The 115343-nt window shown below is 31.0% G+C and carries 82 protein-coding genes (2 of these 82 cut by a window edge); 48 read left to right on the forward strand and 34 right to left on the reverse strand.

Annotated elements, in window-relative coordinates; all coding sequences use genetic code 11:
* The 3 genes from pheT to DL91_RS07300 all read right to left on the reverse strand — a co-directional run.
* Positions 1-1434: the 5' portion of a phenylalanine--tRNA ligase subunit beta gene (gene pheT, locus DL91_RS07290; RefSeq protein ID WP_048190890.1), read on the reverse strand. It extends 252 nt beyond the left edge of the window; 1434 of the gene's 1686 nt are visible here — the first part of the coding sequence; its start codon is at positions 1432-1434; its stop codon lies off the left edge, out of view.
* A gap of 123 nt (positions 1435-1557) precedes the next feature.
* A complete protein-coding gene (locus DL91_RS07295; RefSeq protein WP_048190891.1) occupies positions 1558-1947 on the reverse strand; it encodes a hypothetical protein in 390 nt (129 codons plus the stop codon).
* A gap of 529 nt (positions 1948-2476) precedes the next feature.
* A complete protein-coding gene (locus DL91_RS07300; RefSeq protein ID WP_048190892.1) occupies positions 2477-2731 on the reverse strand; it encodes a hypothetical protein in 255 nt (84 codons plus the stop codon).
* Between the two features lie 541 nt (positions 2732-3272).
* On the opposite strand from DL91_RS07300, the gene DL91_RS07305 reads away from it, so the two are divergent.
* Complete coding sequence (locus DL91_RS07305) at positions 3273-3536, forward strand: DUF5654 family protein (RefSeq protein WP_048190893.1); 264 nt, start codon at positions 3273-3275, stop codon at positions 3534-3536.
* Positions 3537-3628: 92 nt separating this feature from the next.
* Here the strand turns inward: DL91_RS07305 and DL91_RS07310 are convergent, their stop codons facing one another.
* From DL91_RS07310 to DL91_RS07325, 5 genes are all read right to left on the reverse strand, one after another.
* Complete coding sequence (locus tag DL91_RS07310; protein ID WP_048190894.1) at positions 3629-5464, reverse strand: phosphatidylserine/phosphatidylglycerophosphate/cardiolipin synthase family protein; 1836 nt, start codon at positions 5462-5464, stop codon at positions 3629-3631.
* A 106-nt stretch (positions 5465-5570) separates the two neighbouring features.
* A complete protein-coding gene (locus DL91_RS07315; RefSeq protein WP_231551496.1) occupies positions 5571-5984 on the reverse strand; it encodes a DUF5518 domain-containing protein in 414 nt (137 codons plus the stop codon).
* A gap of 31 nt (positions 5985-6015) precedes the next feature.
* On the reverse strand, positions 6016-6495 hold the full coding sequence (locus tag DL91_RS07320) for an Hsp20/alpha crystallin family protein (RefSeq protein WP_052374280.1): 480 nt from the start codon (positions 6493-6495) through the stop codon (positions 6016-6018).
* A 22-nt stretch (positions 6496-6517) separates the two neighbouring features.
* Positions 6518-6634, reverse strand: a complete 117-nt coding sequence (locus DL91_RS13615; protein WP_156096045.1) for an LEA domain-containing protein — start codon at positions 6632-6634, stop codon at positions 6518-6520.
* Between the two features lie 120 nt (positions 6635-6754).
* Complete coding sequence (locus DL91_RS07325) at positions 6755-8203, reverse strand: B12-binding domain-containing radical SAM protein (RefSeq protein WP_231551428.1); 1449 nt, start codon at positions 8201-8203, stop codon at positions 6755-6757.
* A 546-nt stretch (positions 8204-8749) separates the two neighbouring features.
* Between DL91_RS07325 and DL91_RS07330 the strand changes: the two genes are divergently transcribed.
* The 6 genes from DL91_RS07330 to DL91_RS12905 all read left to right on the forward strand — a co-directional run bounded on the left by DL91_RS07330 (position 8750) and on the right by DL91_RS12905 (position 18060).
* Positions 8750-9931 carry a glycosyltransferase gene (locus DL91_RS07330; RefSeq protein ID WP_048190896.1) on the forward strand — a complete coding sequence of 394 codons (1182 nt, stop codon included), beginning with the start codon at positions 8750-8752 and terminating at the stop codon, positions 9929-9931.
* A gap of 772 nt (positions 9932-10703) precedes the next feature.
* The gene (locus tag DL91_RS07335) at positions 10704-13367 is read left to right on the forward strand and encodes a valine--tRNA ligase (protein ID WP_048190897.1); all 2664 of its coding nucleotides are present in this window, start codon (positions 10704-10706) and stop codon (positions 13365-13367) included.
* Positions 13367-14638, forward strand: a complete 1272-nt coding sequence (aroA, locus tag DL91_RS07340; RefSeq protein WP_048190898.1) for a 3-phosphoshikimate 1-carboxyvinyltransferase — start codon at positions 13367-13369, stop codon at positions 14636-14638. Before DL91_RS07335 ends, aroA begins: the two co-directional genes overlap by 1 nt.
* Positions 14635-15105: an ATP/GTP-binding protein gene (locus DL91_RS07345; RefSeq protein ID WP_048190899.1), complete on the forward strand. Its 471-nt coding sequence runs from the start codon at positions 14635-14637 to the stop codon at positions 15103-15105. The genes aroA and DL91_RS07345 overlap by 4 nt, the downstream gene beginning before the upstream one ends.
* A gap of 55 nt (positions 15106-15160) precedes the next feature.
* The gene (gene nth / locus DL91_RS07350) at positions 15161-15814 is read left to right on the forward strand and encodes an endonuclease III (protein WP_048190900.1); all 654 of its coding nucleotides are present in this window, start codon (positions 15161-15163) and stop codon (positions 15812-15814) included.
* A 32-nt stretch (positions 15815-15846) separates the two neighbouring features.
* Positions 15847-18060: a histidine kinase dimerization/phosphoacceptor domain -containing protein gene (locus tag DL91_RS12905; protein ID WP_052374283.1), complete on the forward strand. Its 2214-nt coding sequence runs from the start codon at positions 15847-15849 to the stop codon at positions 18058-18060.
* A gap of 166 nt (positions 18061-18226) precedes the next feature.
* Here the strand turns inward: DL91_RS12905 and DL91_RS07360 are convergent, their stop codons facing one another.
* Together DL91_RS07360 and DL91_RS07365 are read right to left on the reverse strand one after the other, a co-directional pair.
* Positions 18227-20401, reverse strand: coding sequence for a DHH family phosphoesterase (locus DL91_RS07360; protein WP_048190901.1), 2175 nt, complete (start codon positions 20399-20401; stop codon positions 18227-18229).
* A gap of 31 nt (positions 20402-20432) precedes the next feature.
* Positions 20433-20924: a hypothetical protein gene (locus tag DL91_RS07365; RefSeq protein ID WP_048190902.1), complete on the reverse strand. Its 492-nt coding sequence runs from the start codon at positions 20922-20924 to the stop codon at positions 20433-20435.
* A 340-nt stretch (positions 20925-21264) separates the two neighbouring features.
* On the opposite strand from DL91_RS07365, the gene DL91_RS07370 reads away from it, so the two are divergent.
* Both DL91_RS07370 and DL91_RS07375 read left to right on the forward strand, forming a co-directional pair.
* Complete coding sequence (locus DL91_RS07370; protein WP_048190903.1) at positions 21265-22566, forward strand: UDP-glucose/GDP-mannose dehydrogenase family protein; 1302 nt, start codon at positions 21265-21267, stop codon at positions 22564-22566.
* Positions 22567-22592: 26 nt separating this feature from the next.
* Positions 22593-23531, forward strand: coding sequence for a UDP-glucuronic acid decarboxylase family protein (locus tag DL91_RS07375; RefSeq protein ID WP_048190904.1), 939 nt, complete (start codon positions 22593-22595; stop codon positions 23529-23531).
* Positions 23532-23758: 227 nt separating this feature from the next.
* Here DL91_RS07375 and DL91_RS07380 read toward each other — a convergent pair whose 3' ends face one another.
* Both DL91_RS07380 and rbr read right to left on the reverse strand, forming a co-directional pair.
* Positions 23759-24136 carry a desulfoferrodoxin gene (locus tag DL91_RS07380; protein WP_048190905.1) on the reverse strand — a complete coding sequence of 126 codons (378 nt, stop codon included), beginning with the start codon at positions 24134-24136 and terminating at the stop codon, positions 23759-23761.
* Positions 24137-24140: 4 nt separating this feature from the next.
* Positions 24141-24722, reverse strand: coding sequence for a rubrerythrin (gene rbr / locus DL91_RS07385; protein ID WP_048190906.1), 582 nt, complete (start codon positions 24720-24722; stop codon positions 24141-24143).
* Positions 24723-25019: 297 nt separating this feature from the next.
* Between rbr and DL91_RS07390 the strand changes: the two genes are divergently transcribed.
* The 6 genes from DL91_RS07390 (at position 25020) to DL91_RS07415 (ending at position 32020) form a co-directional block, all read left to right on the forward strand.
* A complete protein-coding gene (locus tag DL91_RS07390) occupies positions 25020-25238 on the forward strand; it encodes a hypothetical protein (RefSeq protein ID WP_048190907.1) in 219 nt (72 codons plus the stop codon).
* 313 nt (positions 25239-25551) lie between these two features.
* Positions 25552-27330: an Ig-like domain-containing protein gene (locus tag DL91_RS07395; protein WP_048190908.1), complete on the forward strand. Its 1779-nt coding sequence runs from the start codon at positions 25552-25554 to the stop codon at positions 27328-27330.
* 201 nt (positions 27331-27531) lie between these two features.
* Complete coding sequence (locus tag DL91_RS07400; protein ID WP_052374284.1) at positions 27532-29454, forward strand: lectin like domain-containing protein; 1923 nt, start codon at positions 27532-27534, stop codon at positions 29452-29454.
* Positions 29455-29657: 203 nt separating this feature from the next.
* Positions 29658-29987 carry a hypothetical protein gene (locus DL91_RS07405; RefSeq protein ID WP_052374286.1) on the forward strand — a complete coding sequence of 110 codons (330 nt, stop codon included), beginning with the start codon at positions 29658-29660 and terminating at the stop codon, positions 29985-29987.
* 38 nt (positions 29988-30025) lie between these two features.
* Positions 30026-31225: a pseudomurein-binding repeat-containing protein gene (locus DL91_RS07410; protein ID WP_048190909.1), complete on the forward strand. Its 1200-nt coding sequence runs from the start codon at positions 30026-30028 to the stop codon at positions 31223-31225.
* 327 nt (positions 31226-31552) lie between these two features.
* Positions 31553-32020, forward strand: a complete 468-nt coding sequence (locus tag DL91_RS07415; RefSeq protein WP_048190910.1) for a hypothetical protein — start codon at positions 31553-31555, stop codon at positions 32018-32020.
* A 37-nt stretch (positions 32021-32057) separates the two neighbouring features.
* Here DL91_RS07415 and DL91_RS12910 read toward each other — a convergent pair whose 3' ends face one another.
* Positions 32058-33332: a transglutaminase domain-containing protein gene (locus DL91_RS12910; protein ID WP_052374289.1), complete on the reverse strand. Its 1275-nt coding sequence runs from the start codon at positions 33330-33332 to the stop codon at positions 32058-32060.
* 1056 nt (positions 33333-34388) lie between these two features.
* On the reverse strand, positions 34389-35261 hold the full coding sequence (locus DL91_RS07425; protein WP_048190911.1) for an Ig-like domain-containing protein: 873 nt from the start codon (positions 35259-35261) through the stop codon (positions 34389-34391).
* 835 nt (positions 35262-36096) lie between these two features.
* Here DL91_RS07425 and DL91_RS07430 point away from each other — a divergent pair.
* The 6 genes from DL91_RS07430 (at position 36097) to rfbC (ending at position 41327) form a co-directional block, all read left to right on the forward strand.
* Positions 36097-36909 carry a DUF1616 domain-containing protein gene (locus tag DL91_RS07430; RefSeq protein ID WP_048190912.1) on the forward strand — a complete coding sequence of 271 codons (813 nt, stop codon included), beginning with the start codon at positions 36097-36099 and terminating at the stop codon, positions 36907-36909.
* Positions 36910-37136: 227 nt separating this feature from the next.
* Entirely contained in the window at positions 37137-37481 is a 345-nt protein-coding gene (locus DL91_RS07435) for a hypothetical protein (RefSeq protein ID WP_048190913.1), read from the forward strand.
* A 425-nt stretch (positions 37482-37906) separates the two neighbouring features.
* Complete coding sequence (locus tag DL91_RS07440) at positions 37907-38611, forward strand: DUF4012 domain-containing protein (protein WP_048190914.1); 705 nt, start codon at positions 37907-37909, stop codon at positions 38609-38611.
* A gap of 355 nt (positions 38612-38966) precedes the next feature.
* Positions 38967-39809, forward strand: coding sequence for a dTDP-4-dehydrorhamnose reductase (rfbD, locus tag DL91_RS07445; protein ID WP_048190915.1), 843 nt, complete (start codon positions 38967-38969; stop codon positions 39807-39809).
* 45 nt (positions 39810-39854) lie between these two features.
* Positions 39855-40730, forward strand: coding sequence for a glucose-1-phosphate thymidylyltransferase RfbA (gene rfbA / locus DL91_RS07450; RefSeq protein WP_048190916.1), 876 nt, complete (start codon positions 39855-39857; stop codon positions 40728-40730).
* A 36-nt stretch (positions 40731-40766) separates the two neighbouring features.
* Positions 40767-41327 carry a dTDP-4-dehydrorhamnose 3,5-epimerase gene (gene rfbC, locus DL91_RS07455; protein ID WP_048190917.1) on the forward strand — a complete coding sequence of 187 codons (561 nt, stop codon included), beginning with the start codon at positions 40767-40769 and terminating at the stop codon, positions 41325-41327.
* A 125-nt stretch (positions 41328-41452) separates the two neighbouring features.
* Here the strand turns inward: rfbC and DL91_RS07460 are convergent, their stop codons facing one another.
* The 5 genes from DL91_RS07460 to DL91_RS12920 form a co-directional block, all read right to left on the reverse strand.
* Entirely contained in the window at positions 41453-43270 is a 1818-nt protein-coding gene (locus DL91_RS07460; RefSeq protein WP_156096047.1) for a hypothetical protein, read from the reverse strand.
* 480 nt (positions 43271-43750) lie between these two features.
* Complete coding sequence (locus DL91_RS12915; protein WP_052374291.1) at positions 43751-45175, reverse strand: Ig-like domain-containing protein; 1425 nt, start codon at positions 45173-45175, stop codon at positions 43751-43753.
* A 1349-nt stretch (positions 45176-46524) separates the two neighbouring features.
* Positions 46525-50118, reverse strand: a complete 3594-nt coding sequence (locus DL91_RS07475) for a glycosyltransferase (RefSeq protein ID WP_048190920.1) — start codon at positions 50116-50118, stop codon at positions 46525-46527.
* Positions 50119-50635: 517 nt separating this feature from the next.
* Positions 50636-51871 carry a glycosyltransferase family 2 protein gene (locus DL91_RS07480; RefSeq protein ID WP_048190921.1) on the reverse strand — a complete coding sequence of 412 codons (1236 nt, stop codon included), beginning with the start codon at positions 51869-51871 and terminating at the stop codon, positions 50636-50638.
* Between the two features lie 30 nt (positions 51872-51901).
* Entirely contained in the window at positions 51902-54820 is a 2919-nt protein-coding gene (locus DL91_RS12920; protein WP_052374293.1) for a glycosyltransferase, read from the reverse strand.
* 380 nt (positions 54821-55200) lie between these two features.
* Between DL91_RS12920 and DL91_RS07490 the strand changes: the two genes are divergently transcribed.
* From DL91_RS07490 to DL91_RS07500, 3 genes are all read left to right on the forward strand, one after another.
* Entirely contained in the window at positions 55201-56001 is an 801-nt protein-coding gene (locus tag DL91_RS07490) for an ABC transporter permease (RefSeq protein ID WP_048190922.1), read from the forward strand.
* Between the two features lie 16 nt (positions 56002-56017).
* Positions 56018-56770, forward strand: coding sequence for an ABC transporter ATP-binding protein (locus DL91_RS07495; protein WP_369792051.1), 753 nt, complete (start codon positions 56018-56020; stop codon positions 56768-56770).
* A 428-nt stretch (positions 56771-57198) separates the two neighbouring features.
* Entirely contained in the window at positions 57199-58137 is a 939-nt protein-coding gene (locus tag DL91_RS07500) for a glycosyl transferase family 2 (RefSeq protein WP_156096049.1), read from the forward strand.
* Positions 58138-58557: 420 nt separating this feature from the next.
* Here the strand turns inward: DL91_RS07500 and DL91_RS07505 are convergent, their stop codons facing one another.
* The gene (locus DL91_RS07505) at positions 58558-60507 is read right to left on the reverse strand and encodes a right-handed parallel beta-helix repeat-containing protein (protein WP_197050622.1); all 1950 of its coding nucleotides are present in this window, start codon (positions 60505-60507) and stop codon (positions 58558-58560) included.
* A gap of 384 nt (positions 60508-60891) precedes the next feature.
* On the opposite strand from DL91_RS07505, the gene DL91_RS07510 reads away from it, so the two are divergent.
* The 6 genes from DL91_RS07510 (at position 60892) to DL91_RS07535 (ending at position 69086) form a co-directional block, all read left to right on the forward strand.
* The gene (locus DL91_RS07510; RefSeq protein ID WP_048190924.1) at positions 60892-61854 is read left to right on the forward strand and encodes a glycosyltransferase family 2 protein; all 963 of its coding nucleotides are present in this window, start codon (positions 60892-60894) and stop codon (positions 61852-61854) included.
* A 188-nt stretch (positions 61855-62042) separates the two neighbouring features.
* The gene (locus DL91_RS07515) at positions 62043-62912 is read left to right on the forward strand and encodes a glycosyltransferase family 2 protein (RefSeq protein WP_048190925.1); all 870 of its coding nucleotides are present in this window, start codon (positions 62043-62045) and stop codon (positions 62910-62912) included.
* Between the two features lie 51 nt (positions 62913-62963).
* Positions 62964-64355 carry an undecaprenyl-phosphate glucose phosphotransferase gene (locus DL91_RS07520; protein WP_048190926.1) on the forward strand — a complete coding sequence of 464 codons (1392 nt, stop codon included), beginning with the start codon at positions 62964-62966 and terminating at the stop codon, positions 64353-64355.
* Between the two features lie 395 nt (positions 64356-64750).
* Entirely contained in the window at positions 64751-65872 is a 1122-nt protein-coding gene (locus tag DL91_RS12925) for a transglutaminase family protein (RefSeq protein WP_052374296.1), read from the forward strand.
* 441 nt (positions 65873-66313) lie between these two features.
* On the forward strand, positions 66314-67390 hold the full coding sequence (locus DL91_RS07530; RefSeq protein WP_048190927.1) for an Ig-like domain-containing protein: 1077 nt from the start codon (positions 66314-66316) through the stop codon (positions 67388-67390).
* A gap of 355 nt (positions 67391-67745) precedes the next feature.
* Positions 67746-69086, forward strand: a complete 1341-nt coding sequence (locus DL91_RS07535; protein WP_048190928.1) for a UDP-glucose/GDP-mannose dehydrogenase family protein — start codon at positions 67746-67748, stop codon at positions 69084-69086.
* 424 nt (positions 69087-69510) lie between these two features.
* Here the strand turns inward: DL91_RS07535 and DL91_RS07540 are convergent, their stop codons facing one another.
* Together DL91_RS07540 and DL91_RS07545 are read right to left on the reverse strand one after the other, a co-directional pair.
* Positions 69511-70653 carry a CARDB domain-containing protein gene (locus DL91_RS07540; protein ID WP_048190929.1) on the reverse strand — a complete coding sequence of 381 codons (1143 nt, stop codon included), beginning with the start codon at positions 70651-70653 and terminating at the stop codon, positions 69511-69513.
* 89 nt (positions 70654-70742) lie between these two features.
* Positions 70743-70949 (reverse strand): Ig-like domain-containing protein, encoded by a 207-nt coding sequence (locus DL91_RS07545; RefSeq protein WP_048190930.1) that lies wholly within the window; start codon positions 70947-70949, stop codon positions 70743-70745.
* 569 nt (positions 70950-71518) lie between these two features.
* Between DL91_RS07545 and DL91_RS07550 the strand changes: the two genes are divergently transcribed.
* The 3 genes from DL91_RS07550 to DL91_RS07560 all read left to right on the forward strand — a co-directional run bounded on the left by DL91_RS07550 (position 71519) and on the right by DL91_RS07560 (position 76199).
* Positions 71519-74938: an Ig-like domain-containing protein gene (locus DL91_RS07550; protein WP_048190931.1), complete on the forward strand. Its 3420-nt coding sequence runs from the start codon at positions 71519-71521 to the stop codon at positions 74936-74938.
* Between the two features lie 290 nt (positions 74939-75228).
* Positions 75229-75717 carry a hypothetical protein gene (locus tag DL91_RS07555; RefSeq protein ID WP_048190932.1) on the forward strand — a complete coding sequence of 163 codons (489 nt, stop codon included), beginning with the start codon at positions 75229-75231 and terminating at the stop codon, positions 75715-75717.
* Positions 75717-76199, forward strand: coding sequence for a metal-dependent hydrolase (locus tag DL91_RS07560; RefSeq protein WP_048190933.1), 483 nt, complete (start codon positions 75717-75719; stop codon positions 76197-76199). Before DL91_RS07555 ends, DL91_RS07560 begins: the two co-directional genes overlap by 1 nt.
* A gap of 116 nt (positions 76200-76315) precedes the next feature.
* On the opposite strand, the gene DL91_RS07565 is transcribed toward DL91_RS07560, so the two are convergent.
* Positions 76316-77800 carry a CARDB domain-containing protein gene (locus DL91_RS07565; RefSeq protein WP_048190934.1) on the reverse strand — a complete coding sequence of 495 codons (1485 nt, stop codon included), beginning with the start codon at positions 77798-77800 and terminating at the stop codon, positions 76316-76318.
* A 332-nt stretch (positions 77801-78132) separates the two neighbouring features.
* Here DL91_RS07565 and DL91_RS07570 point away from each other — a divergent pair, with 332 nt between their 5' ends.
* Positions 78133-79296, forward strand: a complete 1164-nt coding sequence (locus tag DL91_RS07570; RefSeq protein ID WP_048190935.1) for a nitrous oxide reductase family maturation protein NosD — start codon at positions 78133-78135, stop codon at positions 79294-79296.
* Positions 79297-79381: 85 nt separating this feature from the next.
* Here the strand turns inward: DL91_RS07570 and DL91_RS07575 are convergent, their stop codons facing one another.
* The gene (locus tag DL91_RS07575; protein ID WP_197050623.1) at positions 79382-80590 is read right to left on the reverse strand and encodes a DUF1972 domain-containing protein; all 1209 of its coding nucleotides are present in this window, start codon (positions 80588-80590) and stop codon (positions 79382-79384) included.
* A gap of 1035 nt (positions 80591-81625) precedes the next feature.
* Positions 81626-82576: a DDE-type integrase/transposase/recombinase gene (locus DL91_RS13165; RefSeq protein WP_156096050.1), complete on the reverse strand. Its 951-nt coding sequence runs from the start codon at positions 82574-82576 to the stop codon at positions 81626-81628.
* 284 nt (positions 82577-82860) lie between these two features.
* Here DL91_RS13165 and DL91_RS07585 point away from each other — a divergent pair, with 284 nt between their 5' ends.
* Positions 82861-83928, forward strand: coding sequence for a glycosyltransferase family 2 protein (locus DL91_RS07585; RefSeq protein WP_052374301.1), 1068 nt, complete (start codon positions 82861-82863; stop codon positions 83926-83928).
* 102 nt (positions 83929-84030) lie between these two features.
* Here DL91_RS07585 and DL91_RS07590 read toward each other — a convergent pair whose 3' ends face one another.
* From DL91_RS07590 to DL91_RS07605, 4 genes are read right to left on the reverse strand one after another with little or no spacing between them, the layout of a single operon-like run.
* A complete protein-coding gene (locus DL91_RS07590) occupies positions 84031-86211 on the reverse strand; it encodes a DUF2206 domain-containing protein (RefSeq protein ID WP_048190936.1) in 2181 nt (726 codons plus the stop codon).
* A gap of 20 nt (positions 86212-86231) precedes the next feature.
* Entirely contained in the window at positions 86232-87410 is a 1179-nt protein-coding gene (locus tag DL91_RS07595) for a glycosyltransferase family 4 protein (RefSeq protein ID WP_048190937.1), read from the reverse strand.
* 59 nt (positions 87411-87469) lie between these two features.
* Positions 87470-89044 carry a 6-pyruvoyltetrahydropterin synthase gene (locus DL91_RS07600; RefSeq protein WP_048190938.1) on the reverse strand — a complete coding sequence of 525 codons (1575 nt, stop codon included), beginning with the start codon at positions 89042-89044 and terminating at the stop codon, positions 87470-87472.
* Between the two features lie 58 nt (positions 89045-89102).
* Positions 89103-90215, reverse strand: coding sequence for a glycosyltransferase family 4 protein (locus DL91_RS07605; protein WP_231551497.1), 1113 nt, complete (start codon positions 90213-90215; stop codon positions 89103-89105).
* 421 nt (positions 90216-90636) lie between these two features.
* On the opposite strand from DL91_RS07605, the gene DL91_RS07610 reads away from it, so the two are divergent.
* The 6 genes from DL91_RS07610 to DL91_RS13620 all read left to right on the forward strand — a co-directional run bounded on the left by DL91_RS07610 (position 90637) and on the right by DL91_RS13620 (position 96167).
* The gene (locus DL91_RS07610; protein WP_048190940.1) at positions 90637-92070 is read left to right on the forward strand and encodes a flippase; all 1434 of its coding nucleotides are present in this window, start codon (positions 90637-90639) and stop codon (positions 92068-92070) included.
* A gap of 113 nt (positions 92071-92183) precedes the next feature.
* Positions 92184-93098 (forward strand): carotenoid biosynthesis protein, encoded by a 915-nt coding sequence (locus tag DL91_RS07615; RefSeq protein WP_048190941.1) that lies wholly within the window; start codon positions 92184-92186, stop codon positions 93096-93098.
* A gap of 165 nt (positions 93099-93263) precedes the next feature.
* Positions 93264-94187, forward strand: coding sequence for a carotenoid biosynthesis protein (locus DL91_RS07620; RefSeq protein ID WP_048190942.1), 924 nt, complete (start codon positions 93264-93266; stop codon positions 94185-94187).
* Positions 94180-95142, forward strand: a complete 963-nt coding sequence (locus DL91_RS07625) for a UbiA family prenyltransferase (protein ID WP_048190943.1) — start codon at positions 94180-94182, stop codon at positions 95140-95142. Before DL91_RS07620 ends, DL91_RS07625 begins: the two co-directional genes overlap by 8 nt.
* A gap of 53 nt (positions 95143-95195) precedes the next feature.
* Positions 95196-95924, forward strand: coding sequence for a glycosyltransferase (locus DL91_RS07630; RefSeq protein ID WP_048190944.1), 729 nt, complete (start codon positions 95196-95198; stop codon positions 95922-95924).
* Between the two features lie 72 nt (positions 95925-95996).
* The gene (locus DL91_RS13620) at positions 95997-96167 is read left to right on the forward strand and encodes a hypothetical protein (protein WP_156096051.1); all 171 of its coding nucleotides are present in this window, start codon (positions 95997-95999) and stop codon (positions 96165-96167) included.
* Between the two features lie 156 nt (positions 96168-96323).
* On the opposite strand, the gene DL91_RS14225 is transcribed toward DL91_RS13620, so the two are convergent.
* Both DL91_RS14225 and DL91_RS14230 read right to left on the reverse strand, forming a co-directional pair.
* On the reverse strand, positions 96324-96470 hold the full coding sequence (locus DL91_RS14225) for a hypothetical protein (protein WP_231551430.1): 147 nt from the start codon (positions 96468-96470) through the stop codon (positions 96324-96326).
* A gap of 21 nt (positions 96471-96491) precedes the next feature.
* Positions 96492-96734 carry a MarR family winged helix-turn-helix transcriptional regulator gene (locus tag DL91_RS14230; RefSeq protein WP_369792071.1) on the reverse strand — a complete coding sequence of 81 codons (243 nt, stop codon included), beginning with the start codon at positions 96732-96734 and terminating at the stop codon, positions 96492-96494.
* Between DL91_RS14230 and DL91_RS07640 the strand changes: the two genes are divergently transcribed.
* The 5 genes from DL91_RS07640 (at position 96705) to DL91_RS13625 (ending at position 103858) form a co-directional block, all read left to right on the forward strand.
* Positions 96705-97202 (forward strand): hypothetical protein, encoded by a 498-nt coding sequence (locus DL91_RS07640; protein ID WP_052374302.1) that lies wholly within the window; start codon positions 96705-96707, stop codon positions 97200-97202. The two genes, DL91_RS14230 and DL91_RS07640, sit on opposite strands and share 30 nt — an antisense overlap.
* A 100-nt stretch (positions 97203-97302) precedes the next feature.
* A complete protein-coding gene (locus DL91_RS07645) occupies positions 97303-98028 on the forward strand; it encodes a hypothetical protein (RefSeq protein ID WP_369792052.1) in 726 nt (241 codons plus the stop codon).
* A gap of 653 nt (positions 98029-98681) precedes the next feature.
* Positions 98682-99404, forward strand: coding sequence for a carotenoid biosynthesis protein (locus DL91_RS07650; RefSeq protein WP_231551432.1), 723 nt, complete (start codon positions 98682-98684; stop codon positions 99402-99404).
* 509 nt (positions 99405-99913) lie between these two features.
* The gene (locus DL91_RS07655; RefSeq protein WP_048190946.1) at positions 99914-103513 is read left to right on the forward strand and encodes a right-handed parallel beta-helix repeat-containing protein; all 3600 of its coding nucleotides are present in this window, start codon (positions 99914-99916) and stop codon (positions 103511-103513) included.
* Between the two features lie 135 nt (positions 103514-103648).
* Complete coding sequence (locus DL91_RS13625) at positions 103649-103858, forward strand: hypothetical protein (RefSeq protein ID WP_156096052.1); 210 nt, start codon at positions 103649-103651, stop codon at positions 103856-103858.
* 321 nt (positions 103859-104179) lie between these two features.
* On the opposite strand, the gene DL91_RS07660 is transcribed toward DL91_RS13625, so the two are convergent.
* From DL91_RS07660 to DL91_RS07670, 3 genes are all read right to left on the reverse strand, one after another.
* Positions 104180-107755, reverse strand: coding sequence for a DUF11 domain-containing protein (locus tag DL91_RS07660; protein WP_048190947.1), 3576 nt, complete (start codon positions 107753-107755; stop codon positions 104180-104182).
* Positions 107756-108586: 831 nt separating this feature from the next.
* Entirely contained in the window at positions 108587-111799 is a 3213-nt protein-coding gene (locus tag DL91_RS07665; RefSeq protein WP_048190948.1) for a chitobiase/beta-hexosaminidase C-terminal domain-containing protein, read from the reverse strand.
* Positions 111793-112269: a response regulator gene (locus DL91_RS07670; protein WP_052374304.1), complete on the reverse strand. Its 477-nt coding sequence runs from the start codon at positions 112267-112269 to the stop codon at positions 111793-111795. Before DL91_RS07670 ends, DL91_RS07665 begins: the two co-directional genes overlap by 7 nt.
* Before the next feature lie 832 nt (positions 112270-113101).
* Between DL91_RS07670 and DL91_RS07675 the strand changes: the two genes are divergently transcribed.
* Both DL91_RS07675 and DL91_RS07680 read left to right on the forward strand, forming a co-directional pair.
* Positions 113102-114469: an Ig-like domain-containing protein gene (locus DL91_RS07675; RefSeq protein WP_048190949.1), complete on the forward strand. Its 1368-nt coding sequence runs from the start codon at positions 113102-113104 to the stop codon at positions 114467-114469.
* Between the two features lie 693 nt (positions 114470-115162).
* Positions 115163-115343, forward strand: the 5' portion of a protein-coding gene (locus DL91_RS07680) for a TRAM domain-containing protein (protein WP_048192616.1). 50 nt of this gene lie beyond the right edge of the window; 181 of the gene's 231 nt are visible here — the first part of the coding sequence; it begins with the start codon at positions 115163-115165; its stop codon lies beyond the right edge, outside the window.

The raw sequence follows: 115343 nt of genomic DNA on the forward strand, positions 1-115343 counted from the left end.
TTCTGTGAAGTTGGCATTTGAATGTGTAACTAGACAGGCAAGTTTTTTAATGATCCTAGTACCTGTTTCTGAGTTTGTATCAAGGTAAGCCACATCCCCCACTTCAAATATTCTCTGTGGAAGTTCTTCATGTGTGTTGTCTTCTAAAAATTCCATCAAACCATTAATAAGATTTTTTCTTATCATTGTACGATCTTGAGATATTGGCTGTGCAACGATTACATGTTCATCCTCTGGTAACCTCATGTTTGTGTAGTGTTGATCTTCGCTTGTAAGCATCAGACTCATAACTTCATAAAAACCCATACCTATCATTATGTCCCTAACCCTGTTTTCGAAGATTTTACCAGTATCAGGATATGCAATAGTTGCAATTTCAGGAAGTTCGGGTTGGATCTTACGGATACAGTAACCTATTGCAATATTCTCAATTATATCAACTTCGTGTAAAATATCAATTCTATAGGCCGGTATAGTAACAGCTATTTTATCATCTGCTTCTGATTCTGCTCCTAATCTCACACGTTTAAGCATATCAACTACATCTGGTGCTGTAAGTTCAACTCCCAGGATTTTTTGAGCATTTCCAAGGTCTACATACATCTTTTTAGGGGTTAAGTTAGGAGTTTCTACTGTTCTGTCTTTGTAGACAATATCCATTGTTTTTATGTTACCTCCAGATTCAGCAAAGGAACAAGCAATTATATTAAGTGCAAAGTTCACAGCCCTTTCATCAGTACCAGTTACATCAATTAAAACATTTTTAGTATCTTCATTTAATTTTGTAAGTTCTCCATTAATTATTGGGGGCATTGAAAGTATATTATTATCTGAATCTACTATTAAGGGATATTTATCAAATTTATCAAGTAGATGTGCATATTTTTTACCTTTCTTATGATGCTCTACAATATCATTTAGATTCTTTTTTTCAGTTGTTTCGAGTGCTACAAAGGAATATTCCTCGGGTTTAGCTGCTTTATATGTAAATGGTGGTTTAACAACATCCAAATTGTGGATTCCAATTGCAACTTTTTTTCTGTCACGACCTAAAACCCAGTGAAGATCTTCCTGAAAATCCATGAGGCCCTTAAGACTGTTTTCATCAATTGAAATTCCTTCAACAATACAGCAAGATGTATATGGTCTAATATTAATGAGTTCAGGATCTACTATCATCTTGTAGCCTGATTTTGATATGGAATATTCTGGTAGTCCTTCTTCTATTCTAAGAAATCCCTTGACTGTTCGAACAATTCCTTCGACACTGTAATAATCTGGTCTGTTTGGGAAAAACTCTACCTTTATCATTTCATCATCATAATGCTCAATATCGCTCCCAATCATTGGTAACATATCAATTAATTCTTCCTTTGTAATTTCTTGACCTAAAACTTGGTTAAAATATTCGTAGCTGAAGTTTATAACGGGCATGTTATTCAAATCCTAATCTTCAAATCCATAAATTTTTTTTTATAAATCCCAAATAATGTATCTAACTTTTTTTTATTTTTGATAAATCTGTTTTCAATGGTTCGGTTCCTAGTCTAAATATTTTTAGGTTGGAACTCCCGCTGCGAAAACAAGGATAAAGAATATTGATTCTATTGTAAAGTGCAAACATCTGTGGCCCAATGGGTTCAATTCAATTCCAGAATACTCATGATACATATCAACTGTCATATGTATAAGTGCTGCAAGTATACCTATTTCTAACGCTACTAAACCCAGTCCTGCTGCTAGGAAAACCAGAGATAAGACCACAAAGTGGAATAATGCTTCCAATCCTTCATGTACAATCCATAGTCTGATATTTGAAGCAACACTTTCCTTGATAACACCTGCCAGGAGAATGTAGAAATCTGCAAATAGTCCCCACATTATCCTGCTATGTATTTCATCACTAACTGCAAGAAAAACTGCTATGTAGAACCAAAGTATTTCCAATTAAAAAACCATCCTTTTCAATCTTTATTATTTCTCAACTGATATGTAATGATAATATCAACATTTATAAAACTATACTTTATGGATATTGGATCTGATCGACATTTTCCAGGACTTAATAATATCACAAAACTTAAGAAAATCTAGCATTAATGATTATGCTAAAAGTTTAAATCAATATTGTGTGTTCACAAATAAAAACCCTACGGAATTAATTGAATAATCTGAAAATCAAGAAGACCAACAAATCCTGTGAAAATCGTAATGTTATAAGATATATTTTAGATTATATAAACATCTTAAAAATAGAAATCTAATATATAACACATAAAAAAACAATTAGCAGTCCTGAAAACTTTTTATCTATGAGTATTGATATTGAGACTCCAGGTTCAAATTAGTTGAAATGAAATTCATGAGTTAAATCATTATAATAAAAGATAAATTCTTTATTATTTAATTCTTGATCTATAGAAATCCATGAAATCTTTTTCTTGATTTTTTAATACATCTTCATTCATTTCATCTGCTAATTGCAAGTCACTATATACAAGGTTAATGTATATTTCTGTTCAAGATCCCTACGTTCACCTTTTACTGTAAATTCAAATTTATAATCACATTTATAATCACATAAATATTGTTTTTCTGACATTTCTTTTTCATAATCTGTTAATATACCTATCAAATTATCTTCATCTATTTCATCTTCAATAAAAGTCATAAAAAAGCTTCTTGTTAAGTTTTCTTTTGGCAGTTCTACTGTACTTATATGTTTTAACATTTTTTATCTCAATTATTATTTTCATTATTCAAGACTTAAATAACTTTTTCATTTTTATTAAACTGATTTGGAGGTGTTTTTAATTGATGTCGCTGAAACTATTTGGAGTATTGCATTCAAATATGTGGATAGAAAATTTATGATTAATGGGAAAAATATTTAATAAAACATAAAATTAATTGTTATTATCAATCCCAACAAAAGAATTGAAAAATTTTTCATTTAAATATGATTGTTAGAATTTTTATAGATTAAAAAATTATTAGTAATACTTTTTATGTTTTCACTAGAGCTGTACAGGCTGAATGAGGCCAAGTATACTTCAATGTTGGTTAATCAGTGTTAAATAATTTTATTTTAAAAATAATTGATTCTTCATATTATATAAAAAATTTCGAAAATTTAATTTAAAGAAATACCATTTTTAAAACAGTTTTTATTCATTAATTATAAATTTTAGGTTTATTTATTGGTTAATAGCCAAAATACTTATATATTTTCCTTTATAAACTATATATTAACTGTTTAGGAGGGTGAAATGATGAAAGAACAAACGAAAGAAGTTAAATCACAAGTTGCTGGGACCATTTCCACTTTGATGACTGTGGCATTTGGTTTAATTGCTGCATTGGCTTGGAACTCAGCTATTCAGGCAATTGTGAGCCAGTTATTTCCAAAAGGAAATGATATATTAGGGTTGTTAATTTATGCCATTATCATCACTATAATAGCTGTTGTTGCTACCGTAGTTATTGCTAGAGCACTTGGAAAACCACCTGTACAAGAAGTAAGAATAGTGGAATAGCACCAAAAAGAAGGAATTATACTCTTTTTTTATTATTTTTTAGAAAGAATCTTTTAATACCTTAATTCAAAAATCTATTGGAAAAAAATAAATTACCTCAAATCTAAAACATTCCAATTTTCAGTATTAATGTTTATATCATCAAGCTGATCTTTAACCGAATTTTTAGGGCTGTATGGTAATATCTGACCATTTATATAAGGTTTTTTTTGGTTCATTGATCTTATGTTATCTTGTGCTGTTTTTTGCCAGAGTTCAAGCCAACCATTTATTGGTTGATTTAGAGATGTTTTTCCATATCCAAGATGTTCATTCCATAATGAGTTTCTAAAACTTTCAATAGCATTTTTTGAACCTTTATCATCCAAGATCATAACATTTATTTCCATACTTCTTTGAAATTTTGAATCAAAAAATCCTTTAAGTTCATTTACATGGGTTAAAGATGTACCATCCAAGTTTGCTGTGCCCACAGTAGCCCATATATCATCAACTACAGCAGCTTTAGTATGCACATAGATTGGTTGTATTTCATACTGATTCTCTCCCCATCCTGAAGACCATAAACTGAAAAAACCTATCTGTGGATGTTTCAAATTATCTTCGGTATTTTTAATTCCAAGTTTTTTAATTGCCTTATTCTGCCATTTCTTATATCCGGGTAACTCAGGATCTTCATTTATCAAAAATATAACTTGAAGATCATCGTTGAATTTAATTACATTTTTTAATGCTTTCAATATACTGTTGTTGGTAAAATACTGATTTTCAAGATATATAAAATCCGATGCTTGTGCTATTGCCTTTCTATAACCTTCAAATATTCCCAACTCTCCCTTTTTAGTTAATGTGTCTTTTGTTACAGATCTGGCAATTTGAATTTGGTCTTCGCCAGAGCTAATTGGGTGGAAACTTATATTGAGTTTATTTTTTCCATTGTAATCTTTAGATGAGATATAATTCCACATTTCAACAAATAATTCTTCAACATAATATACTGATCCGCCATTCAGTTTCACAGATATGTCATGAACTGGTCTTACAAGTTCAGGTTCCCGCCTTGGATCGTTAATTAAATGCATTGAAGTATCCCAATAATCTGGAATAAATGCAGATCCTATAACAAATGCTTCATTACCATCAACAATCAAGGTTTTTGCATGCATCACATGGAGACCACTGGACTTAAATCCCATGACTTCAACCCCTGTTGATTTGAATTTGTCCTTAATTTTTTTTAATGAATCAGGTAGTGCAAGATTTTCATTTAAAATTATTTTTACATTGACCCCTCTTTCATCTGCATTTTTTAAAACATCAACAAGAACATCCTTTGGAGATAGATCATCATCTGAATTAAATGTAGCAACAAAATCCGGGTCAAATTCAATTTGCGATAGATACACATAGGAACTAGCATTATTGATCGAATTAACAATACATTTTAATTCTTTTTCATTATCAATTAATATTTCAAAATCATTATCAGATGTAAATCTTGACTTATCTGTACCACCTAATGTTATAAACCAGCCATTTGCCCAATTACGATTTATATGGATATCTTCAACTTTTTTTATTGGTTCAGATACAACAGAGAACTTATCTGTTTTATAAAGTTCTGCAACATCTAACATATCTCTAACAACCAGCCAAATATCAGGTTTTTCATCAATAATAGTTTTATAACTGTTTGTTGAATATGTTATCCTGTAAAACCCATCTTTATCTGTTCTGGATTTACCAAGTTCATGATCAGGTATCAGTGAAACAGGTGAAACTTTATCTGCTAATTTTACTAGTTTGTTATTCATTATCGAAGCTTCTGTCTTCCCTTCCGCTACCACAACCAAACCCATCATAGGTTTGCCATTTTCATCTAAAATTCTTCCTCGAACTCCCATGTTGGGTTCTTCATTTGTTGTCATATTATCTTTGGACATCTTAAAGAAATTTAAATGGTTTTTTATAGAAAAAAAATTTAATTTATTCAGATTTATTAAAAATATTTTGATAAATCCCTTGGAACAATTATTAAATCTGGATTATATGGAAATCTATATTCTTTTTTTTTTGGATGGTTCGTACAATCAGTAATATAATGGCACCAATTGCACCTCCAACTGCACCGATTACAATTGCAATGATTAGTTCTTGAGGAGTGTTAATTGGAACATATGTTGATAACTGTGAAGAAAATGATGCAATAGCACCTTTAAACAGGCTTAATATCCAAAGAATTATTGCACCTACAACACCCATTAATGCCCCATTAATCATTCCATCAATTATTCCACTATATGAAATGTAACCAACAACTATTCCTGCAAGGAGAAATCCTAAAAGAAACCCCTGTAATCCCAATACCGAACCAAAACCTAGTATGGAGATAATTACAGTGAATATAATGACCAATATAAATCCTTTAATGATAGCACTTATATTCACCAAATGGATCATCTCCTAAATTAGTAAAAGATCATTTAATCTCTACTTTATGTTTAGCTTCCATTATTTTTGGAAGATCAACTGTTAAAACAGAGTCTTTGAATTTTGCTTTGGCTTTTTTTACATCAATTTTGGCAGGCAATACCATGGACCGTCTTGTTTCACCATAACTTCTCTCTTTTCTGAGATAATTAGCTCCCTCTTCTTCAATTTCTTCATCAAACTTTGCAACAATTTCAATTGTATCTTCAGAAATGTCAACATCTACATTTTCCTTTTTAACACCTGGAAGGTCAGTAATTACCATAATGGAATCGTCAGTTTCCATAATATCAACCAATGGCTTTTGAAAGGACATAGTATACTCTGATAGACTTTTCCCCAATTCTTCTTGTTTTTCTTTTATGGTATTCACTATATCTGTCAACATACTTTCTGTTGGAGTTTCTTTTTCTTCAAACTCTTCCTCTTCACCAGTTCCCATTGCAATAGGTACGTCTTTATCTACCATTTTAATTCACCCTCCGGAATAATTATTTTTTACTAGAAATCTTTCCTTTAACCTTTCCTTCAACTTCTTTAGTCTTTCCCTTAACTTCACCTTCTAATTCTTTAGTTTTTCCATTAATTTCACCTGTTTTTTCACTCATATAATCCATCGATAAATAATCAACATCCTAATTCAACTTATAATATCTGATATACATCCAATATTATAAATTTTTTGTGAATGTTAAAAAAATTAATTAAATCAAAAATAATTATTTTTTTTACTTTGAAGAAGAATTACTATCCAAATTCTGATACCATCCATTAGCTGTACTTCCTGTGAGTTTTGGAATAATAAAGCTTCTGAAAACAGTTTGTAATATGACCTTGAACATATGGCGATGATTCAATAGGTATTTTGGTCTTGAATAGAATTTTAAATATGCTTTGGCCAGTTTATTTTCAACCATCTTACTGTTCAAACCCATTTCATTGTATTTAATAATTGATTTGAGCACTGTGTAATCCTGCCAATCTTCATTGTCAATTAGATCTTTTGATTTTAGCTCATCATAGATGGGTGTTCCTGGAAATGGTGTTAATATTGAGTATTGACAGTAATCTGGGTCAAGTTTTGTTGAGAATTTTATTGTATCCTCCATATCGGTTTCGGTTTCACCAGGATAGCCAAGTATAAATGATGTTAAAACTCCAAGCCCGGCATTTTTCGCATATTTAACAGCATCCTCAGCATTTTGAAGTGTTATACCCTTTTTCATCAAATCTAGGATGCGCTGTGAACCCGATTCAACACCATAATATATGGTTTTCATTCCAGATGTCTTGAGATTTTCAAGCAAACTCTGATCTACCCTGTCAACACGTGAAGATGCAACAAATTCTATATCAATATTTCTGGACTTTATTTCATCGGCAATATCGTTTGCCCTTCTTTTATTAAGCATGAATGTATCGTCCATAAACCCAATATCATTTATTCCATATTTATATACAAATTCCTCAATTTCATCGACAACATTATCTGGACTGCGTGATCTAAACTTTTTACCCATGATAAGAGATGAAGTACAGTAATTACACGAATAAACACAACCTCTGCTAGTTATTATTCCCCCTGTTTGATCTTTGGAAGCACCATAGGATTTAGATGGAACAAGATGTCTGGCAGGGAATGGTAATGAATCAAGATCCTTAATTAAAGGTCTTTCTTGTGTTTCCTTTAAATTACCAGTATCAGGATCCCTATAAACTATTCCCTTAACATCTTCAAAATCAATTTTATCATCATCTGATAATTTGTTGGTTATTCCAACCAATGTTTCCTCACCTTCGCCCTTAACAATTAAATCAAGTGATTCATTTTCTTTCAATGTTTTAGTGGGCAGGAAGGTTGCATGAGGTCCTCCAAGCACGATTAAAGAATTGGGTAAAGCATCTTTGATAAGCTCAGCATATTTAACTGCACTTTTAATGGTAGATGTGGTTGCTGTTAAACCTATTACCTTTGGATTAAAATTTTGTGCCTTCTCTGACACTTTTTCATATCCATTTTGCTGCAGATCATCGTCTATTATTTTAACTTTGTATGATTCTTTCTCAAGTGATGACGCAAGGTACATGAGATTCATGGGAGGGGTTATGAAACCAAGAGCATTTTTAATTGCATTTTCATCGTAAGGATTTATTAACAATACATCGATTTTGTTCATTTTTTTTACCTTTGAAAGTCCATATCAATTTAAAATAGAATTATTTAAGGTGTATTTAGTTGTATTAGTATAATATATATTTCAACTTAAATATAAATTTTGAATTCTTAATAGATATCCCTATCCAAATAATCCCAATATAAACCACCCCTTTGTTCTATAAAACTATGATAAAATTTTTTTAAAACTAAAGCTGTTGAATATGTTAAGTAATAACGTAACTTGTAAAATGTAATATTAAATCAAAATTGTGTTTAAGATCAAAATTTGTTGTAACATGATGTATTTTAAAATGGAACCACTGAAAATCAATTAAATTATCCTATTATTAATATTAACAAATATAAAAATTATTAAACCCATATACTTCAAATCCTTCTCGAATAAACTTTTAACATATTGACTTCAAATAAAACTTGCAGCCCCTTAATAAAAATATTTTACATTTAAAAGCTAATATTTATCTAAATATATACAGTTACAAATTTCAAATTATTTGTTTCAAATCAAATTTAATACATTATTTCCACACGGAGGATTTAAAAAATGAATGATGTGAAAGTATCCATAATAGTACCAGTTTACAATGTAGAAAAATATCTCAGACAATGTGTGGATAGTATCGTAAATCAATCATTAAAGGAAATTGAGATCATTTGTATCAATGATGGTTCAACAGATAACTCACTACAAATTCTCGAAGGATATGCACAAAGGGACAAACGAATTAAAATAATTAACAAAAGAAACGAAGGTTTGTCGGCAGCTAGAAATACTGGCATGGAATATGCAACTGGTGAATACATTGGATTTGTTGATTCTGACGACTTTATAAACGAAAAAATGTATGAAAATCTATATATAAATGCTAAATCCAATAAAAGTGACATAGTAATGTGCCCTGCATATGTATTTGACGATAACAATCCTGAATTAAATCATAAAAAACCTTATTTTAGTTTAGAATGTTTAGATAAAAAATTTGATAATAAAGTATTCGATCATACCAACACTAAGAATCTGATTTTTAAGGTTAATGTAACTTGTTGGAACAAAATTTACAAATCTCAATTTTTAAATGAAATAGGTGCAAAATTTCATAAAATGTATTTTGAAGACAATATTTTTTTTTATGAAACCTATTTAAAAGCCAAGAAAATCTCTCTAATTAGAGATTTTCTATATTATTACCGGATTAATCGGGCAGGTTCATTCATAAAGGAAGGGAATAAAAAATTTTTTGATATTTGTAATATGCATGATTTATTAAAAAAGATACTAATAGAAACGGGTAATCTCGATGAATATTTAGAAAGTTTTTTAAATTTTAAAATCAACGGCTCATTGGGACGTTACAATCAGGTAGATGAAAGATTTAAACCAGAATTTTTTGAGATTATCAAACAAAATTTCATAAAAAATAATTTAAAAAAGTCCGATATTGACAAATTATCACAAAACAACAAGATTAAATATCAAAATATATTGATTTCTGATACCTACAAAGAATATGGACTGAGAGAGCAGATTTACCAACTAAATAGTGCAAATCAGGAATATGAACAAAAATATCAACAACTAGAGTATAATTTGGAAAGGCTAAAAGATAAGAATCAAGGTTATGAAAAAGAGATAAACACTCAAAAACATTTCATTCAAAAGATCACATCTTCAAATAGTTGGAAATTAACAAAACCACTTAGAAAAATCAGAAATTTGATAAATTAGTTGAAAATTTGTAATACATGACATGTGTGTAAAATGGATAATCATTTTGTAATGTAGAGAAGAATTATCCTCAAAATATTGTATATTATTAACATAGTCCTATTTGGTCTCTAATAGAATTTATAAATTGAACTCAAATTCCTCTCTTATGAATACAATGACTTCTTCATGTTCCTGGAACATTTCAGGATTATATTATTCTCCAATTCTTATCTGAGTATTGTGGATATATATTCATTATCCCTCACTCACTCTCATTGTAATTAACTCCCCCAATATCTTGAAGTAAACATATGGAAATTAGAATATATCATCATTTAAATGAGCATTTTTTAAGTTATAAAATGTTTACTTCAAAATAGAGATGAATAATGATAATTTGAACTCAATAACCTCTAACACAAATTATCTAAGGATATTTCATATTTTTAGGAATACTAATTTAAAAAATAAGTCGAAATAGATTGTTAAAAAATATATTATTTATATAAATAGAAAGACTTTTACAGCAGACAAATAATTAAGTTTAAAGAAAGATTACGGTTTAATGTATTGAAACAACTTCAAAATGGACTAGACTAAAACATGATTTATCAAAAAAAGTTATACCTTGGAGTAAATAGATTAAGGTCTATAATATTTTATGAAGTATATTATGATTAAATAAAATCTATATCACACAATAAACTATTAAAATTATTAATAAGTAATATATATACAAAGTAAAGGAATTTTACACTATTTTAGACTTATATTTTAAGAGGAGAATTAGATGAGCAAAGATAACATACCAGCAGACTATGATCACTTGAAAGAAGCAGAATGGCAAATCCGATGGGAAGAAGACCATGTGCATAGATTCATTGGTGATGGTACACGTCCAAGGTACATAATTGACACACCACCACCATATCCAACAGGTTCTATTCACATTGGACATGTTTTAAACTGGACATTTATTGACATTATTGCACGTTTTATGCGTATGAAAGGTTACGATGTTATGTTTCCACAGGGATGGGACTGTCATGGATTACCAACTGAGGTTAAAGTTGAAGAAATAAATAATATCCGAAAAAATGATGTTCCTAGGGATGAATTCAGAAACATGTGCATAGACATTACCCATGACAACATTAAGCAGATGAAAAGCCAAATGCAATCATTAGGTTTTTCACAGGACTGGTCAAGGGAATTTGTAACCATGACCCCGGAATATCGTGCAAAAACCCAGTTATCATTCCTTAAATTATACAATCAGAACTTGATATATAGGGCAGTGCATCCTGTTAACTGGTGTCCTCGTTGTGAAACAGCAATTGCATTTGCTGAAGTAGACTATAATGAGAACACAACATTTTTGAACTACATGGAATTTCCAGAGACAAATGGTGAGGGCAAAGTAATAATTGCAACTACAAGACCTGAATTATTATCTGCATGTGTAGCTGTTGTTGTACATCCAGAAGATGAGCGTTACAAACATCTTGAAGGTAAAAATGTTGTTGTACCTCTCTACAACAGACCTGTTAAAATAATTACAGATACCGATGTTGACCCTGAATTTGGTACCGGTGCTGTTATGATATGTACCTTTGGTGATAAAACCGATGTTTCATGGGTAAATAGATATGGATTGGATATAATCGAAGCTATAGATGAAAGAGGTTTGATGAAAGAGGTTTCAGGGAAATATGTAGGACTTACAATACCCGAATGCAAATCATCTATTGTTGAAGATCTGAAAGATGAAGGATGTCTTGTTAAACAGGAACCAACATACCAAAATGTTGGTCTTTGCTGGAGATGTAAAACACCAATAGAGATACTGGTAAAAAAACAGTGGTTTGTAGCTGTTAAGGAACTTGAAAACCAGATACTTGAAACCGCAGAAGAAATAGACTGGATTCCAGAACACATGAAGATCAGACTTCTAAACTGGACAGGTTCAATGGACTGGGATTGGTGTATATCCAGGCAGAGATTGTTTGCTACACCCATACCAGTATGGTACTGTAATGAATGTGGAAAAGTCTATCTACCAGAACCTGAAGAACTTCCCGTTGATCCCTCTGTTGAAAACCCCCCTAACAAATGCGAATGCGGGTGCAATAACTTTACAGGAGAATTCGATGTATTAGATACATGGATGGACAGTTCAATCACACCTATGGTAATTGCTGGATGGCCGTCACCCGACTTTAAAAAATACTACCCTGCAGATCTAAGACCTCAGGGCCATGATATAATAAGAACATGGGCATTTTACACCATATTAAGATGCAAAGCACTTACAGATGAAAAACCATTCGAAAGGATCGTTGTTAATGGAATGGTCTTTGGAGAAGACGGACATAAAATGAGTAAATCTAGGGGTAATGTCATTGCGCCCGAGGCCGTGGTTAATGAATATGGTGCAGATGCAATGCGTTTATGGTCAGCAAACAGCGTCCCCGGATCAGATGTTCCATTCGACTGGAAAGATGTTAAAAATGGATATAAATTCCTTAGAAAATTCTGGAACGCCTTCAGATTCATAAATATGCATATCGCAGATTATAACATGGAAGAATCAAACAGGGACTATTTAAACCCCATGGATAGATGGATTTTATCCAGACTCAACTATCTTGTAGTAGATGTAACTGAAAACCTTGAGACCTACAACTTTGCAGATGCAAGGAACAAAATACAGGCATTTGTATGGCATGATTTCTGCGATGAATATATTGAAGCGGTTAAATACCGGCTTTACGCAGATTCAGAGGATCTTCAAGCTTCTAAAGAGGCAGCTAAATACGCACTGAAAACAGTCATATTAACATCACTTAAACTCTTATCACCAATAACTCCCCATTTCACAGACGAAGTAAACCAATACCTTGATGAAGATAATGAAAGTATACACAAGAAAAATTGGCCACTAGCTGATAAAAGTCTTATGGACAGTAAAGCCGAAAAACTCGGTGAGATTGGTGTTAATATAATTGGAGATATTAGAAGATTTAAATCAGCAACTAAAAGACCATTAAACACTCCCATAAAATCTGCAACAATCTACACAACAGAATCAGAATTGTACAACGATTTGAAAGACCTTGAATCTGATATAATTGGTACAATGAGGATCAAAGAACTTAAAATTCAAATGGGAAAACCAGATATTCAAGAGAGGGTTGTTGAACTAACACCTGTAATGTCAAAGATTGGTCCTGAATTTAAAAAGGATGCACCTTCAATTGTGAAGTACCTTGAATCTAATGATCCCCATGAAATAGCGGAAACCATTGAAAGAGATGGAAAAATAGTAATCAACGGTCTCACACTAACCAAAGAATATGTTACAAGTCGTAAGGAAATTGTTGGAAGTTCTGGGGAGAAGGTTGAAATATTACACTCTGAAGAGTTGGATGTTGTATTGGAGATAGTGATCTAATGGAACTTAAGGTTCAAGCAGCCAGCAGAATGGACGGTATTGTTAAGGCTCCACCATCAAAGAGTTACACGCATAGAGGATTTATAATGGCGTTCCTTGCAGAGGGCACATCAAAAATAAATGATCCACTGTACTCTGACGATACAATGGCCTCATTAAATTCCTGCAAAGCTCTTGGATCCAAGGTTGAAAAACATAGCTCTTACTGTGAAATCACAGGTATTAATGGAAAACCTTCTACACCCGATAATGTACTTGACCTTAAAAATTCAGGCACAACTCTACGTATTTTAACAAGTATTGCGACATTGACAGATGGTTACACTGTTTTAACAGGTGATAAATCACTTAGAACCCGTCCAATGCAGGACATACTCAGTGCACTTAAACCCCTTGGTGTTACAGCATTTTCAACCAAAAACAATGGAAAACCTCCTATAATAATAAAAGGCGGATTTAAAGGTGGTGAAACTTCAATAAATGGAAATGTAAGTTCACAGTTTATATCTTCAATCCTCATGGCATCCCCTTATGCAGAAACACCAGTTCATCTCAATGTTAAAGATAAGTTCATATCAAGACCCTACGTTGAAATGACAGTTGAATTAATGGAAAAATTCAATGTAAAAGTTGAATATGAAAGGGAAAAAAAATCATTCCACATAGACCCTCAAATATACAGATCAAATGACTACACTGTAGAGGGTGATTATTCATCAGCATCATACCTTATTGCTGCTGCTGCAAGTCTTAATTCAGAAGTCACCATCCAAAATTTAATGAAAAATAGTAAACAGGGAGATAAACTCATACTGGACATTGTGAAGGATATGGGTTCTGAGGTTAATGTTAAAAATAATGAAGTTAAAATATATGGACAGGGAAGACTCAACGGAGTTGAAGTAAATCTTAAAAATGCCCCTGACCTATTACCAACAGTTGCAGCTCTTGGTGCAATGGCCAAAGGAACTACATATATAACAGGAGTGGAACATGCACGTTTCAAGGAAACAGACAGAATACATACCTGTGCAATTGAACTTGCAAAACTGGGCGTATCAGTCACAGAAAAAGATGATGGACTCATAATAAGGGGAGGAGTTCATGGGGGAGTTGTTAAATCCCATATGGATCATCGACTTGCCATGGCATTTTATATTATTGGATTGAAGGTGGGCAACGTCGTTATAGAAGATGCATCTGTTTACAATGTTTCCTTCCCAGATTTCCCTGAGATCATTGAAAAATTAATTGCAGGAACTGGAAAATGAAGAGAAAAAAAGAGCTTAAAATTGTTATACTTGGATCATACAATTCTGGTAAAACAACCACCCTTGAAACTATATGTGAAAAAAAGGCGAAAATAGAATATAAAGGAACAACCATTGCCCTTGATTATGGAAACACCATAATAGACGGTGAAAAAGTACATATATTCGGATCTCCAGGACAGGAAAGGTTTGAATTTATGAGGGAAATATTATCACAGGGTCTTGACGGTGCAATTGTGGTAATAGATAGTTCAAAGGGCCTAACAAATGTTGATGAGGCAATAATCAACAAACTCAACCTACAGGATGTCCCATATGTTTTATTTGCGAATAAACAGGATATCAGTAAGAATATTATAGAACATCATACAATCAAACCAGACACTCCAATAATCCCCACAGTTGCTACAAGTGGACATGGGGTTAGTGAAGGACTTTTAACTCTTATAAAAATGATTAAAACATAATTTGATAATTTTAATTATTTAAAAAATATACTAAAATTATATTATTTCAAATTCAATGGAGTTGTTTAGTATACCTAGTAGGATCCAGATTATAATTGAAAGATTAGAGGAATTGTACACTCTCAGAATATTTGAAGACAGTGACCCCTTCCGTGTGCTTATAAGAACCATATTATCACAGCGTACAAGGGATGAAAATACAGATGCAGCATCTGCTCTATTATTTACGAAATTTTCAACTCCTGAAGCCATTGCATATGCTCCTGTTGATGAATTAGAAATTTTAATAAAAAAATCTGGATTTTATCGTGTTAAAGCCCGGCGAATTAAAGAAGTTTCACGCATAATACACGAAGAATACGACAATGTAGTACCAGATGATCTTAAAGAACTTTTAAGTCTTCCAGGTGTTGGTAGGAAAACAGCAAACTGTGTACTTGTCTACGGATTTCATGAAGATGCAATTCCTGTAGATGTCCATGTTCACAGAATATCCAACCGTATTGGACTTGTTAACACTAAAACACCGGATGAAACAGAAGCAGAATTAAGGAAAGTTATTCCAAAGAAATACTGGCTACCATTAAATGATCTCTTTGTTCAGTTTGGACAGAGCATCTGCAGACCAATAGGACCAAAACATGAAATTTGCCCAATAACCGAGCTTTGTGATTACTACAATAAAATGGATAATCCTAAAAAAAATTAGAAAAAGAGTAAAATTACTCTTGGAGAACAATTATGAATATATATGCATTTATATCCCTTTTTTCTTCCATAGTAGTCTTCTTTTTGGGCAATTACATTTACTACAAAAATCCTAACAATAGATTAAACCAATTGATAGCTATTCTATGTTTTTTAGTTGCTTATCTTTCATTTGTTGAGTATGGTTTACGAAATGCAGATAACATTACAAATGCTTACTTCTGGTCAAAAGCAACCTTCATCTGGCCAATGTTGACACCGTTACTCTTGACAATAGTTCTAATCGTTACCAAAAGGAATAAAATTCTTAAAAATAAATTATTCATTATTTTACTATTTCTTCCGTCAACGGTAATATCATTAATAGGGTTACTTACCAACCAGTTAAATAATGGATTAATAAATGTTTACTGGGGTTGGACAACAATCCTCAACTTAAATTCCCCTATTTTATTTTTAACAGTTCTATGGATAATCATACTCGGACTTACATCAATTATTCTGAGTTATATGTACTATAGAAAGAGTAGTGGTTCTGAAAAAATCCAGATAACCTATATTTTAACAGGCTTTACTGTAGTCTTGATTTTGAGTTTAATAACAGAATTAATTCTTCCACTCAACTCAATAGAATTCCCTGAATTAACCTACTTCTCATCAGCTTTTGGGTTATTATTCATATCTTATGGTGTAGCCAATTACAGGTTACCCTCCCTTACACTAGAAATAGCTGCAAATGAAATTGTAAGAAATATCACTAATTTTCTGGTTATTACAGATTGCAATAAAAAGATAAAATATGTAAATCCTTTGGGTTTGAAATTATTGGGATATATTAAAAGCGAAATATATGGGAAATCAGTTGACTTGATCTTCCCAGAACACAATAAAATTCGTTCCAAGGATTTGCAACAAAATGGTTACACAAAACATTTTGAAACAACATTAAATCTAAAAACTAATGATTCTATTCCCATCCTATTATCTGCATCTTCAATTTCTAAAAAAACCTCTCCTATTGGAATTTTGTATATGGGTACAGACATACGGAAAAGAAAGGCTATTGAACAGCAAAAAAGATCGATTACCAAACAAACAATAGCACGTCAGAGTGTACTACTTGAACTTTACAAGGAAGATATATCTGAACTTGAAAACACCTTAAAACACCTCACTGAAACAGTGTCCAAAACATTAAATGTTGACCGTGTAAGTGTATGGTTCTTTAATAAAGAAAAAACGGTATTAACATGTGCTGATATCTACATTCTAGATACAGATGTTCATGAAAGTGGACTTAAACTCATTGCACATGATTATCCAAAATATATTAATGCACTTAAACATTCCCATAATCTCACAGCCGAAGATGTGCTTACACACCCTGACACAGCTGAATTTAAGGATAGTTATTTAAAACATAATGGAATTATTTCTATGATGGATGTTCCAATATGGCTTCAAGGGGAAATGGTTGGTGTTCTATGCCATGAACAAACCAAAAATATGCGAAAATATACCTTTGAAGAACAAGACTTCGCAGCTTCAATTTCATATATAATTTCACTTTCATTAGAAGCATCAGAGAGGGATAAAGCCCAAAAACAGATTATCGATTCTCTTGAGGAGAAAAATGTGCTACTCAGAGAGATACATCACCGTGTGAAGAATAATATGCAGATTATTTCAAGCCTTCTAAGTCTGCAGTCAAGCACAATAGAAAATCCTGAAATGAGAGAAGTTTTCCATGAAAGTCAAAATAGGGTAAAATCAATGTCAATGATACATGAACAACTGTATCAGACAGATAACCTTTCAAAAATTGATTTTAAAATCTATATAAACGGATTGATAAAAAGCCTGTTCCAGATATATTCTTCAAGTTTGAAGCAAATTAAATGGGATGTGGATGTTAAGGGGGTAAAGTTAAACCTAGAAACATCAATACCATGCGGATTAATAATTAATGAACTTATAAGCAACTCCTTAAAACATGCATTCAACGAACGCGACAGTGGGAAAATAACAGTTAAAATGAACCGTTATAATGATTTAATCACATTAATAGTGGCAGATAATGGAATTGGAATTCCAAAGAATTTTCAGATAGAAAATACTTCAACTCTAGGTTTGAAACTTGTAACAACTCTAGTTAAACAGCTTGATGGTGAGATGATTGTAAATAAGGAAAATGAAACATCATTTACAATTACATTTAAAGAAATCACTTATATGAAACGTGAATAATATTAAAAATATCATATTAAATAGAAAAATTCCTTTTTTTTGAATATACTCCCATTATAAAAGTAATATCAATAAATAACAATTGAATTGGTGTTTAAATATAAAAAATAATATGTATTTTCTTTAATTGAAGGGTTTTAAGAAAGATTTAGGAAAAATAGAAACTCTATTCTCCCAAGTCTGCTACTTCCCTTGCAAATGATTCTAAAACTTTTTTGGAGAGTCCTTCTACAAATTTCAGTGACCCTGCACATTCATGGCCTCCACCATCAATTCCGGCTTCAGGTATTTCATTAGCGAGTTTCCACACTATTTCATTCAGATTAAATCCAAACCTTTCATTAACTGCATCTGTTGCCCTTATAACACTGAAGTCTGGCCCATATGCAAGTGTAATTATTGGTGTTTCCTCACCATATTTCTGAACAATATTATCATGTACAAATCCACAGGTTTTTCCGGGTGCAGGGAATGTGAATTTATGTGCATACTTCTCAACATCCAGTACATTGAAAATAACCCCATTAGGAAGTTTTTTTGTTTTTAAATTTGGAAGTGCTGCCCTGAGCTGTGTTTGTACACGTTTCATAGATTCATTATAAAGAGCTGTAATTAGTTTTCCATGCTTTTCCTTGTTTCCAAGTCCTAATATGGTGTCAATTATACCTCTTCCATTCATAAATCTGAGATAGAATGCTTCGAAATCAACGCATGATGCAACTTTATCTAGTTCATCCCTTGTATAACCCTTTTCAGCTGCAATTTCAATGTATTTATTAGCTTCATCAGAAGCTGCATGGTCTCCAACAGCAGCAATTCCGGGCAAATGCATGAGCCTTTCAGTTACCTCAGGATTTATCATGTTTGCAACCTCAACTGCAAGTGCTCCGGCTGTGATCTGTGAATCTCCACCAACAAGGTATGGATTTACATGCACATCAACGTATTCATCCACAGCAACTGTACCATCAACTACTTCACCAGGGAAATGATGGTCTACAACAACTACTTCGATATCATATATTTTAACCTTCATTAAAGCGAGCATATCCTCTTCAGTTGATCCATTATCCAGTAACACTATTAATGGGAGTTTCTGGCCGTGTCTTTCAACATCTTCAAGAGCAAATGAAAGATCTTTCACTACATCTTCAATCTCATAAAATGGGGCTTTACTTGGTGCTCTTTTAAAGTAATGCCATTCAGCATCACTATTATTATTTGCCTCTTTTAAAAGTGGAACAACAGCCTTTTCTATTGCTACTCCTGCACATATTCCGTCAGCATCTGCATGGTGCCTTACAAGTATGGATCTTCCATCTAGTATTGCTCTTCTTATTGCTTTGGCAGCGTTGTGCATCATTGGTCGTAGTTTGTTTAGGGTTTCACTTTCTATTAAGAATTCTGTTTCTTCGGGCTCTGCTCTTTTATCTATTGATTCATCAATAAGTTTCCTTATTTCGAGTGAATCTTTTCCTGTGAGCCTGTCAATTGATTCTGATTCTATCTGTATTTTACCTCCATGGAGGTTGACTTCACCCAGTACTTCGGCTATGTTTCCAGTGTTAACACCTGGATAAACCCTGACACCGGGTTCATCAAATGCAGCAGCCCAAGTTGTGCCGGTTTCATCTGCAATTGTGAATATAGTTGGCCCTGATGTCTGCTGGACTTGTACTACTTCACCAACAATCCTGACAGTTCTACCCATGGATTTGTTGTTGATATCACCTATTTTGGTACGTGAAATATTCTTTCTGAGTTTAATAATTTCATAGGAACCTTTTATTGTGGATGGTGAAAGATCAACCTCTCCTCTGGCTCTTTTAATTTCCATTACTTTTACAAAGAGTTCGTCTCCAACAGAATAATTGGGTGATCTTAATCTTAGAAGTCCAAAAACCTTTTTTGAAAGACTTACAAATACTCCATAGTTTTCTACTCTTGTTATTTTACCCTTGTATTCGCTTCCTATTTCCAGGTCGTCCATATCACAGGCAGGGTGGAGTATGTAGACAATGTCCTTAGGTTTACAGTCATTGCAGTAATCTCCATTGTCTAGGGGTTTTCCACATTTTCTGCAGACATTTAATTCTCCTTTTCCGCCACATGCAGGGCATTTTTCTGTTACTTCTATTTCGCCCTTACCATTACATGTTCCACATGGAACTTCCTGTTCCTCATCTAATTCAAATCTTTTGACTGCGTTAGCTGATACTCCTTTTATGTGATTTTTGAGATCCACTTCACTTTTTACACCTGTTCCATGGCATTTTTCACATACCTTGTAACTTGTGACATTGTGACCTATACCTTTACATTCTAAACATTTCTTTATCATTCTTTACCTCTAAAAATTAGTATTTATTAAATTATTTAAATTTACCCGGGTTTTGCTTAACAATTGCCTCTCTTTGGCTGTTAAAATCTGTTGCTTTATTCATAAACCCATTAGCATTACCCAGATGGTTATTAGCGTTTATAGTATCATTATTTATTAAGTATGGAATTGCGGTTTTAAGTTCGCTTGTTGCATTGATTTTGGCATCTATCTCATCTAAAACATACTGCATGTAGTTTATATATACTGTATCATTGGAATTTGTAGCATATGTAACTCCTTGAGAAGCAAATGTTCTTGCCTGGTTAAATTCAGAAGTTGCGTTATCACAGTTTGATAATGCCGCATCATAAAGGAACTTGTTTGTGTCGTAACTTGCATTATTAAAATATCCATCACCATTTTTTAGATGAAGGTTTATAGAAGTTGATAGTCCATCAATCTTAGAAGCATCTGACTGTATACATCCACTTAAAAAAATGATTAATGTAATCAACCCTACAATTATAATCTTATTATCCATACTATCCTCTTTTAATCAATTCAATAAATTTTTTTATATCCTTCCTTAAGTTATTAATGTTTGTTTTAATTTAAAGTTTTGTATACTAATTATGAATAAAATATTTAAAATATTAAATGTGAAGAATTATTTTTAGTATTAAAGAAAAATAATATGTTTTTAATCAATAAACTAAAAAAATAATACTTATATTATAATTTAGAGAAAAATTTTACGATAATTAATTTTATTAAATAACTGTTATTAATCTGAATTTGAATTTTATAGGTTACTTAAACTATTTATATTGTATTAATGTACTAATGATTATTAAGATAAAAAAATTTATTTGGGGAGTAATATGAAGATTACAGTTATAGGGGCAGGATATGTGGGACTAGTTACAGCAGCGTGTTTTGCTGAGTTGGGTAACCATGTTTTATGCGCAAAAAAAACAGAAAAAAATTTAGAAAACCTTAAAAAAGGAATTTCACCTATATTTGAACCCGGATTAGAAGAAATATTACAAAGAAATATAGATGAAAATCGTTTACATTTCACAACAAACATAAAAGAAGCATTAAATTTCTCTGAAGTGGTATTTGTCTGTGTTGGCACCCCTCAAAGTGAAACAGGAGAAGCAGATTTATCTCAAGTAGAAGAAGTGTCAAGGGAAGTAGCTCAAAATATGGATGGATATAAATTAATTATTGAGAAGTCTACTGTGCCTGTTAATACCCATAATTGGATTGAAAAAACTATAATGAGATATCGAAGAGATGCTATTGATTTTGATGTTGCTTCTAATCCTGAATTTTTAAGAGAAGGGTCTGCAGTTATGGATTTTATGAATCCAGATCGTATTGTTGTTGGTGTAAAAAGTGAAAAAGCTAGATCAATATTTGAGGAATTATATAAACCCCTAACTGAACAAGGAATCCAAATAATCTTCGTAAGCCCTGCATCTGCAGAACTTATCAAACATGCTTCAAATTCATTTTTGGCAATGAAGATATCCTATATTAATATGATTGGTGATTTATGTGAGAAGGTGGGTGTTGACATCAAATCTGTTGCCAAAGGTATTGGAAGCGATATGAGGATAGGAAACCAATTTTTTGATGCAGGTATAGGATATGGTGGGTCTTGTTTTCCTAAAGATGTTAAGGCATTCATTAAAATTGGAGAAAATCATGGCCTAAATTTCAAACTTCTGAAGGCCACCGAAGATATAAACTTTAAATGCAGAGAAAATTTTCTAGAGAAAATAGAAAATATATTATGGATTAACAAGAATAAAAATATCGCCATATGGGGTTTAGCTTTTAAAGCCAATACAGATGATATCCGAGAAGCACCATCAATGGATATAATTAAAAGACTCTTCAATAAAGGCGCAAATCTTAAATTATATGATCCACAAGCTTCAAAGAACTTCCAAAAATATTTCCCAGAAGATGAATCTATTACTTACTTCAAAGATAAATACGAAACAGTAAAACAAGCTGATGCTCTGATTATCCTCACAGATTGGGAAGAATTTAAAGAAGCAGATCTTAAAATAGTGAAAGAACTAATGAGAATACCTATAATAATAGATGGTAGAAATATTTATAATAAAGAAGACATAGAAGATTTTGAATACTATGGCGTAGGTAGGTAGATTTGATAGATTTGGTGATTTTTTAAATGAGAAAAGTTCTTATTACAGGTGCAGCTGGTTTTATTGGAAGCCATTTATGTGACAAATTTTTAGATAATGATTCTAAAGTTGTTGGAATTGATAACTTCATAACAGGAGACTGGGGTAATATTTCCCATCTTCAAGAGAATAAAAATTTTCAATTTATAGAACAGGATGTTAATAACTCCTTTGAATTATCAGGAAAATTTGATTTGGTTTTACACTTTGCATGCCCTGCTAGTCCCGTAGATTATCTTAAACATCCAATTGAAACACTCAAAGTAGATTCTTTGGGTACATTCAATCTTTTGGAGATTGCTAATGAATCTAATTCCAGGTTCATTTTGGCATCAACTTCGGAAATTTATGGAGATCCCTTAATTCATCCTCAAATAGAGGAATATTGGGGTAATGTAAATTCCGTGGGAATACGTTCGGTATATGATGAAGCTAAACGCTTTTCAGAAGCTGCTACAATGGTTTTTTACCGTGAATACGATCTTGATGTGCGTATACCTCGAATATTCAATACATATGGACCGCGAATGCAATTGGGTGATGGAAGGGTTGTTCCAAATTTTATTTCTCAAGCGCTAGTTAATGAAGATTTAACTATATATGGGGATGGAAGTCAAACACGCAGCTTCTGCTACATAGAAGATCTTTTAGAAGGTATTTTTGACTTATCGGTTATAAAGGGACTTGATGGTGAGGTAATGAATCTTGGAAGTCAAGAAGAGTATAGAATTCTAGACTTTGCAGACGTTATTATTGAAAAAGTAGAATCAAAATCGAAAAAAAAGTTTTTACCTCTGCCTGAAGATGATCCTAAGCAAAGATGTCCAGATATCAGTAAAGCCCAAAGTTTAATAGGATGGGAACCAAAAACATCCTTAGAGCTAGGTTTGAAAAAAACAATAGACTATTTCAAAAATATATCTTAAAAAAATTATTTGTACATTTATAATTATAAATGAATTAAAAATCAATTATCTTCATTTTTTACATCTAATAATGTTCGTAAATCTAAAATTTAAAACAACTTAAGTCTAACATATTGCTTTATTGTTCTAAATATTCATTAAAAAAAATGAATTTATTGATTAGATCCTTCTAATTTCAAAAAGTTAATATTAATTAAACTTTATTTGTTTAATTAAATTTTTTTTGTTCAGGATCTCCATAGGCCATGAATTGTGCAGTATTCTTTGGCATATAAGTCGTTTGTAAATTCAATATTAAATTCTGCTTCAGGAGCATCCCCTGGTTTTAGAAAAACCCTTTGTGTTCCATTGTCGGTTATGATCTCTATCCATGCTATGTAATGTTTTTCTTCCATAGGGTGTGGTATTTCTCCAACTTTAACCTTAACACCGGTATCTGTTTTTTCAATAATAGGAATGTGTTTTTCTGCTCCAACACTCTTTGGTTTGTCGCTTAAGATCTCAAGCTCGGTACCACAACAGGTTGGTGTTCCACCACCAACATAGATCAGTTCAAATATGTTCCCACAAGTATTGCATCGGTATATATCTCCTTTTTCTGCCATTCTATCAGTACTCCTCGCTTAATATTTCATAATATTTAGTTGGGTGGTCGCATGCAGGACACTTATCAGGGGGTGTAAGTCCGGTGTGTACATAACCACATTTTGAACATAACCATTTAACTTCGTGGTCTTTTTTGAAAACTGTGCCACTTTCAATGGTATTTAAAAGTCGTTTGTATCTTTCTTCATGGTGTTCCTCTGCTCTTCCTATTGCACGAAGTCTTACAGCCATATCATCAAGCCCCTCATCGTCTGCAACATCTGCAAATTCAGGATACATTTCACTATTTTCATAGTGTTCACCTGCTATGGCAGCAATAATATTCTCAGGCGTGCTTTGCATAATTAATGGAGCTTCAGCCTCAACAGTTATGGACTCAACATCACCAGATTCTTTTCTAAGTTCCTGAATCATTCTAAATAACCATTTTGCATGTTCCCTTTCATTATCTGCAGTTGTTAGGAAAATTTCCGAAATTTGAGGGTAACCCTCATTTTTAGCTATCTTAGAATATAATGTATATCTATTTCTTGCTTGACTTTCACCAATGAAAGCCTTGGTTAAATTCTCCAATGTTTTTTTCATAATAGACACCTTTGTTAGTATTTGTTGTTACTCTACTATAAATTTTTATTTGGTAAATACGAAACATAAATCTAAACGAAAATTTAGTTGGAATTAGATTCATCGGTAGTTTTGGGCGATTTTATTCTGAATTAAGTAAAATCTCAAATTTAAATTAATAAAATTATTAAACAATTAAGTCCATAAATTAAGTAGGTTGGGTTAAAAAAATGATTCATAGGATTCTTAAAAAATTGGCTATATTTTTACAAAAAAATTATTTGATCCAAAAAACAATAGATTAATGGTGATAAAATAATGGATGTTAACTGGGTAAATATTGAATTTGAATTAGGCAAAGTAGAAGAGTATGATAGAAAATCTGATCAATCTATTGACAGAATATCGATTGGGTCTACCACAATTAAGATATTCTATAATCTAATGTCTAAAAGGGAAGAAAATTATATCAGGGTTATACTTATAGATAACCTTCTGGGATATGAATATCCTGTAGTAAGGGGTGAATCAATATAAAGATATTTCTAATATTATTTATTTTAAATTATATTATATAACATAGGAATTCACGTCAAATATTCAATAAAAAATTTGAAATTACTAAAATCATTGATTAAAATCTTTTTTAATTGTTAATAATCAAATAATATAAATTTTTCTATAATATCTTTTTTCTTAATGACTACTCTAATTACTTATTTATGAGTATTTGTAATACTCTGAAATAGAGTGTTATAGGATGGATAAGTATAAATTAAAAGAAATTTATAGATATATTTAGTTTAGTGATTTAAAGTTGAATTAGTTTAAAATTATTAGGTGGAACAAAATGAAGACAATGATAAATAGAAAATTAATTGTTTATATTCCCCTATTGTTGATTGGTCTGGGCATAATATTTTCAGCAGGAATGCAGTCAGTTGCTGCTGACCAATCTCAAATCTATGTGAACTCATCGGGAAATGACAATTATAATGGAGAATCCCCTGTATTCATTAGTGGAACTATAGGGCCTAAAAAAACCATTAAAAATGCAACAAAAACTGTTATAAACGATGGAACAGTACACATAGCAGCTGGTACCTACAATGAAAATAATATAGCTGATTTCAGCAAGAATATTAACTTCATTGGAGAAGACAAATATAAAACCAAAGTAGATGGAAATAAACTTGGTGGTATTTTTTCTGTTGGTGCACAAGGGGCGACTTATAGTTACTCATTCACTAATCTGCAATTCCTTAACGGGAGTGCATTTAACGGTGGTGCAATCTCTAATACATGTGGAAATATCTTAATTGATAACTGTATTTTCAAAAATAACAAAGCAAATTATGCTGGAGCTGCAATTTTCAGTTTCGGAACAGGAAGTGCTCCTGCATCTATAAATATTAATAACTGCAACTTCACCAACAACTCTGCTCCTAATGGAGTTATATATAATGGTCTAAGTAGTGTAAGTGTAATAGGAAGTGATTTCACAAACAATACTGGATCAACAACAAGTATACTCTGGAGTAATTTTGGTCAAATATCAAATTTCCAGTTCAACAGAATTATAGGAACCGGTAATTTAATTAGTAGTGACTCAGGTGGAGATGTAAGTCTTAACTGGTGGGGTTCAAACGCTGATCCTTCAGCAAAATTAACAGGTGTTACAGCAACTAATTGGTTAGTATTAACAGCTTTTGCAAATCCTTCATTAATTGTTAATGGGGCAACTAGTATAGTAACAGCTGATTTACTGCATGATAACGGAATTTTAACAGATCCAACTAATCCGGATTTGTATTATCATGATCCATTATTTGGTCATGTACCCGATGGAATAATAGTAAACTTTTTAAATGATGCATTTGGTACAGTTAATCCGTTAACCAGCAGCCTAATAAATGGTTCAGCTTCTACCACATTTACCGGTACTAAAATCGGAACATCTGTTGTACAATCAACTATTGATTCGGTCACTACTACATCTAATGTTATTATAAGCTCAGCACTAGTTGTAACTAGTACAGATCCAGTTAAAAATGCTGGGAGTGTGGCTTTAAACAAAGTTGTTAAAATTACTTTCAACAAAAATATTAAATTGGGTACAAATCCTTGGATTGAATTTAAAACTGCAGCTGGAACAGCAATAACATTCACAACAAAAATTGTTAATAATGTTTTATCATTAACGCCTACAAGTCTTTTAAAAGGTGGAACCACCTACAATGTAGTTTTACATTCAAATAGTATCACAGATTTAAGCGGGTTAGGACTAGCAGCACCATACTCAACAGTATTCACAACCACTGTACCTCCAGTAGTTACAAGTACTGATCCAGTTAACAATATATCCAAAGTAGCAACAAATAAAATTGTAAAATTCAACTTCAGCAAAAACATTAAACTTGGAACAAACCCATGGATAGAATTCAAAAATTCAAGTGGAACAGCAAAACCCTTCACACTATCTGTTAGCGGAAGCACATTAAGTATAAAACCAACATCAGCTCTTTCAAAATCAACTAACTACACGGTTATTGTCCACTCAAATGCAGTAATAGACTCAAATGGAACCGGACTAGCAGCACCATACACAATAAAATTCAAAACAGCATAATTAATCCTTTAATTTTTTTTTATTTATTTTTCTATAATATAATAATAAATTAATTTTAAATTGTTTAAATACATTAATAATCATATTAAACAAGTATCAAAACAGGAATATTATCAATTTTTAATTTTAGATTGGTTAATCATTATATTAGATTTAATAACTTGAGGAATATAGTATAAGTATAAAATATGGATAAATAATATGGGAATCAGTAAAACTCAGTTTATAGGATTTATTTTAGTTTTAGGTTTATTTCTATCTTTAGTATTTCCTGATGTAATTTCAGCAGCAGAAGTTAGTAATAATACCCATTTAAACCCTGTTAAAGAATCAACAGCTGTTCATAACAATGCAACATCTGTAAAGAAGTCTAATTCTAGTTCAACAACTAAATCTAAATCAACAGATTTACCTTGTTATTATGATCTTAGAAAGCTTGGAAAACTTACCCCTGTTAAACAACAAGGTTTCTCAGGAACATGCTGGGCATTTGCTGCTTTAGGTTCATTAGAATCCTGTCTTCTACCTTATGAAACATGGAATTTCTCTGAGAATAATATGAAAAATCTTGATAGTTATAACTACGCATGGGGATTTGACAGAGGATACAATGATGCAGGAAGTTGGGAACAGGCATTAGCTTATTTAACACGATACAGTGGCCCTGTTATATCAGCTGAGGATCCTTTCAATGAATTCAGTGGTTCTTCACCTACTGGGTTAAAAGCTGTAAAACATGTGCAAAATGCAATACTCATTGGTGCTCGAAATAGCACAAGCCATATGGATAATGACAAAATTAAGGAAGCTATAATGAAATATGGTGCAGTGTACAGCCTGATGAGATACTCTGATTATTATTTTAATCCATGGACCAATGCATACTACTATAATGGTTCAAATGATGTTAATCATGCCATAGATATAGTGGGTTGGGATGATAATTATAACAAATCCAATTTTTTAAATGATGCACCCGGAAATGGTGCTTTTATAATAAGAAACAGTTGGGGTACTGATTGGGGAGATAATGGCTATTTTTATGTTTCCTATTATGATAAGTTACTTGGAAACAGCAATGACAATGTGGTGTTCATGGATGCAGAGCCAATAACCAACTATAATAATATATATCAATATGATCCCCTTGGTTATGTGGGTAGCTTTGGATTTGATAGCGATGTTGGCTGGTTCTCCAATGTTTTCACTTCTCGAAGTAACGAAAAATTGAGGGCTTCTAGTTTTTATGTTTTAACTCCAAATTCACTATACGATTTATATGTCTATTTAAATCCTAAGGGTAATAACCCAATAAGCGGTAAATTGGCATTATTTAAAGAAGGAATTATCAGTACTGCAGGATACACAACAATTGATTTCGGGAAGCATATTTCATTACTCAAAGGCCATAAATTTAGTATTGTTGTAAAATTGACAACTCCTAATTCTACTCTACCAATTACAATCGAATATCCTATGGAATATTACAGTAGCAAAGCTACTGCCAACCCTGGTGAAAGTTATGTGAGTATGAATGGTATTTTTTGGGAGGATATGACTAGTTTCATATCAAATGCCAATGTATGTTTAAAAGCTTTTACATCAAGTAGAGGTGCCGATCTTTCAGTTACAAAAGAAATGAGCAATAAAAATCCGATTCTATATAGTAAAATATTCTACACCATAACTGTTAAGAATAATGGCCCCGGCACAGCAGAGAATGTCTTTATCTCAGATAAGTTACCTTTAGGATTATCTTTCCTCTCGTATATTACACATTATGGGAAGTATAATCCAAAAACTGGTGTATGGAATATAGGAACTCTTCCCAATGGTGAAGTTGCAACTATTATTATCAATTGTATTGTTAAAGGTACAGCCAATATTTCAAATGAAGCCATTTTATTTTCTTCTACCTATGACCCAAACCTAAACAATAACTTTGCTATGATAAATGGAACGGTTTTACAACAGAGGAATGTAAAAAAGGTTGTTCAAAAATTAATTCCAATAGAAAAATGGCAGAATATAATTTCAATGCAAAAAACTGGACAAAATCTAATCCCATTTGTTTTTGGACTAATAATCATGGTGGGGGGAATAACATTATATAGTAAAAAATAAAATTGTTTCATTTGTTATTAGAGACGGAAATTTTTTGAAATATTAATATTTTGATAAAAAAAATTTCCAATATTATGATCATAAACTAATTTTAGATAGCATTTTCAATGTTTTTGTAATAAAATGCATTAGTTTAAATTATATTAATGCATTAATTTAAATAATAAATCTAATAATTAATTAAATAAAAGAGGTGGTTTACAATGAATCAAAAAGCCTTAATATCAATACTAGTTATTACTGTTATATTTGGAGGGGTAGTTATTTCCGGATGTATAGGTAATAACAACAACACAACCAACCTTACAAACAACAGTACAATAAATGGTAGTTCATCTGGAACTACTTCAAACAATTCAGCTACAAGCCAAAGTTCTTCACAATCAAGTCAAAGTTCCTCTAAAAGCGATAAAAACAGTACTGGATCCAAACCAAATGGAAGTAATGGAAATGATAATAGTGGAAATGATAATGGCGGATTAACTGGGGATAATTATGTTCCCGACCCAAATAACCCACATAACACCAAATGATCAATTTGGAGTTATGAAATTTTCTGGAGATGTAATAAATGATAAATAGTAAAGTTTTACCGATAATGCTAGGAGTTCTTATGCTTTTAAGTATGGGGACATCAGCAGCGGTAACAACTAATTCAACAAGTTATAGTACAAGCCAGGTAAGCCAGGCAGCTGTAACTGTTAAACATAATGTAGAAACTAAATATAGTCTGCCAAGTAAGGTTACAGTAGGCGGTAAAAGTTTAACAAATTATCAATTTTTATATTTACTTACATCTGCCACAAATAATGTGGCAAATGGCAAATCAAAGAATTTAATAAACCTTAAAAATGTATCAAAACCAACAAGTCCCACTGAAACTTTAACCAGTGGAACTATAAAAAAATCAGAATATGTTACCATAGCTAGTAAAATAAATGCATATATTGCCAAATATGATAAATTACCTAACTATGTGACAACATCTCGGGGAAATATGAAGTATCAGTCCGTGGTTTATATGTACAGTAAAATCATGACTTACTACAATGTGAACAAAGTGCTACCTTCAACTGTTTCAGTAAAATCCTGGTATGCACAGACACTCGGACCTGCAGCCAAAATTAATAGTACAACCATATTAAATGCTAAACAAACTGAATTAGGTCATGATTCATATGGAAAAGTTTTAAGATTAGGGCCTTTCGGTAATGGTGCCAATAAAGTAGCAATTATTGTCGGTGTGCATCCTCAAGAAATACAAACACATATAGCCATGCTTAATGCTATTGGAGTTTTATCTAAAAAACTAAACAACGTGCAGATATGGGTTTATGATGTGATAGTGTATAACGGAGCAAATTATTCTACTGGCCGAGCTCATGGGCAAGATCTGGCAAATAAATATGTAGTACCCAACATTGGAACTTCTTTCAAATTAGTAATGGACACCCATGGAAATACAGGAAAGGGTGCTGAAGTATATAGTGGATATCCTAACTTTGTTTTTGCTCCAGTTGAAAATTCAAAGTCCCTAAGTTACGCAAACAAATTAGTTAAATCTAGCCTAACTCAAGGAGATTTGTTGTATCGCTATGTATCTGGAAGCAGTCCTAAATATGTGACTATTCCGATAGCTAATAAAGGAATACCAACTATTGTCTACGAACAATATATCAATCAAGCAAACTATGCTCAAGTTTTGTACCAACATGCATTACAAGTGGTTAAAGCAATAAATGCTCATTCATATAATAACAGATTTGATTAATTGAATCCCTTTCTTTTTTTAGACTCAAATATTTTTTTATATAGATTTCCTATAAACTGTAACCCAAATCTCCCAGATATAATTTATTAAGGTTATATTTGAACTCATATTGAATATTTAAACTTAAAGACGCTCTTTCATAGAGTTTAATGCTTCAATATAAAAAATTAAGGATAATAACAAGTCAAATTCCTATGATGGAAAATAGATTTAAGATCGTAAAAATAAAAGGGATATATATTATTGTTTGATGTAAGATCATTATTCACTTTAATATTTTAGGGGGTAAAATTTTGAAGAGAATGAATCTCATTTTAATATTAAATTTTGTTAATAGGAATTGTAGGTCTTTCAGGCTGTATAAACTCAAATAACACCAATAAAACAGTAGTTAAAAACAACTCTACAATACAACTCGCACCGGTTGATAGCCCCATATTTAGTAATCAATATGTATCCTTTAAGAAACCCACAGATTTAACTATAATAGATGATTCCAACAGTTCTCAACTTAACATAAAAATAAAAAGTGAGGATAAGTTGATTGTTGAAATAAATAGTGTAACTAATGATACAAAATTTGTTAATTCTCTAATAGCACAGAGTAATAATACAACTGTAGCAAATAAAACAGCTTATGAGTTTTCAGACCCTACTGCCATTCAATTATATATTCCAGTTTCAAAAAGTAATGGTAAAACAACTGTAATACGGATCTATGTCTCTCCAGATTATTTACCAGATTATAATTTGATAAAAGATAGTTTTGTAATTATCAGAGCTCCTCCTCATTAAAAACTATTTTCTATATTTTTAAAATTATAAACAATTGTTAGAAAGGTAATGTATTATAAACCCCATTTAATATGAAATTAGAAATATTCCAGTTTTTTATTACTCCAAAATTGTTTATGTTATTACTTGCATCTGCTGCATACCATTTACCATTAACATAGATATTAGTCCAAACATGACTGATCCATTCCTGGCTTTTGTAGAAGTAACAAGTTCCATATTTGTATCGTGCTGAAAGTCCTGAAGCCCTTGCTAATGAAACAATTAAACGTGAAAGATCTACACAGTTACCCTTTAATAACTTCAATGTACCAGAAGCACCGTATCTTGTCCCATAGTAGAATGAATAATCAACATAATCTCTTACCCAATTAAAAATTTTCGCTGCTTCCTCATATTTAGATTTGGTTCCAATGGATAATGATGCTGCAAGTGTAGATATAGTTAAACTGGGAACAGTTAATGATATTCCTGCTTTATTATTTTTTAAAGATGAATCATATGTATTTGGTTGATAACTAACTATGTTGTTTATAACGGTTTTAAAGGCCATTACCTTTACATAAATATGTATTGTGTTTACAGAACCACTTTTCAATGTAGATATTGTCCAAATACCTGTTTTATAATTATAATGACCATTTCCATAACATGAAATGTATTTAAGTAGATTGGGGTTTAAACCAGAATTTATAACTAAATTCTGTGCATTATTAGGTCCTTTATTTCTCACTTGAATTATTATACAAATATGATGAAGGTACTTTGGATTGTAATTTGATGCTGTATGATATATACAGATATCTGCAGATGAAGGAACACTTAACTGGGTTACAGCAATGTTATTAAGTGTATTTGGATCTGTGGTTGATCCTGATTTGTAAAATGCAGTATTGGTAATGTTGATATTTGATTTAATAATCTGTGCAGTAACATGTAGAATGATATTTGTATTATTTGTTAGCGTTTGTACAGACCATATACCAGTTATATAATTATATGAACCTTTACCATCATCAGAAATCCATTTAAGATAATTATGGTTTAATAAATAGCTTACATTAATATTACTTGCAGTATTTGGTCCATTGTTATTTAGTTTTACAGTGAAAGTGACATATTTCAGATAGTTTGGTTTATAATTTGATGCAGATTGTGTTATATTAATATCCGATATTTCATCACTATTTGGTTCGTTAGCTGATGTAGTTATGTTGTAATGAGAATCCAAAACAGTTGGTACAACTTTATTATTCTTAATAGCTCTATTGTTTTCCACACCCATATCATTATTATGATCTGAATATTGCAAGCCAGTTATATCCGGATTATTAATTTCATCAGATCCTGATGAAGAAGATGTTGCTGCAGAACTTATATTTAAATTTAATACTAATGTTAAACTGAATAATAACAGTAACGATAAAAATAACTTTTGTTTAATTATACCTCCCCCAAGGTTAGATCAACAAATTAAACAATTCTTATATTAAATTTAATGGGATTATCATATAAATATTTGTTCAAAAAAAATAGAAAAAAACTTATTTGAGTTTATTAATATTTTATTGGAAGTAACATCTAATAATTAAGGACTTTTATTATCAACTTTTTACTATTTCGATTAACTAAAAACAAATATTAAATATCATATAATGGCTGAATTTTATTTTTGAGATTTTTTGGATTTGAATTTAAAAATGAGATATTATTTTTTGAGTATAAGCCAAATCAAATTATTAATGAAAACTTTACAATTCACAAAATAAAAAATATCAAGAAAAATATTTGTATAACCTGATTAATTTTATTATTATTATTATTATTATTATTATTATTCAGATTTATTTAATTAAATAATTTTGATATTGCCAACTATTTTACTGTAATTATTTTTCCATTTGAATATCCATGTCCATTTAGTAGGTGATCTTCTGGATTGACAAACCATCTTCTTCCGTATGATTTTTTTTTAATTATAATTTAGTGATATTAATTTTTATATATATTTTACTGATAAATTTTTAAAAACCACAAAAAATTAATTGGTATATTGATTCAATGAATTTTAGTTCAATAGGATGATTTATAATTAATATACCCATCTTAACAAAATAGCATGCTCTTTAAATGAACAATGATGTAAACTAATAGTCCAGTTTGTTTTCATCTTCATTTCCAATGTAAGGCATATAGATATTGATGACAATATTTGATATTAAACAAATTATAAAAAAATTTTATAAAAACAAGCTTTAATTCTAAATTATATTTTTAGAAATTAATGATGTTTTAAAAAAGATAAGCAGAATATAGAAAAATCATTTAAAATTGAAAAATACATATTAAAAAAAAAAAATGATTTAGTTTAAACGTTACACGCTATAACTGTTCCATAACTTTGTGTGTTGTTGAACATATTTGTTGAGAAGTATGTTCTGTATGGTGCATCTTGCCATGAGCCGTTTGAGAAGTATTGAACTGATCTGTGTCTGCTTGAGTAAGCAGTTGAGTACTGAAGTATTCGGGATTTCATACCTGCTGCATTCATTCTCTTGTAAAGATAATCACTCATTGCCCAACAGTCACCACTACCATGTGCAATCATGCCCTCAGCTGTACTTGCTGCACCACTGTAGCTGAATTTAGAAGCTGCTCTCATTATAGAAGCAAGGCTTGTAGTTGATGCTACAAGTTTTGGTTTCTTAATAGATAATCCCTGAGTTGCTATGATTTTCTGGAATTTTGCAATTGGTATTAAATTAGAACCATATTTCACAGTGTTAGGTAATCTTCCATTACTTGCATAGAATTTTTCTGCTCTGGAAATACCATCTTTCATCTGAGCCACACTAATTGGTGATACAGTAAATTTGTAAGAAAAAGCAACATTCTTATTTCCTGAAAGGTCAGATACACTGCCCCTACTTAGGAATACTGTATATTTAACTCCAGATGCTAATGCATTTGTAGGTGTTATGGTTAATGTGTTACCACTGTAAGTTTTCTTAATGGAAATCTTTGTTTCACCATCTTTTAGATAAATCAAATTATTTCCAGCTGTTATTTTTTCATTGAATTTTACTTGAATATTTGAAGTATCTTTTATGACTGCTTTTTTAGCAGGACTTACATCTGTTACTTTAGGGGATGAATGATCAACTGTGACATTATCTCCAACAGTAGTTGCTGCAGATGTATTTACATTTAAAATTAGTGCTACACCAAATATCAATAGCACTGATAAAAACAATTTTCGCTTAATTCTATCGCCTCCGTACCTAATAAACATCAAACAAGTTTTCTTAATGATGCTTATCAGTCTAATCAATAGTCACTTTAATATCACATATAAAGGTTTTGATTTAATGCTCCAAAAAAGACAGTCACACGGCTGTTTTATTAATTTAAGACAAGCTATGAACTTATTGATATATTATATTATGGATAAGCCTACTCTGTTGGTATTTTTAACAAATAAGGTTATCTAAAACGGTATATCTGTAAATTAACAGCATTAAATCCTTTTACTAATTACGCATATACTTTGCAATCATGATAAAACCTGTTAAGTTACCCGTATTGATTAGAAACGATTCATTGACAATTTTTATGGTGATTAATAAGTTATCCTATGCTTTTAAAAAGAACTGGAAATTATGAACCCAATTTTGATAATTGGCGATTTAAAGACTCTAAAAATGAATCGAATAAATGCTTATATATTATACATAGATTAGTTAATTGCTGTAATTACTCTAATAAATTCATCATATAATAGGTGTATTAATATTTCTTTCAATTAATAACAGTAAATTGATAATGATGTTGTTTAGTAATAAATTAATATAGGTGTAATTTATTATAAAAAATATGAATTTAAATAATAGAACCTTTAACATATAAATCCTTATATAATATCAATTCAAATTGACTATAAATTTTAAATATTAGTTAAATTAAAATTCAGATACCGAATCCGTTGAATATTTTTTAAACTAGGAATAGAAACATTTAATCAAAGGTTTGCAAAAAAATAACTAGAATTATAATTTAAATAAATGGAGAAATAAAATATGAAACATTTACTATCTAAGGATCTAGGTATTATTTTTTTGCTAACTGCAATTTATATATTGATAATATCATTTCCTAATCTTAATTATGGAAAATTTATAATTGAAGTAGGATTTTTAATCTTATTATTCCTCTTCATTGGTTACTCAATAATATCATTGTTAAGACCTGAAGAGAATTATAATCATATTCTACATAAACCTGTATTAATTCTGGAATTCAGTGTACTAATCATTTTGGCTGTAAGTTTAATATTGAAGTTTTCAATATTAGACTTTAACTTATTTTTATTGGTTATGGCTTTATCCATAATTACAATGTTTTTATCAATATCCGCTTATATTCGTAGAATTTGCTACTACAAATCAGGCGGTAGACCTGCAGAAATAACTAGATCTCAAAAAAGCCCAGAAAAAAAATCACCCCAAAAAAAGCGTACAAATCTCAATTTAGGCTATAATAAAGACCTTATTATGATTGATCTGCTCTCAATATTTACATTATCAACGTTTTTCATTCATTCTTTGAATATTGGAATAGTACACAACATTCTAGGATCTTTATATATGATTTTATTATCTGGATATGTAATTCTTACTGTTTTTATTCCTAAGACAAAACAAATGGACCTACGAATAATTTTAGGTTTAAGTATTTGTTTAAGCTTACCAACATCAGCCATTATTGGATTTGTATTGAATTATACAAAATATGGGATCAGTGTTAACTCAATATCGTTTGTCTTAATATTTTTAACCCTGATTTTAGGGATATATAGCCATATCAGAAGATTAAAGGTACTCAAATCCTAAGCCCTCTGAATCAGGAATAATATTTCAAATGTACTAATCCAACAATAATTTCTGAAAATTATTGGAATTTGAAATTTATTTATCCATTAATCGTAATATCAAATAGTTGTATGAATATATATGTATCTTAAATAAACTCTAAAAAGAATTTTTTGAGTAAATATTATATACCATTAATAATAGACTTGTTTATAGGTTATAAAGAGAATTATTGGTCGGTAGATAACATGAATAAAGATTATAAACTAATGGCGGCATTGATACCAATAATATTAATTTTAGGCTTGGCCTTATACATATTTCCCAATGCATCTGGTCTGAAAACAGATATTGCATCTCCTTTAATGAATCAAACAGATAATTCCACTTTAAACCAGACATATAACAATACAACAATCCAAAATCAACCTGATTCCATAAATACTCAAAATTCTCAAGTTGCTACAAATACCAATAACTATTATCCAACAAACAATCCAACAAATTCAGTTACTCCTACTGATAACACAACTGGAGTAGACCCAAATATCCCAGTAGAACCTATAGAACCTACCAACAATAGTATTCCATAATTTTGTGGGATTTATTTTCATATAATTTAAAATTACGTTAATTTTTTTTATCTACTTTTTTATTAGAATTTTTAATTTAAAAAAAAAGTAGAAATAAGAGAATATTTTTTGCTTCTGTTTCCATATTTAGGATATATTCATTCATTTTAATTTGTAACTTTAACATTTTAACCTAAATTTCTCTAGGAATGTAAAAAAAATACAATAAATTAAATTTATTCCAGTTTCAAGATAGTACATATATAATATGTTAAATTGTTCAATTATTACAATGAAGTTCATATAATACTTGTACATTTTAAAGTAAAATTTGAATTCTCAACAATTATAAATATATTCTTTTCATATAATATTAATAAACATTAAAATTCAAAAAAAGAAGACAAAAAAATAAAAAAAATAAAAAAAAAGAATTTGGTGGAAAGATGAGTATAAAGAAAATATTGTTGATTATTGTATTAGCATTAATAATAATTGCAGCGGGTTTTGTAATTTATCAATATGAACAGCCAGCATCAACCAATGTTATGAAAGGAAACCATACTCTACTATTATTAACAGTAGATCCTTCAGAACCACGACCTGGTATGGGAGGGGTTGACATGGCTTTTGCTGTAAATACAATAGACGGTAATGTGAAAAATATTACACCAATCTATCCCGGCGGGATGATGCATCCAACAGCAATGGAACCATCAGGAGCCGGAACAGGTAGATTAATGCTTCATGACACATTATGGGATGCGGACCCTGCAGTTGGGGCTAAATTAGCTCAAGAGACTGTTCCAGCAAATACAAGAATCAAAACAGATGCTGTTGTTATGATAACACCAGATGCTATCGATACAATGATAACAGCTATTGGTCCAATCAACGTACCCGGCCAAGGAACAGTCACAGGTAACTCAATTCAATTCCTGAGAGCCGAACAAAACAATGGTGGAATGACAAGGGGCAGTGCAGTGGAATCCATAATGAAACCAATTTTAAATGCAACAAAAGACCCAAGTAAATATTCTACACTCGCACAAATAGCAGCTGATCAATATATTAAAGGAAATATAGCTGTGGTGCCAAGTTCATTGTTTACTCAGTTCGCAATATCCAAAGGCATTAATGCCATTTTTTAATTAAATGAATTTTTTTTAATTTTTTTTTTAAATATGTTAATAAAAATATACATTAAAATATGAAATATAATATATATTCAAAAATATAATTTTCAAAGAAATATAGTAAATTTTTTTGGTTTATAAATATTAATAAAAATAATATACAAATACATTAAAATTTATATTAAGATTTTTCTTAAGACATTATATAACAACCAATAGTGGTATTAATTAATAAATCAAAATAAAAAGGTATTTATGAACACTTATTAAATTGATTTCCGTTTTAAATAATAATCCATGTCAAAAATTGTAATATAAAAAAAATTAATATGATATATCTGATTAATATAATATTTATAGAGGTGTAAAAATGAAAATAATGATTATCGGTTCAGAGGGTATGTTAGGACATGATTTAGTAGATGTTTTATCTGCTGAACACCAAGTAAGCACCACTACAATCGATACTTTAGATATTACAGATATTGGTAAAACAATCAAAACTGTGAAAGAAAATGATCCTGATGTATTAATTCATGCAGCTGCTTTTACTAACGTAGATGAAAGTGAATCAAATCCTGATCTTGCATACAAAGTAAATGCCATAGGCACTAGAAATGTTGCTGTTGCTTGTCAAGCAGCAGATTGTGCAATGGTATACATATGCACCGACTATGTTTTTGATGGTACCAATAAAACTCCATATTATGAATATGATGAAACCAAACCATTAGGTGTTTATGGAAAAACTAAGCATACAGGTGAATTATATGTCCGTGATATTTTAAATAAATTTTACATTGTTAGAACTGCTTGGCTCTATGGTTACAACGGTCCCAATTTCGTGGCTACCATGTTAAATTTAGCTAAAACTAATGATACCATATCTGTTGTCAACGATCAGATAGGATCACCTACATACACTGTGGATTTGGCTAAAGCTATTGCCCTTTTAATCAAAAGGTCATCATATGGGATTTATCATATCACCAACAGTGATAATTGTTCATGGTATGATTTCGCCAAAGAAATATTTAAACAAGCCAATGTTGACGTAGAGTTAAAACCAGTAACAACTGAAGAATTTCCAAGACCAGCTCCTCGACCAAAATATTCGGTTCTAGAGAATTATAACTGGAAAATGGAAGGATATCCAAAGATTCGAAATTATAAACAGGCTTTAGCAGATTATATGAAATTACTTAAACTTTAAGTTCTAATTCAGTTTTTAAGACTATGGATAAATAGGGGGTAAAAAATGAAGGGAATAATACTTGCAGGAGGATCCGGAACAAGACTCTATCCGATCACCAAAGCAGTTTCAAAACAGTTACTTCCAATCTATGATAAACCTATGATTTATTATCCATTATCAGTTCTAATGCTTGCAGGAATAAGGGAAATATTAATTATTTCAACACCAAATGACCTGCCACGTTATGAAGAATTGCTTGGTGATGGTAGTGACCTTGGAGTATCCTTTTCCTATGCAATTCAAGATGAACCACGTGGACTTGCTGATGCGTTTGTTGTAGGAGAAGATTTTATTAATGATGATAATGTAGCTCTGGTGCTTGGAGATAATATATTCCACGGACACAGATTTAGTGAGATATTGAAAAGGGCAGCTTCTTTAAAAGATGGGGCAATCATTTTCGGATACTATGTTCGAGATCCTAAACCATTTGGAGTAGTTGAATTTGATAAAAAGGGTAATGTCATTTCTATAGAAGAAAAGCCAGAAAATCCTAAATCAAATTATATAGTTCCAGGTCTTTATTTCTACGATAACTCAGTAGTAAAAATAGCAAAAAATATTAAACCTTCCAAACGTGGTGAACTTGAAATAACTTCGATTAACGATGCTTATCTAAAGAAAAACCAATTAAAAGTTGAATTATTAGGTAGAGGGATGGCCTGGCTCGATACAGGGACGCATATGGGGCTTTTAGAAGCCAGTAATTTTGTTGAAGTTGTACAAAAAAGACAAGGGTTTTATATTGCATGTTTAGAAGAAATTGCATATCAAAATGGATGGATTAACAGTAAAATGGTTTCAAAATTGGCTAAAACTTTGAAAAAAACTGATTATGGAGAATATCTTATAGATTTAATTAAAGATCAAGAAAGGTAATAATATTATTTAAATCAATTTAAAGGAGATTTATTAATGGGTAAATTTAAATTTTTGAAAACATTTATTGAAGGAGTATATGTTATAGAACCTACTGTATTTGGTGATGAACGTGGCTATTTCATGGAAACATACCATGCAAAAGAATTTGAAGATGCCGGGATTGCTGCTACATTTGTTCAAGATAATCAATCTAAATCTCAAAAAGGAGTTCTTAGAGGGCTTCATTTTCAATATACCCACCCACAAGGTAAGTTGGTTCGTGTAATAAAAGGCGAAGTCTTTGACGTAGCAGTAGATTTAAGAAAGAATTCTTCAACATACGGAAAATGGACAGGAATTATTCTATCTGACAAAAATAAAAAACAATTCTATATACCCGAGGGATTTGCACATGGTTTTGTGGTTTTATCAGATGAAGCTGAATTTACATATAAATGCACCAACTTTTACGATGCAGACGATGAAGGTGGAATTCTCTGGAATGACCCAGACATAGATATTGAATGGCCAGTTGAGGATATTAATGAAATTATGTTATCTGACAAAGATAAACAATTAAAAACATTGAAAGAAACAATCACTGATTTTAAATGAATAAATTGAATATGCTGGTATATATTTAGTATACCTTTTTTTTATCTTATTTTTCTTAAAAATCAAGTTGTTTAACCAATTTTAAAATAAAATATTATTAGAAATTAAAAAAAAATAAAAAACATTCATACCCCAATATCTTTTTCAATTTCTTGAAATGATTTTTTATTTGCTACAGAAGCAAAATCCATTAGTATTTGCATCTTGTTGATATATTTATCACTTTTTTTAGTCCTTTTCATCATACTTTTAGAATGAGGATAATTTTTTGGAGATCTTTCCCTTAATAATCTTCTAAAACATTCCTCTAAATCAATCTTTTTTTCTTGATAAGATTTAATGATCTCACTTATTTTTTTATTAAAAAAGTAATCTAATTCATTTAATCCTGCAAGCTTTAAAAATGATTTCTCGGTATGATCTAATTCATCTAAATTTTTTGTTAATATTGGTTTCAGATTTTCCTTAACATATTCATAGTCCCACAAAAATGGTTCTCTGTCATGATGTTTAGAATCCTCTATTCTTAAATAAGGTTTTACCTTAACTTGAGGTAATGAATCTCCTGCAAATGGTATATCTAACAATCTAGGTTCAATACGCTTTAATACTTCATAAACAAATTCTTTATATGCATCATCTTTTCCATTATCTGCAACAACTTCACCATATAATAATCCAAACCATAACTCACAATCAGTAAAAAATAAAGGTATAGTGAAATTTTGATAATAATGAACTCTCCTTGCAGTCCATATACTATCACGAATTACGCTATCTATTTTAGTTCTTCTATAAGCAACCATTCCCTGCTGAAACACTTCAGACTCATTTACAGGATAAATACCTGGAGCATGGGTAGTGATTAGATCATCAGTCAATGGAGATACTCTTGATGAAATTTTTCTTTCAAAATATGATACAAAATCTTTTGAATTCCAATCACCATGACCCAAATAGAAAGTTAAAGCATAATCATCATATGTATTAGAATTCGGAAAACCATTATCCGGCAAATCATGATGGAAATGTTCTATATCAAGAGCCTCCGCGACTTTTTTGGCAATAATTACATCTGGATGAGTATCCTGACCAGATGTATAAAAAATTAAGGGAATCTGAAGTTTTTTACATACAATAGAAAGAACAACTGCTGCTAATCTTGAATCAAATCCGCCAGTTAATCCTAATATAATTTTATCAATATTTAATTTTAAATTGGCTAAATTTATTTCTGTAAAATTCATTACAAATTTAATATAATCATCATATAAATGATCTTTATCATTATTAAATGCATTTATAAACTTCTTTGGCACATCAATAGACTCTTTTCTTTCAATTATGATTTTACCATTCTCAAAATACTTAATATCATGAGGAAATACTCTTTTTATCTCTTTAAAAATACTGTGTCGAGGATACTTACGTCCACCCCACTCATTAAATAAGACATCCTTGATAAAATCAGGATCATAATGGTTTGCAAAAGTTTTTTCTCTAAATTTTTGGACACCATCAACGATTAAATTAATTTCAGTTGCTAAAATTGAACAATTTTCATCTTCATATAAGAATAATTGTTTTGTACTAATAGAAGGAGTTTTAACGAAGCCATTTCCAGTCTTATCAATTGAAATAAGTTGGTAATGTCCTATTAATTCTGATAACTCTAGATCCTTAAAGAATTTGATTATATCTGGATTTCGCAAAGAACCATTAACATTAACTAGTCCATTACATAATAAAAATTTATTATCATCACAATAATATGAATATCCATTAATCTCATCATCAACGTGATTGTATGGATAAATATAGATTAAAAAATTATTAATTTCAAATTTAACTGCTTCCTTGGATATTAATGTAGGTGCATTAGATGAATTTAATAGTTTATCATTAATCATTTCATCCTTAAAAAATTCTTTTTTAGAAATCAAAATAAAATGCATAATACCTTAGTCCTCCTCAAGATTCATTCTCTTTTAATCCAATTAAAATAATAATTTTGCATTAAGATTTATCCAAAAGCAATGTAAAAAATTGGAATATTTTTCAGAATTTGTCTTTTTCCTGATTTTCCTCATAAATATTTAAAACTGTTTTCCTGATTTTTAATACTTTTCGATAGACTTATTCATTTTCTTATTTTTTTTTAATAGACTGCTCAAATTTATCCTTGATTCTCCCATAAACCTAAACAAATGCATTAAAAAAGACTCAAACTTACTATAATCAAATTTATTTCAGGTTTCATCCTGGTTTTTGATTATTAAAGATGATGTTAAAATACGTTAGCTCTTTTTTAAGTATGATTTCTTTAAAACAATATTTTATTTGTTCTAAATCCTTTTTTTGGTGATCATTATTATTCCAATAATAATCAATCAATATTTTAATTTAATTTTTAAACCATAAATTTAGGCTGTTTTGAATGTAAATGTGTAGACAACTGCCATGTTATTTCCTGCTATGTCTTTGATTGCTCCTGAGGGTATATAAACCTGGTATGTGTCATTATGTAATCTGCTTTTAGCCATTTTTATGTTTAAAATGTTACCACTCAGAGTTTTCGAACTAATAGACACAATCTTGCCAGTTATGAGGTTTTTTATATAGATTTTAGAATAATTTGTTCCTGCCAATATCTTTTCACTGAAATTTATAGTTATTGGAGATGTTAACGACACTCCAGTCGCTTTATTGGCTGGTGAGGTTGAAGAAACTTTAGGTGCCACCTTGTCAATAGTATAAGTTCGTGAATATATCGGAGACTTATTGCCTGCGAGGTCTTTTGCAAAGAATTTTAATGTTGTTGTAGCTTTAATGGTTATGGGGGCTGTATATTTTGTGCTAGATGTTGTTGGTGCTGTTCCATTTTTAGTGTAGTAAATTATTCCTGGTTCACTCATTTTTAAAGTGACACTTTTAGAGGTTTTATAAAAACCTCCGTTAGGGTTAGCGACTGCTGTAGGCGGACTTGTATCAGTTAGTCTTACTTGTCCTATGTATATTTTGTTGGGTATGGTAGGTATGGTGTATTTTTCTGTTGTATTGCTTCCAAAAATTATATTATCCGGGGTAGTTCCACATGTTGAGGCCCATATCTTTACTTGTGTTGGATAAATTGTGTTCCTGACTTGGTAGGTTATTATATTACGTCTGTTAACCCCAAATTTATCTGTAGACTCTAAATTTATAGCAAAAGCAACAGGATCAACCGTGGAAGTATAACCACTTCTATAATAGCTAGGACCATTTGGTACACAGACATATTGACCAATACCCATTTTAAACAGAGTTTTTTTAGTACTATAGCCATTATAGATTACTAAACCTACGTAATCATCAGGGGACTTGATAACAAAATGTCCTTCCTTTTCGTTCCTCATAATACTGTAAGCATTATCTAAAGTCGTTTGGGTTATATGTCCCGATACCATAGTTCTTTCTGTGAGATCCACAAGTTCTCTATTTAAATATCCGCCATAACCAACTATCCAACCATCACCTGAGATTATAGTGTGGATGAAACCATTATCTATCTTATATTCCTTGATGACATCTTTACCAGACCATGTTGAATGTTGGATACGAAGGTCTCCTGTATTAGGAGAATCTCTTCTAAAAGCATATACATATCCACTTTTAATATGTACCAAAACAGAACAACATCCATAATCATTAACTATCTTAGAAGTTGTATTGTCAACAGTTACAATTTTTTTAGAAATATTAACAGTTTTTGTTACTGATGTATTACTTACATTGGATGCTGAAACAGCACCCATACATAGAAAGACTACAATTATAACAACAGTAAAGATAAATATATTTTTTTTCATAAAAACTTACCTTAGATTATTAATTAGGATAACATTTCTTTTTATTACCTTGACGTATATGATTAGCTTGAATTAGTTATTTGTGAGTACCATTCATGGTTATTAATGTTTCAATTACCATTTGAGACATATATGCAATAAAACCATTTAATCATTTGTATCATCCATAATCATACGATCAATTAGTTTTTTTTTGAACATCTATTGCTTATTAGCTTATTGAAACCACATAATTTTTTAAAATTGTATACAAGTAATTATGAGTCGATAGAATTTGTCTTAAACTCTTAGATTTACCTGATTTATATATTAACATTCAGTATACTTGAATTTATGTTTAAATTATGAAATAACTAGGTTATATATTTGTTGTATAGGTCCAATTTAAATATATCATAATCATTATGATATTTTGCGTTGTCAATTTGTTGGTTTTTGAAATTTTTTCCATTTTTTTGAGTCCATTTTTCCTTGTGATTCAACGCCAGATAAGTACATATAAACTAATTTTAACTTTTAAGTTCATAATTTACCTTGATCAGAAAACACCATCCGAAAGAAGCCATAATAAATATCTGATAATCATGCGCCCAAGAATAAGTTGGTTTACCTGTACTATATCTATATTTCTTTTGAGTTTTCCGAAAATCATTTTCACTAACCATAAATTCGATGAAAAAATATATATTATTCTTTTGAAAAGCATCTTCAATCCTAAATATATTAAAAAAGAATGAACTATTTCATATTCTCTTAAAACTACAATCATGGCCTCTGAAAAAACATAAACTGCTAAATAATGCAAGAACAACCGCCAATATATAATTAACTCCTAAAAAGATATAAAAAGTTAATAATAACAATATTTAAAAAATGACATATTAATCCGCCTCAATATCAAAAAAAGAATATTTAAATTATAAATTGATTTTATCTTCTTTCTTAAAATTGTTTTGTATTTGCAACTGATGCAAGTCCATTAATATTTGCATCTTATTAGTAAATCTATTTTCTTCTCTAGTTACTTTAACCATAGTTCTACTTCAAGAATATTTTTAGGAGATATATCATTTAATATTTTTTTAAAACATCACTTTAAACTAATTTCCTGTGTTTGTAAGAATTAAATTGTTTTTCTAATTTCAGCTTTCTAAATTTCAGCATCAATAAAATAGTCTAGTTCTTTTAATCATGCAATTTTAAAATGACTTCTCTTTTTCAGCCAATTCATCATATTATATACAGCATTATTGCTTCAAATTATTATAAACAAATCTAAAAACCCATAAAAAATGGTTTCCTTTATCAAATTTAGAATCCATTCATTGCCGTTATAAACATAGAATCTTTTAATCTTCCTCATGTTTTTTTATAAGCTGAACTATCTTCTTCTGGTTTTCTTCAATTCTTTTTAAAGATTGATCTGTTTTCTCTTGATTTTCCCAATATACATCACCAAAAGCTATTAAAAAAGATTCAATTTTTGTATTTTTTTTATTATTTTTTATTTCCAAATTATTCGGAATTATTTCTAATATGCGTTTAGCTCTATTTTCAAAAGTATGATTTTTTAAAACAATATTTTTACAATCTTCTATAATTTTTTCTCTTTCCTCATGATTATTTAAATAATAATCTATTAAATTATTAAGATCTTCTCTATTTGAATATGTAGCTAAGGAATCTCCGAAAATTTCTTTAACACCTTTTATTTCATCAGATATAATAAATGCTCCAGCTGCAAAACCATCAAAGATCCTATTGGATATAAATCCATTTTCCCGCATATCATCCCAATGATCGTTAAGTAATATCTTAGATGAGGAATATGCTTTATGAAGTTCCTTATTATCAATATGGTTTCCATAATAATATTTAGATTCAATTTTACCGTCCCAATGATCTCCATATAAACAGAAATCTCTTTCCGTTGGTAACAAATCTTTAATAATTTTTCTAACCACATTCTTCCGATTATTACCAACAAACAAAAGATCATGTTCATATTCCTTTGATAGTTCATTATAAAACAAATCAGGATCTGTACACTGTAGCAATGATTCCACTGGTACATTAACTTTATTTTTTATTTCATCTGCCCATTTATTAGATGCAATGAAAATATAATCATATTCGTTATATTCTTCTAAACTAACCATTTCTGGATGGGAGATATTCCACATTATATTAAAATTATTGGGCTTAGGATTGTATTTTACTCTGCCTCTAAGAACTAGAACTATATCTGCATCATCCTCTTGATCCCATTGATCAGCCATATGAATTACAGTTTCATAATTGTCTTTTTCAAATTCCTTTTTTAAAGCTAATGCAAAATGATAATCTCCCCAGGTATGTGCAACTTTCCAGTTAGGAGCTGGTACTTTGATTGAAATTTTTTTATTTTTATTAATGAGATTATTATCATCATTTTCCATATTTTTTTGAGGAAAATCTTCTATATTATTTTTATCTTCTATTTCTTTATTTATTACAACTTTTCTTTCTTCTTCCATTCCATATAAGCTATAGTGTACAAGCGGATTTATGTTTGAATTTTTAACATCACTATGCATCTTTAAATAACGATCACCATCAAATGTGGGGTTGGGTTTTCTTCCTTCCTTAAAACCATGGTAAATATAGTGAATAATAGGATCCGCTCCAGAAACTCTTACATCACCATTATTTTTCAAATAATAATTAATATCCATCAAATTATTCTCTTTAATTGCTTTATACCCTTTAATATTGATTAAAGCAAGTTTTATACTATGATTATTATGTAACAGAAAATATAAACTTGGAAACACTGAAAAGAGCCTTTGTTTTAATGGTCTTTTATTAGTTTGATTATTTAATTCATATCTGTTTTTATTTTTTGATACATTTCCATTTAAAAATTCTTTCTTTAGATTAACATATCCTAATGAAAGATTTTCACATGCCTCCAACAAATTGGACATAGGATTAAGATTCTTATAATATATGCAATTAATATTTTTATTAAAAGATAAATCCATTGGATCTTCTTTAGCAGTTATTTCTACATTATTTTCATATAAATCCGCCAAAGTAGACTTAGACAAAGCATATTCAAATGCAAATTTTAATGCATCTTCCTTTTTAATGCGCCCATTTCTTTTAAGCTGATTAAACATTTTTTTCCAATGATGACTATCAGTTTTTCTTAATTCAACACTTGATAATGCATTTAACCAGCCCACTGAAACCTTAGAAGTAAGTTGCTCAATAGATCTTATGGGAAAATGAGCTATACGTAAATCTTGATCATAAACACGTGTTATTTGCTCTTTATAATCTGATTTAAAATTTAAATTATGACTACCCCTATCTACCCTAACCTTATATTTATTCACCAAATTTTGAGGTATAACTACTTTAGTATGAACTCCAACCATCTTTTCTATTTGTTCATCTCTAGAATAAGTTATTTTAGAAGGTATAAATTTCTCATTTTCTTTATTTCCCAAAAAAGGAATATATGTTTTCCACATTACAGAATAGTAGGAATTAGATTCAAATTTTTCCAAAAATTTTCTTGGATTTCCTCCTTTATTTGAAATTATAAATTCATCTGCATCTAAAGGAATAACAATATCAGCATCATATTCTTCAACTGCTTTTTTTAGAAGCATGTTCATTTTAGCTATTTTATCAAATTCACTATCTTTATCATCAAATAAATATATGGGTAATCCTTCATTTTCAAGTAAACTTAAAATTATCGGAGTATAATCCGTACTTCCATTATCAAGTATAATCATTCCATCAAAAATATTTGTATTATAACGGATAAAAGACTCTATAATATCCATTTCATTCTTTACCATGGTAATAGAGAATATTTTTTTAATATTCATCATTCTATCAGGAAAATTATTTTTATTTAATTTATTTTCGTCTTTCACTATTTTTTCAAACTTTTCAATAAATTCTTTTAAATCATCTGCAATTAAAATGGCATCTTCATACTCTTCTTGAAGAATACAATTAAATAGGGGAATTAAATATTTTTTCCGTGAATTTACTGGTATTTCATATTTATCAAATTCTTTGAAAAGAAATGTTATACCTTTTAAAAGTTCATTTTTTTCTAAAGGATTAGCTTCACTTTTTATGAATAGATCTGTCCAGAACTCTCTGATGTTATCAAAAATTAAAGGGAAATATTCTTCCTTTTTATATTCTTTCAAAATATTATAAATTTCAGCATATCCTCTAATTCTTCCCATGAGGATTTCCTTGCTGATTTGATTACTAAAAGAATTTCTATCATGTAAATTAACTCTATAATTTGTTCCATAATAGTTTTGTAAATATATAATCCCATTTGCTTCCAAAAAAGTTCTCAATACAAAAACTCTATCTCCGGCCCTTACATCCTCATTAAATTTAATATCTTTGTTAAAAATAAATTCTTTCTTATATATTTTTGTCCATATAGAGGGATGCATACATAATAATTTAGGATTTTCATCGATTGAATCTACTTTTATTTCTTGTGATCCAAATATTGACTTATATTTTTTGAAATTTAAATTGGAATAAAAATTAAAATTGCAAAAAACCATATCCACATTTTCTTTTATAATTTTATTGTATAATGTTTCACAAATATCACCTGAATAAAAATCATCAGGGTCTAAAAACATCAAATAATCAGCTGTAGAGTTTTCAATACCAACATTCCTTGCTTTTTCAGGTCCGCTATTTTCATTCAAATGTATGCCGTTGAAATTATCATATTTACTTGAATATTCATCTATTATTTCTCCACTTTTATCTGATGAACAATCATCTACCATTATTACTTCAATATTCTCAAAACCAATAGTCTGTTCTACAATGGATTCTAAGGACTCTCTGATATATGTTTCAACATTAAAAATAGGTAATATGACACTAATTTTATATTTCATTGTATTCCTCAACAATTTTTTATATGATTTTAAGCTGTTAAATTTATTTTTTGGATGATCTGTCAATTGTATAAAAATATTATTTCATTTTCAATGTTTTTTGAAATAATTTTAAATTATATGATATTGAGATTTAAAATATTCTTTAGATTAATTAGATATTAATAGTTGTACAAATCAATATTTAATATATTCTGTTTATATTATGATAATATTCTTTAATTATTATTTAAATTACTTAATTTAATAAATAAAACCTTAGAATCATTAAAAATTATTACATTCTTTCAATCATTTCTCATTTTTAATTATTGAGATTTAAATTGATGATCAAATTAAAAATTAAGAAATCTTCAGAATTTATCAATTACATTCAATTTAATGCTGTAAATTACTCGATCTACATAAACATAAATATGGGCTAAATTCGACATAAAATTTTATTTTAAAGAGAGTTACTACTTCAAAAGATTATTAGAATAATGGTATAATACTCAAACTATCTAATTGTAATTTACTAATCACTTGGTTGAAGATGATTTAAATTATCAACAACCCAAGGCCATTCGCTTATTTGTTTTAAAAGCTCTTCTTTGGTGTTAATCTGTTTGATCTCTTTAATCTGTTCAATATTAACTTCAGACATCTTTAATGGCCTGTAATGGTAGAGATGATACAGTACATCATCTATCCGATAATTTTTTAACCCAAATAGATTGGCTCTAATAATTATTTCGTTATCTTCGCCTCCCCATCCACTGAAAATTTCATTTTGCATACCTATTGAAATAAAAGAAGATTTTTTCCAAAAAACCATGCCCCCATCTGCCCATTTTCTATATTGAGGTGGTGATTCAACAGTTTTGAAATCATATTTTTCTGTAAACTTTTCTTTATCCACTATATCTTTTATAACTCTATTAAAAGGGTGTACAAGGTCAAAACCATTATCCAATAAATAAATTGCCATATCTATATTTTCCTTTTTTGTGATACAATCGGTATCAACAATGCCAAAATATGGAGTTTTTAATAATTTAACCCCTTGATTAACAGCATACGATTTATTAAACAAATTATTATCCGAATTGTTAAAAATAACAGTAAAAGAATCAAAAGTTGATCCATATCTCTTCAATAAATAGCTTTTACTAGAATTATTTGAATGTTCCGAAATTATCACATTTTTAATTCCGATTTTGCTCAAATAATTTAGAGTTATAACTAAATTTTCTTCACGATCGGGATCATCAGTTTTACGATAAGGTATAATGATTGTTAATTTATTATAATTAGCTGAAGGTTCAATATTTTTTGCATATTCGTCTTTAACACTTTTATTTTCAGCCATTAAATTTTCAACCAGGGATATATAATTTTTTTTAACATTTTCTAAGTGATTATTCCTGCCTTTTAGTGCTTTATTATCACTTCTTTCATAATTTAAATGTTTTTTTATGATATCATTTTGACCTATCAATCTATCCATTTCTTCTTTTATGTTCTGCTTTTGTGTTTTATGGTAGTTTAACTGGTTTTCTAGTTGTTTTTTTTCGTTTCTTAACACAAATCTTTCTTTTTCAAGATTTGTCTTTTTAATTTCAAGATTTTTGTTTTGACTCTTTAATTTACCAATTTCTTCTTTTATGTTCTGCTTTTGTGTTTTGTGGTAGTTTAACTGTTTTTCTAGGTGTATACTTTCATTTTCTAAAGATTTATATGTTTCAGTCCTTTTAATGATTTTTTTAATCATATCAATAACCTTTTAATTAGTTAGCTTTAGCTAATTGTTATTTGAATTTATTATTCTCAAAATTTGTTCTGTTCTATTTTTAAAGGTATGATTTTTAAGTACAATATTCCTATACTCATCAGACATCTTCATTTCTTTATCTTTTGTTATAACCTCTTTAATTATGTCTTCAAGCTCTTCAGGAGTATCATAGGTTATTAATGCATCATTAAAAACATTTTCAGCACCCTTAACTTTGTCAGATATAATAAATGATCCCGAAGCTAATCCATCGAATAAACGATTTGAAATAAAACCTTTTTCACGCATATCATCCCAATGATCATTGAGTAATATTTCACATGAAGAATAAGCTTTTCTTAATTCCCCATTAGGTATGTGCTCACCTTTTATGTACTTTTTATCTATAAGTCCTTTCCAATTTGTCCCATATACTGAAAGATCCATATCAGTAGGTAATAAATCTTTAATTATTTTTCTTAAAACTTTTCTAGAGTTTCCAACGAATAATAGCTCATTTTTATATTTCTCAGAATAGTCTGGATAAAATACTTCTGGATCTGTACACTGCAGCATTTCATCAACAGGAACATCTACCTTTTCCCGGATTTTATTAGCCCAAAACTCTGAAGCTATTAATACGTAATCGTATTCATTATATTCTTCTACAGTAACTTTATCAGGGTGTGAAATATTCCACATTATATTGAAGTGCTGTTTTTTAGGTTTATACTGGCTTAATCCTCTTAAAACCAGAACAACATTATATTCTATATCTTCTTCGCTGTCCCATTCTGGTAGTATTTGTAATAACACATCACAATTTTTTTTCTCAAATTCTTTTTTTAACCCCAATGCCAGGTTATAATCTCCCCATTCATACACTGTTTTCCAGTTGGGTGCTGGTATTTTAATTGCGATTCTTGTCTTTAAAATATGTTTTTTCAGTGTTTGCTTTAATTTTTCGGAACGATTATCATAGACATGATTTTCTAGTACAAATTTTTGTAATTCCCTGACTTTCGATAATCTAACCTTTTCGTTTTCTAAATAATATGTTATTAGTTCAGATAATTCTTCTTTAGATCTAAAAACTGGTAATTTGCTTTTAAAAGTTTCTTCTGAACCTATTTTTCCATTGGTTAAAACTAGAGTTCCACATGCTAAAGCATCGTATACTCTGCTGTTAACAGAACCATATTCTTTTGTTACTCTATTTGCATCATCAATAACAATTTTTGTAGATTTATAAACTTCTGGAAGCTTTGAGTAAACTAAAAATCCCTTGTTATAATCTTTAAATTTACTAATTTTATCCCAGTTTTTCCCATAAAGATTAAATGTATATGGTAAGTCATCTGGTTCTAACATTTCAATGATATCCCTTGGATCGTTCCAGTAACTTCCTGTAAAACAGTAGTCAGAAATTAATTCTTCATTTGGCTGAACTTTCGAGTTAAATTTCGAAGGGTTAGTTGCTATAGATAATAAAAAAATTTCTCTGTTAGTTTTTTCTTTAATATAATTACATGCGGTTTTACTAGGTGCAAAGATAATATCATATTCTAAAAATCCCGGATTGGAAACCCATCTATCAAACCAGTTTCTTGGCCATGCAATTTTAATTAGGGATTTGTTAGTACATTTAATTTTTTTAGGATTATAAACATCTAGAAGAGATATTAAAACATCAACATCTTCGTCAACTTTATACCAATCCACTGGTCCTTTTCTGGTCAAAAAGCTTATGTCATAGCCTAATTTTTTTAGACTTTCACCAAATTCAAGTGCAGTAAAATAATCTCCTGCAGAAGCAGATTTTCCACTTTCACTGATAATAAAAACTATTTTTAAATGTTTTTCTGAAAACAATTTATTATTGTCTATTTTATCAATTAAAAGACATATCTCCAACCAGCCTTTCCATTCTTTGTTAAATAGTCTCATATTAAAAAAGCGCCATTTCATTATTTTTCCTGAATTGTTTTTTTCTTGTGTACCAAATTCATAATGAAATAGAGACGCTTTAGGACAATAAATATTTTTATATCCCCTTTTTATAAGTTTAAGACAAAAATCCACGTCTTCATATCCATAATTGTATCTTTCATCTAGTCCATTAACTTCCCAATATATATCTTTCTTTACAAGCATTGAAGCTGCTGTAACTGCTGCTCTTTCTTGTTCTAGACTATTATCAGAACCATATGGTTCATTGTCTACTAAATTATATGGTTTAATGAATCCATCTTCTTTTTTAAAGGCTATTCCTCTGTGCTGAACTTTAAAAGAGTTATTTTTGTTATGAACCGAAGTTGAACAGTCAGGATAAATCAATTTAGCACCTACTGCCCCGATATCTCCTGATTTTAAAGCTGTTTGCATCATTTGATTAAGCCAGCCATAAAGAGGTTTTACATCGTTATTTAAAAGTAATAAATATTCCCCTTTTGCAATATTAGCTGCTTGATTGTTTGCAATTGAAAATGACTTATTTTGAGTATTTTTAATAATAGTTATAGGTAAACTATCTGAAAGTTTTTCTAAATAATTTATTGAATCATCTGTAGAATCATTATCAACAATAATGATTTCAAATGAAGGATATTGAATATTTTCTTTAAAATCTTTAAATAGTCTCTTTAAATGGTTTGAACCATTCCTATTTACTATTATAATAGTTACTAATGGTGCTTTATCATTAAAAGTATACAAATCTATCAATGAGAAATTTTTAGTTAAAATATTTTCATATTTTTCCTTTAATTGTTCAGGACTCAGTGTAATTTGTTTTTTTTTATTAAGATTTTTCCTTAATTTGAAATTTAAGATTTTAATCTTTAATGAACCAATTCTATATCTTGTTAAAATTAAACTACGGCTAAGGTCATTTTTAACATTTCTTAGATAGTTTTTAGATGATTTTAGTTTATTATTGAACTTTCCCATAAGTTTCCCCTTATAATTAGTATAATTTATTTTTAATTAATCTATCAAATGTATTGTTAAATTATTATTGCTTTAAAATTATTGAGTAATATTTAATTATATGAATTTTATTGAATATTATAAAAGTTTTGAATATATGTATAATATACATTTTATTCATTAATATTTTAAAATAATAATACTGTATATTATTAGGTAGGTAATTAAATTAATATTAATTTAAGCATCTTCTTTTTATATTATATAGATAGATTTAAGAATAAACAGATTTAAGTTTAAGTAAGTTTATCATTTATAAAACAATATTATAAATTGCTAAAAATTAAAACTAAGAAATTTATTCTCACGATATTATTATTATTGATTAATGGAGTTGAATTATGCTCATCAGTACCATTAAAGATCACAGGTTTATCGATAATTTCAATAGATATAGATATTTGCTTATTCAACTTATAATAAGAAATATCAAGCTTAGATATCGAAGATCAGTACTAGGAATATTCTGGAGTTTTTTAGAACCATTACTATCAATGATTGTCCTTACTATCATATTTTCTTCGATCTTTAAAGGATTTGGTGTAAGTAACTATCCTGTTTACTTATTAATTGGAAGATTAATATTTCAACTATATTCCACCGCAACTACCGCAGCTATTTCCTCTATAACAGGTAATTCCGGAATTATTAAAAAAGTATACATTCCCAAGTATATATTTACTATAGCTGGTGTATTGTCCAGCGTTGTTACATTTTTATTATCATTAGTGGTCTTGCTTTTAGTGATGATTGCTACTCATGTTCACTTTACAATCTATATGATCTTTGCTAGTTTACCTCTAATAGCATTGGTCTTTTTTATAATAGGAACAGGCCTTATACTTGCTACCCTGGCAGTATTCTTTAGAGATATCAGACATCTTTATGGTGTTTTTATTACACTTCTAATGTACGCAACGCCTATTTTTTATCCGCCACAAATTGTGCCGGAGAGTTTCAGATTTATTCAAACTCTAAATCCAATATATGCTGCTATTGTCTGTTGTAGAACAGTAGTATTAGATGGTACTCTATATGATCCGTCAACACTGCTTTTCTTAGTGGGATCTGCAATATTTACAATGGTTTTAGGAATAGCACTATTTTATAAATATCAAGATAGATTTATTTTACATATTTAACAGAAATTTTAATTAGGTGAAAATATTGGAAGAAACAATTATTGAAGTTAAAGATGTAGAAATGGAATTTAATTTGTATAGGGAAAGGACAGATAATCTTAAAGAATATGTAATTAAATATCTAAAAAAAGAGCTTGAATCTCAATCATTTACCGCTCTTAAGGACATTTCTTTTGAAGTGAAAAGAGGGGATAAATTAGCAATTATTGGGCTAAATGGTGCCGGCAAAAGTACTTTGTTAAAAATAATTTCAGGAATTCTTAAACCAACTGAAGGTTCTTGTAAAGTGCATGGAAAAATTGTGCCTTTGTTAGAACTTGGAGCAGGATTTGATCCAAGTTATACTGGTAGAGAAAATATTTTTCTCAATGGTTCATTATTAGGTTACAAAAAAGAGTTTTTAGAAAGTAAATATGATGAAATAGTTGAATTTTCAGAACTTGAAGATTTTATAGATGTCCCAATAAAAAATTATTCTTCAGGTATGAAAGCTCGATTGGGATTTGCTATAGCAACAATGGTAGAACCTCAAATCTTGATTTTAGATGAAGTTCTATCGGTTGGAGATGCTAAATTTAGAGCAAAAAGTTATGAACGTATAGAATCACTTCTTAGCAAAAACGTAACTGTTTTGTTTGTATCTCATTCAATACAACAGGTCAAAAGGATATGTAATAGAGCGATATGGCTAGAAAAAGGCCATATTATTAAAGAAGGCCCTGCACAGGAAGTATGTGATCTTTACACCAAAACATGCTCAAAAAAATAATACCAAAGAATAAATTTAGATTTCTCTACTTCAAATGTAATTAGGCTATATTAGGATAGAAAATATTGTTTTGCTTGGCAATCATAGTAAAAAATTAGCTTGTTATTGAGTGTAAGTGTTATTATGGGTATAAAACTTTGATATTAGTATATCCTCCATCTCTGTTACCGGTCATATAAACTAAATGAGTTATATAAAATTTTATACTAATCGCTATTGTCAATATTCATTTTTAAATGATGGACACTTATAAAAGTGTTAATATGTTTCACTATTGATGTTAATTTTGGATATAGTATGGTATCATAAAACTTAAGCATAGTCAAATGTTATATAGAATAAATTAAAGTTCATAAAAATTTGAGGCATAAAGAAAGAAAGATTGGTGAGATTAATTGGTAAAAACTGATAAAAAGTTCATCTTAAATATGGATGAACTAGAATATACTAAATTCCCTTTGGATGAGTTATTTTCTCTAGAAGTTAATAATAACAATGTTAAATATGAATTTATTATTAGATTTTCAAGCATCAATAAAAATTTAATTTGTTTTGGTTCAGGTGCATATGAACCTGAGAAAATATCACCACCCATCTATAGAAGACATAGTTGGGAAAGTAAGTTTGAAGAGTCTGTAATTTACTATAACGATCCTACATTGTACATTGATCCAGAGTTATACATAGGATGGGGTATTGGAAAAATAGATGACTGGTATCTATTAGTTATAGCCGATATTATACAAATTTTAGCCCGGAAAAATAATATTACACCTGAAAATATGTTATTTTTTGGTAGTTCTGGTGGTGGGTTCACAGCCATTATGTTATCAACATTCATTAAGAATTCGTCGGTTATCGTAAATAACCCTCAGATATTTTTAACTAATTATGCAAAGAGACATCTTAACCAAATGATAAATTCTTGCTTTGATAATTTAGATTTAGAAACAGTTTTAGAACAATATGGACACAGGATTGACATTGTAAAATGTTTTGAGCACCAACAATATATGCCCAATCTCACATACATAGTAAATTCTGATTCTAAAAACGATATCTTAAATCATTTTATTCCTTTTATCGAAAGTTTAGTCTTATTTAAATACTTTAATGAGCGGGTAAAAATTTTATTATATAAAAATGAGAAAGGACATGATGGACAATTAGATCCAAATGAAACCATAAAACTAATTAAAAATCATTTTATTGAAAAAAATGATATCTCAAATAAAAAACAGTTAAATATTGCTGAAAAAGATCCAAAACATATCAATAAACAATTACAAAATAATACCAATAAAAAACCAAATAAAATTACATATATGTTACAGAGATTTTCTCATGAGTTTTTAAAAAGGAAATAATGAAGATAAGAGAACTTTTTAAAGTGGGTCTATAATAAATTAACTAATTAAAAATATAAAATAAAATATAATTACAACTTTAATGTTATTTAAAGTCCTGATTATAGCCCTACGGTTCTTAAAATAATTTCCACTTGTTTTATTCCATATTATACCCAAAATTGTTCCAAATAACTAATTCTGATTTTCTTTTTGTGGTTCCAATTATTTCTTTTTTAAAATTTCATTATTTGACATTTTTTACTCATCTATAAGTATTGATGGTCTGTCCCCGGCCAAACAATGGAATAAAACCATCATAACCATCTTCATTCCATCTTTTAAACAATTATGTATCTGTAACTATTGTTTACTTAGTTTTTTTACTCTCTTTTGGGTTACAAGCCTTTTTATTATTTTTCTTAAAAACTTAGAGCTAAATTAAACATATACTGAACCATGTACTCTAGCTGGCTTTATACTCCAAATATTATTCTTAGCATCAACATTACCGCTATAACTGTAAATTTCGTATCCAGTTGATGAATCACTGAAATGATTGTTATGAAGAATCCTAGTTGATGAACTACCACCAAAATTAACAACAGCATTACCCCTATTTGTTGCTTTGTTAGATTCAAAAATACAATCCGTAACGACTAAATTACTAGTATTATAGATAGCAGCACCATTTTCTGCTAAATTCGTCTTGAAATCCGTGCTGGTTACAGTTAATTCACCATTATAATTTAAAACAGCTCCACCATTAGTTTGGGCATTGTTGTTTGTGAAATTTGTTTGGATAATAGTCATTTTTCCTATACCATTTTTAACTGCTCCTCCTTGATTTGCATCATTATCGGTGAAATTACAGTTGCTAATTTTTATTTTGGTAAAGGAAACACTATCAACACCTTCAGATAGAATTGCACCACCATTCTTTTTTGCAGTGTTTTTATTAAATAAACTATTAGACACTGTTAAATTACCCATATAATTAAAAATGGCCCCTCCATTATTGCTTGCGTAGTTCTGGATGAATATACAATTATTTATACTACAGTTGCTTCTTTCATTAAGTATAGCTCCACCACTACTAATAGTGGATATATTACTTGTGAAAGTACAATCTTTAACTGTTGCTTTACTTTTGTAACTATGAATTGCTCCACCATAACCTTTGAGTGATTTATTAGATGTGAAAATACTATTTGCCACATTTGTAGTACCCTTATCTGTATAAACAGCCCCTCCAGTACCGGTAATTGCAGTATTATTGTTAAATCTACAATTTATAATATTAAACGTTCCTCCATAATTTTTTGTTGCTCCACCAGAATTAACAGCGCCATTACTGGAAAAAGAACTATTAGATACTGTTGTAAGACCAGCATAATCAGTAATACTTCCCCCACCATTGTTTCCTCTGTTATTGTTAAATGTACAATTTGTAATTATTCCATTCGATCTTACATCAACGATTGCTCCACCACTTAAGGTTCTTGCAGTATTATGGTTAAATTTACTGTTTTTTATATTTATAGAAGCATAATAACTATCTATTGCTCCTCCATCGCCACCTATTGCTGTATTATAATAAAAGTTTTCTTTGTTAATTGTAATTTTACCATGATAATTGTTGATACTGCCTCCACTTTTTTTTGCAGTGTTTCTGGAATAATAATTTTGAGTTAAAGTTAAAGTGCATCTGTCGTTGAAAATGGCTCCCCCATTATTTGAAGTATTATCAAGGAATTTACTGTTTGTAATCTTTGCAGTGTTATGAATGGTATATACTCCTCCCCCTCCACTACTTGCTTTATTATTGTTAAATGAACTATCAATAGTAGTTAAAGCATTATTGGAATAGATAGATCCCCCTCTTATTGCGCTGTTAGCTATAAAATTACTATTCTTGACGTTCAATCTACCATAATAATTAACAATGCCTCCACCATTTGAACTTGCTATATCATTGGTGAATGTGCTGTTAAATACAGTTATTGAACCTTTGTAATTGTATATGGCCCCACCATCAGAAGCTCTTCCGTTAATTAATTTTAAATTAGATATGTTCACGTTTATTCCTGATCTAATTTTGAAAATTCTACCGTTACGATGGGCATCAATTACTGTATAACGATGATCATCACCATAAATATTCATACTTTTAGAAATACTTATATCATGTTCATAGTAAGTACCTTGAGTAATTCTAACAGTTCCACCGGTAGATATGTGACCTACAGCATTTTTAATAGTTCTTTTCGGTCCATCTTTTCCATTCCACTTGCTACTAAGTCCATTCCAACCATCATTCCCATTGTTACTTACATATATTTTTGATGTACTTACAGAAGCTGCATCAGCGGAATGAATGTTAAACGACATCAATACTATAAGAAATATTAATAATAAAGGAATTATTACGAATTTTGAGGTAATTATATTAGTTTTCATCGTCATTGCCTTCTATACTTTTAATATTTTTTCTAAATTAAATTTATTATATTTTTAATTTTAAATTAAAGATTACTTTTAAATTAAGATTAAATTATAAAATAATAATCTTCACATATAAATAAAGGTTCTTCACTTTTTTGTGATATTTAAGAATATACAAACATAAAATTTGTTAATAATTAAATAATATTTAAAATTGTAAAAAAATTTTATTCCATTGCTCACAATAAAAAATTTTGACAAATTTTATACATATATTTTAGAAGAAGGTTTTTAGAAATATTAAAGAATATAGATTAATAAAGGAAATTCATGGAAAAAATAATTCTATCAATAGTAATTCCTAATTATAATGGTATTCATTTACTTAAAGAATGTCTGGATTCTATACAAAAACAGGATTTTCCTTTTTATGAAGTGATCATTATAGATAATGCTTCCAAGGATAAAAGTGTTGAATATCTTGAAGAAAATTATCCAGAATTTACGTTGATAATAAATAAAGAAAATTTAGGCTTTGCAGCTGCTGTGAATCAAGGAATAAAAGCTTCAAATGCAGAATATATTTTTCTCCTAAACACAGATGTTGAATTGGAAATCAATTGCATTTCAAACCTTTTAAATTGTATTAAAAAAGAAAATAATATCTTTGTTGTTTCATCAAAGATGATCCAGTACCATGATAGGTACAAAATAGATGATGCTGGTGATGAATATTCAATTTTAGGCTGGACTAAAAAAGTAGGAGAGGGTAAATCTACAGATTTATATAATAAAAAAAGAGAGATTTTTAGTGCCTGCGCTGGGGCTTCAATCTATAGAAAAACTGTTTTTAATGATATAGGATACTTTGATGAAAACTTTTTTGCATATATGGAAGATGTTGATATAAGTTACCGTGCAAAAATTTATGGATACAAATGTATCTACTGTCCCAAAGCAGTTGTTTACCATATAGGCAGTGCCGCCAGCGGAAGTAGATATAATGCATTTAAAATTAGATTAGCTGCCAGAAATAATGTGTATGTACCCTATAAAAATATGCCATGGCCACAACTAGCATTGAACTTCATATTTTTGATATTGGGCTTTCTGATAAAATATCTGTTTTTTCTTAAAAAGGGTTATGGAAACGAGTATATAAAAGGGTTACAGGATGGTTTAAAATCTTTAAGCAAAATAGATAAAATAGAATATAAAAGTAATAGACGGAATAATTATTTACACATAGAATGGCTTTTAATTAAAAATACTGTGAAGAATATTTTTAGTTAATCAAATTAAATAATTTTTTAATAGTAAAGCTTATTTTTAACTAAATCAAATATAATTTATCTACAGTTAACTTTCAATTATAATATTTATATTCATTTAAGAAATTTGATAATCAATTTATTTAATGTTGTGCATCTACTTTGGATCTAATCCAAAATATGATAAACCATTTCCAAAGGAGCCATAAAATGGACTTATCCATCATAATAGTAAATTATGAAACTTACGATCTAACAAAACAAGCTGTAGAATCTGTTATTAAACAAGATCAACCTTTTAGCTACGATATTTACTTAGTGGACAATGGATCAAAAGATGGGAGCATCCATAAATTAAAAGAGCATTTTTTAAAAGAGTCTGAAGATGGCCTTATCAAATTCATATTGAACAATGAAAATAGGGGTTTTGCTTATGCAAACAACCTTGCACTCAAGAAAATAACATCTGAATATATTCTTTTACTCAATTCTGACACGATTATTGTTGACAAATGTCTTGAAGATTCTCTCAACTACATTAAAAACCATAAAGACATAGGAGCATTGGGTTGTAAAGTTGTTTTACCGGATAATACATTGGACATGGCATGTAGAAGAAGTTTTCCAGATTTTAATGTTTCATTCTATAAATTAACAGGATTATCACGAGTTTTTCCCAAAAGTGAACGTTTTGGAAGGTATAATCTTAGTTATTTAAACGAAGATGAGACCTATGAAGTGGATTGTATTGTAGGTGCCTTCATGCTTGTCAGATCACAAGCGATTAAAGATGTTGGTTTTTTGGATGAATCATTTTTTATGTATGGGGAAGATATTGACTGGTGCTATCGTATTAAGGCTGCAAACTGGAAAATAATCTATTTTAGCGATGCAAAAATTATACATTATAAAGGTGCGAGTAACAATAAACAACTGACATATGAATTTTATAGGGCAATGTATATCTTCTATAATAAACATTATAAGGATGGATATCCTTGGATTACAACTGCTGCAACTTATTTAGGAATTTGGGGCATTTGCAGTTTGAAAATGTTTAAAAATTATATTACTAGATAAATAATAAGTTGAACTAATAATTATATGAACAATGTCAAGGGGGTGTAAACAGTGATCAGAGAAAATCAGAGACTACTAAATATTCTACAAATTATTCTTGATGCTGTTGTACTAACCTTAGCATTATATTTTGCATGGTATATACGTGTTAAAACAGATCTTTTAGGCCCTGGTTTTGATGTTTGGGGAATACCCCAATATGCAACCTCCCTTCTATTTATTATAATATCTTACACCATTCTGAACTACTTCTTTGGCTTATATAATCCTCAAAGAACAGATAAAATTAGTTCTGAAATAAAGCAGATCCTTAAAGTAAATGTTATAGGGATGTTACTGCTAATTACAACCTTGTATATTATCGAGGTTAGCGATTATTCAAGATATATACTAGCTATGTTTGCAATATTCAGTACAATGTTCATGACCATTGAGAGAGTTATTCTTAGAAATGTGTTAAGATACGTACGTGGAAAAGGGTATAATGTACAGTTCATACTTGTTATAGGTGCAGGTGAACTTGGTGAAAAATTTGCAAACAAAATCAAGAAGAACTATTATATTGGATATAATATAATTGGATTTTTAGATGACAACATTTCTAAAGGTCAAAAAATTGCTGATTCAGAGATAATTGGGCAAATTAAAGATTTAGAACGTACAATTCTCACGCGTACTGTTGATATGGCAATCATAACCCTCTCCTCTAGACATTACGAGTTAATAGAAGATATTGTAAACACTCTAGAGAAATTTGGTGTGAAAGCGGAAATTGTGCCTGATTTCTATAGGTACTTTCCAGCAAAGCCATATATCGATATGATAGATGATATTCCGGTAATAAATATAAGATATGTACCACTTGATAACAACTTAAACAAGATTCTAAAGAGGATTTCGGATATAATTCTTGCAATATTGGGCATAATTGTAACCTCTCCAATACTTCTTGTCACAGCAATTCTTGTGAAGCACAGTTCTCCAGGGCCAGTTATATACAAACAAAAGAGGGTGGGATGTAACAGGAAAGAATTTGATATTTACAAATTCCGTAGTATGAGGGTCCAAGATTGTGAAGAATTTAAATGGACAAAAGAAGATGACCCCCGGAAGACTAAAATCGGTGCATTTATACGTAGAACTAATATTGATGAATTACCGCAATTTTTTAATATTTTAAAAGGTGATATGAGTTTAATAGGCCCTAGACCAGAACGCCCATATTTTGTTGATAAATTCAGGGATGAAATTCCGAAGTATATGATAAAACACCATGTACGTCCGGGCATGACAGGTTATGCACAGATTAATGGTTATAGAGGTAATACATCAATTAAAAAAAGAATTGATCATGATATCTTCTATGTTGAAAACTGGAATTTCCTACTGGATGTGAAAATATTCTTCATGACGTTTAAAAGCTTCTTCAAAAATGCCTATTAAACCAATTTAAACCTTATTATCTAATACAAATTTAATTTAAAAAAATTGGTTAATACTTAAAAACCTTTATTTTTTCTTAAAACTAATTATTAAATATTTAAATTTAGAAATAATGTAAATTTTAACTTTTTTTGTGATTTTTATCCATTTATGATTGATTTTCATAAATGCAAAGTATATCACATATTCATAAAAAGAACCAATGAATCTAATTTAGGATTATCTAGTTTTAAATGATGTTTATTGTTAAAAACAGTAAAGGAATGAGCTTATCCGATGATCTTCATATCAATAACCTCATAATAGGTGTTAAATCATGAAAACAATCCTATACACCTCCTTTTTTCAAAATTATACCGAAGTCTTTATTAGGTTGTTTGAGTGATTCACTATTAGTGTTTGATTTAGATCAAATATTTATCCTATTTGATTTTGTCAAGCAGGGAGGCGGTATAATTAATAGAAAATTACTCTTATCAGTGCTATTATTTTTTAGTTTAGCACTTGCTTTAAATGCGAGTACAAGTAGTGCTGCATCGATGGATCAGAAAAATATTAGTATTTCCAACACATCTCCGGATAATTTGGGTAACAATATTTGTTCATCCAATTACATAACCGGCAATGCAAATTCTACAACAAAAACTAACATTAAAAATACAACAACAAAGAAAGCGAAAATAAATAGTACAATGGCAGCAGGAGCCCCTGTGAAAGTAAATGGTTTAACATTAGCACAGTTAAAGGGTGGAACTTCCAGAGTTCAATCATTCTACAATAAAAATAACAGACTACCTAAGTATGTTACATTTGGAACCAGAAAAATATCAATATCAACATTCAAGAAAAACATAGCAACACAAGGACTAAAAATAAAAACTAAAACAATATCTACCAAAACAGTAACCACAAAAAAAGTGAATGGTCTAACTGTTTTACAGTTAAAAGAGGGAACATACAGAGTTCAATCATTCTACAATAAAAATGGCAGACTTCCAAAGTATGTTAAATTTGGAACCAGAAAAATAACAATGGCAACATTTCAGGAAAACATAACAACACAAGGACTAAAAATAAATACAACCCGAAAAACAGTTAAAATAGACACCAGTTCTGTGGCTTCACTAGCAAAATCGCTTAAAGCTGGTTCTACATCCACATATAACACTGCTGTAGCTATATTTAATTGGGTTAGAGACAACATTAACTATTCGTTCTACTACAACACCAGATATGGTGCATCAGGAACATTGAAAAATAGATCTGGTAACTGTGTTGATACATCACATCTACTTATTTCTCTTGCAAGAAGTGCTGGAATTACAGCCCGGTATGTGCATGGAACTTGTAAATTTTCAAGTGGAACTTGGTACGGCCATGTATGGGCTCAGTTATATTTAAATGGTAAATGGGTTATTGCCGATGGCACCAGTTATAGAAACTCACTTGGAGTTGTAAAAAACTGGGATACTTCAACCTATAAATTAAACGGTATATACACAACACTTCCATTTTAGATGAAATCAAAAAAATTACATCATTTCTTTCTTCTTTTTTTAAAATACTGTCTAAAAATTGGAGTATTGTCTCAACTATCCACATTGTAAATAATAAAGGATTTATTTTGTTTTAATTAAGAAATGACCAGTATGATAGGTTTTATTTTAATTTAAAGTCCATTATACTAGTTTTTTATATGATGTATGTATAATTAGTATTTGTAAACGGATTAAATAAATGTGATTAAAGGATATAGTGTTTCAATTGACCCTATTTGTTAAAAATACCAACTGAGTAAGCTGATCCATAATTTGTTGGATAAATAAGAATTTAGAAGGTCTTAAATTAAAAAAAGAGCCCTATATCGGCCTTTTTTTGGAAAAAAAACCAAAACATATATAAGTGATGATCAAGTAATCCAGTTTTAGGTTTGATACAATCAAATATTTAGTTATTTGATGTTTATCAAACGTGGAGGCGGTATAATTAATAGAAAATTGTTATTATCAGTGCTATTATTATTAGGATTAGCACTAGTTTTAAATGCAAATACAGCAGCAGCAGCAAACGCTACAACCAAAGTAGCTCCCAAAGTAACATCAGTCAATCCAGCAGACCATTCAATTGTATTGAAAAGTCAAACCATTAAAGTAAAATTTAACGAAACAATTAAAACTGGACCTTACTCAATAACACTCAAAAACAGTGCAGGAAAAGTTATAAAAACTAAAAACATTATTAGTTTCAATACACTAAGCATTATCCCATCAAATGCATTAGCCACTGGGGTTAAATATAATCTTATATTAAATGCAGGAAGTGTAAAAAACCTGGCAGGAAATTGTAATTCCAAATATACTACCAGCTTTACTGTATCCCCAATAACATTGTCTCAAATGAAAGATTGTCTTTCAAGAGTACAGAAGTTCTATAATAGTAACTATAGACTTCCTAACTATGTGACTTATGGTTCTAAAAAGATTGATATAACCACTTTTAAGAAGATTATAGGAACACAAGGGTTAAAAATAAAAACAACTTCTGCAAACGGAGTAAGTGCAAGTCAAGGTAGACCAGTTTATATTACAAGCGATAATATAATAAGCAAAAGCAGTGACAATGCCAGGATTAACAAAATCATTTATGGATTAAAAGCCATGGGAATAAAGGCTTATAATATGGGTTTAGGACCCAATTATCATGTAAGTGTTCTTCAATCAAGTAGAGTTCCCAAAAATGCATTAGTAATCGACATATATGGAGGGGCTTGTGCCGGTACATTAAAAGAAATGGGAAGTAAATGGTACAAAAGTATAAAAAGTACTAGAGAAGTCTTCTCAGTCTTCTGGCCACCATCTACAGATATAACTAATTTAGCATATTTACCAAGAGCACATGATGATAACTTCGACCCAGCATCATTCAAAGGCATAGCACATCCAGATGCTTACTTGAAAGCAAATGGATACAATTACATCCACTCTGGAAGTATGACAAATGTTGTAAATGCAATATTCTACGAAGCAACACATTAAACCCATTTCAAGAAAATAAAGAACCATTAATAATGGATTCTTTAATTTTTTAATTTTTTTAATTAAAGTTTAAATCGATACATTGACAATAATTTATTTATTTATCTTACCCCGAATTTTAACTATTTCTAGTTTAATCCATAATCACATAAAATTATTTGAGACTTTACCAATTATCTAATTTAAGCTGTTATTCTCAAATTCATGAAGGTTAATTATATTATTTTGATTTTAATATTATTTATTTTCTAAAATTCTAGACCTAAAAGAATATATTATATTAAAAGAGAAATTAAATGGTAAAAATTTATTAAATATAATTATAAGATTTATATCAAAATTTTTAGGAGATTTTATGAAACTAACAATTATTGGAACGGGTTATGTAGGATTAGTAACCGGTGTATGTTTTTCAGAAATGGGAAATAAAGTATATTGTATTGATATTGATAAGAAAAAAGTAGAAGATTTAAAAAAAGGTATCATCCCAATTTATGAACCTGGTTTAGAAGAGTTGTTATCTAAAAATAGTAATAATGGTAATCTTTACTTCACAACAGAATTAAATGATGGCTTGAAAAATTCCAATATATGTTTTATAGCCGTAGGCACTCCAATGAATGAAGATGGAAGTGCAGACTTGCAATATGTACTTTCTGTAGCAAAAGAAATAGGAAAAACACTTACCCATGACATTATTATTGTAAATAAATCTACAGTGCCAGTAGGAACTGGATACATAGTAGATCAAATAATTAATAAAGAATTAGAAAAAAGAAATTTAAAGTTTAAAGTTCATGTAGTGTCAAATCCTGAATTTTTAAAGGAAGGATCAGCTGTTGCTGACTTTATGCGGCCAGATAGAGTTGTTATAGGTTCTGATGATGTAGATGTGTTACAAACAATAAAAGAATTGTATACTCCTTTCACTATTAATCATGAAAGATTCATAACTATGGATATATGTAGTTCAGAAATGACTAAATACGCATCAAATGCCATGCTGGCTACAAGAATCTCATTCATGAATGAAATGGCCAATATTTGTGAAAGAGTAGGCGCAGATATTAATAAAGTTAGAGAAGGAATTGGTAGTGATAAAAGAATAGGATACAGCTTTCTATATCCTGGCTGCGGTTATGGGGGAAGTTGTTTTCCAAAGGATATTAAAGCTTTGATAAAAATTGCCCACGATAATCAATATGAACCAACCATATTAAAAGGATTAGAATCTGTTAATAATCAACAAAAATTATCACTTGTAAATAAGATCATTAAAAGATTTGGAAATGATCTTTCTGGTCACACATTTACTTTATGGGGATTGTCTTTTAAACCCGAAACCGATGATATGAGAGAAGCACCATCATTAGAAATTATTAATAAATTAATTGAATTAGGAGCTAAAATCAATTCATACGATCCAAAAGCAATGGATGTTGCAAAGAATTTATATTTTAAAGATAATTCAAACATAAAATTCTTCAATAACAAGTACGATGCATTATTAGATGCAAATGCAATGATCCTCGTAACTGAATGGAAGGAATTTAGGAGCCCAGAATTTGATGAAATTTCAAAAAAAATAAAGACAAAAATAATTTTTGATGGAAGAAATCAATATAATCAAGATAACCTGGAAAAGATGGGCTTTGAATATTATCAAATAGGTGTATCTGATGGTTTTAATCTCTAAAAACTGAATTTAAATGAGTCAAATAAAATTTAAATATTGATTTAATAATCTAAAATTAAAAAAGGCTTTGTTATACAAATTGGTTTATAATAACCCAAACTCTCTTTTTTAATTTTTTTATTCAATTTATTCCAGAATCTTCTTTTATTGATGTGTTTTTTGAAATTATAGTTATAATTATTAATTTTTTAAGCATCCATTTACAAAAAATTTTAGTTATAAAAAGTAGTATTCAAAAATCAAAATTATAGAAAAATATAATTTATTTCAATAGTCAATTTATACACAATTTAATGAATAACAAATATACTATAATATTTACCCATATTGGTTTTATTAGAGGTATTTTATCCTAAAACGGCCTAAATTTTATAATACCCTTTTTTAAAAATAAAAAAAATATGTTTTATTTAATTTATTTAGATCACAAATTGGATATTGCCTGTATATATATACTGTTTACTATAGTTGCTATATCCCCATTTTGCTGATATAAATAGTGATATCCATATTGTTTTAACAAATTGGCAGGATTTATTACACCATCTTCAGCACGTATTTCATATATACCGTCATTATTTGTGTCTTTTGCAGGATCAACTTTTCCATCCTGATCAGAGTCTATCCAATTGGGAAATCCCCCAACTGTACCATATTTTGGTGTGAAATCATCGTCATTTGATCTAGGTAATAATGTATTGTTGAGATTATCAATATTGGTTTTTGTATTTATCCAAATTGAAAATATACTTCTATTACGAACCATATTTGTGTAATAACTTTTTGTCATTTCCCATATTGTACCTGCACAAACTCCACCATATATATTGACTATTAAAGCGTTTTCAGGTATTGCAATGTTTGTAAGGATTTCATAATGAGAATTTGGGCCTAAACCATAATTCATTGCATATAATCCCATAGCTTTTAAGCCAGATACAATGCTGTTCAATCGAGCCATATCAATACTTGTGTTAATTATATTATCGCTTGTGAGATAAATTGGTCTTGAATTAGTAATTTCAATTTTTGTGGAGCTGTATTTGTAGTTGTTAGATTCATTGGATTCATTTATAAGTTTAGTTTTGTCTGCATAAGCCATTATAGAATAGTTGGAGTTTGTAATGTTAAGGGGTATTGATAATTTGGTGTTCTGGCTGTTGCTTGCTCCTGCAGCTAGTGAACTTATGTATCTTTGTCCAATGTAAATAGATGAATCACCTATTAGATAGTATTTTACATAGAATCCGCCAGTAGCAGTATTTCCTCTGTTTTTAACTGTGTTTGGCACGGTTATTGTATTCCCTTTTACACCTATTGTAGGGGCTGTGACTTGGGTTACTGTTAAATCCTTTATTTTGGTGTTAATTTTTAATCCCTGAGTTGCTATGATCCTCTGAAATTCTGCTATGAGTATCTTTTTTGTAACAAAACTCACATAGTTAGGTAATCTTAAATTGCTGTTGAAGAAGGTCTGTGCTCGGGAAAGACCGTCTTTCATTTGAGCTAATGTAATTTGGGATACTGTAAATCTGGTTGTATAGTAGGAATTACCCTTTCCTGCCAAGTCCTTTATACTGCCAGAATATAGTATAAGATTATATTTAACCCCAGTTGGTAACGTAGTTGATGGAACAATGCTGAGTGTTCGGTTATTTATACTTTTTTTGTGGTAATTGTTTTTCCTGCACTGTTTTTAAGTGTTATTGACAGAGTTCCAGCTTTTATAGCCTTATTAAAGTAAACTTTAACTGTTTGACTTTTTAATATAATTGAATTATTTACAGGATTTACAGATGTTACCTTAGGTACGGTGTTAGAAGTTACATTTGCAGCTGAAAGTGTACTTAAATTTAAAACCAATACTAATCCCACTAGTAATAATAAAGAAAATACCAATTTTCTATTCAGTTTTCTATTAATAATACCCGCTCCATCTCTCATTACGAAAAATATTAATTTTAATATTTTTAAGATTAATATACAATAATTCAAGTTTAAACATCAAACATATATATTATATAGATTTTTTTATGAATTAAACATTTTTGGTTTAGTATAAGTAGTGCACTAGAAAAAATTATGTTTTAACGATCTAATAAGGTGAATATGATTACATTAGGGTACGATAATTATTTATAGAATCTTTTTCAAACTAAATTTATCTTTTATTTGAATGAAATTATTTAGAGAAAACTTGAAATAAATTTTTGTGGGGGGGTTTATTCGAAGTTTAGCCATAGGACTCTTCTTAAATTCAGATGTGAATTTCCTAAGATAATTAGAATTTAGAATTCTTTAATAGGATGAAAAGGGATTATTTAATAGATTTTTTTTATAATATCTATGCCTAAAATCTTAATTTTATAGGAAATTAAAAATTTTTCGATTCAAAAGATTTTGTAATTAAAATTTTTGAGAGGTTATGATATATGCAAAGACAATTAGCATTGGCAGTATTTGCTATATTATTCATATTCGCTCTCTGTGGATTTTCAGCGGCTGCTGATACTAACATGAATTCTGGTACTAATATCACCAACAGTCATTTTAATACACATACTCATAGTCCAGTAACGAAATCAAATTCCACAAAAGCGAGTATTAAGACTAAATACAGCCAAAGCGATTCTCAAAATCCAGATCCAGCTGATCTGGATGTTTTTAAAAATAGTGATGCGGTAACCTTAGTTGATCCAACCACACGTACCAGTACTGCATCTGCCAATTACGGTGACATTAATCAGTGGTATATCTGGGTGACTAACAATGGCCCTGATCCAGCTGTAAATGTAAACTTAATCGAAGTTCTACCAAAAGGACTAGCCCTATACGATCCAAATTCTTTCTATGATCCTATAGTGCCAGCTGGAACTTTCAATGCATCTTCGAGAACCTGGACTATTGATTCAGTAGATTCAGGAGTTACTTATGAGCTGATCTTCTGGACTGAAGTTAAATCTACTGGTCTATTATCAAATACTGCCTTCGTATATTCTGACATACCAGATCCTGATTTTTCAAACAATGCCTGGACTGTAAATCTTGATGTTCCACCATTGGGATACTCCAATGTCAATATAAGCAAACAATTCCATGGTTACGATTTCACAGGATTAGATCCAATCGGTTTAGGCCCTTTAATATCTCAAGCTAATTTCTACGACTGGGTTTGGGGTGTTATAACCATGACAAACAGTGGACCAGATTATGCAAATGTAATCGTGAAGGATACATCATCAAACTGGACATACTACGACCCTGTTTTCTGGCCTGATCAGTGGGCATTTGACGATGGTAATGGTTATGTATGGTACAACACCAATTTCGATGCAATAACAGGCATCTGGACCTTCACTATACCCGGGAATTCAATGTACAATCTAGCTATCTTGGGTTATATTAGTGGTACAGGTACAGCTAATAACACTGCAAACCAGACATATCAGGACAATTTTAACCCTGATTTCCCAGTAGGTCCACCATACGGCATATCAACATCAACTCTAACCGTACCATCAGCATCCATTATAAGAATAGGGAATAGTACAACGTTACCTAAGGAATTTAGAACCAGCTTAAACAGTAACCCAATAACTTCGGCACACTATCTTGACTGGGTATGGTCTGTTATAACTACTTCAAACGACGGCCCAGATCCAGTTAATGTACTGTTCCAGGACACACCCACAGGATTCACAAACAACGGTGTTTATGCTGTAAGTAACGATAATGGGTTAACCTGGCTTTTAAATGACGGATCATACAATCCAATAACTGGCCTTTGGAATATAAACATTCCCACAGGAGCAACACGTTTACTTGCACTTTACGGACAGATAACACAAACAGGTACGATCACCAACCAAATAGCAGAAATTTCACAGGATACATACAATCCATATGGACCTTTCAGTCAATTTCCAAATGATTATCCATCATACACTGCAACATTGAATGTTCCATTAACATCAACACTTGATTTCACCAAAACAGTATCAAATGGAATACATAATTATCACGATCTAATACACTACTACCTAACAGTGCATAACAACGGCCCGGACACCGCAACTGGTGTTTCAGTATTTGACAATCTACCTGCAGGAATTAATTATTTAAATTCAATTGCAAGTATAGGATCTTACAATCCAAACACTAATACATGGACAATAGGAAACCTTAATTCCGGTCAAACCACATTCCTGGACATAACAGCCTTAATTAATACAACAGGATTGGTTAACAACGAAGCAACACTGACTCAGACAACATATCCACAGACACCTATCATTAGAAATGTAAATTTCAATGTTCCATTAGCAGCAGATATCGGTGTAAGTAAGAACTTCTTCTATGAGGATCTAGGCCCTATAGTGTTCCCTGATAATCCTCTTGACCGTTACTGGAAATTCTTCAGCGAAGTTGTTGTAACCAATAACGGCCCAGATAGTGCTACTAATGTGAAAATTGCCGATCTTCTCAGTCCAGGAATGGAATTAGCACCTTTCGATCCATTTGGAAGCTGGTTTGTAACCTACACAAATCAAAACCCTGATGTGGATCCGCCAGAAAACAACCCTTCATTCGACCCCATAACCATGATCTGGACCATACCAATCATGAACAACGGAGATATCTGGGTTCTTGATTTCTTCACAATAGCAAACACTACAGGAACAGTAAACAACACAGCAATCTTTGATCCAACTACAGCAGATCAATTCGACTGGAATTCCACTAACAATGTTGGCTTTGTTGAAACTTATGTACCAACAGCACAGACACAATTAACCAAATGGTTCCAAAAGGACAATACATATGGATCACCACACACAACAACCACATCTTATCATAACAACCTATATGCTTTCATTAAACTCTACAACATAGGACCTGACACAGCTAAATACATAACAGTAATTGATGACTTCACAAATGATCTAATTTACAACAGTGCACTAATGGAAACTAGTTATGATGGAGGATTAACATGGGCTAATGACCCTAACGCTTTCTGGCTTGACTTCGGAACATATTCTGAACTTGAATGGTTTGTAAATGACTTACCATTAAATGGTATGGCCTTATTCAGAATACCTGGACAAGTTAATGTTAGCCATACAACGGTCACAAACAATGCAACTGAAACACAAAGAACATTCAATCCTGATGGAAATAATACAGATAATCCGGGATTCAACACAATTAATGGTACAACAATATTAAATGTAGTATTACCACCAACAGTTACAAGTACAGATCCAGTTAAAAATGCTCAGAGTGTTCTTTTAAACAAAGTTGTAAAAATTACCTTTAGCAAGAACATTCAATTGGGTACAAATCCTTGGATAGAATTCAAAACTGCAGCTGGAACAGCAATAACATTCACAACAAAAATTGTTAATAATGTTCTATCATTAACACCTACCAGTCTTTTAAAAGGTGGAACCACCTACAATGTAGTTTTACACTCCAATAGTGTCACAGATTTAAATGGGATAGGACTAGCAGCACCATACACAACAGTATTCACCACAACTAAACCGCCAGTAGTTACAAGTACAGATCCAGTTAACAATACATCCAAAGTTCCAACAAATAAAATTGTAAAATTCAACTTCAGCAAAAACATTAAACTTGGAACAAACCCATGGATAGAATTCAAAAATTCAAGTGGAACAGCAAAACCCTTCACACTATCTGTTAGCGGAAGCACATTAAGTATAAAACCAAATTCATCACTATCAAAATCAACAAACTACACAGTTATTGTCCACTCAAATGCCGTAAAAGACTCAAATGGAACCGGACTAGCAGCACCATACACAATAAAATTCAAAACAGCATAATTAATCCTTTACTTTTTTTTATTTTTTTTTAGAATTTCTTAAATCCATATTACAGTCAATTATTCGGATACTTTAAAAATTAAGGATTTATAGTTCTTTAACGAATCCATGAAAAACTATGAACAAAAACTATTTTTGATGGTAGAAACCAGTAAAATAAAGAAATATTAATAAAAATGGGTTGGAAATATTTACCATTTATGATCTATGATGAAATCCTTATTCATCTAACATAGTATATTCTGTTTACAAACACATAACTGAATTAAATTATTATCTAAAGTGATTAAATGATAGAAGAAAAACCTAAACTGCCACTGCGAAATATTTTTAAAAGGAGAAAGTTTATTTTAATTGGCTTATTATTGGCATTGATTTTGCTAAGTGTTTACTACTCATCAAATTACCAGCAACACCTTGAAAATCCCAACACAAGTATTATATTGAAAAATTATCCAATTGGACAGACAGTTTCAGTTTCAGGTGTTGTAACCAGTGCAAATAATGGTAGTTTCATTCTTTTAGATACTTACCATGACATTGAAGTGAATTACACAGTTTATTCTGATCAAAAAGTTTTTAGTGGCGATCAAGTTGAAGTACTGGGAGTTCTGGGGGATTCATACCAGATATTACCAACGAAAATACTTGTTATATCGAGTTTTGATTATAATTTCATGCTTCTACGTTCTGGTCTTGCTTTATTAATCTTTTTGTTATTTTTCAGACGTTACTGGCGCTTCGATTTTAAGAAAATGGAATTCAGGAGGTTGAAGTAATGCCTGACTGGATCACACACATTGCATTTGCATGGACATTATGTCGTATTTTAAGCTTTAAATTTAAGGAGTTTGATGCTTCAAACACCATGATAGTGATAGCTGGCGCTTTAATACCCGACCTTGCCAAAGTAGTGTTGGGTTTGAAACTCATTGGTGTAGATGCATATGAATATTTATCCCCAATACACTTACCAACTGGTTCGGTTATAGTTGCTGGGATAATATCACTTTTTTTCCCAGAAAAGAAAAAGACATTTATGTTTTTAGGACTTGGAGTTTTAACCCATTACAGTCTTGATCTAATTTTAGAACATGTTTCTGGAGGGATATACCTATTTTATCCATTCAGCTGGTGGCAGTGGCAGCTTGAAATTACCAATAGTTCAGATTACCTTATTACAACTCTTGCATTATGTATTGCGGGGCTAGTATATTTAATCGGTAGAGAAGTTGATAGAGTTCCCCAAAAACAAATTTAAAATTAAAGTGCAAATAAACTGTAGAATAGTTTTTAAAATTTTATAAAGTTCAGTTTAGAGGATTCGAATAATGTAAAAAAAAGAATACTAAGATAAATTTATATTTTATTTTTAAACTACAAATTGATTGCTTCTCTGTATATACTATTTACTATGGTTGCTATGTCCCCATTTTGCTGGTATAAATATTGATATCCATATTGTTTTAATAGATTGGCAGGATCTATTACACCATCTTCAGCACGTATTTCATATATACCGTCATTATTTGTGTCTTTAGCAGGATCAACTTTTCCATCATGATCAGAGTCTATCCAATTGGGAAATCCTCCAACTGTACCATATTTTGGTGTGAAATTATCGTCATTTGATCTAGGTAATAATGTGTTGTTGAGATTATCAATATTTGTTTTTGTATTTATCCAAATTGAAAATACAGCTCTATTACGAACTAAATTTGTGTAATAATGTTGTGTCATTTCCCATATTGTACCTGCACAAACTCCTCCATATATATTAACTATTAAAGCGTTTTCAGGTATTGTAACATTTGTAAGAATTTGATAATGAGAATTTGGACCTAAACCATAATTTACTGCATATAATCCCATAGCTTTTAAACCAGATACAATACTGTTCAATCTTGCCATATCAATACTTGTGTTAATTATATTATCACTTGTAAGGTAAATTGGTCGGGCATTTGTAATTTGAATTTTTGTGGAGCTGTATTTGTAGTTGTTGGATTCATTGGATTCATTTATAAGGTTAGTTTTATCTGCGTATGTCTTTATATAATAGCTGGAGCTGGTTACGTTGAGGGGTATTGATAATTTGGTGTTCTGGCTGTTGTTTGTTCCTGCAGCAAGGGAACTTATGTATCTTTGCCCAATATAAATAGTTGAATTATCTACAAGATAATATTTTACATAGAACCCCCCAGTAGCTGTATTACCTCGGTTTTTAACTGTGTTTGGCACTGTTATTGTATTCCCATTCATTCCTTTTGTAGGGGCTGTTACTTGTGTTACTATTAAATCCTTTATTTTGGTGTTAATTTTTAAACCCTGAGTTGCAATGATCCTCTGAAAATCTGCTATTAGTATCTTTTTTGTACCAAAACTCACATAGTTGGGTAATCTTAAATTGTTGTTGAAGAAGGTCTGTGCTCTTGAAAACCCATCTTTCATTTGAGCTAATGTAATCGGGGATACTGTGAATCTGGTTGTATAATAAGAATTACCCTTTCCAGCCAAGTTCTTAACACTCCCGGAATTTAATACAAGATAATATTTAATTCCAGTCGGCAATGTTGTTGATGGAATGATGCTGAGCGTTCGGTTACTTATACTTTTTTTTGTATTAATTGTTGTTCCTGCACTGTTTTTAAGTGTTATTGACAGAGTTCCAGCTTTTATAGGCTCATTAAAGTAAACTTTAACTGTTTGACTCTTTAATATGATTGAATTATTTACAGGATTTACAGATGTAACCTTAGGAGCTGTGTTAGAAGTTACATTAGCAGATGAAATTGTACTTAAATTTAAAAATAATACTAATGCAAATAGTAATAGCAATGAAAATACCAATTTTCTATTCAATTTTCTAATAATAATATCCTCCCCAATTATGCCCAAACTAAAATTATTACAAGTATATTGGATAATTATTGCAAATTACATATAAAGATTATGTTTATAGATCTTGAAAAAACAAATTTATGGGTGCTGTTTTTAATTTAAAGTTGTTAGACGTAGATAACACCTAAACAGGGACTTTTAAAAGATATTTCAAATCATTTTTTTTATTTTAGAATTCTTTATATATCACCAAAAGAATTTCTATTTTAGGATAATCACAAAATTATCAAAAAATCTTATATATTAGTGATAGTACACTCCAATTTAGTTATCGAATGGTATGGTGATAGATAGTGATAAAAAAGATATTTATATATACATTTTTAATGGGTATGTGTTTAATTTCATTACACTCAATAAACGCTGCCACAATAACAGTTAATCCCGGACACAGTATTCAAAATGCGGTTAATCATGCTTCCAATGGAGATACAATAATTGTTAACGATAACCATAAAAATCCTTACACTTATAAAGAAAGCATCACCCTAAACAAGAAAATTAATATAACGGCCAATGGAAAAGTTACTATTGAAGCTAAAAATACAAATTCTGCTGTTTTTACTGTAAATGAAAATGGAGCAGGTTCAACTATTCAAAAGTTTAGCTTGACCAAAAGTAGTTACTCTATAATGATAAACAACGCGAACAATTGTATTATTAGATATAACAATATAATAGGAGCTTCATTAGTTGGAATACAGTTTTATGGAGATATAGATAATACAAAGGTTATATCGAATAATATAAGCGGTACAACTCCAAAGCAGGGAAATGGAATCAGTTTTGAATATGGTACCAGTACCAACAATAATTTAACAGGAAATATTATCCGTAATTTTTTAAATGGTATACTATTTAATGGAAACAGCTCTCACAATTTGATATCAAAGAACAAGGTTTACTCTACAGGATATCATGGTGCAGGAATATACGCTACAGATAATTCAAGATATATGCAAATAACAGACAACAAGATATTTGGAGCCGAAGATGGTATTGCCATACAGAAAATTGGAAGTAGTACTGCAAGTCATTATTTGATCAGCAGAAATACGGTTAAGTCAAACAAAAACGGATTTTGGATTCGTTTAACTAGCAGTACAATTTCGTATAACAATGCAACACAGAACAAAGTTAGTGGATTGGATATTACAGGTAGCCATAATAAAATAGTGTACAATACTGCTACAGGTAATGGTAATTGTGGAATTACTTTGGGTAGATTTTATTCTAAAGATTACAATACAGTGAGTTATAATACACTAACCTATAATCTTGCTGGAATTAACAGTCAAAGTCATTACACTACAATTTCTAATAACTATGTATGTTACAACAAAAATAATGGTATAATATCATTAGCAAATAATACCATTATAACCGGTAACACCATAACAAACACTGCACGCCGTATTATAACTGTCGGTACGAATGTGTCCTGTCAAAAACAGTAGAAACTATATAAAATGAGTTAAAGAGTAAATGAGTTAAAGAGTAATTAATCTCTACTACTAACTTATTCCAATTACAACTCTTTATTTATTTACTACCAGATGTTTGGTTTGCATACAAGTTTATAGGAATAGTTGTTTTTCCCTTGATGTTTGATCTGAATAGGTCATTATATTGTACGAATATTTTATCCCATGAATATTCATTTTTAACCCTGGAAAATGCTCTGGATTTAAGTTCTAAATAATTTTCTGGGTTATCTTCTACCTTGTTTATTCGAACTTTGAGTTCATCCGGATTCATAAAGTATAATGCTGAGTCCTCACAGACTTCCTTGTTGAATTGATTGTCATGGGCTAAAACTACATTTTTCATGACCATTGCCTCTAATAATGAGGGATTTGTTCCACCTACTGAGTGGCCGTGTAAATATGCGAAACAATTCTGTCTTAACATGTTTAAAGTATCTTGATCGTATATTCCACCGGTGAAAACAATTTTTTTGTCTCCACTGTAATTATCAACAATATCGTTGATGTATTCCTCATATTTGGGTGAGACATAATTACCAACAATTATTAAAGGTTTTTTTGTATCACTTTTAATGTAACCTTCTATTATGGTGTGAATATTATTTTCGGGCTCTAATCTAGCAACTAAAAGCCAATAAGCAAGGTTGATAGTGATTCCATGTTTAAGTACGTCGGGAAGTTTTTCGTTATCCCATTTAACAGGTGGTATTTCAGATGCACCGTAAGCAATATAAATTGATTCTAGATCATATTTTTTATCATAATATTCCTTTATTCTCTTTGAATCTGCTATTATCTTATCAGCCCAGAATGAACCCATTTTTTCGCTTATTTTCAATAAAAATTTTAATGATGAATTAAATTTTTCCCTTTTCCACTCAAATCCGTCCGGATTTAGGTACAATGTTTTGCCGAATAACTTTGGTATAAAAAAGAACAATGAAGCACTGTATCCTAACATGTATATTTGATCTGCCATGATACTGGCCTTAAACAGGGAATAAACATCGTAGAGTACTTCATATATTATCCCTATTACAGAGTATTTAGGATGTTTTATTGGGAAGTAGAATAGGTTAACACCGTTTAAAGTATCAGGACAACTTTTTTCTCCCGGATGCTCACAGCTCACATATACTTTGTAACCATTTTTTACCAAATTTTCACTCAAAGTTTCGGTAAACCCTTCAAATCCTCCGTAATTATTTGGGATACCGCGGCTTCCAATAATTGCAATAGAACTTCTTTGTTTAAACTTGTGCATTTTATCCATCCAATTATTTCTATCTATTTTATGTGAAAAAACTCCCATTTACATATATTTTATGTGAAAAAATTTTCCAATATTTTTTTAAACATTTTATTTCTTTACTTATTATAATGTGAATAGCATTATTAATATAATTATCCAAAGTGGCATAGGATGTAATTAGCCAAATTAGATAGTAATTGTGATTCAAAAATAAGTGTTATTTAGTGGTTGATATCATTAACAATAATTGACAAATTATCTTGAACTTTTTGCACCCTACCAGTCAATTTGGAAAGCTTTAACATGACCCTGAGAGTATTAAGTTAGTATTGGAGTCCTATCCTCAATATAAAAAATATATTATTTTTGTGACGTTTATCACATAGTAATTTTTGTTAACATAAAATCATAACATATTTCAATTTAATCTATCTAAATAAAAATAGTGGAGGAGATTATCTCTTAATTAACTTTTAACGACTATTATTAAATTGAATACAATTTAACAATAATCTAACTTGAAAAAATAAATAAATATCATATTATATATTTATCAGATAATTACATTTTTTACTATGCCTCATGTTTTGACAATTATTACCGATTCCATTACATGTTATGAATCAATCAACAATGCATGATTACTTGCAATATCGATTAGGCAGGTTCATAGTATGGAAGAAAATTTAATATCGGAGTAGTATAATAATGTCATTCCACTAGTTTTAACTTTTATATACAAATTGGGGTTGTCAAGTTGTTTGGGGTTAGAGATTTTTTCCATGTTTTTGGGTCCTGTTTTGCATTTTGAGTTTTAAATAATTGATTAGCCCTTTAATTATTTTGTATTTCCGTTTGTATGCTTTGGGCAGAGTTTATCTATAGTAGTTTTCTATACAATTGGATGTTCGTGCTATTTTATGGTTATGCATAAATTGTGTGAGTCTGTTGAGGTTGGGAAGTGTCTTTTTTGTTATGAATCTTCTTAAAAATGGTGGAATGTCGTCTAAATTGGATAATAATTTATCCAAAAGATTTAATGCTGTTTCATAGTTTGTTGTATCGAATATTTTGTCGTATTTCTTTGTAATATGGCTTTAATCGTATTTTTTCATCTTCAGATATTTTTTTTGATCGTAATAATTTGTATAATTTGTCTCCAATCATTTTGTAAAAGTGAAATATGCATAATTGGTGTTTAACCTTTAATTCATCCATTATATTTTTATATTCTGGTACATGGTCTGTTGTTATTGTTTTTAGTGGTTTATTTTTTGTTGATTCTCGTATAAACTGTATAATGGTCGTATATTCTTTATCTGGAGTGATTTTTTCATTTACAGGTATGTTGAGTATATGGTCGAATAATGTTAAACGGTACATCCATATGCCTTTAATTTTAACATACTGCTCATCATAGCAGTAATATCCTGAATAATTTGCTTCTATGTTTGATATATGATTTTTAGTTGTTGTTTGTATCCAGTTGTGAATTGTTTGGTATGATATTTTCACACCAAAGAAATTTGACAAGTCCTCAGAAGCATTTCGTAACGATCTATATCCTGTTTGAAATAATTCAATGAATTTATCCTTAAAAATTGACGGGTATCTGTATCTTGGCTTTATAATTGATTCCAATGATGTTGTGAATTTTTTATTACATGATTTACATAAGTATCTTCTCAAATAAAGCTTAATTGGAGTTTGATTAGGTATAATCAGTTTTCTTTTACTATATTCTTGTTTATTAACCTTTTTTGATTGACAATGAGGACAAATAGGGTTTATATAATCTATATGATTATCTTCAAGTAATTCTAATTTTTGATAGGCATTTGGGGGTGTTTTAACATTTTTAAATCTTTGATTTATAATTTTATCAAAATCAATTTCTTTTTGATCATAATCGGTAAGTTTAAGTTGTATAAAACCTATAGAAGAACTGAGAGTGGATACTATTGTATTGGTCATACTAATATATCTACTCTCACTCATATTTATTCTTAACGGTCTTTAAATTAATTATGAGACATTTATAATTCAATCAGAGGTTTATAGAAATTTTTTTCCAAAAATCTCAACACCCATTAACTTGACAACCCCATTTTATTTAATAATAGACATTTGAAGTGGTCTAAATTTTAGCAAATAGCTGAAAAAATTGATTGAATTATCAATAAAAAATTGAAAATGATGAACTGATTTTGGAATATCAATCTAAAAAATTCTTAGGATCAACATAAAAAAATTATTAATATAATAGTTAATATATAAGATACATGGAATCGGCACAGATAATTAGAACTAATATGTATCCACTGGTTGCAGTTATAGTACTGAACTGGAATGGATGGAAAGACACCATCGAATGTTTAAAATCCATTAATAATCTGGATTATCTTAATTATTATTTTATTCTGGTTGACAACGCATCACAGGATGATTCATTAAACAAGATTAGGGATTTCTGTAGTGGAAAACATGTAAATAATCCCCGACAAGATCTGTCCAAATTTGATTGGCCCATTGATATGTTAGAAATTGATTGTGACCAGTTATCATATATTAAACTGGATCACAACAGATATAAAAACTCAAACCGGCTTGAAAAATTAATTATAATCAAGAACGACAAAAATTACGGTTTCACCGAAGGAAACAACATTGCAATGAAATTTGCCGTCGATAAGTTAGCCTTGGACTATTTTCTACTTTTAAACAACGACACAATTGTAGATCAATTATTTCTAAAAAACATGATAAAATCTGTGTGTGAACACACAAATATCGGTTTTGCAGGACCTAAAATTTATTATTACATGCCAGAGGAAGTATCAAACATAATAAGTTTTGCAGGGGGAAAACTAGGCTTGAACAGTTCAGAACCGCACCCAATAGGTGTTGATGAAGTTGATAATGGACAGTATAACACAGATAGAATTGTTGATTATGTTGAAGGCTCTTGCATGCTTGTTAGTAAAGATCTTACCAGTGAGATAGGTTTCTTCAATCCAGATTATTTCACATATTGGGAAGAGATAGACTGGTGTATCCGGGGTAAAAAAGCTGGTTACCACACGTTATACGCATCTAAAGCAAGCATATGGCACAAATGTTATGGTTCAGATACTGGTGCAAGAAGCATTTACTACATGATAAGGAATCGGTTCCTCTTCATTAAAGAAAATGAATCAAAGGGCCAGAAATTTACTTCACTAATTTACTACTTCTGCTACTTCTTCTGGAAGATATTTTTCTCCTTAACCATTTTACACAGAGATAAAACCAAATTAAGATCATTTATACGCGGAACATATGACGGAATCAAAATATTAAGGACTAAATGAGCTAGTTTAAAAAGTAGACTGGAAATTTTTTACTCCCAAATTTATTATCGATACATCATAAAAATAATTAAAAAAAATTCAATTTAGATTACTTTTTAATTTTTAGATGAATATCTTCGATCCTCCGTTGTCGTAGATTGAAGATCCTTCCGAAGTCAAATTTTCTACACTATAATACTTCAGTGTAGTATAACCAATAGCAGGAATTCCAAATTCTCCCGTCAACAGATTGTAAGTTCCTAAAAACATGTAAGATCCATTATTAGGAGAATAAAAACCAGATTTAGCTTGAGCATAGGGAATTAAGCTGTTTAACAAGAGAAATCTGTAAGAGTCTGCGTGAACATTATCATTAACTCTATACTCTGTGATCCACTCTGCTCCTACAACCTCAATATTGTTAAATTTAGGACCGTCCATTGAACTGTGCAGCACCATTGATGTAGGTTTATCATTTAACAGTTCATAGACAACTCCACTGTTAAACATCAGAGAGATTGCTAAGAATAATGCCATTAACTTGAATGATGTTTCCATAACTGATTTTGGGTTCCATTTGTATTTAAACAACTTGTTTATAAAATCTGAAAGTCTGATCCATCCAACAACAAAGAAAACAGACAAAAATATTAGTGCAATCTGGTAAAATCTCTCAGGATTAAGGGCTCCTGCAAGGAAAGGAACTACTAGTACTAAAATTAAAAGTACAAAGCTCATAACAGAAAATAAACTGTAATTTTCATTAAACTTCTGTCCTGTACGTCTTAAGATCAATGCTAAAATTCCAATTGCAATGAAAAACTCTATTAACAGGTGGAAAACCAATGCTATTGTTCTCAAAAATGATTTTTCACTGGTCACTATTCCAACAGCTGCTAAAGCTTTCGGATTAAACAGGAACTGTAAACCAATGGTTATTAGATTATTTATGGTTGTTATGGTCAAGTGGAACAGTACTGAACTTGAAACTAGGAAGTAGTAACTGGCTGTGATACTGAAGAGAAGTATTATCTGCATCACATATCGCATTTTAATGTTATCTTTAGATTCTCCCTTAATAAAGAAGAAGCTTAGAATGGGCCATCGACCCAACCGAGGATATTTATTTGATAAGTTCATGTTTCTGATTAAAACAATTAAATATGCAGTTAAAACCATGAATATGTAGATGTAATCCATTGAATAGTGCGATACAAGCAGGGCAGGGATGAAAAATAAAGTAAATATGAGTATGTTCCTATCTGATAGTTTATCTTCTATCGTAAGCATTATTATTAAAATGAAGAATAATTCCCCTATTTCCTGTCTTGCAAGGTAGGGCATTTCTAAAAAGAACATGAAAATTGATACAAATAAAAAACATGCAAAAAATGCTATTTTTGTATTGGTTTGATTTTTAAATATGGAATACAAACCAAGGGGCACAAATGCGAATAAAAATGGATATATAACCTTAAAAATACTTACAACACTCAAACCAGATATCTTTGAAAAGATTGGTACTATTATTACCAGACTTAGCATGGCATTTAGAAGGTCAGGTATTGATGAATTCCAGTAAGAACTATTTACTACCAAATTTGAGAAATAATATTCCAAATTAATATCCCATCCAGTGAGGTAAGATGATATTAGGGAAGTGGAAAATAGTAATGTTATGGACATTGAAAATATGGCCATTGGATAAAGTTTTTCGGGTATAAATTTGTTATATGCCACAAGTAATGGTATGAAGGCTATTATAAAGAACATTAAAATTAAAATTATGTTACTATTGTAAACATTCATTGCATAGGTTCCAAATATTGATAAAAATGGAATTAAAAGCAGGGTTAGGAGGGGTACTGAAATTCCTTCAAAATTCAATTTTTCGGGTCTGTTAAATATATTGTCACGTCTGTAACTTAAAACACAAAGGAATGCTGTGAAAAGGGTGAATGTGATTAGCAAGGGAAATGTTGATATTGGCTTATCTATACCTAAAAATGGATATACCAAATCTACGAGCATTCCAAAAAACATTATTGTTGTTATGCTTAATCCGAATGAGTAAAGAATAGTTTTAATGTTACCAATTTCGTGAATTCTAAGTATTCTAAGTATCAGTATTCCGTTTAAAAAGAACATCACGATAAATGTAGTAAACACCCTTAGAAAGGGTATATCTATCTCACGATAGTTTAAAATAGTTGTAATCCATGTAAGTGCTTGGAAAATTATTATTATTATAATGAGATGTTTAATATTCCAATCATTCATTTTAAGTGGGTTTAACATTTTCATAATAATTACCGTAAAAATTTTTATCTATGTTCTTTATAAATTTTTAAATGTTGTTGGGCAATGTTAGTAGGACTTAATTCATTAACAGCAAATTTTCTAGAATTTAGAGACATTTCTGTTACATTATTTGGATTTAATAACATATAATTTATAGCATTTCTCCAACTTTCAACATCATCATCACACATAATGCCCCTTGACTCATCTATGTAATCTGAAAATCCCTGACTTTTAGAACATATAACAGGTTTTCCAGATGCAAGTGCCTTTGTAAGCACTCCGCTTGTTGACTGGTTGATCAGGTAATGGAGTCCAAATATTTTTCTGAGTTTGAATACTGGTTGATTGTTTAACCATGAGCTAGTTAATCTGGGTATTAGAATTATTTTAGCCCTGTTAATCTGTTTAATAAATTCTTCTTCCGTTACAAATCCTAAAAATTCCACCTTATCATTAAGACCTTCCTTTTTCACCAGTTTTTTGAGATATTCTCCATAGTTTTCATCTAAAATTTTTCCCATGAAAATTAGCTTAAAATCCTGATTAATTTTACTTACAGCATTAATAAGTATGTCATGACCTTTAAAAGGTGAAATGTAACCTGGAGCTAAAAATCTTATTTCTTCAGTTTCATTTACCGGATCGTAAACAGTGTTTACTCCTGGAATACTGTAGGCAGGGTGCAAAACACGTCTGAGTGTGTTGCTGTTAAGGTAGTATCTGCTTTTATATTCGTTCATAGCAGAATTACTGTGGAATATTAGCCTGTTTGAAATGCTATGAAATCCTTTGTCAACAACATCGTGCGGATAAAATGGATATTTAGGTAAATTTATTCCAAAAGAAATGCATTTACTGCATTTAATATTAAATAGATCGAAATTCCTTGCATCATGTACAGTTGTAACCACATTCATATTTTTAAGTAGCTTTTTTCTGTGTTTGTTTATGATATGGAGCTGATATTCATGTAATGGGGAGCATGCCAGTTGGAAATGGGTTAGATCATAGTCATCTACTTCATAATTTTCTGGTTCAACGTAGTTCATGCCCATATTTAGCAATACTGAATTTTGTGAATTTTCAGGTGCCACTACTGTTATATCTTCGCCTAATCTTATCAATTCGATTGATAAAGTTTCTGAATAGTTGCTTATACCCGTACGGGCATCCATTGGAGCTACAATTGCAATTTTCATTTTTTTATTGTTTCCATTTTAGTTATTGTTTTAAAAGCTGAAAAATCTACAAGTATATTTTAAATCTTGAAAACCATGTAGTTCTGATTCTGGTACAGTAACTGGGTGTTTGGGAGTAATGATGTTATGTTGTAGTAATTGTTATAGAATATGAAAGTTCCATGGCTGATGATCTTTTGACTGGAATTTGAGGTGAAATTAAGTCTTTTATCGAATATAAAGTAACCGATGTCCTTCTGTTTAAGTTCATCCGATCCAAATCCCCATTCTATCACATGTTCTGAGGACTGTACACCTGCAATGGGTTGGTTAGCTGTTGCTTGGATGAAAATGTTAGTCACATAGTTATTTGATACAACTGCTGATTTTTTATCCCCATTTTCTTTAAACCAGTTTGTAAGCTCTATATCCGAATTGGTTGGTGGTATCAACTGGGGAATTACAAGATAACTTTCTGAGTAGGGCTGTGCATTGTACTTGGGAAGTGTGTTGAATTGGGGATCTGATACTGTTGTAATTGCAAATAGGGATGAAATAATAAATACGGCAATTAAAAATAGGGATCTGATCCTCTTAGATTTGAATTCTGTTTTTTTGTATTCAATATAAAGGTAGCTCAATCCCATTCCCCCTAAAATTGATAGTGGCAGGAGGAGATGTACAAGCATTCTTATGGTGTACACATTTACACCGAACCAGTAAGATTTGCTCAAGAAAAATATCACCAATATCCATACGATAATAAAAATATCCCTTGTTTCGCGTCTTTTAAATGCAATAACTGCTCCTGCTATTGCAAATATCATTACTATGCCCAAGTAGACCAGGTATTTGGCATCACTGATTGGATCACTGATTGGGAGTGTTGATGTGTAACCTGTTACTGCTGAAATTCCATAGGTGTATATTTTTGATACGAAGCCCGGTGCTACTATAAGAGCTGCAACAGATAATATTAGTCCAACGATAATGGGTAATGAAAGGAACAGGGAATAAATTATGAGGAAATGTTTTTTTCGTTCTATAATTGCAACCACGATGGTTATGGCAGTTATAGTTAAAAATAATATTAGTGTGGTTGCTTGATGAGTTAAAATTATCAGGAGAAATATGAAACTGGAAATTATTGCATATTTATATTTTTTTGAAATTGTTGATTTGTAGTAGAAGTAGATTGCTAGTGGAACAAATATCAATGCAAGTGTTTCAGGTAGGGGGGATACAAACCTGCTGAATAAATAACTTGAAAGTATTAAAAATCCTGCTGAAATTCCTGCAATGTTCCCATAATATTTTTTTGCAACATATGAAACCGATGAAACCGCTAAAAAAGCTAGTACAGGCTGTAAAAATCGTGCCACACTAAAATAATCTACCCTGAATATGATGTCCAGAACCATTAAAAGCAGGCTGAAAAGTGGAGGATAAACTATTGGAGTTCCGGCTGGTGGATTGGTAGTTGGATCAATGAATGTGATTCCATATTGACTGTAAACTTGGGCAATATGTATATGGGTATAAATATCCAGTGTTAATGGCCATTGATATGACAGTGTTGGAATTAGGGCAATGAAAAATGCTACTATTCCCGGGATGATCCAGAGCAAATTTGTTATTTGTTTATTTTGAAACATTTTTTTTTTTTTACATCTAAAAATTTAGACATATGTCACAATTTTGGTTAAATTCAGTTTAACCTATTTCTATAACCTCCTTATACAATCTTTCATAATCCTTAGAAACCTTGTCCCATGTTCTTATTTTTTCAGATAAAGGCCCAACAGCAACATCATCCTGATATATTCTCATTATTAAATCTGCTACCTCTTGGGGTTCGGGAGGAAAGTTAACAGTGTAACATCCGTTTTCATTTGAAAATTCTTTTAAAGCTGTTCTGTTGGTTACTATACATGGCGTACCCAGTGCCAGTGCTTCTGCAACAGCAATACCATATGCTTCTGATTTAGATAGCAATATGTAGATATCTGATTCTTTTATTTGATCTATTAATTTTTCACGGGACATGAAAGATTTCCATTCCACATAATTTTCAATCTTAAGATCTCTGCACATCTTTTTTAGTTTCTGTTTTTCAGGACCTTCACCCACCAGGGTCAATACAACATTAGTCACACCATTATCATTTACTAAACTGTTTAAGCTATTTAATATAAAATCTACACCTTTTCGATCGATTAAATGTCCTGAATACATAAGTTTTATCGTCTTATCCCTGATTTTTTTAGATGTGTCTATCATGTCAACGCCGTGAGGTATCAGCACGATTTTGTCTGGATCCACACCTATATCTTGAATATTGTTCGATTCAAATTCTGAACAAGATGTAATATTAACAGTTTTAGGGAAAACACTTCGAGCAATGAAGTTGTAAAGATTCCACAGGTATTTACCTGCAAATCTACCCCTAATAACGTCTAAATGGGGGGAAAATATTATTGGTAATTCAGGTTCGATTCTTTTGATAGTATGAATTGTTTCAATGGGAAGCAGATGATGATATCCATGTACATGCACTATATCTGGATTTAATTCTTTAAGATGTTTTTTTAGATAATTGTAGATCTCCAGGTTGAGGCCGTAGAAATATTTAGTATTATCAAATGGAGAAGAAACCCTGATAATCTTGAAATCCTCATAAATTTCTTCATTAACTAATTTAGAAGGGTTTGGTTGGAGCACTGTAACTTCGTTTCCCTTGGAAAGGTGTTTGGCAGTCTCCATAACTGTTTTACTTATCCCTCCAGGAGATGTTGTTTCCATATAATTGATAATTAGTATCCTCATTTTCACATTAAACCTCTATTTATAGTTTATTCTCCCCATAATTATGAAATAAGTTCCCAAATAGTTCAATAATTTATTTTCAAGATTTAAACTCTTATCTAGGATTTAATAGTTTTAAGATATTTTTTATATGTTAATAATTGTTAATAAATGTTCTCTAATTCATTTTTAAATCCTAGAAAATGGTATACAGCATATTAATTAAGAATGAAACCATAATGATATAATTAATTATGAACCGTTTCTGGTTTGATATTTTATTTAATGGAATTTATCTTAAATTCCTTACTTTATCTTAAACTCCCTACTTGACGATCTGCTCCGAAGAAATTTAGAAAAAAGTATAATTAAAGAAGTTCAGAATAATGATAGAGTTAGAATTATCTTTTAAAGTCTTAAACATCTGAAACAGGTTTGTGTAATGAATACAATTCAAAAGATCAGTAAAAATATTGGTTTGATAGTTATATCTCAGATCTTGACCTACGTGCTTGCTTTTTTCACTGTAATATATACTGCACGTTACTTGGGGGCAGATGGTTTTGGTATAATATCACTTGCACTGTCCATAGGGGCAATATTTGGAGTTTTTGTGGATATGGGCATCAGCACATTGATGGTGAGGGAACTTGCTCGTGATAAATCATTATCAAACAAATACATTTCCAACAGTATTTTGATGAAAATACTCCTATCCTTCATAACATTCTGCCTTGTTGTACTTACAGTAAAGATAATCGGATACAATCAGATAGAAAGTATTGTAATATATGTAATTACAATTTCAGTGATATTAACTTCATTTTTTGGGCTTTTAAATTCTCTTTTCCAAGCCAACGAAAAAATGGAATATCTGGCTATGGCCAACATCATTAACAGTGCAGTGCTTTTATTATTTACAATAATAGGAATCTTCTATGGACTGAGCATCATATATTTCGCCGGGATTTATGTTTTTACGAGCACAATAGTTCTTATTTATTGTTTAATAGTTTATCTGCTTAAATTTTCTAATATTAAATTCGAATTTGACCTGAGTTTTTGGAAGCCCACATTAAAGGAATCCTGGTCCTTTGGAATAATATTTTTAAGCGGTATGCTTTACACCTACATTGATTCAATAATGTTGTCGATCCTTAAAACTACAGAAGCTGTAGGATGGTACAGTGCAGCTTACAGACTAATGTACATAGCATTACTACTTCCCAATGCCATAAACATCGTTATTTTCCCGGTTATGTCAAGAATGTACAGCAACTCCTCGAAAAATTCGTTGAATCTTCTTAATGAAAGATACTTCAAATACATGATCATTGTAGGCATTCCACTTGGATTTGGAACGACTCTTCTGGCAAAACAAGTCATTTTACTTCTCTACGGAAATGTATACATCCCATCAATTATTTCACTGCAGATTTTGGTATGGGCAATTGTACTCACATTTGCAGGAGCATCCTACACACAATTGTTACAATCAACCAACAAACAATTAATCATCACTAAAATATCTATAGCTTGCCTTATAATTAATATAATCCTTAACCTGATATTAATTCCGCCATACAGCTATATTGGAGCAAGCTTTGCCACATTCATTACAGAGGCGGTTCTTGTTGGTTACATAATATTTATCACCTACAAATTGGGTTACGGCATCTCATACAAAATTGTCTTAAAAGATTTGATAAAGGTCTTATTTGCAACTTCAATCATGAGCATCTTTATCTGGTATTTTAACAGCCTTAATTTCTTTTTAGTGCTGATTGTAGCAATAATTATCTATTTCATTACACTTTATATTGTAAGAGGTATTGATGACGTTGATATAGAAATATTGAAGGAAATTCGAGGTTAAAACATAAATAAAAACTTAAAATAATAATAAAAAATATATAAAATCATTTTATAGATAAAATCAGAATAATATTTTTAATAAAGAAAATAAACGTTAATGGGGTTAAATAAATTATGGATATAATCTTCTATCTTAATTGGTTAATTGTTTTGGTTGCAATTATCCTGATTTTCCTGTTTAAACCTTTAAAGTTAAAGAAAACAGTATATCCCATCTTCTTTATATTTCTTTTGGTAACATTTTTTTGCTACATCTATTCATTCATAGGTGCAAAGATCTTAATTATTAATTTGTTAGGAGCTCTGTGGACATTTACAGCATTTGGATTGGTATTAATCCATTCCTCATTACACCTTGGAAAAAAAAAGACCATCATCTTCTTCATAATCGCATTGACATTCGGATTAGTTTCAGAATTGATGTCTGTTAAGTATGGTTACTTAGGACGTTACTACTACAATCCAGAATTAACACCATTTTTCTTTGGACTTGTGCCTGTAATGTCTGTTATTTCATGGGCCACCATTATTTACATTGCATTCGCAGTTTCGAACCTGATCCTGAAGGTATCTGGAATTCAAAAACCTGATATAAAAGGGAATAAACTGCACTGTTTGGTGTTATTAATCTTACTTTCATCAATAAGTGGTTTTGTAGCTGTAAACCTTGATATGCTCCTTGATCCAGTTGTGGTAGCCAACCACGGGTGGTTCTGGATTGATGGTGGGCCCTATTTTGGAATACCCATAAGTAATTTTGTAGGGTGGTTTGTTGTAACATTTACAGCCACCTTTGTGTACCGGCTTTATGAATCATTTAAATCAAAAAAAGATGGTTCACTAACCAAAAGTTCATTGTTCACAACCTTAAGCATCATAGTATTATATGTCATGTATTTCTTAATTTATGGAATATCAGCTTTCCAAATGGGAAATCAGGAATATATATTAATTGGTGCTGCCACTACGGGGCCGTTTATATTAATAATGCTTTTATTCACCCTAATAGATTTCTCAGGCAAAAGGTAAATAGGAATTATATCATGTCAAATGGAAAGTTGGTCAGATTTAATAAAAATTGTGAGACTGTTAAGAGAAAAATAGATTCAAACATGTGTTTAGAAGATGATAAATTAGATTTAAGATTGGATTCATAAATTATTGAATAAAAATAATCGAAGGGGAGTTAAAAAAATGGAGATAATCTTCTATATTAAACTGTTGGTGGTTTTATCGGCAGTAGCCCTGATATTGATAATAAAACCTTTACAGCTTAAGAAAACAGTATATCCAATCTACTTTGGGTTTTTGATAATTACATTTCTCAGTTACATTTACTCATTAATGGGTACAAATAATTTGGTTATTGATTTTATAGGATCTTTATGGATCTTTACAGGTTTGGCCCTGGTTGTTATTCATTCATCTATACTATTGGGAAAAACCAAAACTGCCCTGTTTTTCAGTATCGCTTTGATATTTGGATTAGTTTCTGAAGTGTTAGGAGTTAAATTTGGATGGATATACGGACATTATTACTACAATCCAATTTTAACCCCTGCATTCTTTGGATTGGTACCTGTTGTTAATGTAATTTCCTGGGCTTTCATAATCTATATTTCTTACATTTTTGCAGATATTATATTGGAATTTAATAATAAGAAATTCTATCTAAAAAATAAGGGCCGTCCATTTGTCTTTCTTTTAATAATTCTTCTTTCCATGATAAGTGGAATGGTAGCAACAAATATGGACATGTTAATAGATCCAGTTGTGGTAGCCAATCACGCATGGTTCTGGATTGATAGCGGACCCTACTTTGGAATACCCATAAGTAATTTTGTAGGATGGTTTTTAGTAGTGTTCTCTGTCACTTTTCTATTCAGGGTAGTAGAATTTATCATAGACAAAAAAGATCATATAGTTACTGATAATTCATTTCTAACGGCTACCATTATAAGTATGTACACCATGTTCCTTTTAATATATGGGTATACAGCCCTTTTAATTGGACATCCGGAATATCTGTTAATTGGAACGACTGCAATGGGGCCATTTATATTGATAACAATTTTAATAACATACATCAAACATACAAGAGTGGGGAAAAATGAGTGAAATATTTAAATCTTTTATAATGACCTATCGTACCTCCAGATCTCTTAAGTATGGAGGATATTTTATCACCATGCTGCCCTTCTTTGCAATATTAATGTACAATGGTTTTATTAATTCTCCATGGGATTTATTATACATACTGCCACTTGTACCTGCATTTGCAGGGGGTTTTATCTGTAACGCTATAGGTGATGCGGATAAGGATCCTAAATCGAAAAATCCAGTTACACAAGGTGTAATCTCGGTAAAATTCCTCTACGTAATCATAACATTGTTGTATATGCTTTCAATACTGTTCTTATTACTTATATACACTTCATTTGCCTCGTTGGTCTCTCTCTTACTGCTTATGTTGTTATCGGTGATATATAGTGGATTTAAATTGAGATTAAAGGAAAGTATTTTTGGACCTGTCGTGGCATCCTTGGGATTTTTCGTATTACCCTCGGTAATACTGCTTGCCCAGTTCAATTACTTCAGTTTTGGAACGATAATGCTCCTAGCGGGGTTGTTTATAATTTATTTTGCCCATGAAATTAAACATACCATAATAGAATATAAGCTTGATTTATCCTACGATTGCAGGACGTTTGCAGTGATTGTAGGTAAAAAAAATGCCAACATAGCCGAATATATCTCAATATTATTAGGCTTTCTTTTCATGCTTACAAGTATTTACTACCTACTACCCAATTCATACATGGTTTCAGCGTACCAGATTACCACATTATATGTTATACTCGTGTTCATAATATTTTTCTTCTTAAGCTTCCTTTTAACGGTATACTACGGATTTATAACCAAATTTGATCAGGAAGAAGATATGATCTACAACATGCTTCCATACATAGCAAGCAGAACATGCTATATAACTATAGGATTGTTCCTTTTGAATCTACCATTATTAGTGATAATATTTGCCATTTGGCTTTTATTCACTGACAAATATCTTTAAACAAAAACAAATTTTTAACAAAACAAATTCAATTTTTTTGGGAAGAAATAACCATGATAACTGTTATCTGTGTGTTCAACAACAAGAAGATCCTTGAAAAAAACTTGCTGAAAAGTTTAAACATCCAGACCGAGGAATATGAATTTATTTTAATAGATAACAGTGATGGAAAGTTTGGATCTGCAGCTGAAGCCCTGAATTATGGGGCAAGAAAGGCTACTCAAGATTATTTGATGTTTGTACATCAAGATGTGGATCTGTTGTATGACACCTGCCTCGAAGATGTTGAACATATCCTGGGTTCACTTGATAACTTAGGTGTTGCTGGTGTTGCTGGTTACTCTAAAACTAATGATAAACCTGTGATGATAAGTAATATCCAGGATGGATATCCTCCAGAAGATGTTGGAATAAAAATAGACGAACCAGCCGATGTTCAAACTGTTGATGAGTGTCTTTTCATTGTTCCCAGATCAATGTTTAAAAAACGGGAATTTGACGAAAAAACATGTTTTGACTGGCATTTATACGGGGCTGATTACTGTTTAACCACTAAGATATTGGGGAGATCTGTTTATGTCATCCCAATTAAAATATACCATGCATCCCGGACAGAATCATTCTCCAAAGAATATTACTCCACCCTTAAAAATGTTGTAAGGAAGCATGGTCGAGAATACAAAACCATAGATACTTCCTGCGGTGTCTGGCACACAGACAGATTAAGACTGGGCATAAATATTATGGAAGATAGAATATTGAGAAAACTGAATCTTCGCTGAATAAATTTTCCGTGATATTTAGATAGATTTCAATGCAGCTATGTTTTTTTTAACTGTTATTATCCCGAATATTTGGCAGATCTTAGTAAAAACTCTGCTGGAACAGTTATGTCCGGTGCTGGGCATATCAAGGACGGTACACTGATTTATTTCAAAAGCAGTAGTGGATATGTAGCATCATCTGTGACACAGTTAACGGAATTGCCACAGCTATTTTCAAACCAAAGACAGGAATATCTGTAAGTTCAACTAAAATATATGCAGTTCTGGATGGTCAGACTGTTTCAAAAACCATAAGCATGTAAATCTTTGTAAAAAAAATATAAACATGACCCCTTTTTTTCTATAAAAAAAACCTGTTACTGTTTATTCCATGATGTGGGGATGGGAAATTTCTAACTATTTGGATTCGTCCAGTTTGTTCAGTATGGTTTTGATATTCTTTATTGATTCATATAATGTTTCCAGATCTTCATCTGGAATAGAGGATAGTTTCTTCTTTATTTCCTGGTTTGAATATGCATGACACTTACATGCCATCTGCAATTATGTCATTTCCCCTGTTTGTCAGGTTATGTTAATCACTCTTCTATCATTTGTATCGGGTATTCTTTCTGCAAGTCCATTTTCAACCAGTTTATCTATTAATGAGGTCATGTTCGATTTAGATATGTAAACACGCCTTCCTATTTCAGACATTGGGAGTGGACCTTTTTTCTTCAAAACCTTGAGTATATGGAAGTATGAATGGGGTATTTTATTGTGTTTTAACCGTTTTCTATGTTTGAAAAGTTTGTTTCTAAAGAGTATATTGCCGGTATTATTTCAGTGGCCAACGAAAAAAGGTTGCTGTATCAGATTTTAATTGCATTTGCATTAACCGTGTCCATGATAGGTGTGCTTGATGGAGGTTTATTTTCCACACCTGCATTAATAGGTCTTGCAACACTTTTGGGTATTTACTCAATTAAAAAACCATTTAGAGCCAAAGATTTATTAAAACCTAGTCTAATAATAATTATACTTATCCTGCTCAGGGTCAGTTTGGAAATTATGGGTACAAGTACCGAGGTACATGAAATTACCATAATAAACCCATCAGATAACATTGACCTTCAGGGATATGACGTATTAAATGTTCAGCAAATGGATAATAAGACAGTTGTAACTGTTCCAGGAAACACTAATGATAAGGTGTTGTTAATGAAACTCTCCAAAGATTTAAAGGGTAAATCAAGTGGATTTTTCATTTCATGGAACATATACTCCTTTGTTTGATAAAAAAATGTATAGATATAAATACGATAAAAATTTCAGGGCCACCTATTGGGAAAAGAGATATAGAAAATTTGTAAAATATTTTAGGTGACAAAAAAATATGAGTAAAAAAATCTGGGCGTTTGTTGCATTAGGGATAATAGCAGTAATAATAGGATATTCCTATGTTACAGTTTCAAACGGACCCATAGAACCTTTAGGCCGGCTTTCATTGGTCAAAATTGCAAATCCAGACATGTTTCCAGGACATCCTCATGCAAACTTACTAGGTGAATATGCCATGGAACACGACTCCAAGTGTGCTCTGGTTGTGCATTTTGCTGGAAGTTCCAATTACAGGAGTTTTCCAGAAACTGTGAACGACACAACCAGTCATGAGCAGGGTAACGTCTACATCATCGAAGTTGCATTTATAGATACCCAAGGCGGGGGTTCTAAGAGCATGAGCCAGGTAAACATACTGGATTCACTGAAGGTTGCACTTTTCGGTGTGCCTGACGGTAGGTACAAGTACATGTCTGACGGAACAATTTACAACACATACGATGAAATGATGGCCCATGTAAACCAGTTAGAACAGCAGCACGGTCAGGAAGGACCTTTACCAACGTTATGGCATGGAACTGTAAGGACCGACAGTCCACTCATAGATCCTGGATGCGGATTCCTCTATACTTCCAGATACTCACCAAGACCTATGGAATTATTCCAGCCTATGCTTACACAGCCTACGGATTGTTCTCCATCTACCTGTACAGTCCTTACTGGAAGTTTGAACTTACACATGCTTCAGAACTTCAAACACTCTACAATGAAGGTGCTTTAAACCTGGATAAAAGTAATGTTGCATCTAATGTTGACAAGTACTATGAAAATCTGAGCAAAACAGAAAATATTTCACAGGAAAACTTGACCAACTACGATTAAATTGGTATGGGTTTAAAACCCTTTTTTTTTATTTTCTTAAAATTTTTAATATGATTTTTTATTTAAAGATAGTGTCAAAAGACTTTTATTTAAAATAATCATATCCAGTTTAATTTATTACTTCTAAAGCTATCTATTTTTATTGCCCTATTAGTATTGGGGGGCTGTTGATAAAGAAGATATTATGATAATTAATCAAATAATTGGTTAGATTTATAAGTTATTAGTAATAAAAAAAGAATTATGTACTGTTTAAATGAAATTAAGGTTTTTCAGAGATAATAATTGTAAGTTCAAGAATTGATATGAAACAAAAATTATTTATAAGAATTATATTAGGATTTAATTGGTGATGATATAATGATCAGTTTATTATTGGATTTTTTGATAGTATTGATTGCAATTTTTATAGCACTATTTTCTGAACCTTTAAATCTTAACAAAAATTTTTATATAAAATTATTTTTTACTTTTTTTATAATTTCTATTTCTAGTGCTATGATTTCATATTTAATTCCATCAACCATTATTGTGTTGGCTGGATCTTTCTATATGTGGCTTGCATTTGCCTTCGTTTTATTACATTCTTCTAAAGTTCTTGGGAATAAAAAAACTGGAGTACTCTTTATTATTGCTTTACTATTTGGTTTAACTTTTGAGGCTGTTGGCGTTAAATACGGTGGTGTGTTTGGTATGCCATACTATTATAATCTACCTACCTTCTTTTTTGGATTAGTGCCAATTTCTACACCCATTTCATGGACGATCATAATTTACTTCAGTTACACCATAACAAATTTATTACTATTTGGATTTGGCGGGGAGAGACCAGTAAAGACAGATAATTTATGGTATTTTTTAGGTTTAATGGTTTTACTATCATTTATCGGCGGATTAATAGCAGTTAATTTAGATATGATACTTGACCCTGTTGCTGTTTCACCACAAGTAGCAGGATGGATTTGGACTGGAGGAGGTCCTTATTTCGGCATACCTATCGGTAATTTTATTGGATGGTTTTTGGTTGCAGCCATCGCCATATTCATTTTCAGATATTACGAAGCAATATCACCAAAATCAGACACCCCTTATGGGTTAGATATATTCTTAAATTTGTCCATTGTACTTATTTACGTAATGTACCTTTTAGAAAATGCAGTTAGGGCATTTACAATAGGAAAAATAGATTATATCCTGATTGGTATAACTACTATGATGCCGTTCATTTTAATCGCAGTACTGGCTTTAATGTTAAATATGAAAAAAAGACGATGAATATTTATTTTGTTAATTGTTCATTAAAGGAATTTGTTTGAAGAAGGTTTCCTAATTTAAGATATCTAATCCTTAAATATTTACCAAATTTTCTGTATCTTTAAAAATTTAGTTTTTACTTGAAAATTAGTTTTACTTTGAATTTCAGTTTCCTGTAACCTTTGAAGTTATCAATATTATTTGTGATCTAAGTTTTTTTTTCAAATAATTTTTTCATTCTATTCCATTTGATCAGTATCTAATCTAATTTCAAAGATATGTATTATCTAAGGAATCTGTCTAATTAACACTTTTTTATTAAATGGCTATGGTTTACGTATTACACTTCAAATAGCAAATACTGAAGTTAAGCTTAAAAAGTGGAGTATTGTTTTACTTAACTGATTAAATCTTCCTTGAAACAGAATTAACTGATCTTTTGTGATTTTTATCACAATATTACCTCGAATTATTATATACAACGTGATTGTACATAAAATAGTATAAACGACAAATAGGTGATTGATTTGATGAATAAAGTGATCATTTATATAATTTTTATGGGTATCTGTTTAATTTCATTACAATCCATCAGTGCCGCTAATATAACTGTACATCCCGGGGACAGCATTCAAAGTGCCGTGGATCAAGCGTCTGATAATGATTACATAACGGTATACGATAATAACAACAATCCCTATACCTATAAAGAAAGTGTTAACATAAACAAGAAGATTAATATAAAATCCAGTGGAAAAGTTACAATTGAAGCTAAAAATACAAGTGCAGCTGTTTTTACTGTGAATTCAAATGGTGCGGGTTCTTCTATTCAAAATTTCACTTTATCAAAGAGTAGTTACTGTATCATGATAAACAATGCAAATAACTGTCTTATCTCGGGTAACAATATTATAGCAGCTTCTTTGGTGGGTATACAGTTTTACGGGAATATGAACAATTCAAAGGTTTTAGGGAATACCATAACCGGTGTAAGCCCCACCGTTGGAAATGGGATCAGCTTTGAATATGGTAAGTGTACCTACAACAACATAACAGGTAATATCATCAGTAATTTTTTAAATGGAATAATATTCAACGATAACAGCGAAAACAACATAGTTTCAAACAACCAGGTAACCTGCACAGGATATCAGGGTGCGGGGATATATGCCACAGATAACTCCAGAAATATGCAAATAATTGGTAACACAGTGACAGGAGCTGAAGATGGTATTGCAATTCAGCAGATGGGAACAAACACCCCCATTAACTACAACATCAATGGGAATACTGTTAATGGAAATAAAAATGGATTATGGGTTTGTCTAAGTAACAGTACCATTTCAAACAACAATGCAACATCAAACCTGGTGAGCGGGCTGGATATTACCGGTAGATACAATAATATTCTGAATAATACTGCTTCTTATAATGGGAACTGTGGTATTACCCTTGCAGGATTTGCAAGTTCTGATGGTAATGTTGTGAGTGGAAATAATTTAATTCACAATCTTGCAGGGATAAACAGTGCAAGCAACTATTCAACTATTTCTAACAACAACATGTCCTATAACACCAATAACGGCCTGATATCTACTTCTGACCACAATATTATTGACGGCAACACCATAACCAACATCAACGGTAGTGCAATCCTGGTTATGGGTGTGTACAACACCATAACCAATAATATACTGCAAAATAACGTGATTGGTCTTTACATCCCTAAATCTACAGATGCTGATCACAACACAGTAAGCTACAACAATATATCCTACAACAGTAATGGAATTAACAGTTTAAGTCCCTACTCAAACTTCACACACAACACTATAAACAACAACAACGAAAACGGCCTAACCATCACATCAAACCATGTAAATATAGATAATAACACTATAAAAAATAATAATGGAAGTGCAGTACTGCTCATAGGAGTTTACAACACCTTAACTAACAATATACTGCAAAATAATTTAATTGGTATATGCATCCAAAAATCTACTAATGCAGATAACAACACCATCAGCAATAACGATGTGTCCTACAATGGCAACGGAATCAACAGTGCAAGTCCCTACTCAAACTTCACACACAACACCATAAACAACAACGATGAAACCGGGCTGACCATCACTGGATCTGGGTGTAATATAGTTGGAAATTCAATGTGTTACAATGGTGAAGCTGGCCTTACAATTACAAGTACAGGCAACAATGTTACTTCGAACAGATTGGAAAACAATCTTTATGGTGCTTCATTTAGTAACTTTAATGCTGCTAATTTTAATTTGAACAGTGTTGTTGGGAATACTTATCAGGTGTACAGTCCTGACACAACAGGATACATTAATGCATTAAATAACTGGTGGGGATCAAACAGTACTCCAACAAGGATTTATGGTTTATTCAACATTAACCCATGGATAGTTTTAAGGGTAATAGGCAATCCCAACCAGATAAATAGTGGAACTACTTCCACAATAACTGCAGATCTTAATCATAACAGTAATGGAGTAGATGTAACTTCATTATATTCTGGAAAAACTGTTCCAGATGGGATAAATGTTAACTTCAGCTGTGATTCTTTAGGTGCTGTTAATCCACTTAACAATACCACCGTAAACGGTGCTGCAACCACCATCTTTACGGGTAATTCTCCTGGAGTGTCTGTAGTTAGGGCTTTGGTTGATTCTCAAAATGTTACCACCAATGTTTCAATTGTTACTACATCAGCTATTCCAACTGGAATAACTGTAACTCCAACTACTGGTTACAAAGGTGTTCCAGCAAACCTCATCACAACGTTAAGGGACACTAAAAATAACTTACCTTTAACAGGTAAAACTATAAGATTTAGTGTTAACGGTACGTTCTTAGGCACTGCACTCACGAATAGTAGTGGAGTTGCAACGTTACCCTACACTGTCCTGGAAAATATTGGAGTGTATCCTATATTAGCAGAATTTATACAGGATGCAACATATGCAGCCAGTAACGGTACAGCTAATTTAACAGTAGCCACAAATATTGCGGATGTAGAAGTTACAAATACAGTTTCTAATTCTACACCTAAATATAACGACACTATAACCTTCACTGTAACTGTTAAAAACAACGGACCCTGCACTGCTCAAAACGTTGCTATAAGTGAATGGCTAAATAACGGCTATTTAACATACATATCAAACGACAGCCAAGGAGCACTAAACCTCAGCAACGGAATATGGACCATTGAAACACTAAACAGCGGAGCAACAGCAACACTACACATAATAGCCAAAGCCACCACACCAAACACAACCATAACCAACACAGCAACCTACAACCCCGTAACAAACGACCCAAACAGCACCAACAACAACCAAACCATCACCATAACAGTACCCGCAACATCAGCCGATATACAGGTAACCAACACTGTGTCCAACAACACACCCAACTATAACGACATCATAACCTTCACAGTAACAGTTAAAAACAACGGACCTGACACAGCCCAAAACGTAGCTGTAAGTGAATGGCTAAGCAATGGCTACCTAACATACATATCAGACGACAGCCAAGGAGCACTAAACCTCAGCAACGGAATATGGACCATTGAAACACTAAACAGCGGAGCAACAGCAACACTACACATAATAGCCAAAGCCACCACACCAAACACAACCATAACCAACACAGCAACCTACAACCCCGTAACAAACGACCCAAACAGCACCAACAACAACCAAACCATCACCATAACAGTTGAAAACTCAACAGACGCTGCAGACGTAGCAGTTACCAATACTATATCCAACTCCACACCTAACTATGGGGACAACATCACTTTCACAGTCACAGTAACAAACAACGGACCCAATACAGCCCAAAATGTAACAGTATCTGAATGGCTGAGTAACTACAACTTTACATATTTATCAGACGACAGCGGAGGGGCACTAAACCTTAACAATGGAATATGGACAGTCGGAAACCTAGCCAACGGAGCAACAGCAACATTACACATAATAGCCAAAGCCACCACACCAAACACAACCATAACCAACACAGCAACCTACAACCCCGTAACAACAGACCACAACACAAACAACAACGCACAAACCATAACCATTAACGTACAATAATGGGTGATTATTGGTCTAGGTAAAAAAGGATATGATAATACTGTTTGGTTCTAAAAATAATTATTTTTTTTTATTTATTTAAAAATCATTTTATTTAAAAATTTATAGAAATATAAGAGAATAGTGATATAAGAATTGATTAAGTACATCATAGATAACTACGATGTTATTTACATGTATAAAACCTTAAGTAGCAATTCTATGGAAAAATTCCTTCAATATGATGGTACATTGTCCTTAGCAGATTGTGTGTCCCTAGAAATCATGGAAATGCACCAAGTTAATAGTATAGTTTCTTTTGATTCTGATTTCGATAAAGTTAAAAATCTCAACTGGATCCATTAATTTTCAATTAATTATTCACCATGGCAGTGTACTAAATCTTGGAGTTACAACCACATCATCATGTAATGGAGAAATCATTATCTTCTTGTTCAATATCAAAATACAACAGACCCATCTCCATACATACTGATAAATGCAACTGCACTGAGTAGGTCTTTATTTAATTGTTCGTTCCTGTTCATTTAAGTGAACCTTATCAGCTTAGGAATGGGACATATCGAAGTAGTAAGAATGTTATTATTTAACCCGTTTATTAAATGTTTAAATTTTTCTAATTTTTTATTTAAAAAAAAAATGGGGGAAAAAAATTTTAGTGTGTGGTTATTTCTTTATTCTGGGTATTATTGATCCGCCAAGAACCATCAGAATTGCTAGTATTAATCCAGCTATTGGTACACCTGTATTTTGCATGGCTATTTTATTTGTTGTTTCTGCGTTTACAATATTTGTGGAGTTATTTCCTGTATTTTTTCCATGATTGTTTTGTACATTGATTGTTTGTTTTTGTACATTAACTGTTTGTGATGCAAATAGGCTTGTGTTCTGGTTGAATTCGTTTATAGCAGTTATCATAGCAACGTTTGTCACATGTTTACCGACTACAGAAGCTGTAGGGGTAACAAAGAGTCTTAAAGTTGCACTGGCACCATTTACTAATGTTCCAACGTTCCATATACCGGTTCCACTGTTGTAGGTACCTTGGCTTGCTGTGTAACTGTTAAAGGTTAAACCAGCAGGTATTTTATCGGTAACTTTTACACCAGTAGCAGTATCTGGACCATGATTAGTTGTGGTTATTGTGTAGTGGAACTGATGACCCACTTTAGGTGAGATGTTACTTGCGGTTTTAGTTAAAACCACATTAACTACATGAGTTGCAGGCACAACTACTACTGCATTTACTGTTTGGCCTGTGCTTGTAGCAGTATTTGTCACTGTTGTTCCGGCTACAGAAAGTGTAGGGGTAACAAACAGTTGTAATATTGCACTTGCACCATTTACTAATGTTCCAACATTCCATATTCCAGTAGCACTGTTATAGGTACCCTGACTTGCTGTGTAACTATTAAAGGTTAAACCAGCAGGTATTATATCGGTAACCTGAACACCATTCGCGGTATCTGGACCATTATTAGTCGCAGTTATGATATAATGGAACTGCTGACCTACAATAGGTACAAGATTACTTGCAGTTTTGGTCAATGTCACATTAGATACTGGAGTTGTTGGTACAACTACTGCTGCATTTACCGTTTGTCCTGGGCTTGTTGCAGTGTTAGTTACAGTTGTTCCGGCTACAGAAGCTGTAGGGGTAACAAACAGTTGTAGTACTGCACTTGCACCATTTAATAGAGTTCCAACATTCCATATTCCTGTTCCACTGTTGTAGGTTCCCTGACTTGCTGTGTAACTGTTAAAGGTTAAACCAACAGGTATTTTATCGGTAACCTGTACACCAGTAGCGGTATCTGGACCATTATTAGTTGCAGTTATGGTATACTGGAATTGCTGACCTACGGTAGGTGCGAGATTGCTTGCAGTTTTGGTCAATGTCACATTAGATACTGGAGTTGTGGGTACAACTACTGCTGCACTTGCATTTTGACCTACGGTAGTTGCAGTGTTATTTACTGTTGTTCCAGCTACAGAGTTTGTAGGAGTTACAAACAGTTGTAATATTGCACTTGCACCATTTAATAGAGTTCCAACGTTCCATATTCCAGTACCACTGTTGTAAGTACCCTGACTTGCTGTGTAACTATTAAAGGTTAAACCAGCAGGTATTATATCGGTTACCTGAACACCGGTAGCGGTATTTGGACCGTTATTGGTTGCAGTTACCACGTAGTGGAATTGTTGACCTACATTAGGTGCGAGATTGCTTGCAGTTTTAGTTAATACCACAGCTACAGGAGCTGCAGGTATTGATACTGTTGCATTACCAGTTGCGTTTGTGTTTATTAGTGTTGCATTTTTAGTTACGAGTGTACCTGCAACACTATTTGTAGGAGTTACAAACAGTTGTAGTACTGCACTGGCACCGCTAGCAAGGGTTCCAACGTTCCATATTTCAGTTGCATGGTCGTAAGTACCCTGACTTGCTGTAGAACTGTTAAATGTTAAGCCATCAGGTATTCCATCTGTCACTTGTACATCAGTTGCGTTGTCTGGACCATTATTAGTCACAATTATGGTGTAATGGAACTGTTGACCCACATTAGGTGAACTGTTACTGGCTGTAACTGTTATACCCATGGTATAATTCAAAAAGTTTGATGTATCCACTGTTCCAACAACATCTCCGGGTGCTGGGCCGGTAACGAATCCCCACCAATTACGCATAGCATCTACTGTTCCAGTGTTATTGATGAAACTGACGGATATTACGTTGGTGTTTGCTGTTAACACTTCATTGTTGACGATGTCTCTACCTGTTGTTGCATGGTTGCCTACAAGAGCGTTGTCGGTTGTTGTTGCAGCGGCCGCATTGTTTAAGGTAGTACGTGTGAGGGTGTTCTGAGTTACAGTTGATGTTGCATCGTTGAAGATAGCTCCACCATTCAATGCAGAGTTACCTGCCATTGTGTTGAATCTAGCTGTTATTGTTGCGTCATTATTTATGGTATAGTCCGTGAATGTGGTATCAGTTGCAGATGTTCTTGCGCCGTTATAGATAGCTCCACCATTAATATTTGCAGTGTTGCCTATTAGTGCGCTATTAGTTACTGTCACTGTTCCACTGTTAAGTGCTGTTGTACCTGTTGTGGCAGTACCTGTGAGTGTGCTGAAGCCAGCTGTATTAAAGCTTGCAAGGTTACTAATGGCTCCTCCATTATTTGCCTTGTTACCTGTAAATGTGCTGCCTGATATTGTTGCTGTTCCACCATTTTGTGTTATAACGGTACGTGTAAGTGTGCTACTGTTGACGTTAAATGTTGCATCATTTGCAATGGCTCCACCATTTTGTGTTGCGGTGTTATTAGCAAATACACTGTTTACTACATTTAATGTTCCACCATTTTGTGTTATGGTAAAGTCAGTGAGGGTAGTACTGGTGGTTATATTTATAGATCCGGCATTGTATATGGCTCCACCATTCAGTGCCTTGTTACCTGTAAATGTACTGTTGTTTACTGTTAATGTTCCACCATTCTTTGTTACGGTTTGGCTAGTATGTGTTACTGCATCGTAGTTTAAACTTCCATCGTTGTAGATGGCTCCACCATTTTGTGTTGCGGTGTTATCCTGGAATGTGCAGTTGTTTACTATTAATGTTCCATTGTTGTAGATTGCTCCACCTGAAGTTCCTTTACCATTTTTGAGTATTAAATTTTGTAGGTTGACTGTTACGCCGTTGCTGATTAGGAATATTGTTCCGAGATTTTGTCCGTCTATAGTGGCAAAGCCGTTGCTAAATACATTGAAATTTAGATCTTTATTAATTACGAGACCATGTTCCTGGAAGGTTGCTCCATTTTCGAGCATTATTGTATCCCCAGCATTAGCAACTGTAATTGCTGATGCGATTGATGGATAAACAAATCCTACAGGATTTCCTCCACGTGCAACAGGAGCTCCGTTTCTATAGATCTGTGGGTCGGATTGTTTTTGATTCTTTTTAGTATTTAAAGAATTTGATGTTTTATTAGTTTTGGTTTTGGATTGGACAGTTGTCTGTGAATTAACAGCTTGTCCGGTTGTAGATACTGTTACATTGTGTGATGGAACTATTGCATTGTTTGATGTTCCATTTGCAGCTGCAACGTCGTTAACTGTGAATGATAACACTAACGCCAAGGTTAAAAGCAGAAATGGAACCATGATTTTAGCTTTATTATCTGTAATTGATTTGAAATTGTTTTCTTTTGTAATTGTTTGTTTTCTAATCTTTTTCACCTCCTTTATGCTCGTTCATTGTGTATGAAATAACCATAAATTAAAAAGTAATATTGAATAATGTGTGAAAGAGTTATCCTGTAATAAAATATCCACATAATAGGGGGGTTATTTATTTTTAAAAAAAATTTTGTGAAAACATTATTAGCTGTTTTTACCGTAAAACACTGAATTTCACCGTATAGTAACCTATTATATTCACATCCTTATAAATATTCCATTATATTTTGTGATAATATCACCAAACAAATCGATAATTAAACAAAAACAGTTGAAAACTAATTGAGAAAAAAAATAATTAAATTAGAAGCATGTGAGAGACTTACCTAGCCCATCATCAAGAACGACTTTTGGTACTGTTTTGTCGATTTTGTAGTTCGGATGTACATTGTGATTTCATACCTGCTAATCAATAGCTAAATATTTTAACACCATTGTAGCTGTTATGGTAAGTGGTTTTGGTGGATTCTGTGCTTTTAATGGTTGGTGTAATTCCATTTATATATATTCTTTAAATCCAAAAAATGAAGCACAAAAAGACTTTAATCGACTAAGGCCAAATATTGGGTATTTGCAATTATTTATATCTCCAATATACTAGTTGCTATAGATGGAGTCTATGAACCATAGGTTTTATTTAAAGCTATCTTGTTTTATTATGTTACCGTACATTATTTAATAGGTTTGATGCAAAGAACATCATTTAATCATAGGTTAAGTTAATTTAAGATAGGCCTAAGTAATAGAAAAAATAAAAATCCAGTAAGCGATCGATCACGAGAGACATAAAAACAAATTTGGATTTTAATTAATAAAAATAGAAGGAAATTTTTATTTGGTTTTGAATTTGAAAGTGTAAGTTGCAATTAGGTTGTTGCCGGCGTAGTCTTTGATTGCTTTGGCAGGTATTGATACTTGATACCAGTTGTAAGCTATTCTAGTATTAGTCATTTTAATGTATAAAGTGTTCCCTGAGATTGATTTGGTTATTGTAACATATTTACCAGTTGTAAGGTTTTTAATTGTAATATTATTGAAATATGTGCTTGCTTTGATATTTTCACTGAATTTAATGACTATAGTGGAAGTTCTGCTCACACCCGTTTTCAGGTTTGTTGGTGTTGTTGATGAGACTTTAGGAGGGATTTTGTCTATCGTGTAAGTCTTTGTGTAAATTGGTGATTTGTTACCAGCTAAATCTACTGCTAAATATTTCAAAATCTTAGTAGAACTTATTGTTATTGGTCCGGCATATTTCATACTTGCAGTAGTAGGTGTTGTTCCAGTTAAGGTATAATATATTGTACCATTTTCAGTCATTGAAAGACTAACAATTTTAGTTGTATTATATAATCCACCATTAATGCTAGCTTTTGCTGTTGGTGCGATTTTGTCTATAGTATAAGTTTGTGAGTAAGTTGGTGATTTATTACCTTCCAGACCCACTGCAAAATATTTCAGGATTGTTGTTTTGGTAATGGTTATTGGTGTACTATATTTAGAGCTAGATGTGGAGGGATTACTTCCATCGAGTGTATAGTAAATCTTTTCTGTTTTGCTATAGTTTATTGTAACAATTTTTGTTGAATTATACAGACCTGCTTTAAGACTTGTTGTTGGTGTTTGTTCAACTATTAAACTTTTTGTGTAGTTGCTTGCTGCAAAAAATGTGTCCTGTTGGAATTGTGCTAGTAGGTTGTAGGTGCCATTGTTTTGTATTATGGTGTAAGGTAGTGTTGCTATTCCATTATTATTTGTTAATGCATTGCCTATGATGTTTTCATTAACACTGAATTGTATAGTTTTGCCTTGGAGTGGTATTTTGATATTTGTGTCGGTTAGTGTTGCGATTAGGTTTACATTGTCTCCTTTAAATCCGATTATATGGTTTACAGTGATTGTTGTTGGTCCAAGAGGTACTATTATTGATATGGTTTGATTATTGTTGTTTGAATTTTGGTCGGTTGTTATGGGGTTGTAGATTGCTTTATTTGTTAGGGTTATGTTTGGTGTGTTGGCTTTGACTATTATGTGGAGAATTGTTGTTTGTCCGCTTTTTAATGTTCCGATTGTCCATATTCCAGTATTAAGGTCGAGTTTTCCTGCACTGTCATCTGATATGTATGTTAAGTAGTTATTGCTTGTCCATTCGTTAATAGTCACGTTTTCTGCTGTATTGGGTCCGTTGTTTTTTGCTGTTATTGTTAAAGTGATGTTGTAATTGTAGTTAGGAGCATAATTAGATGCTGTGTTATTAATTTGAATATCAGCTTCTGGTTGGATAGTTGCGGTTGCAGTAGCATATCCATTTGAGGTTGATAGATTATCAAATTTTGATCCGATTGTTGGGATATTTATTGGAGCTGTAGCTGATTGTTGGTACAGATCATTAATTGTTATACAATTTATTCCACTTTTAGCTATGTAATCGATTATATTCTTGAAGTTACAGGTTAAATAATCGTATTCATCGGGATTAAAATTTACTATATTGTGGAATAAGATAACAACGGTTGAATCAGAAGCCATTGCATTATCTACATAACCTTCTACACTTGATACTGGAGTGGTATTAACTAGGGTGTAAGCTGGAATCTGATACAAATTTAATCCATTAAAGTTTTCTATAGGATTGCCTAATGTTGTACGTCCTGTACGAATGCCCAATTCGTTCATGATATCATAAACATCTTGGTTCGAATATCCACCAGGATATGCTAGATCGTAGGCCCCTCTACTTAATCCGTTTCTTATTAAAAAATTTATTTGTTCTGATATTTCATTATAAATCTCTTGATCAGAAACATCTGTGAGCTTGACATGGTCATATGCGTGATTAGCTATGATCCATCCTGCTGCATCCATTTCTAGTAGATTAGAGATTGTCAATACATCATCTTGTCCACTATTATAACCGTTTATATAGGCAGTACCCACTATTCCTTTAGATTGCATATATTTAAAAGCAATATCGTATTGTGCCAAATTTCCATCGTCAAAAACAATTAAACATTTAGGTTCCATATTATCATGACCATATGGGTTGTACACATCCTGTGATATTTCTGTGATGGTGTTATTAATATTAGAATGTTTTGTAATTTGGCCGTATATTGCAAGTAAATATGTAGCGTTTGAAGGTAGTTTAATGCTCCATATACCTGTTGAAGTATTGTAAGATCCGTCTTTAACCCATGATATTCCATTATCGGCACTGACATAATAAGTACCGTTAGGTGTGAATCCTGAGGAGTTAGATTGGTATTTTACATTAGAAGAGTCAGGTCCATTGTTAGTTGTGGTTGTTACAGCGTAAACCCAATCTAAATAATTTAAATTATGAATAGCAGAACCATTTAAAGATGTTCTAAACTCTTCTTTCAGTCGGATTATTGCAGCTTTCGGTACATTTAAGGTTGCATTTGCTGATGGATATGGATCTGGACTGTAAGCATCCTGGGAAATTTCGTTTACGGTGTTAGTTATATTACCTGTCTGGTTAATGTAGCCTAAAATTGCAATTTGGTAAGTATCACCACTTGAAATATCATAGGTTCCAAGACCCGTGGTCACGTTAAAATTGTTATCCCATGTCCAACCCGAGCCATTATTGAATCTTACATATCCATTCCATCCTATTTTTGGGTTGTAATAGATGAATCCGTTTGATTCGATGTTTTCTATTGTTACATTAGTATCTCTTGGACCATCATTTGTTATGTTGATAGTAGTCCAAACCCAATTACAATAATTGGAATGGTTTGTTACATTTCCCGGATTTGGAAATCCCTGGCTGTATGCCTCTCTAAAATCGTTAGTAATATTGATACTTGCTGTTTCATATGAAGAACTTTGTTTAAGAAGTGTTTTAGAAGATTTTGAAACATTATTATCAAAATTAGCAGTGTCTGGATTGTTTTGAATATCAGTTGTATTATATCCCGATGTTTGGTCTGTTGTGTTAACAGCAGATGCACCGGTCATAGTATACATTAAAATAGCCATAAAACAGATTACTATTAATACAAACTTAGGAATTACCATCTTGCTATCATCTTTCTAAAATATTTTCCACTAACCCCAACGGATCCTTTTAGTTTTTTGTCTAACCATTCTCCGGATTCTAATAATTTTTTTTCAAATTTGTGTTTCTGGAGTGCTTTTTCAATACTTTCGTGGAGTTCTTCTTCTTTGTATGGTTTAATAATGTAATCAAAGGGTTTTGTGATATTGGCACGTTTAATCGTTTCCTCATCACTGTAGGCTGTAAGGTAAATTATTGGAACGTCCATACTGTTATTTATTTCCCAGACAGCGTCTATTCCGTCACCATCGCCTTTTAAAACAATATCCATTAAAATAAGATCGGGTTTTATTTCTTTAGCCTTTTTAATAGCTTCTTTTTTAGAAAAAACAGATGTGGAAACGTCATATCCCCAGAACTTCAGTGTTCGCTGCAGTCCCATAGCAGAAAGGCCCTCATCCTCAACAATTAATATCGTAGCAACTGACACAATAATCTCAACTCCTTATGATTATATTCAAAATTTTTTCCATTTATTGTTATTATCAAAATTTTTATTGATACAATAAATAATAAAAATTTTAAGATATTCCCATCCTCATACAATTAAATCACAATATGTTACAAGTAATATATAATTTGTTCTAAATATCCCTACATCCAATTATATTTGTGAAAACTGTCACAATGACTCGAAGTATAATACTGAAATTTTTATATTAAAAATCTTAATAAAAATGTTAAGAAATTGTTACTATTAGTTCGTTATATTAATTGAGCGTTAACATTTAAACCTATTCCTACTTAAAGACATTAATTAGATACTTTTGATTTTAGTGAAGTTCTTATAATAAAATCATAAGCCAATTATTATTGGAGAATTTATTTTATTCTTCAGATATTATTTTAATAACATCATTAACTTATAATACCGTAATATATTGCATTAAATTGCAATATGTCAATAATAAACCTCATCCTTTCTTATTTTCTAAATGAATATTAATTAGGAAAATTTTTTAATAAACTTCGTTATTCCCGAATAGGGTTTACCATAACTTCGCTATATTTTTTTCAAGCCACATATTCAGTAGATTAAGCCTTATTAAGATATGGATTCTATGATTAATTTTTAGACATGTTGACAGTTCTTTTGAATTTTTGTAATGATAAGTATTATTTAGAATTTATTACATAATGTGAAAAAGGTCACAAAGTCCTTGTTTTTATTTAAAAACCTTCCTATCTTGTTGTAATAACATGTTATAATTAATATAAAAATAATAATGTGATAATAATTAAAAAAACTTTGGGGGTATAATATGAAAAAAAAGTTTTTAATAGTGTTAATTGCTACATTTTTAGTTTTTATAGTAATTGGCGCAGCATCAGCAGCAAAAAACACCACATCAGTAACTCCAATAACCGTAACATCATCATCCTCTATTAGCGGTCACTACATCGTCTACCAAAAACGTGTTGGAACTAACGAAAACAACTATGATATCCACAAGAAAAATCTAATCAACGGTCAAATAACAACAGTAACAAACACAGTTGCAAATGAAATCAATCCAGATATTTCTGGCAATATTGTAGTCTGGCAATCCAAGACAGGAAATGGTAAATGGCAAATCTGGTGGAAAAATACAAGCTCATCTAAGGCAGCAGCAATAGTACGTGCAACACCAAGTAATGATCAGATAAATCCAAGAATATCCGGAACTAGGATAGTATGGCAATATTACTATGGCTCTGGATCAGCAGCTAATGGACATCAACCAAATTACGACATAAGAGGATATGACTTGGCAACAAACAGCTATCGTGCAAGTATAGCCTCCACTTCAATGGATCAGGAGCTGCCAGACATACATGGAAATACAGTCGTATACCAGGAATATATTAATACGGGAACTTGGCATTGGCGTGTTAAAAAAACAAATTTCATCTCTAATCCTAATTCCGGTTCAAGTATTACTCTAAGTCTCCAGAACCAAACTCATCCAAGAATTTCTTCATACAACAAGGTTGTATGGTCGGAATATAATCCTCTCAAAGGATCCAATATTTGGTGTAGTCCGAATCCGAATTTACGCGACGGATTTTGGGTATCAGAAAACAATAAAACGCAAATAAACCCAGATATATGTGGAAACAAAGTTGTGTGGATGCAAAAGCAGACTGATGGAACTTCTAAATATGATATCTATATGAAAGATCTATCAAGTACTAATCCTGCTAAACCCGTAGTCACCAACACAGCAACCCAGAACGAACCTGCTATTGGCGAAGACTCGTATGGAATATTTGTATCATGGACCGACACTAGAAATGGATATAACCAAGTTCTCTTTAGAAATATGGATATCACATCACCCCACATAATCTCAACCACACCAGCAAATCTTCAGATGGGTTTTAGCAGAATAACTACTATTGCTATTAAATTCTCTGAAAATATCAAAAGCAGCACTTACTACAATTATATCACCATCAAAAATCTCGCCACCAATACTTATGTATCTATAACCAAATCCATCTCAGGCAATACACTCTTCATTAGTACCACAGCTACTAGAAGTGCTAGCACATGGTATCAAGTCACCATACATAAAGCTGCAATCAAAGACTACGCCGGAAATAACTTACTCGCAAGTTACACCTTCAAATTCAGAACAAGACTATAAAAATATTAATTTTTTTCTTTTTTTAGAATCAGTTTACTTATCATGTTTTTTCATCTTTCCTAGTTAACAGAATATCAACTACATTCATTCTTTTTAATCTACAGAACCATTAAAACTTGATATTTCTTTCTTTTTTCAGAAAACAGAATTAAGATCCTATAATTTCAATTCCAGCCCATTAATTTCTAACTTTTACCTCGCGTTAAGCCCAAATAGGGTTTACCACGACTTTGATATAATTTTTCAAATCAAAAAATTTAGGTAGATATTGATGAGTACTGATCCTAAATATTTTTATATTTACATTTGGTTATTTCAGAAGAAAATCTGATAGTTTTGACGCCTTATCCTGTGCAGATATATGATTAAAATTTAGTGTAATTAATAATTTCAAATTTCCCAACGTTTATTTAATGTGAGTGACATAATTTATTTTATAGAACTAGTGAAAGATATAACATTTAATTGATTAATTTTAATGCATTATATCCGATTGATGTGAAGAATTATTCTTTAGATGATTATTTTCTTAAAATAGGCATTATTTGAATGTTTAAATTTTCTGAATGGAGATATTTATATTCAAAAAAAATCTTGTTTGTTAATTAAATCAAATATAACTTCATTAGTCAACTATAAATGTTAATAACAAATGAATTGTCTCAAAAAAAATTGGAAGTGTAATATATGAGTATGTTTGGAAATTACGGAAATGATAATAGAAATGATGGAGGAAATGATGCGCCTATCAAAGAAGGCGGAGAATATGATGTTAAAATTGACGATACGGGTAGGGATGGAGACGGAATTGCTCGTGTAGATGGATTTGTAGTTTTTGTTTCAGGTGCCAAACTCGGCGACGAAGTAAAAATAA

The sequence above is a fragment of the Methanobacterium sp. SMA-27 genome (genome assembly GCF_000744455.1).
GTDB lineage: Archaea > Methanobacteriota > Methanobacteria > Methanobacteriales > Methanobacteriaceae > Methanobacterium_B.

Coding starts and splice junctions, on each gene's coding strand:
- DL91_RS07655 (WP_048190946.1), top strand. CDS start 99,914: ATGAATAAAGTGATCATTTATATAATTTTTATGGGTATCTGTTTAATT.
- nth (WP_048190900.1), top strand. CDS start 15,161: ATGGAGTTGTTTAGTATACCTAGTAGGATCCAGATTATAATTGAAAGA.
- DL91_RS07395 (WP_048190908.1), top strand. CDS start 25,552: ATGAAGACAATGATAAATAGAAAATTAATTGTTTATATTCCCCTATTG.
- DL91_RS07530 (WP_048190927.1), top strand. CDS start 66,314: ATGTTTATCAAACGTGGAGGCGGTATAATTAATAGAAAATTGTTATTA.
- DL91_RS07665 (WP_048190948.1), bottom strand. CDS start 111,799: ATGGTAATTCCTAAGTTTGTATTAATAGTAATCTGTTTTATGGCTATT.
- DL91_RS07645 (WP_369792052.1), top strand. CDS start 97,303: ATGAGTAAAAAAATCTGGGCGTTTGTTGCATTAGGGATAATAGCAGTA.
- DL91_RS07555 (WP_048190932.1), top strand. CDS start 75,229: ATGATAGAAGAAAAACCTAAACTGCCACTGCGAAATATTTTTAAAAGG.
- DL91_RS07610 (WP_048190940.1), top strand. CDS start 90,637: ATGAATACAATTCAAAAGATCAGTAAAAATATTGGTTTGATAGTTATA.
- rfbC (WP_048190917.1), top strand. CDS start 40,767: ATGGGTAAATTTAAATTTTTGAAAACATTTATTGAAGGAGTATATGTT.
- DL91_RS12915 (WP_052374291.1), bottom strand. CDS start 45,175: ATGAAAAAAAATATATTTATCTTTACTGTTGTTATAATTGTAGTCTTT.
- DL91_RS07375 (WP_048190904.1), top strand. CDS start 22,593: ATGAGAAAAGTTCTTATTACAGGTGCAGCTGGTTTTATTGGAAGCCAT.
- DL91_RS07625 (WP_048190943.1), top strand. CDS start 94,180: ATGAGTGAAATATTTAAATCTTTTATAATGACCTATCGTACCTCCAGA.
- DL91_RS07335 (WP_048190897.1), top strand. CDS start 10,704: ATGAGCAAAGATAACATACCAGCAGACTATGATCACTTGAAAGAAGCA.
- DL91_RS07510 (WP_048190924.1), top strand. CDS start 60,892: ATGGAAAAAATAATTCTATCAATAGTAATTCCTAATTATAATGGTATT.
- DL91_RS12920 (WP_052374293.1), bottom strand. CDS start 54,820: ATGGGAAAGTTCAATAATAAACTAAAATCATCTAAAAACTATCTAAGA.
- DL91_RS07600 (WP_048190938.1), bottom strand. CDS start 89,044: ATGTTTCAAAATAAACAAATAACAAATTTGCTCTGGATCATCCCGGGA.
- DL91_RS07390 (WP_048190907.1), top strand. CDS start 25,020: ATGGATGTTAACTGGGTAAATATTGAATTTGAATTAGGCAAAGTAGAA.
- DL91_RS07675 (WP_048190949.1), top strand. CDS start 113,102: ATGAAAAAAAAGTTTTTAATAGTGTTAATTGCTACATTTTTAGTTTTT.
- DL91_RS07515 (WP_048190925.1), top strand. CDS start 62,043: ATGGACTTATCCATCATAATAGTAAATTATGAAACTTACGATCTAACA.
- DL91_RS07365 (WP_048190902.1), bottom strand. CDS start 20,924: ATGGATAATAAGATTATAATTGTAGGGTTGATTACATTAATCATTTTT.
- DL91_RS07330 (WP_048190896.1), top strand. CDS start 8,750: ATGAATGATGTGAAAGTATCCATAATAGTACCAGTTTACAATGTAGAA.
- DL91_RS07595 (WP_048190937.1), bottom strand. CDS start 87,410: ATGAAAATTGCAATTGTAGCTCCAATGGATGCCCGTACGGGTATAAGC.
- DL91_RS07650 (WP_231551432.1), top strand. CDS start 98,682: ATGTGGCTTGCATTTGCCTTCGTTTTATTACATTCTTCTAAAGTTCTT.
- DL91_RS07630 (WP_048190944.1), top strand. CDS start 95,196: ATGATAACTGTTATCTGTGTGTTCAACAACAAGAAGATCCTTGAAAAA.
- DL91_RS07475 (WP_048190920.1), bottom strand. CDS start 50,118: ATGAAATATAAAATTAGTGTCATATTACCTATTTTTAATGTTGAAACA.
- rfbA (WP_048190916.1), top strand. CDS start 39,855: ATGAAGGGAATAATACTTGCAGGAGGATCCGGAACAAGACTCTATCCG.
- DL91_RS07310 (WP_048190894.1), bottom strand. CDS start 5,464: ATGACAACAAATGAAGAACCCAACATGGGAGTTCGAGGAAGAATTTTA.
- DL91_RS07480 (WP_048190921.1), bottom strand. CDS start 51,871: ATGATTAAAAAAATCATTAAAAGGACTGAAACATATAAATCTTTAGAA.
- DL91_RS07585 (WP_052374301.1), top strand. CDS start 82,861: ATGGAATCGGCACAGATAATTAGAACTAATATGTATCCACTGGTTGCA.
- DL91_RS07435 (WP_048190913.1), top strand. CDS start 37,137: ATGAATAAAGATTATAAACTAATGGCGGCATTGATACCAATAATATTA.
- DL91_RS07320 (WP_052374280.1), bottom strand. CDS start 6,495: ATGGTAGATAAAGACGTACCTATTGCAATGGGAACTGGTGAAGAGGAA.
- DL91_RS07410 (WP_048190909.1), top strand. CDS start 30,026: ATGATAAATAGTAAAGTTTTACCGATAATGCTAGGAGTTCTTATGCTT.
- DL91_RS07345 (WP_048190899.1), top strand. CDS start 14,635: ATGAAGAGAAAAAAAGAGCTTAAAATTGTTATACTTGGATCATACAAT.
- DL91_RS07500 (WP_156096049.1), top strand. CDS start 57,199: ATGGATGAACTAGAATATACTAAATTCCCTTTGGATGAGTTATTTTCT.
- DL91_RS07575 (WP_197050623.1), bottom strand. CDS start 80,590: ATGCACAAGTTTAAACAAAGAAGTTCTATTGCAATTATTGGAAGCCGC.
- DL91_RS07620 (WP_048190942.1), top strand. CDS start 93,264: ATGGAGATAATCTTCTATATTAAACTGTTGGTGGTTTTATCGGCAGTA.
- DL91_RS13165 (WP_156096050.1), bottom strand. CDS start 82,576: ATGAGTGAGAGTAGATATATTAGTATGACCAATACAATAGTATCCACT.
- DL91_RS12905 (WP_052374283.1), top strand. CDS start 15,847: ATGAATATATATGCATTTATATCCCTTTTTTCTTCCATAGTAGTCTTC.
- DL91_RS07550 (WP_048190931.1), top strand. CDS start 71,519: ATGCAAAGACAATTAGCATTGGCAGTATTTGCTATATTATTCATATTC.
- DL91_RS07490 (WP_048190922.1), top strand. CDS start 55,201: ATGCTCATCAGTACCATTAAAGATCACAGGTTTATCGATAATTTCAAT.
- DL91_RS07615 (WP_048190941.1), top strand. CDS start 92,184: ATGGATATAATCTTCTATCTTAATTGGTTAATTGTTTTGGTTGCAATT.
- aroA (WP_048190898.1), top strand. CDS start 13,367: ATGGAACTTAAGGTTCAAGCAGCCAGCAGAATGGACGGTATTGTTAAG.
- DL91_RS07535 (WP_048190928.1), top strand. CDS start 67,746: ATGAAACTAACAATTATTGGAACGGGTTATGTAGGATTAGTAACCGGT.
- DL91_RS13615 (WP_156096045.1), bottom strand. CDS start 6,634: ATGAGTGAAAAAACAGGTGAAATTAATGGAAAAACTAAAGAATTAGAA.
- DL91_RS07300 (WP_048190892.1), bottom strand. CDS start 2,731: ATGTTAAAACATATAAGTACAGTAGAACTGCCAAAAGAAAACTTAACA.
- DL91_RS07325 (WP_231551428.1), bottom strand. CDS start 8,203: ATGAACAAAATCGATGTATTGTTAATAAATCCTTACGATGAAAATGCA.
- DL91_RS07605 (WP_231551497.1), bottom strand. CDS start 90,215: ATGAGGATACTAATTATCAATTATATGGAAACAACATCTCCTGGAGGG.
- DL91_RS07560 (WP_048190933.1), top strand. CDS start 75,717: ATGCCTGACTGGATCACACACATTGCATTTGCATGGACATTATGTCGT.
- DL91_RS07360 (WP_048190901.1), bottom strand. CDS start 20,401: ATGATAAAGAAATGTTTAGAATGTAAAGGTATAGGTCACAATGTCACA.
- DL91_RS07440 (WP_048190914.1), top strand. CDS start 37,907: ATGAGTATAAAGAAAATATTGTTGATTATTGTATTAGCATTAATAATA.
- DL91_RS07640 (WP_052374302.1), top strand. CDS start 96,705: ATGTTTGAAAAGTTTGTTTCTAAAGAGTATATTGCCGGTATTATTTCA.
- DL91_RS07405 (WP_052374286.1), top strand. CDS start 29,658: ATGAATCAAAAAGCCTTAATATCAATACTAGTTATTACTGTTATATTT.
- DL91_RS07380 (WP_048190905.1), bottom strand. CDS start 24,136: ATGGCAGAAAAAGGAGATATATACCGATGCAATACTTGTGGGAACATA.
- DL91_RS07430 (WP_048190912.1), top strand. CDS start 36,097: ATGAAACATTTACTATCTAAGGATCTAGGTATTATTTTTTTGCTAACT.
- DL91_RS07400 (WP_052374284.1), top strand. CDS start 27,532: ATGGGAATCAGTAAAACTCAGTTTATAGGATTTATTTTAGTTTTAGGT.
- DL91_RS07370 (WP_048190903.1), top strand. CDS start 21,265: ATGAAGATTACAGTTATAGGGGCAGGATATGTGGGACTAGTTACAGCA.
- DL91_RS07590 (WP_048190936.1), bottom strand. CDS start 86,211: ATGAAAATGTTAAACCCACTTAAAATGAATGATTGGAATATTAAACAT.
- rfbD (WP_048190915.1), top strand. CDS start 38,967: ATGAAAATAATGATTATCGGTTCAGAGGGTATGTTAGGACATGATTTA.
- rbr (WP_048190906.1), bottom strand. CDS start 24,722: ATGAAAAAAACATTGGAGAATTTAACCAAGGCTTTCATTGGTGAAAGT.
- DL91_RS07305 (WP_048190893.1), top strand. CDS start 3,273: ATGAAAGAACAAACGAAAGAAGTTAAATCACAAGTTGCTGGGACCATT.
- DL91_RS07505 (WP_197050622.1), bottom strand. CDS start 60,507: ATGTCGTTTAACATTCATTCCGCTGATGCAGCTTCTGTAAGTACATCA.